At 44.7% G+C, this 82,035-nt stretch carries 83 protein-coding genes, 5 tRNA genes and 2 pseudogenes; 65 read left to right on the top strand and 25 right to left on the bottom strand.

Annotated features, from left to right (window positions below):
- Positions 1 to 76: 76 nt before the first annotated feature.
- The 3 genes from L876_RS0111820 (at position 77) to L876_RS0111830 (ending at position 462) form a co-directional block, all read left to right on the top strand.
- A tRNA-Glu gene (locus L876_RS0111820) sits at positions 77 to 152 on the top strand.
- Positions 153 to 259: 107 nt separating this feature from the next.
- Positions 260 to 335: transfer RNA gene (locus L876_RS0111825), tRNA-Glu, on the top strand.
- A gap of 51 nt (positions 336 to 386) precedes the next feature.
- Positions 387 to 462: transfer RNA gene (locus L876_RS0111830), tRNA-Ala, on the top strand.
- Positions 463 to 618: 156 nt separating this feature from the next.
- Here L876_RS0111830 and L876_RS0111835 read toward each other — a convergent pair.
- Positions 619 to 2,448, bottom strand: a complete 1,830-nt coding sequence (locus tag L876_RS0111835; protein WP_028764001.1) for an ABC transporter ATP-binding protein — start codon at positions 2,446 to 2,448, stop codon at positions 619 to 621.
- Between the two features lie 183 nt (positions 2,449 to 2,631).
- Between L876_RS0111835 and L876_RS0111840 the strand changes: the two genes are divergently transcribed.
- The 7 genes from L876_RS0111840 to sstT all read left to right on the top strand — a co-directional run bounded on the left by L876_RS0111840 (position 2,632) and on the right by sstT (position 10,739).
- The gene (locus L876_RS0111840) at positions 2,632 to 4,137 is read left to right on the top strand and encodes a DNA-3-methyladenine glycosylase 2 family protein (RefSeq protein ID WP_028764002.1); all 1,506 of its coding nucleotides are present in this window, start codon (positions 2,632 to 2,634) and stop codon (positions 4,135 to 4,137) included.
- Positions 4,134 to 4,700, top strand: a complete 567-nt coding sequence (locus L876_RS0111845; protein WP_081730692.1) for a methylated-DNA--[protein]-cysteine S-methyltransferase — start codon at positions 4,134 to 4,136, stop codon at positions 4,698 to 4,700. The genes L876_RS0111840 and L876_RS0111845 overlap by 4 nt, the downstream gene beginning before the upstream one ends.
- A gap of 149 nt (positions 4,701 to 4,849) precedes the next feature.
- A complete protein-coding gene (locus L876_RS0111850) occupies positions 4,850 to 6,157 on the top strand; it encodes a DEAD/DEAH box helicase (protein ID WP_028764004.1) in 1,308 nt (435 codons plus the stop codon).
- A 44-nt stretch (positions 6,158 to 6,201) separates the two neighbouring features.
- Entirely contained in the window at positions 6,202 to 6,672 is a 471-nt protein-coding gene (locus L876_RS0111855) for a dual specificity protein phosphatase family protein (RefSeq protein WP_028764005.1), read from the top strand.
- Positions 6,673 to 6,720: 48 nt separating this feature from the next.
- The gene (locus tag L876_RS0111860; RefSeq protein WP_028764006.1) at positions 6,721 to 8,232 is read left to right on the top strand and encodes a phospholipase D family protein; all 1,512 of its coding nucleotides are present in this window, start codon (positions 6,721 to 6,723) and stop codon (positions 8,230 to 8,232) included.
- A gap of 90 nt (positions 8,233 to 8,322) precedes the next feature.
- On the top strand, positions 8,323 to 9,222 hold the full coding sequence (locus L876_RS0111865; RefSeq protein WP_028764007.1) for a chemotaxis protein CheV: 900 nt from the start codon (positions 8,323 to 8,325) through the stop codon (positions 9,220 to 9,222).
- Between the two features lie 290 nt (positions 9,223 to 9,512).
- Entirely contained in the window at positions 9,513 to 10,739 is a 1,227-nt protein-coding gene (gene sstT, locus L876_RS0111870) for a serine/threonine transporter SstT (RefSeq protein WP_028764008.1), read from the top strand.
- 51 nt (positions 10,740 to 10,790) lie between these two features.
- Here the strand turns inward: sstT and L876_RS0111875 are convergent, their stop codons facing one another.
- Positions 10,791 to 12,185 carry a Gfo/Idh/MocA family protein gene (locus L876_RS0111875; protein ID WP_028764009.1) on the bottom strand — a complete coding sequence of 465 codons (1,395 nt, stop codon included), beginning with the start codon at positions 12,183 to 12,185 and terminating at the stop codon, positions 10,791 to 10,793.
- 333 nt (positions 12,186 to 12,518) lie between these two features.
- Here L876_RS0111875 and L876_RS0111880 point away from each other — a divergent pair, with 333 nt between their 5' ends.
- Positions 12,519 to 12,926, top strand: a complete 408-nt coding sequence (locus L876_RS0111880; protein WP_028764010.1) for a hypothetical protein — start codon at positions 12,519 to 12,521, stop codon at positions 12,924 to 12,926.
- A 50-nt stretch (positions 12,927 to 12,976) separates the two neighbouring features.
- On the opposite strand, the gene L876_RS0111885 is transcribed toward L876_RS0111880, so the two are convergent.
- Entirely contained in the window at positions 12,977 to 13,630 is a 654-nt protein-coding gene (locus L876_RS0111885) for an RluA family pseudouridine synthase (RefSeq protein ID WP_028764011.1), read from the bottom strand.
- Between the two features lie 170 nt (positions 13,631 to 13,800).
- Here L876_RS0111885 and L876_RS0111890 point away from each other — a divergent pair, with 170 nt between their 5' ends.
- Together L876_RS0111890 and L876_RS0111895 are read left to right on the top strand one after the other, a co-directional pair.
- Complete coding sequence (locus L876_RS0111890) at positions 13,801 to 14,562, top strand: substrate-binding periplasmic protein (protein WP_028764012.1); 762 nt, start codon at positions 13,801 to 13,803, stop codon at positions 14,560 to 14,562.
- Between the two features lie 158 nt (positions 14,563 to 14,720).
- Positions 14,721 to 15,650, top strand: coding sequence for a M14 family metallopeptidase (locus L876_RS0111895; RefSeq protein ID WP_028764013.1), 930 nt, complete (start codon positions 14,721 to 14,723; stop codon positions 15,648 to 15,650).
- A gap of 26 nt (positions 15,651 to 15,676) precedes the next feature.
- Here L876_RS0111895 and L876_RS0111900 read toward each other — a convergent pair whose 3' ends face one another.
- Both L876_RS0111900 and L876_RS0111905 read right to left on the bottom strand, forming a co-directional pair.
- The gene (locus tag L876_RS0111900; protein ID WP_028764014.1) at positions 15,677 to 16,315 is read right to left on the bottom strand and encodes a LysE family translocator; all 639 of its coding nucleotides are present in this window, start codon (positions 16,313 to 16,315) and stop codon (positions 15,677 to 15,679) included.
- Positions 16,316 to 16,616: 301 nt separating this feature from the next.
- Entirely contained in the window at positions 16,617 to 17,447 is an 831-nt protein-coding gene (locus tag L876_RS0111905; RefSeq protein ID WP_028764015.1) for an AraC family transcriptional regulator, read from the bottom strand.
- Positions 17,448 to 17,637: 190 nt separating this feature from the next.
- Between L876_RS0111905 and nadE the strand changes: the two genes are divergently transcribed.
- Complete coding sequence (nadE, locus tag L876_RS0111910; RefSeq protein ID WP_028764016.1) at positions 17,638 to 18,465, top strand: ammonia-dependent NAD(+) synthetase; 828 nt, start codon at positions 17,638 to 17,640, stop codon at positions 18,463 to 18,465.
- A gap of 32 nt (positions 18,466 to 18,497) precedes the next feature.
- Here nadE and L876_RS0111915 read toward each other — a convergent pair whose 3' ends face one another.
- Positions 18,498 to 18,956, bottom strand: a complete 459-nt coding sequence (locus L876_RS0111915) for a DUF6942 family protein (RefSeq protein WP_028764017.1) — start codon at positions 18,954 to 18,956, stop codon at positions 18,498 to 18,500.
- Positions 18,957 to 19,053: 97 nt separating this feature from the next.
- Between L876_RS0111915 and L876_RS21660 the strand changes: the two are divergent.
- Positions 19,054 to 20,537: pseudogene (locus L876_RS21660) on the top strand (alpha/beta hydrolase).
- On the opposite strand, the gene L876_RS0111930 reads toward L876_RS21660, so the two are convergent.
- Positions 20,524 to 22,683 carry a sensor domain-containing diguanylate cyclase gene (locus L876_RS0111930; RefSeq protein ID WP_051413099.1) on the bottom strand — a complete coding sequence of 720 codons (2,160 nt, stop codon included), beginning with the start codon at positions 22,681 to 22,683 and terminating at the stop codon, positions 20,524 to 20,526. The pseudogene L876_RS21660 and the gene L876_RS0111930 overlap by 14 nt on opposite strands.
- Before the next feature lie 674 nt (positions 22,684 to 23,357).
- On the opposite strand from L876_RS0111930, the gene csm6 reads away from it, so the two are divergent.
- The 6 genes from csm6 (at position 23,358) to L876_RS0111960 (ending at position 27,937) form a co-directional block, all read left to right on the top strand.
- Entirely contained in the window at positions 23,358 to 24,479 is a 1,122-nt protein-coding gene (gene csm6, locus L876_RS0111935; RefSeq protein ID WP_037428603.1) for a CRISPR-associated ring nuclease Csm6, read from the top strand.
- A gap of 128 nt (positions 24,480 to 24,607) precedes the next feature.
- On the top strand, positions 24,608 to 24,853 hold the full coding sequence (locus L876_RS0111940; RefSeq protein ID WP_028764020.1) for a hypothetical protein: 246 nt from the start codon (positions 24,608 to 24,610) through the stop codon (positions 24,851 to 24,853).
- Positions 24,854 to 24,942: 89 nt separating this feature from the next.
- A complete protein-coding gene (locus L876_RS21665) occupies positions 24,943 to 25,719 on the top strand; it encodes a hypothetical protein (RefSeq protein ID WP_051413100.1) in 777 nt (258 codons plus the stop codon).
- A 23-nt stretch (positions 25,720 to 25,742) separates the two neighbouring features.
- Entirely contained in the window at positions 25,743 to 26,225 is a 483-nt protein-coding gene (locus tag L876_RS0111950; protein ID WP_028764021.1) for a hypothetical protein, read from the top strand.
- 86 nt (positions 26,226 to 26,311) lie between these two features.
- Positions 26,312 to 27,064, top strand: a complete 753-nt coding sequence (locus L876_RS0111955) for a hypothetical protein (protein ID WP_028764022.1) — start codon at positions 26,312 to 26,314, stop codon at positions 27,062 to 27,064.
- A gap of 66 nt (positions 27,065 to 27,130) precedes the next feature.
- Entirely contained in the window at positions 27,131 to 27,937 is an 807-nt protein-coding gene (locus L876_RS0111960) for an FtsZ/tubulin family protein (protein ID WP_028764023.1), read from the top strand.
- Between the two features lie 354 nt (positions 27,938 to 28,291).
- On the opposite strand, the gene L876_RS0111965 is transcribed toward L876_RS0111960, so the two are convergent.
- The 3 genes from L876_RS0111965 to L876_RS0111975 all read right to left on the bottom strand — a co-directional run bounded on the left by L876_RS0111965 (position 28,292) and on the right by L876_RS0111975 (position 30,618).
- A tRNA-Pro gene (locus L876_RS0111965) sits at positions 28,292 to 28,368 on the bottom strand.
- Between the two features lie 136 nt (positions 28,369 to 28,504).
- On the bottom strand, positions 28,505 to 30,289 hold the full coding sequence (locus tag L876_RS0111970) for a DUF3413 domain-containing protein (protein ID WP_028764024.1): 1,785 nt from the start codon (positions 30,287 to 30,289) through the stop codon (positions 28,505 to 28,507).
- 113 nt (positions 30,290 to 30,402) lie between these two features.
- Positions 30,403 to 30,618, bottom strand: a complete 216-nt coding sequence (locus L876_RS0111975; protein WP_028764025.1) for a YejL family protein — start codon at positions 30,616 to 30,618, stop codon at positions 30,403 to 30,405.
- 75 nt (positions 30,619 to 30,693) lie between these two features.
- Between L876_RS0111975 and yejK the strand changes: the two genes are divergently transcribed.
- From yejK to L876_RS0111990, 3 genes are all read left to right on the top strand, one after another.
- On the top strand, positions 30,694 to 31,725 hold the full coding sequence (gene yejK / locus L876_RS0111980) for a nucleoid-associated protein YejK (protein WP_028764026.1): 1,032 nt from the start codon (positions 30,694 to 30,696) through the stop codon (positions 31,723 to 31,725).
- 237 nt (positions 31,726 to 31,962) lie between these two features.
- On the top strand, positions 31,963 to 32,853 hold the full coding sequence (locus L876_RS0111985; protein ID WP_028764027.1) for a 6-carboxytetrahydropterin synthase: 891 nt from the start codon (positions 31,963 to 31,965) through the stop codon (positions 32,851 to 32,853).
- 14 nt (positions 32,854 to 32,867) lie between these two features.
- Positions 32,868 to 33,698, top strand: a complete 831-nt coding sequence (locus L876_RS0111990) for a peptidoglycan DD-metalloendopeptidase family protein (RefSeq protein ID WP_028764028.1) — start codon at positions 32,868 to 32,870, stop codon at positions 33,696 to 33,698.
- A gap of 74 nt (positions 33,699 to 33,772) precedes the next feature.
- Here L876_RS0111990 and L876_RS0111995 read toward each other — a convergent pair whose 3' ends face one another.
- Complete coding sequence (locus L876_RS0111995; protein ID WP_248674583.1) at positions 33,773 to 34,474, bottom strand: DUF3313 family protein; 702 nt, start codon at positions 34,472 to 34,474, stop codon at positions 33,773 to 33,775.
- Between the two features lie 177 nt (positions 34,475 to 34,651).
- Here L876_RS0111995 and L876_RS0112000 point away from each other — a divergent pair, with 177 nt between their 5' ends.
- The 13 genes from L876_RS0112000 to L876_RS0112060 are packed head-to-tail and all read left to right on the top strand — an operon-like array spanning position 34,652 to position 45,067.
- Positions 34,652 to 35,278 (top strand): LON peptidase substrate-binding domain-containing protein, encoded by a 627-nt coding sequence (locus L876_RS0112000; protein ID WP_028764030.1) that lies wholly within the window; start codon positions 34,652 to 34,654, stop codon positions 35,276 to 35,278.
- 57 nt (positions 35,279 to 35,335) lie between these two features.
- Entirely contained in the window at positions 35,336 to 35,974 is a 639-nt protein-coding gene (locus tag L876_RS0112005) for a sigma-70 family RNA polymerase sigma factor (RefSeq protein WP_028764031.1), read from the top strand.
- Entirely contained in the window at positions 35,967 to 36,725 is a 759-nt protein-coding gene (locus tag L876_RS0112010; RefSeq protein WP_028764032.1) for a ChrR family anti-sigma-E factor, read from the top strand. The genes L876_RS0112005 and L876_RS0112010 overlap by 8 nt, the downstream gene beginning before the upstream one ends.
- A 33-nt stretch (positions 36,726 to 36,758) precedes the next feature.
- Positions 36,759 to 37,703 carry a YbgA family protein gene (locus L876_RS0112015; protein WP_028764033.1) on the top strand — a complete coding sequence of 315 codons (945 nt, stop codon included), beginning with the start codon at positions 36,759 to 36,761 and terminating at the stop codon, positions 37,701 to 37,703.
- Positions 37,700 to 39,094, top strand: a complete 1,395-nt coding sequence (phrB, locus tag L876_RS0112020) for a deoxyribodipyrimidine photo-lyase (RefSeq protein WP_028764034.1) — start codon at positions 37,700 to 37,702, stop codon at positions 39,092 to 39,094. The genes L876_RS0112015 and phrB overlap by 4 nt, the downstream gene beginning before the upstream one ends.
- A 12-nt stretch (positions 39,095 to 39,106) precedes the next feature.
- Positions 39,107 to 39,538 (top strand): nuclear transport factor 2 family protein, encoded by a 432-nt coding sequence (locus tag L876_RS0112025; RefSeq protein WP_028764035.1) that lies wholly within the window; start codon positions 39,107 to 39,109, stop codon positions 39,536 to 39,538.
- A complete protein-coding gene (locus L876_RS0112030) occupies positions 39,538 to 40,254 on the top strand; it encodes an SDR family NAD(P)-dependent oxidoreductase (protein ID WP_028764036.1) in 717 nt (238 codons plus the stop codon). The genes L876_RS0112025 and L876_RS0112030 overlap by 1 nt, the downstream gene beginning before the upstream one ends.
- A 2-nt stretch (positions 40,255 to 40,256) precedes the next feature.
- Complete coding sequence (locus L876_RS0112035; protein WP_028764037.1) at positions 40,257 to 41,510, top strand: NAD(P)/FAD-dependent oxidoreductase; 1,254 nt, start codon at positions 40,257 to 40,259, stop codon at positions 41,508 to 41,510.
- A complete protein-coding gene (locus L876_RS0112040; protein ID WP_211237663.1) occupies positions 41,507 to 42,256 on the top strand; it encodes a DUF1365 domain-containing protein in 750 nt (249 codons plus the stop codon). Before L876_RS0112035 ends, L876_RS0112040 begins: the two co-directional genes overlap by 4 nt.
- Before the next feature lie 31 nt (positions 42,257 to 42,287).
- Entirely contained in the window at positions 42,288 to 43,565 is a 1,278-nt protein-coding gene (locus tag L876_RS0112045) for an SAM-dependent methyltransferase (protein WP_028764039.1), read from the top strand.
- Positions 43,543 to 44,046: a DUF2878 domain-containing protein gene (locus L876_RS21670; RefSeq protein WP_051413102.1), complete on the top strand. Its 504-nt coding sequence runs from the start codon at positions 43,543 to 43,545 to the stop codon at positions 44,044 to 44,046. The genes L876_RS0112045 and L876_RS21670 overlap by 23 nt, the downstream gene beginning before the upstream one ends.
- An 8-nt stretch (positions 44,047 to 44,054) precedes the next feature.
- On the top strand, positions 44,055 to 44,549 hold the full coding sequence (locus tag L876_RS0112055; RefSeq protein WP_028764040.1) for a chalcone isomerase family protein: 495 nt from the start codon (positions 44,055 to 44,057) through the stop codon (positions 44,547 to 44,549).
- The gene (locus L876_RS0112060) at positions 44,546 to 45,067 is read left to right on the top strand and encodes a DUF3833 domain-containing protein (protein ID WP_037428593.1); all 522 of its coding nucleotides are present in this window, start codon (positions 44,546 to 44,548) and stop codon (positions 45,065 to 45,067) included. The genes L876_RS0112055 and L876_RS0112060 overlap by 4 nt, the downstream gene beginning before the upstream one ends.
- A gap of 48 nt (positions 45,068 to 45,115) precedes the next feature.
- On the opposite strand, the gene L876_RS0112065 is transcribed toward L876_RS0112060, so the two are convergent.
- The gene (locus L876_RS0112065; protein ID WP_028764042.1) at positions 45,116 to 45,691 is read right to left on the bottom strand and encodes a VOC family protein; all 576 of its coding nucleotides are present in this window, start codon (positions 45,689 to 45,691) and stop codon (positions 45,116 to 45,118) included.
- A 55-nt stretch (positions 45,692 to 45,746) separates the two neighbouring features.
- Positions 45,747 to 46,241: a L,D-transpeptidase family protein gene (locus L876_RS0112070; RefSeq protein WP_037428595.1), complete on the bottom strand. Its 495-nt coding sequence runs from the start codon at positions 46,239 to 46,241 to the stop codon at positions 45,747 to 45,749.
- Positions 46,242 to 46,423: 182 nt separating this feature from the next.
- Here L876_RS0112070 and L876_RS0112075 point away from each other — a divergent pair, with 182 nt between their 5' ends.
- Both L876_RS0112075 and L876_RS0112080 read left to right on the top strand, forming a co-directional pair.
- Entirely contained in the window at positions 46,424 to 47,254 is an 831-nt protein-coding gene (locus tag L876_RS0112075) for an ion transporter (RefSeq protein WP_028764044.1), read from the top strand.
- A gap of 45 nt (positions 47,255 to 47,299) precedes the next feature.
- The gene (locus L876_RS0112080; RefSeq protein ID WP_028764045.1) at positions 47,300 to 48,799 is read left to right on the top strand and encodes an MATE family efflux transporter; all 1,500 of its coding nucleotides are present in this window, start codon (positions 47,300 to 47,302) and stop codon (positions 48,797 to 48,799) included.
- A gap of 84 nt (positions 48,800 to 48,883) precedes the next feature.
- On the opposite strand, the gene L876_RS0112085 is transcribed toward L876_RS0112080, so the two are convergent.
- Complete coding sequence (locus tag L876_RS0112085) at positions 48,884 to 49,129, bottom strand: DUF2986 domain-containing protein (protein ID WP_028764046.1); 246 nt, start codon at positions 49,127 to 49,129, stop codon at positions 48,884 to 48,886.
- 126 nt (positions 49,130 to 49,255) lie between these two features.
- Here L876_RS0112085 and yqfB point away from each other — a divergent pair, with 126 nt between their 5' ends.
- The 3 genes from yqfB to L876_RS0112100 all read left to right on the top strand — a co-directional run bounded on the left by yqfB (position 49,256) and on the right by L876_RS0112100 (position 50,868).
- Entirely contained in the window at positions 49,256 to 49,576 is a 321-nt protein-coding gene (gene yqfB, locus L876_RS0112090; protein WP_028764047.1) for a N(4)-acetylcytidine aminohydrolase, read from the top strand.
- Between the two features lie 43 nt (positions 49,577 to 49,619).
- On the top strand, positions 49,620 to 50,039 hold the full coding sequence (locus L876_RS0112095) for a hypothetical protein (protein WP_156029420.1): 420 nt from the start codon (positions 49,620 to 49,622) through the stop codon (positions 50,037 to 50,039).
- A gap of 160 nt (positions 50,040 to 50,199) precedes the next feature.
- Positions 50,200 to 50,868: an esterase/lipase family protein gene (locus tag L876_RS0112100; RefSeq protein ID WP_051413104.1), complete on the top strand. Its 669-nt coding sequence runs from the start codon at positions 50,200 to 50,202 to the stop codon at positions 50,866 to 50,868.
- 11 nt (positions 50,869 to 50,879) lie between these two features.
- Here L876_RS0112100 and L876_RS0112105 read toward each other — a convergent pair whose 3' ends face one another.
- Complete coding sequence (locus L876_RS0112105; protein ID WP_028764050.1) at positions 50,880 to 51,332, bottom strand: hypothetical protein; 453 nt, start codon at positions 51,330 to 51,332, stop codon at positions 50,880 to 50,882.
- 266 nt (positions 51,333 to 51,598) lie between these two features.
- Here L876_RS0112105 and L876_RS0112110 point away from each other — a divergent pair, with 266 nt between their 5' ends.
- Genes L876_RS0112110 through L876_RS0112125 form a run of 4 tightly spaced genes read left to right on the top strand, consistent with a single transcriptional unit; the run spans position 51,599 to position 53,862 of the window.
- Positions 51,599 to 52,333 carry a DUF1538 domain-containing protein gene (locus L876_RS0112110; RefSeq protein ID WP_028764051.1) on the top strand — a complete coding sequence of 245 codons (735 nt, stop codon included), beginning with the start codon at positions 51,599 to 51,601 and terminating at the stop codon, positions 52,331 to 52,333.
- Positions 52,333 to 53,121 carry a DUF1538 domain-containing protein gene (locus L876_RS0112115; protein WP_028764052.1) on the top strand — a complete coding sequence of 263 codons (789 nt, stop codon included), beginning with the start codon at positions 52,333 to 52,335 and terminating at the stop codon, positions 53,119 to 53,121. The genes L876_RS0112110 and L876_RS0112115 overlap by 1 nt, the downstream gene beginning before the upstream one ends.
- The gene (locus tag L876_RS0112120) at positions 53,111 to 53,461 is read left to right on the top strand and encodes a P-II family nitrogen regulator (RefSeq protein ID WP_028764053.1); all 351 of its coding nucleotides are present in this window, start codon (positions 53,111 to 53,113) and stop codon (positions 53,459 to 53,461) included. Before L876_RS0112115 ends, L876_RS0112120 begins: the two co-directional genes overlap by 11 nt.
- Positions 53,458 to 53,862 carry a CBS domain-containing protein gene (locus L876_RS0112125; protein WP_028764054.1) on the top strand — a complete coding sequence of 135 codons (405 nt, stop codon included), beginning with the start codon at positions 53,458 to 53,460 and terminating at the stop codon, positions 53,860 to 53,862. The genes L876_RS0112120 and L876_RS0112125 overlap by 4 nt, the downstream gene beginning before the upstream one ends.
- 58 nt (positions 53,863 to 53,920) lie before the next feature.
- Here the strand turns inward: L876_RS0112125 and L876_RS0112130 are convergent, their stop codons facing one another.
- The 3 genes and pseudogenes from L876_RS0112130 to L876_RS23320 form a co-directional block, all read right to left on the bottom strand.
- Complete coding sequence (locus L876_RS0112130) at positions 53,921 to 54,277, bottom strand: glutathione S-transferase N-terminal domain-containing protein (protein ID WP_028764055.1); 357 nt, start codon at positions 54,275 to 54,277, stop codon at positions 53,921 to 53,923.
- Between the two features lie 148 nt (positions 54,278 to 54,425).
- Entirely contained in the window at positions 54,426 to 56,357 is a 1,932-nt protein-coding gene (locus L876_RS21675) for a DUF748 domain-containing protein (protein ID WP_487042787.1), read from the bottom strand.
- Positions 56,334 to 57,467 (bottom strand): annotated as a pseudogene (locus tag L876_RS23320) (DUF748 domain-containing protein); the annotation flags it as partial. The pseudogene L876_RS23320 and the gene L876_RS21675, both read right to left, overlap by 24 nt.
- Before the next feature lie 167 nt (positions 57,468 to 57,634).
- On the opposite strand from L876_RS23320, the gene L876_RS0112140 reads away from it, so the two are divergent.
- The 6 genes from L876_RS0112140 to L876_RS0112165 all read left to right on the top strand — a co-directional run bounded on the left by L876_RS0112140 (position 57,635) and on the right by L876_RS0112165 (position 61,574).
- Entirely contained in the window at positions 57,635 to 58,636 is a 1,002-nt protein-coding gene (locus L876_RS0112140; protein WP_028764056.1) for a 2Fe-2S iron-sulfur cluster-binding protein, read from the top strand.
- Positions 58,637 to 58,763: 127 nt separating this feature from the next.
- Positions 58,764 to 59,198, top strand: a complete 435-nt coding sequence (locus L876_RS0112145; RefSeq protein WP_028764057.1) for a GNAT family N-acetyltransferase — start codon at positions 58,764 to 58,766, stop codon at positions 59,196 to 59,198.
- 74 nt (positions 59,199 to 59,272) lie between these two features.
- Positions 59,273 to 59,977, top strand: coding sequence for a DUF445 domain-containing protein (locus L876_RS0112150; RefSeq protein WP_028764058.1), 705 nt, complete (start codon positions 59,273 to 59,275; stop codon positions 59,975 to 59,977).
- Positions 59,978 to 60,032: 55 nt separating this feature from the next.
- On the top strand, positions 60,033 to 60,395 hold the full coding sequence (locus tag L876_RS0112155; RefSeq protein ID WP_028764059.1) for a VOC family protein: 363 nt from the start codon (positions 60,033 to 60,035) through the stop codon (positions 60,393 to 60,395).
- Positions 60,364 to 60,744, top strand: a complete 381-nt coding sequence (locus L876_RS0112160; protein ID WP_245686983.1) for a 5-carboxymethyl-2-hydroxymuconate Delta-isomerase — start codon at positions 60,364 to 60,366, stop codon at positions 60,742 to 60,744. The genes L876_RS0112155 and L876_RS0112160 overlap by 32 nt, the downstream gene beginning before the upstream one ends.
- Positions 60,745 to 60,806: 62 nt before the next feature.
- On the top strand, positions 60,807 to 61,574 hold the full coding sequence (locus tag L876_RS0112165; protein WP_028764061.1) for a substrate-binding periplasmic protein: 768 nt from the start codon (positions 60,807 to 60,809) through the stop codon (positions 61,572 to 61,574).
- 37 nt (positions 61,575 to 61,611) lie between these two features.
- Here the strand turns inward: L876_RS0112165 and asnB are convergent, their stop codons facing one another.
- From asnB to purM, 5 genes are all read right to left on the bottom strand, one after another.
- Entirely contained in the window at positions 61,612 to 63,270 is a 1,659-nt protein-coding gene (gene asnB / locus L876_RS0112170) for an asparagine synthase B (RefSeq protein WP_028764062.1), read from the bottom strand.
- A gap of 332 nt (positions 63,271 to 63,602) precedes the next feature.
- Positions 63,603 to 65,252, bottom strand: a complete 1,650-nt coding sequence (locus L876_RS0112175; protein ID WP_028764063.1) for a M28 family metallopeptidase — start codon at positions 65,250 to 65,252, stop codon at positions 63,603 to 63,605.
- Positions 65,253 to 65,395: 143 nt separating this feature from the next.
- Positions 65,396 to 66,142 (bottom strand): HAD-IIA family hydrolase, encoded by a 747-nt coding sequence (locus tag L876_RS0112185; RefSeq protein ID WP_028764064.1) that lies wholly within the window; start codon positions 66,140 to 66,142, stop codon positions 65,396 to 65,398.
- Positions 66,143 to 66,358: 216 nt separating this feature from the next.
- Positions 66,359 to 67,003: a phosphoribosylglycinamide formyltransferase gene (gene purN, locus L876_RS0112190; RefSeq protein WP_028764065.1), complete on the bottom strand. Its 645-nt coding sequence runs from the start codon at positions 67,001 to 67,003 to the stop codon at positions 66,359 to 66,361.
- Positions 67,003 to 68,040, bottom strand: coding sequence for a phosphoribosylformylglycinamidine cyclo-ligase (gene purM, locus L876_RS0112195; protein WP_028764066.1), 1,038 nt, complete (start codon positions 68,038 to 68,040; stop codon positions 67,003 to 67,005). Before purM ends, purN begins: the two co-directional genes overlap by 1 nt.
- A 215-nt stretch (positions 68,041 to 68,255) precedes the next feature.
- On the opposite strand from purM, the gene upp reads away from it, so the two are divergent.
- Positions 68,256 to 68,882, top strand: coding sequence for a uracil phosphoribosyltransferase (gene upp, locus L876_RS0112200; RefSeq protein WP_028764067.1), 627 nt, complete (start codon positions 68,256 to 68,258; stop codon positions 68,880 to 68,882).
- A 104-nt stretch (positions 68,883 to 68,986) separates the two neighbouring features.
- On the opposite strand, the gene L876_RS0112205 is transcribed toward upp, so the two are convergent.
- Complete coding sequence (locus L876_RS0112205; protein WP_028764068.1) at positions 68,987 to 70,306, bottom strand: Na+/H+ antiporter family protein; 1,320 nt, start codon at positions 70,304 to 70,306, stop codon at positions 68,987 to 68,989.
- 313 nt (positions 70,307 to 70,619) lie between these two features.
- Between L876_RS0112205 and L876_RS0112210 the strand changes: the two genes are divergently transcribed.
- Both L876_RS0112210 and L876_RS21680 read left to right on the top strand, forming a co-directional pair.
- Complete coding sequence (locus L876_RS0112210) at positions 70,620 to 71,225, top strand: peroxiredoxin (RefSeq protein WP_028764069.1); 606 nt, start codon at positions 70,620 to 70,622, stop codon at positions 71,223 to 71,225.
- 150 nt (positions 71,226 to 71,375) lie between these two features.
- On the top strand, positions 71,376 to 72,140 hold the full coding sequence (locus L876_RS21680) for a substrate-binding periplasmic protein (RefSeq protein WP_245686982.1): 765 nt from the start codon (positions 71,376 to 71,378) through the stop codon (positions 72,138 to 72,140).
- On the opposite strand, the gene rnt is transcribed toward L876_RS21680, so the two are convergent.
- Complete coding sequence (rnt, locus tag L876_RS0112220) at positions 72,137 to 72,790, bottom strand: ribonuclease T (protein ID WP_028764070.1); 654 nt, start codon at positions 72,788 to 72,790, stop codon at positions 72,137 to 72,139. The genes L876_RS21680 and rnt overlap by 4 nt on opposite strands.
- Before the next feature lie 143 nt (positions 72,791 to 72,933).
- Between rnt and L876_RS0112225 the strand changes: the two genes are divergently transcribed.
- The 10 genes from L876_RS0112225 (at position 72,934) to L876_RS0112270 (ending at position 82,032) form a co-directional block, all read left to right on the top strand.
- Positions 72,934 to 73,815 carry a flagellar protein MotY gene (locus L876_RS0112225; protein ID WP_081730693.1) on the top strand — a complete coding sequence of 294 codons (882 nt, stop codon included), beginning with the start codon at positions 72,934 to 72,936 and terminating at the stop codon, positions 73,813 to 73,815.
- A 564-nt stretch (positions 73,816 to 74,379) separates the two neighbouring features.
- A complete protein-coding gene (locus L876_RS0112230; protein ID WP_028764072.1) occupies positions 74,380 to 76,533 on the top strand; it encodes a prolyl oligopeptidase family serine peptidase in 2,154 nt (717 codons plus the stop codon).
- A 158-nt stretch (positions 76,534 to 76,691) separates the two neighbouring features.
- Positions 76,692 to 77,090 carry a tol-pal system-associated acyl-CoA thioesterase gene (gene ybgC, locus L876_RS0112235; RefSeq protein WP_028764073.1) on the top strand — a complete coding sequence of 133 codons (399 nt, stop codon included), beginning with the start codon at positions 76,692 to 76,694 and terminating at the stop codon, positions 77,088 to 77,090.
- A complete protein-coding gene (gene tolQ / locus L876_RS0112240; RefSeq protein ID WP_028764074.1) occupies positions 77,080 to 77,769 on the top strand; it encodes a protein TolQ in 690 nt (229 codons plus the stop codon). Before ybgC ends, tolQ begins: the two co-directional genes overlap by 11 nt.
- Positions 77,769 to 78,203: a protein TolR gene (gene tolR / locus L876_RS0112245; protein WP_028764075.1), complete on the top strand. Its 435-nt coding sequence runs from the start codon at positions 77,769 to 77,771 to the stop codon at positions 78,201 to 78,203. The genes tolQ and tolR overlap by 1 nt, the downstream gene beginning before the upstream one ends.
- A gap of 4 nt (positions 78,204 to 78,207) precedes the next feature.
- On the top strand, positions 78,208 to 79,143 hold the full coding sequence (tolA, locus tag L876_RS0112250; protein WP_028764076.1) for a cell envelope integrity protein TolA: 936 nt from the start codon (positions 78,208 to 78,210) through the stop codon (positions 79,141 to 79,143).
- 9 nt (positions 79,144 to 79,152) lie between these two features.
- Complete coding sequence (gene tolB, locus L876_RS0112255) at positions 79,153 to 80,478, top strand: Tol-Pal system beta propeller repeat protein TolB (RefSeq protein ID WP_028764077.1); 1,326 nt, start codon at positions 79,153 to 79,155, stop codon at positions 80,476 to 80,478.
- A gap of 24 nt (positions 80,479 to 80,502) precedes the next feature.
- On the top strand, positions 80,503 to 81,045 hold the full coding sequence (pal, locus tag L876_RS0112260; protein ID WP_028764078.1) for a peptidoglycan-associated lipoprotein Pal: 543 nt from the start codon (positions 80,503 to 80,505) through the stop codon (positions 81,043 to 81,045).
- A 24-nt stretch (positions 81,046 to 81,069) separates the two neighbouring features.
- On the top strand, positions 81,070 to 81,795 hold the full coding sequence (gene ybgF / locus L876_RS0112265; protein ID WP_028764079.1) for a tol-pal system protein YbgF: 726 nt from the start codon (positions 81,070 to 81,072) through the stop codon (positions 81,793 to 81,795).
- A gap of 161 nt (positions 81,796 to 81,956) precedes the next feature.
- Positions 81,957 to 82,032, top strand: a tRNA-Lys gene (locus tag L876_RS0112270).
- Positions 82,033 to 82,035 lie beyond the last annotated feature (3 nt).

Genomic DNA, 82,035 nt, shown 5'->3' on the forward strand with positions numbered 1-82,035 from the left:
ATTCGATAGCGTTGAAGCGATAGCCTACTGGCTTCAATGAGTATTCACTCGGTACAGAGTATAAGGTACCAACAGTGTCCCATTCGTCTAGAGGCCTAGGACACCGCCCTTTCACGGCGGTAACAGGGGTTCGAATCCCCTATGGGATACCACTTTCTTGAGTGGTTGACTGTAAAGTTAACGATTCGATAGCGTTGAAGCGATAGCCTACTGGCTTCAATGAGTATTCACTCGGTACAGAGTATAAAGTGCCAACAGTGTCCCATTCGTCTAGAGGCCTAGGACACCGCCCTTTCACGGCGGTAACAGGGGTTCGAATCCCCTATGGGATACCACATTTTAATTTTGTGTTATCTACTTTGTGTTATGCATGGTTACATAAAATTGGGGCCTTAGCTCAGCTGGGAGAGCGCAACACTGGCAGTGTTGAGGTCAGCGGTTCGATCCCGCTAGGCTCCACCATATAAGCGTTTAATTACGCTAAAAAAACCACCTTAGGGTGGTTTTTTTTCGTCTATAATTTGATGAGTTGGCTCAATAGAGGTGAGTTAAACTGATTGGATAAAACGAATGCTTGCTAACAAGCGACAAGCACTCGATGGGGGAGATGGATTGGTATTAATCGATACCCAAGAAGCCGCCCGTTTGATGGGCCCATAGCTGCGCGTAGATCCCGCCCTGGGCAATAAGTTGCTGATGAGTGCCTTGTTCTACTATTTTCCCTTGGTCGAGCACGATGAGTCGATCCATGGCCGCTATGGTCGATAGACGATGGGCGATGGCAATAACGGTTTTACCAGCCATAAGCTGATACAAACTTTCTTGAATTGCAGCTTCAATTTCTGAGTCTAGCGCTGAGGTGGCTTCATCAAGTAACAAAATCGGTGCATTTTTAAGTAGCACGCGCGCGATGGCTATCCGTTGGCGTTGACCGCCAGAGAGTTTCACACCTCGTTCTCCCACTTGAGCATCTAAACCATGGTTGCCTTCAGGATCACTTAGCGCCTGAATAAATTCATAGGCTTGAGCTTGCTTAATTGCATCTTCTAACTCCTCGTCGCTTGCATCCGGTTTACCGTAACGAATATTGTCTCGAATAGAGCGGTGAAGCAGGGAGGTGTCTTGGGTAACCATGCCGATACAAGAGCGCAGTGAATCTTGGGTCACCAGACGAATGTCTTGATCATCAATGGCGATAGAGCCATTTTCAACATCGTGGAAGCGCATGAGTAGGTTCACTAAGGTTGACTTCCCCGCACCAGAGCGACCAACGAGGCCAACTTTTTCGCCGGCTTTAATGTTGAGGTTAAGTGTGTCTATCACACCTGAATCTTCGCCGTAGTGAAAGCTGACCTGTTCAAAGTCAATTTTCCCTTGTGAGACACACAGTGCGGCAGCATCTTCACTGTCGGTGATCGCCGTTGGCTTGGATAGTGTATTCATGCCGTCTGTTACGGTACCGATATTTTCAAATAGGGAACTTATCTCCCACATGATCCATTGAGACATGCCGTTAAGTCTTAATGACAGGCTTACTGCAACCGCTATAGCGCCCACTGTAATGGCACTGTCTCGCCATAGCCAAATAGAAACCGCTGCAATGGTAAAGGCCAATAGGTAGTTGATCACCTGCACGCTGACGTTGATTCCCGTTACTAGGCGCATCTGGCGATACACTGTGTCGAGAAAGCCTGACATGCTGTCTTTGGCATATTCAGCTTCTTTTTGTGTATGAGAGAAAAGCTTAACGGTGGCGATATTTGTGTAGCTGTCGACGATACGTCCGGTCATGGTTGAGCGGGCATCGGCTTGTTCGGTAGAGACTTTCTTTAGTTTCGGCAAAAAATATAACTGCAAGCCCACATACAATCCGAGCCAAACGAGCATTGGTAGCATTAGCCTGATATCAGCATCAGCGATAATCACCAACATAGAGACAAAATAAACCAAAATGTAGACCAATACATCGAGGAGTTTGGTGACTGTTTCTCTTACTGCAAGGGAGGTTTGCATCACTTTTGTGGCGATACGACCCGCAAAATCATTTTGATAAAATGAGACGCTCTGCCTTAGCAGGTAGCGATGGGCTAGCCAGCGGATCGACATTGGATAGTTGCCGAGCAGTCCTTGATAGACGATGAGTGCATGTAACAGCACCAATGCGGGGATCACCACCAATACCAAAATGGCCATGGTCAGCAGTTTATCGCCTTGCTCAGCAAACAGGGTTTCAGGCGTATGGCTACCAAGTAAGTCGACGAGGTCGCCCATGAAGACGAACAAGGACACTTCCAAAATCGCGAGCACGGCAGTCAGAAACGACATCAAGGCTAAGGGGATTTCAAATCCTCTGGTGTAGTGGCGACAAAAGGCATATATACCGCGTGGGGGCTGCGTCGGTTCATCATCGGGTAAAGCATTCACCCAGGATTCAAATAGTTTAAACATTCCTGTCCTTGTCGAGTTTAAATCGGTAAATCAGATAGACAGAGCATCATATCCTAGCTTTGATGTCATATCTAAGTTTTCAATTGTAAGATAATTCACCTTGGGTTCCGTTTTCCGCTAGTCAGTAATAGAAGCTTGCATTAGAGTGTCTTCAATCTTTCACGTGCCATTAAACGAGATACCATGAACACTACAAAGCGGTTTTCGGATGAGAGTTTTCGCCGTGCTCGACTGGCACGCGATGCGCGGTTTGATGGATTATTTTATGTTGGAGTGTTATCAACCGGTATCTATTGCCGTCCCATCTGCCCCGCGATGCCCGCAAAAGAAGAAAATGTTCGCTACTTCAACACAGCCTTAGCCGCTGCTAACCATGGGCTAAGGCCTTGCTTGCGCTGTCGCCCCGATAGCGCACCACATTCAAACCCGTGGATGGGTAATCAAACGAGTGTCAATCGCGCCTTAACCTTGATTAATGAAGGTATATTATCGGGCGTCGATAGCATTACGTTGGAGCAACTTGCTGAAAAGCTTGGTATTACTAGCCGTTATTTACGTGAACTGTTTAAAACTTATGTCGGGGCATCACCCAAGCAGTATGCGCTATATCAGCAGTTGATGTTTGCCAAACAATTATTACATCAAACAACTATGCCGATCACCGAGGTGGCATTTGCCGCGGGATTTAACAGTGTACGTCGTTTTAATGAAGCTATTGCACAGGAGTTAAAGTTAACCCCTAGCGCGATTCGAAAGCAGCGTGCGGTGGGCTCTGTGCAAGTACAAGCAAACAGTATCAACTTAAAATTATCCTACCGCCCGCCGTTTAATTGGGCGCATATGCGAGCGTTTTATCAATTGCGAGCCGTTGATGAGATGGAGTGGTTGGGGGATAACTCTTACGGCAGAACTATCACTTTAGGAAAGGTTCGGGGGTATTTCACGGCGGTGCATAATAGTGAGCAATCTTGTTTTGGCATTAACATCGTATTCACCGATACCGACGGCCTATTACAGCTTAAACGCATTGTTAGCCACATCAGACGTTTACTTGACCTTGATGCCGATCTTATTGAAGTGGAGGCCAGGCTTTCGCTGCTTGGCAATGCCCTGCCTAAGATTAATACTGGTGTTAGGATCCCCGGCGTTTGGTCTACCTTTGAAGCCGGTTGTCGTGCGATTCTTGGGCAGCAAGTTAGTGTTGAACAAGCGGTAAAACTGTTAAAGTTATTGACTGCTCACTATGGTGAACGTGTCACTGTTGGCGACCAAGAGGTGCTATTTTTTCCCTCAGCCGAGGCGATTGCCAAGGCGGAATTGACTGAGCTCAAAATGCCAGGCTTAAGAAAATCTGCGCTGCGGGCGTTAGCAGTTTTTGTCAGCGAGTGTCCAGATAGTGATGTTGAGCAATGGTTGAAGATTAAGGGGATTGGGCCTTGGACCGTCAATTATGTGCGCCTACGTGGATTGAGTGCCCCCGATTGTCTGCTCGCCGATGATCTTGTGGTCAAAAATCAGGTGTTAGCCAATATAAGCAGCGATCCGCAGGAGTCTGAGCTTATCGACATAATACATGCCAAAGATAAGGCCGCGATAAAAAGCTATTACCTTGAAAAGAGCCAACTGATTGGCCAAGCCATATCCCCATGGGGGAGCTATTTAACGTTTCAACTTTGGAGTCAACAATGAGCCGTGCCATTGCAGCAAAATACACCCCTTTCTATCGTCATCAACACCACAACGAGTACCTGCCGGTGGTCAAGAGGCAATGGACCAACGCGATGGGCACCATGGTGTTAGCGGCCAATGAATATGGCTTAACTGATTTGACCTTTTTGTCTCAAAACGAGGAGTGGCCAACCAGAAATATCACGTTGATGGACGGCCTTCCTGCAGCAAAAAACTTGGCTGAACAACATATAGACCAAGCCGTTAAACAAATAGAGCTGTATTTAAACGGTGAGCTTAACGAGTTTTCTGTGCCATTAGCCCCCGTGGGCACTGAGTTTCAGCATCAAGTTTGGCAGGCACTATTAGCCTTACCATTTGGCACTGCATGCAGTTATAGTGATATCGCTAAGCAGATCGAGCGGCCTAAAGCGGTGAGAGCCGTTGGTAGTGCTAATGGTGCTAACCATATTGCCTTGTTGATTCCCTGTCACCGGGTTATCGGTAAAAGCGGTGCTTTAACGGGCTATGCGTATGGGGTGGAGATTAAGCGTCGCCTATTAATGATAGAGGCTGCAATTTAAGGGATAGAGCCAGCCACTTATTATCACGTGCAGGCCAAACATGGCAATTAGCTATGTTTGGCGCGAGTCGTTCAATGAAATAGTAAGCTTTCCCGCAGCTTTTGCAGTACAATGGCTGGCTATATAATGATTTAGTAGCCAGTTAATCCATGACCCAAGCAACACCAGTAAACCCATCCGCTCAACAAGAGAATAGTGCTGTTTCTTTTGCCCAAATGAATTTGGCAGCGTCGCTGCAATCTCGTTTGGCTCACCTTGGTTATACCCAGGCGACACCTATCCAGGCGCAAGCTATTCCTGTCGTGCTTGCTGGACGCGATCTGTTAGCTGGAGCGAATACTGGGTCGGGTAAAACAGCAGCCTTTGCATTACCATTATTACAAAACCTGGTGGGTAAACGCGCATCTGGCGGTAATTTTGTTAGCGCATTAGTATTAGTGCCGACCCGCGAGTTGGCGCAACAGGTGGCAGACAGTTTCTTGAGTTATGGTGCTGAATTAGTCCCAAGAGCGAAAGTGGTCGCCGTTTACGGTGGTGTTTCAGTTAATACCCAGATGTTGTCGTTACGTGGTGGCGCTGATGTATTGGTGGCAACACCAGGACGTTTACTCGACCTGATCTCAAGTAATGCGATAAAGCTATCTCAGCTTAAAAGCTTGGTTCTCGATGAGGCCGATCGCATGCTTAACTTAGGCTTTACTGAAGAGCTAAGTCAGATTTTAGCGCTATTGCCTGCTAAAAAGCAGACACTGCTTTTCTCGGCAACATTTCCTGAAGAAGTACAAACTCTGACATCAAGTTTGCTGGATAATCCATTTGAGATCCAGCTACAAAGTGATGTTGAAAGTACCATTGCGCAAAAAGTGTATACCGTTAATCGGGAACGTAAAAATGCGTTATTGGCTGAACTTATTAAGGCCAATGATTGGCGCCAGGTGTTAATCTTTGCCAGTGCTAAGAATAGTTGTAATCGTATTGCACAAAAGCTCGCTAAACAGGATATCGCTGCGGAAGTTTTTCATAGCGATAAAGCTCAAGGTACGCGTAATCGCTTACTTGAGTCATTTAAGCAGGGGGATGTGACGGTATTGGTCGCAACAGATATCGCCTCGCGTGGTATCGATATCGATAAATTGCCTGTAGTGATTAACTATGAACTTCCACGCAGCCCTGCCGATTACATGCATCGTATAGGTCGTAGTGGCCGTGCTGGAGCCGCAGGTGAAGCAATAAGCCTTATTAGTCATGAAGACTATCATCACTTCAGTATTATCGAGAAGAAAAACAAAATTCGTCTAGTGCGCCTGCAATACCCTGGTTTTGAGGCTGATGAAGAAGCGCCAGAAGATTGCCCGTCAAGACTTGATAAGCCGATGGCAAAACCTGAAGGAACTGGCAAGAAAAAACGCAAAAAGTTACCTAAGATCAATGAAGAGCTTTGGAATAGTAAGTCATAGTAGTCGATGCTTGGTTTCATTAACTTATTGATATAGGAAGGGTTATGCAGCACCTTTTTTGGTTGGTCGAAGGTAAAATCGCTGGGCGTTGTGGCCCGAATAAAGTGATGTGGGATATTGCATTACTTAAGCAAGCGGGGATTGGCGCGGTTATCTCGGTTAACGGCGGAGACATGTGCGACACGCTAGAGTTTGATAAGCACGATATTTTATACGCCTGCGTGCCTTTTTCTAGCAACGTACCGCCGACAGAAGATGATTTAGCTCTGTGTGTCGAGCAACTCCCCAAGGCATTAGACTTTATTCGCCGCTGCGAAGAAGAACAGATCCCTGTGATGATCCATTGTCGTTCGGGTAAAGACCGAACAGGCTTGTTGATGGCCTATTATTTGATGCAAAATGGTGCTGCGCCGTTGCATGCTGTGAGTCAGGTCAGAGCGATTAGAGATATCGCTTTTACCGCTGAAGGTTGGGATCAATTTGCCTTTGATGTGTTGTACGCTTTACAGGACTAATGCACATAGCCTAAGTTAGTGCTTCTATTTATCATGAGGTAACAGCATTTGAATAGAGCGGCGATTCTGATTGTAGCATTATGTTTAACTTTGTTGGGCTGCGCATCACCGGTGGCGGATATTGATAAGCAAGCTAGCTATAAAATAGCGGCCCCCCAAGACAGCCCATTGTCTCGTTACCTCAATGCTGCGCTGTCTGCTCACCCTGAACAAACCGGTGTCTACCCTTTATCGAACGGCATCGATGCATTTGTTGCCCGCCTTGCTATTGTTGATAGTGCAACCAGCAGCATCGACATGCAGTATTATATCTATCGTGATGACGATACGGGCAAGCTGCTGATGTGGCATCTCATCGATGCGGCTAATCGCGGTGTCAGAGTACGTATTTTACTTGATGATTTGACGACAAAAACTATCGATCAAGCATTGATAGTGTTGGCCAGTCATCCCAATATTCATATTCGTCTTTTTAACCCCTCATACCAAAGAACATTTCGCAATATCGCTATGCTGACCGGTTTTTCTCGCTTAAATCACCGGATGCACAACAAGTCTCTGACTGCTGATAATAGGGCAACGATTGTTGGTGGACGTAACATAGGTAACGAGTACTTCTCCAATAACGAGGATGTCGATTTTGGAGATTTTGACTTGCTTACCATAGGTAAAGCGGTTGATGCGGTGTCAGAGCAATTTGATACCTATTGGAATGCGCCGATGTCTATCGACGTTGAAAACTTAATTGATGAAATTAACCCTCAGCAAGTGCTACAGGCTGAGCAGTATATGTTACAACAACGCGCATTATTTGCCGATAACGAGTATATGGGGCGCCTAGAGCTGAGCCAATTGCTTGGTGATCTTCAAGCACAGCACCTTGCGTGGTATTGGGGAGAGGGGAGAGTGGTTTACGATCCTCCAGAAAAGATCATTGGCGAAAATAGCCAGCAGTGGTTGTTGTCAGATCTGGGATTGTTTCTTGCTCAAGCTAAAGAGGAAGCATTGATTGTTTCACCCTATTTTGTGCCTACTAAAGAGGGAACGGATGATTTAGTTGCTGCGGCTAAGTCGGGTTTAACCATCACAGTTGTCACCAATAGTTTGGCCGCGACAGATGTGTTGGCAGTTCATGCGGGCTATCAGCAGTATCGGCAACGCTTGGTAGAGCATGGCATCGCCCTTTATGAGGTTAAAGCCGACCCCAATAATCGGCCCTCCGCATGGAAAGGGAGTTCTCGCAGTAGCTTGCATGCAAAGACGTTTATTTTAGATAGAAAGTCGGTATTTGTGGGATCATTTAATTTCGATCCGCGTTCGGCATGGATTAATACTGAGCTTGGCATCATATTCGACAATCAAGAGTTTGCGAGTGGATTGCAACAAAGTATTGAACTATCGCTTTTACACACCGCCTATCGTGTTGGGATACAAGGTGGGGAGCTAGTGTGGTTCGATGATAAGGATGACACTGTGCGCTATGCTGAGCCTGATGCGAGTTTCTGGCGTAAGTTTATGGCTGATTTGTTGGCGCTATTGCCAATAGAAGCACAACTTTAGTCAAGTTACCCTAGTTTGAGCATCGTCAATAATGGCGTGGTGTGCTAGGGTTAAACTAGTCACAATATTTAGTGAAATATCGGTAACAATATGAAAAGTAAGGCTAGTCAATCTCAAGGTTTATTGCTGTTTAGGTTGTCGCAAACCCAACTCTTTGCCTTAGGGACGCTTAAAATTCGAGAGCTTGTACCGTTCACTTCCTTAAGTGCTATTCCTAAGTCACACCCAAATGTACTTGGCGCTGCTACGGTACGCGGCCAAACCATCCCCATTATCGACATGGCAGCTGCTGTTGGTTATGCGCCCATTAGTGAAGCGGATCGTCTTAAAAGCTATATCATCATTACTGACTGCCAGCGTATGGTGATGGGCTTTTTGGTACGCTCAATCGATAAAATTATTGAGTGTAATTGGCGTGATATTGAATCGCCACCCAATAACTTAGGTAAGAATGCCTACTTAACGGGTGTCACGCGTGTAGAGGATAAACTGGTACAGTTGCTGGATGTCGAGTTATTACTTTCTAAAGTGTTTCCCCCTAGCCCTGAAACCACGCGAGCGATTTTGACAGATGTTCAGCGAGAGATTTTGAAGCCGCTGAATATTTTGTTGGTCGATGATTCTTTGGTGGCGCGTAAGCAGCTTTCCGATGCGCTTGATAGCATTAATATTCCCTATTTGGTGACCTCCGATGGCCGAGAGGCACTTGCGATTATGGAACATGCCTCTCAAGAGGGGCGGCCAGTGGATCTGCTGGTGAGTGATATTGAGATGCCGGGGCTCGATGGTTACGAATTAGCCTTTGAAGTGAAAAACACCCCATCATTGGCTAGCGCCTATATTATTTTGCATACCTCGTTGTCCAGTGAGATCAGTGTCAGTCAGGCCCATCAAGTTGGTGCCGATGAGGCATTAACTAAGTTTGATGCCCACGAACTGATTGATGCAATGTTACGCGGTGCTAAACGCTTTGATACTAATAAAGATTAGCAGCATGTTATTGTTATGCTGCTAATGCGTAATTTCCAAACTTAAAATGGCCATAGCGCTAGACAATTCCAGTGACTTTCTATACAACTTCAACATGAAGGAAGATTAATATTGGGCTTTCATCTGTTTGAGCATGCTTTTACTTTCGATATGCTTTCATGTGGCACTGCGATTAACGTTGGCTACATGGGCGACGACAATAATATAAAAATGAAAGTAGGACATTTTTAAGCATGTTGAATTTTTCGCCCACGTATTAAACCTAATAATTTATAAAGACAGGTCAATCAATGAATCAAAATAATTCACTATTTGCCAAGCTGGCAGATGGCAGTCTCGTGCTTCAAATCTTGATAGGTATTATTGCAGGGGTTTTGCTGGCGACGTTTTCGAGCTCCTCTGCGTTAAGCGTGGCTTTCCTTGGCGATCTTTTTGTGGGTGCATTGAAAGCGATTGCGCCCATATTAGTGTTTGTATTGGTGGCAGCTTCGATTGCTAATCAAAAGAAAAACGCTAAAACAAATATGCGACCTATTGTTTATCTTTACCTCTTCGGAACCTTTGCCGCTGCGATCACGGCGGTCACGATGAGTTTTCTATTTCCCACAACATTAGTCTTAGCGACAGGGGCTGAAGGTGCCAATCCGCCTGAAGGTATAGGCGAAGTGATTCACACCTTGCTGTTTAAATTGGTTGATAATCCAGTCAATGCGCTGATGACGGGTAACTATATTGGCATCTTAGCCTGGGGTGTGGGTTTAGGCCTAGCGCTGCATCATGCTAGCGATAGCACCAAAACAGTATTTGCGGATATCAGTCATGGCGTTTCACAAATGGTACGCTTTATTATTCGTTTAGCACCCATTGGTATTTTTGGCCTAGTGGCTAATACTTTTGCACAAACGGGCTTCGAAGCGATAGCTGGATATGCTCAGCTATTAGCCGTGCTGCTTGGGTCAATGTTGATCATCGCGCTGGTGGTTAATCCGCTAATCGTGTGGTTTAAGATCAAACGTAATCCTTATCCATTGGTGTTTATGTGTCTTCGTGAAAGTGGTGTAACGGCTTTCTTCACCCGTTCAAGTGCAGCAAACATTCCCGTCAATATGGCCTTGTGTGAAAAACTGGATCTGCATGAAGATACTTATTCTGTCTCGATTCCACTCGGTGCGACCATTAATATGGGCGGCGCGGCCATTACGATTACAGTGTTAACCTTGGCAGCGGTTCATACTTTAGGTATTCAGGTGGATATCTTAACGGCCATTTTACTCAGCGTGGTTGCTGCTGTGTCAGCTTGTGGGGCGTCGGGGGTCGCAGGTGGTTCACTGTTGCTGATTCCACTGGCTTGTAGCCTGTTTGGGATATCTAATGATGTTGCCATGCAAGTGGTTGCGGTAGGCTTTATTATTGGTGTAATTCAAGACTCGGCAGAAACTGCGCTTAATAGCTCTACCGATGTTATCTTTACCGCATCAGCATGTGAAGCCGCTGAACGGCTGCAAGACAATAGTTAACCTGACATAGACAGCAAAACGAAAAGGAGCCATTGGCTCCTTTTCGTTTTTTTAAGCGCCAACAATACCTAAAGGTTTACCCTGTTGCCACATTCCCCGGGTAAAGTCAGGGAAGGTGACCGATTGGCTACGATTTTTGAGAGATTGTTCACTCAGGATACTCACCACCGACCAAGCCGCACCATCATAAACATCTTGATCGAGTGCTTCACCATTGCGTAGACAGTAAACCATGCGCCACAGCATGAGAAAATCCATGCCACCATGACCACCATTTCGTTGGGCTTCTACGCCCATTTGTTGCCATAGTGGGTGATCGTATTTGGCATACCACTTATTCATGTCCGTATCCCATTGATGATAACTTTGTGGGCTGCCATCGCTGTTCTTACTAAGGCTAGCCGTTTCTAACGCAATTCGATTAGGAAACCCGGCAAAAACCCCATTAGTACCTTGGATTAGATTATGTCGACTGTAAGGGCGCGGCGTTGTGGTGTCATGCTGAACCATAATGGTTCGCCCATTAATTGTTTTGATGAGCGTGGTGTTAATATCGCCATTGATATAGTGGAGTTGATTACGCTCATGGTCGCTAGGGAACTCACGCTGGGCATAGCGTTGACGCCCAAGAGCTGGCGAACTCATTGACGTTAAATAGTCGAACCGATCACCACGGTTAATATTCATATATTGAGAAACCGGACCTAAACCATGGGTAGGATAGAGATTGCCATTACGTTTGGTATGCCAGTAGGTTCGCCATGAACCGGTTTTATGTTCAATCTCTTTCATTTGCCAACGTAGTTCATGGATGTAGGCGGCTTCTCCATGGAGCAGCTCGCCAAATAGACCTTGTCTCACCATGTTTAGCACCATCAACTCATCTCTACCGTAGTTGACGTTTTCCATCATCATGCAGTTTTTCTGCGTGCGTTCTGCGGTATCAACGAGTTGCCAGCACTCTTCAATCGTTAACGCAAGTGGCACTTCAACAAAAGCGTGTTTGCCGCTTTCCATAGTGTCGATTGCCATGGGGGCATGCCATTCCCACGGGGTCGCGATAATGACGATATCAATGTCATTACGGCTAAGCAGGTCTCGATAAGCATGTTCTGAGCCTGTATAAGATGTTGGCTTGTTAAGTCCTTGCTTGCTAACAAACTCAACGGCGCGCTCCAGCACCTCTTGATGGGTGTCACAAATGGCTTTTATTTCGACACCCTCGAGATGACAGAAGTGCTGAACATGGCCATAACCTCGTTCACCCACACCAATAAAGCCAACACGAACCGTATCGAGTTTAGGGGCGACAAGTCCCATTACTGATTTGCCTAGAGGAGGAGCGGCTTGTTGTGATTGAGCTGCGTAGCTCATTTTTGTGGTGACAAGCCCTGCTGCGGTCAACCCTGCAACTTTTAAAAAGTTACGCCGATTAAGATCCTTCATTGTATGTCCTGTTGTTATATCATTGTTTTTATTAAGAAGCGTCCTTGCCTGTCAAGGGCTTACAGACTTTACTCAAGTCTTAGATCACTATTGGTTTGTTATATCAAAGAAAAACCCTAAATACATCGCTTGCTTAACTGATCGGAGCCGTTACGATTTTGTATTCACCTTTACTGAATTAATGCATTAAAAGTGATTTAGATCGCGTTTTTATTTTATTTGTCGGTTACAATTTAGTACAAGGGTGAAGGGGAACAAGTTTTAATTGATTGGTTTTCTGATAGTTTTATTCACAACATTGCAACATGTTCAGCGGTTAGAGGTTAAATAAATATGGAATCAAAGCTTAGAGTAATGTTAGACAAAACCAACGTGAATGGTTCGCAGTCATTACTTCAAGTTATCGAGATGCCAGTCGTTGAAAAACGTAAGCGTCTAAATTGGCAGGAGCAAGATATGGATAAACGCGAAATTATTGGTAACTGGATTGATGAACGCCCTTCTTTGGGTGACAAGATCACCCTGTATCGCCAAAATGATAAGTTATTTCTAGAGACTTGGTATAACGATGGCTGCCATAGCTTAGATGAGATGCAAGCAACTGAGGTCGAAAACGGCATTAAGCTTGAAGACTTAGGGGGCAATCTTTTTGGGGAGTACTTTTTACTCTCAGCGGATAACAGCCTACAGTTTTGTAATAGTAGCGAATGTTTCTATACCGCTAAACGCGCTGCTGCCTAATTGATGTCGAAACCGTGTGATTCTCATGCCTCACACGGTTTTGGTCGCAATTAAAAAGGGTGTTTGCTGAAAAAGCTGATGGGTGCTTTAGTGTAAGGGTGCAAAATCTGAAGGTGCTGTGCGTGTAAACACAAGCGATCCGCGGCTTTGATGATCTGTTCATCGCCATAAAAATCATCCCCTAAAATCGTGTGTCCTAACGCTTTCATATGCAATCTTAGTTGGTGTGTTCTGCCAGTGATCGGCTTTAGCTTAATTAACGTGCTATTGGCTCTGCGCTCCATTACCTCGTAATAAGTTGTCGCGGCTTTACCATTCACATCAATTTTTTGCAGCGGCGGGTGTTCGCTGTTAGCCATCATCGCCAATGCAATTTTCCCCTTATCATCGGTCACTATCCCTTGTACTTCGGCGACATAGTATTTCTCTGTGACTCTATTCTGAAATTGCGTTTTTATGTTTGACTCAGCCTTTTTGTTTAAGGCGAAGACCATAATACCTGATGTGGCACAGTCGAGCCGATGCACCAAAATCGCTTCAGGGTAACGTTGTAATAAACGATTAATCGCACAATCAAAGGTATTTTCTGCTCGACCAGGATTAGACAGTAAGCCAGAAGGTTTATTGATAACAATAATGTCCCTGTCTTGGTAACGTATGTCTAGCCAAGGTATTGAGGGGGGCTGATAGCTAAAAATTTTCATTGGTTCTCCTTCGGCGTGATCCTACCAAATTCGAGTGGCTGTGCCTACAAGCACCAAGCACCAAGCACCAAGCACCAAGCATCAAGCATCAAGCATCAATAGTGTCGTGGCTAGTTAATTTGTGAACATTCTGTTAAGTTTGCAAAAGTGATGGCAAATGAGAAGACGTTGTGACCAGAGTATTAGTAAGTCAGTTATTAATCGCGGCAGCATTGCTTGTGAACACTTGCACTGCCAGCGCTAAACCTGCTGTGTTGGCGTCGGACATCTGGTGTCCTTACGTGTGCGATGCACAGGCTTCACAGCGTGGCTATGTGCTTGATTTGACACAGCGAGCGCTTGAAATTGCTGGGCAGAAAAGCCAATTTGAAATACAACCTTTCTTACGTACCCTAGAGAATGGTCGGCAAAGTAAAGTGGATATTGTGTTGGCCGTGACCGCCGAGCACCTTAAAGAGTACGAACTTACCTCATCTCACTCCATCATTGGTCGTTATAGTAATGATTTTTATGTCAATAAGAGTGATCAATGGCAATATCAAGCTCCCGATAGCTTACTGACAAAAAATATCGCTGCCATACAAGGTTACACTTATGGGCAGGTACTCGATGACTTCTTACCTACACTGCCTAGCCTTTATCTTGCATCGGGTAAATCACAGCTAGAGATGAATCTTCAGCGACTAATTAAGGGGCGAGTGAGTATTATCTTAGGTAATCGTCATGTCATTGAGTATGTTGCTGCTGAGCAAGGTTTAATACCTCAGATACGCTACGCGGGCAGTGAAGGTGAGTCGATGCCACTGTTTATTGGTTTTAGCCAAAATGCTGTTCAAGAGGGACTGCTGGAGCGATTTGAAACGGGGCTTAAGCTCCTTCAACAAAGTGGTGAATATCAGCAAATCTTGGCCCGTTACCGCATCTCTTTTTAGGCCATAATAATGTTGCCTTTGCCAAGAGGCCTTACTTATCACTTTCATCAGAGTTGCTAAACGTGTCTTGGCGCATCTTAGCTATTTTATAGAGAACCTAAGCTGCGTTATGATAAGCCCTTTCGAGTCACCCGCCTTCATATTATGGAACACTTATAATGACAACAGACAAGCACTATTTTATTGGCAAACCTGGATTTAAATGGGGGGAGGTTGAGAAGCTGGCATGGCGACAAGCACAGCTTATTAAGCGCTCTTACCACCAAGAGGTTGTGACGAAAATAGAGGCATTATCGCTAGACTATGATATTGAGCAATATGGCCAATTAACTTATGACGAAGGCCATTACCCCCTTTATGTGGTGAAGAGTAAAAACTTCTGTATCACTAAACCAACCGTGTTAGTCACGGGGGGGGTGCATGGTTATGAAACCAGTGGTGTACAGGGAGCGATTCGATTTTTAGAAACCGCAGCGAAAGCGTATACCCAAAGATTTAATATTGTGGTTGCACCATGTGTGAGCCCATGGGGGTATGAAACCATTAATCGCTGGAATCCTTTTGCTATCGACCCCAATCGTTCATTCTATCCCAATAGTCCGGCAGCAGAGTCTAATGCTTTGATGAAAATGGTCAGTGCACTTGGTGTAACGCTCATGGCACATATCGATCTCCATGAAACTACCGATACGGATAATAGTGAGTTTCGTCCTGCGCTGGCAGCAAGAGAGGGGATCACCAACACCAATTGGAATATCCCTGATGGATTCTATTTAGTTGGTGACAGTGAAAACCCGTGTGATGATTTTCAATCTCACATCATTGATGCGGTTCAAGGGGTGACTCATATCGCTCCTGCTGATGAAAATGGCAAACTCATTGGGGCGGCGGTCACGCAATTTGGCGTGATAAATTATGCCACTAAAGCCTTAAGCCTCTGCACCGGCTTTAGTGATGCTAAGTTCAATACCACCACCGAAGTGTATCCCGACAGCCCTTTGGTTGACGATGAGAATTGCATTGCGGCGCAAGTCATGGCTGTCACCTCAGGACTGGACTTTATTAGTCACGCAGCGGTATCGAAATAAGACAAGCCGGCATAAGACAAACAGGGTTACATGAGCCCGCTGATGATGGCTAATGCAACGCTGAGAAATAGCAACCCAGTTATCAAATTGATGATTGGGGTTGCACGTTTCATGGTGAGCTGTATTGAAGGCTTTGAAAGTACTAACGCGATAAGGCTAAACCAAACCATAGAGAGCAATAGCAACATGACAGCGGCTGTGAGTTTGGTTAGCAGGTTTATCTCTGGAGTGATCATGGCTGAGAATAGGGTGATGAAAAACACCAATGCTTTTGGGTTGAGAAGATTGGTGTAGAGCCCCTGCATAAAGCCTTGTTTAATTGTTAATACCGCAGTTGCTGACTGCTGAACAATAGTCGATTGTTTATCTTGCCAATGGCTTATTGCAGCGCGAATCGCACTCATTCCCATCCAGCCTAAGTAACAGGCACCTATCAATTGTACCGCCATAAACAGGTGTGGTGAGCTTTTTATCACTAAGCTAACACCTGTCAGACTGAAAATAGTATGTAGCAAAATTGCCACTGATATCCCAGCAGCTGACGCCACGGCGGTGCTGCGTCGCTCTTGGGTCGCCATTTTAACGACGAGCGCAAAGTCGGGGCCAGGGCTTGCCAATGCGACGGTATGAATGACCGCTAATGAGAGTAAGAGTTGCAGTTCTATTGCCATTAAATATTAATCCTTGCTGCGCAGTGTTTATCTGTCTGTTGATAGCATAGTGCCTCAGGCTCAATGGCATTGATTGTAAAATATTGCACGCTAACAGGGTTAACGCATACCAGTCAGTATAAAGAGGTGTTTTGACGCTGACTTCTGCGTTGAATTACCTCACTTGAGAATAAGCGTTTCCTCATCCTTATAATTTGAATTAGTTGATAAAAAACACATTGAGTTGAGTGTTTTTGTATTGGTCGGTATAAGTTCATTCACGCGCAGATGCAAATCTTAACCCGCTTGTTATGCTTTAAATAACCCGTTTTTTAAAGTCTGATGGGGTCACCAGATAGGCTCTTTTAAAGGCTTTATTGAAGTGACTTTGGTCAAAAAATCCCACCTCATATGCGGTATTAATCGCACTATTGCCGTTTCTGAGTGATTTTTTAGCATATTCTAATCTTAGCCGGGTGAGGTAAGCGTGGGGTGTCATTCCCATTGCTGTTTTAAACTGGCGTAAAAATTGGAATTTACTTAAATCAACACTAGAGGATAACTGTTCAAGATTAATATCACTTGCTAGGTGTTCATGCAAAAGCTGTTTTACGCGAGACAATTCCATGATGCCTAACTTAGCTGAAGGCTGGATCAGTTTAGGACTTTGACCGTAGTGGCCAAACAATTCGGTAACAAGCGCCAGCAAGGTGGTTTCGGCCTCTAATCGACTGAGTCGCTGACGCTCGGTGGTCAGCAATGTATGCAGCAGCAAGAACTGTCGTTGTAGCACTTGGCTGTTAATTATTGGTGTTTGGAAAAACAGTGCGCTGACTCCAACCTCTGTGGCTATCTCTTCAACAAGTGAGCACGGCAGTGACATAACATGGACATGGTAACCGTCGGCGTGGAGACTGTGTCCGTTATGGCACTCATCAGGGTTCAATATGGAGATATTACTAGGGGTGAGTTGATAATGGGTGCCCTTGTGAAGATATTCTTGCACGCCTTGAGATACAACACCAATGTGGTAGTCGAGGTGAATGTGCTTTTCAAAGCTGAACGAGTTTAAGTGCGCGCGGCTGAGCTCAACCTCTTTATGTATGGGATGAGTCCAATACTCAATATGTTCATCCTGGTGGGGCAATGTCGTCTCAGTGTCTTTAGCGGGTTTATTTTCAGTCTAGCTTAGTGGGTTTTAACCTGACTAGTAAATTATTGCACAGCGGCGCGGCAAAAAATGAACTATCTGCATTTTGCACCGTGAATTATGTAGAGTATTAGCCCATAATAGGCTCGCAATTTTTGCTTGTCGTTAACATTATTGGAGCGAAGCCGTGAAAGGACAGATCATACGTGAAATGAAAGTGCAGCCTCAAATTGAATCTGAATTTGAGGTGCAAAGACGTATTGCCTTTATAAAAACTAAGCTAAGAGAGGCAAATGCGCATACGTTAGTGCTGGGGATCAGTGGTGGTGTTGACTCTTCATTGGCGGGCCGTTTATGCCAACTTGCCGTTGATGAGCTGAACGCTGACAAGCAAAACGATGAATATCAGTTTATCGCGGTAAGGTTGCCGTTTAATGTGCAAAAAGATGAAGATGAAGCGCAGCTTGCATGTCAGTTTATCTCTCCTTCAAAGCAAGTCTCGGTGAACATAGGTGAGGGGGTTGAAGGGATCCATCTGCAAACATTGGCTGCGCTCGAGGTTGCTCAAGTTGGGTGTAGCGGTGCCAATGCAGATTTTATTAAAGGTAACGTCAAGGCAAGAATGCGTATGATTGCCCAATATGAAATTGCTGGCTTCACTGGCGGATTAGTTGTGGGCACTGATCATAGTGCCGAAAATATCACTGGTTTTTATACCAAATGGGGCGATGGTGCCTGCGATTTAGCGCCACTCTTTGGCTTAAGTAAACGTCAGGTTCGCCAGTTAGCAGCGTTTCTAGGGGCGCCTGATTTGTTGGTGCGCAAAGCGCCAACGGCTGATCTTGAAGAGGACAAACCGCAGCTCGAAGACGAAGTCGCATTAGGGTTAACCTATGATCAAATTGACGATTTTTTAGAGGGTAAGTCTGTTAGCAGCGCAGTGGAAGATAAGTTGATTGGGATCTATAAGCGGACACAGCATAAGCGTCAGCCTATTCCTACTCTCTACGATTAATCATTAATAAAAAGGCGCACACAGCGCCTTTTTCAATCGGCAATGGCGTTAAGATATTGGCGTAACTCGTTAATCGTCCGGTTGGGTAATTGGCGATAGTCTAGGTAGGGTAACAATATTCTGGTTTGATTTGCTCCGCTTACATCCATAAAAGATTGAGGCGTCAGCTTGATATCAATCCCCAGTTTTTGTGCACTCTGCTGGCCGCAAATTAGATGGATATTTGCCTGCTTTTTGTAATCATCTGCAGTAAATTGAATTTGCGTATCTTGGCGCAGTAGCGATGCTTGATAGCGGCGCCAGTCATCATCTGGTGCACTGATCTTTGCCATGATGACGCTTATTTTACGCCAATGATTACCGTTTAGAGCGACGATGCTCGCCATTGCATTAGGTTGTTGGTCGTGCCAATTGAGTGGCAGTTGTGGTGGGTTAGGTAGATAAAAACACCACTTTGCTGACTCTTTGCCAAAGCGTGTATCAGGTAGCATAAATTCTAATGACTGTTTTGCCTAAGTTAGGCTGGAGTTTACCTATTAAAGCCATGTATGTTAATGGCTATGTTTACTATGGACATGCAAACATCTGATGAAGACAATTGTGATCAGTTCGACCAAACATCTAATAATGGCTTTGACCTATGCCACGCTGGGCATTTTAGCTGCGCTGCTCATTGCAGCGGTTTGGTTTCTAAATAGCAGGACAGATTTAGACATTTGGCACACCATAGATTTATCGCATCAATTTAAACACCATGGTAAGGTGATTAACTTCAAGCAATACCTTGATGCTGAAAATCGTCAGTTTGAAGCCCTAGAAGCGCAAATTTATCAAGCCACTGCCAAACTGCCTCATCAAACATTAAACCGTTATTTCCATGGTAGTTATTCCGACCCCAACAAATGGTCTCAAGACTGGAATCGCAGTTTTGAATGGCCGTTAGACGATGCCCCTTTGGTGTCCTGCTGCTTCACGGCATGTCTGACTCTCCTTATGCGCTATCTCATTTTGCCAACCATTATAAAGGCCGCGCTCATGTGCTGGGGTTACGATTGCCAGGTCATGGCACCATTCCCTCGGGGTTGGTTAATCTGACATGGCAGGATATGGCCGCCGCAGTTGCATTGGCAACTGAGCATCTTTCGCAGCAATTGGGTGATAAGCCTATTTATGTTGTTGCTTTTTCAACTGGTGCTGCATTAGCACTGAACCATGAGCTCGAAGCCATTAATCGTGGCAAACAGCCTGCTTATCAAGGGCTAGTTTTTCTTTCACCAGCCATAGGTTTACCGCCAGTTGCGGCTGGGGCCAAATGGCAAGATAGATTAGGGCAGGTGCTGGGGCTCGATAAGCTGAGTTGGAATACGATTCAGACCGAATATGACCCGTTTAAATATAATTCCTTTGCTGTGAACGCTGGAGATGTGGTGTATCAGCTCGCCATTGAGAATCAACGGCTGCTAAGTTTGTTGACTGCTAACCAACTCGGCCTGCTTGGGGATATTTTGACTTTTCAGTCTATTGTTGATGATACCGTCTCAACCACAGCCGTGTTACAAGGCTTATATCAGCGATTACCTAAAAAATCGCATCAGTTAGTCTTGTTTGATATTAATCGACTTAAGGTGAATATGGCGTTGGTTGAGAGAGATCCTAGACAGCGTATTCAGCCCTATCTCGATTCACCGTTGAATCAATTTGAGCTCACGGTGGTCGAAAACGGGCTGAATCAATGGGATCAAAGTCAGGTGAGTGCCGCCGTTGTTGCCAATGATTACCTAGGCAATGCCTTATTGCGCACGACACCAATTAACATTGCCTGGCCACGAGGCGTCTATTCATTATCTCATGTCGCGCTGCCCTATCCTGAACATGACAGTCTTTATGGGTTACAACGTAATGATGTCGTTGAGCGAGTGCGCATCGGTGCTGCGGCCAGCCGCGGAGAGCGGGGGGTATTAGGTGTCAGCGCCGCAGAGATGTTGAGGCAGAAATGGAATCCATTTTACCCCTACATGATAGATCGACTAGACACCTTTATTGACGAGGCTAGCTCAGTTAGTCATCGCTAGCTAGCTGAGTGCTGATAACCTTGTTTCTGCCAGCTGCTTTCGCCTCATAAAGGTTTAAGTCAGCCATCTTGAACCAATGGTCAATGTCGTTGATGTAGCCGGCATTACTGATGACGAGGCCGGCACTAATACTGATATTAATACTGAGCGATTCATTGATCACTATGGCTGTTTGATGTACCTGCTCTCTAAACTGATCTAGGTGCTGCTCAACCTGCAGTGCATTACATTGCGGCAAAATAATCAGAAACTCTTCGCCACCATAACGCGAAACAATATCGGTATCCCGTTTAAAATAGGCTTTCATCAGTTGTGCTAACTTGATGAGTGCGGTGTCGCCAGCCTGATGGCCGTAGGTATCGTTAATCTGCTTAAAGTGGTCGATGTCAATAATACAAAATGCGAGTGCTGCGTAACTGCGCTTACACATGTCATGAATGGCTGGGAAATGGCTTTCAGCATAACGGCGGTTATAGAGTTGCGTAAGTTCATCTTTTTCTGCCAAAGATTGTAATTTCGCATTGGCATCTTCTAATTCAATCGTGCGAATGGCGACTTTCTCCTCCAGCTCTAATTGATAGCTAATGAGCGCTTGCTTACTCTGTTGAATGCTTTTAGACAGAGTGTAAATTTCCAGTGGCGTGCTGTCATTAAGCTGCTCTAATGCTTTGTTATCTTTTCCCCATTGATTAAATTTCTGTGCGATAGACTCTAACGGCTCAGTTAATCGGCCGCTGATCACCTGAATGAGCAACACTGTGGTGACAAACGCAAATAGTAAGATGGTAAAGGTGGTTAGATATTGTTGCTCTACTTGTTTGATGAGCGGTGAAAATGGCATCACCACATAGAGCGACCAACCATTTTTGAGCACATATTTAGAAAAAGCAAACTCGGGGCTAGAACTGCTTAAATTATTAAAGTTAATCATATCTAAGCTTGTTTTATATTTGAGCCCCATTGTTGACGATTTTAGCGGTGTTAACGGGGTCATCTCGAGTGATTTAGAGGCGTAAATGACCAAATTGTTTTCATCAACCAACACCATAGCTTGTTGCTGATATTCTCTATTTCTTTCATCAATTTGTGCAAATTTGGTCAGGTTAAGTGATCCCTCAATAATGCCGCGCGGTTTAATTTGGTCTCGTGAATCATAAAGTGGTGCACTGATAGCGACAATGGGATCGTTACCAAAGCCACGACCTAAAAAGGCGGGTGAGATAAAACTGAGTTGATTATAAAAGGCTTCTTGAAAATAGTGACGATCTTTAATACTCAAGCTTTTATTGTTCAGAGTGTCTTTACCTAGCCGAGATATGGGGCTTGCAGCCGTGATCAAGCCTTGCTCATCAGCAATAAGCATCGAGATAAAATAAGGGTAGCTTTGATGTAACTTAGTCAATAAACCTTGCCACTTAGAGATATCTTGATCGGTAAAGCTTAACCATCGGGCTGCATTATCGATAGCGCGAATATGATTATCGATAAAAGTTTGCGTGGCTAAACCCAGGTGGTTGGCAGAGTCATCAAGGTTACGTTTAACATCTATTTGCTGTTGATTGATTGAGTTGTTATTGAAAATAAAAGCGGAAACCAACAAGGCTAAAGTTAAAATTTGGGTGAAGGTATATGTTAGCTGCGCATTGAAACTTTTGCGTTTTTGAGTACTAATTCTGTCCTTTATATGCAGGCCGCTAGGTAATAGGGTAACAATAATTGAGCCCAATGCTGTGTACAGCATGCCATTAATCCCTTGTTTAAGGGTGATGAATGTCATGTAGCTATCAGGTAGTTCAAACACTAGCTCGGCGAAGAGATAAAAAATAGGCATGCCTAACAGTAGCCAGAAGCAAATGTCAGCAAATAGCGAATAGACATCACGTCGTCTCGCAAACCCTAACCATATTGCTTCTAATGGGAATAGCAGGAACATATGCCAACTATCCCAAGCGAGATATAACCCAGCAGAACAGAGTAATGCAGTGATCAGTGCATACCAAGGGCCCGCAAAAATCGCCACAATAACGAAAAATAGGTTACCGATGATCATCTGCTGATTGCCAAAGAGTGGAATTGGATAAAGGTTAACCAATAGGCCTAAGAGACCTAAAACGAATGCGAATGCTAAGTGCTGCTTATTTATCAATTTTATGAAATCCTATTCAAAACTGATCAGACTCTACTCGTGATGCCGATCACATAAATCCTAGTAACTGGCAGTGTAAGTTAATCGTATGTTAAATGCTAACTAAATGTTTCTAATCATTGTTTAGTTTCTACCAACTCACATTAGTGATTAATGAGTTAGGGATAATCTCTATGGCAATTTGCTATATATTAGGCTAACGAGCAGCGTCCAGTGCGGATGAGTGGTGCAAGGCTAGAGTGACAGGCAGTAACAAAAAAGACACACTAGTTGTCTTTTCCCGGCCGTACTAATTTAATAGATAAGCAGAATGTGAGGACAATGAGAACGCTTTGGGACTATTGTCAGATGTTCAATATGTAAAATTATAAACGCCACCCAGAAGGGTATCACTTATAGAGGTTTGGTAAGCCCCTAATTTAATTGCATGAAAACATGATTGTTTGATGTATATCGGTGACAACACAGACTAAGTCACATATAGTCATTTAAAAACTGCAACTCGTTCAGTAAAAGTTCAGGTTTTTAGATATATGGATTAAATGCAGAATGGAATCTGAAGATTATATTTTTCTTATTTGCATGATGATTCCCTGACTTTGCTAAGGTCAAAACTAACCCTGAGCCGGGGGCGTTTTATGACTGTGATGGCGTTATTTTTGGCGAAATATAATATGAAACAAATCTTAGTTGCTGTAACGGGGGCAAGCCCTCAAGTACTAACTGAAACCTTGTATGCATTGCACATACAAGGTAAACCGACGCCTGATGAAGTCTTTGTGATCACCACTAAAAGTTCCAAACAGATGTTGGTAGAGGGATTGTTTGAGCAAGGGCATTGGCTGCGGTTAATTGAAGACTACTCACTACCGCCCATCACATTTTCTGAATCAAATATCTGGGTCATTAGTGACGAGCAAGGCAATGAGCTAGAGGATGCCAAGAGGGAAGAAGATCAGTCTACAATGGCAGATTTTATCACCCGTAAGATAGCCATGCTAACAGCTGACACTAACTGTGCTATTCATGCATCTATTGCAGGAGGCCGTAAAACCATGGCCTTCTATATGGGGTATGCCATGTCGCTCTATGGTCGTGAACAAGATGCCTTGAGTCATGTGTTCGTCGACGATGAATATGAGTTTGTTAAAAATTTTTATTATCCAACGCTTCAAGATAACTGGATTGAGGGAAAAACGGCTGGCAGCCGAGTCAATACCAAAGATGCCCAAGTTACCCTTGCTGAGATCCCGTTTGTACGCATGCGCAAGCAGTTTGAATCGGACCTGTTAAATCAACTTGAAGACAGTTCTTTCTCTAAAACTGTTGCGCTAATGAATGCTGCTAGCCAGCCATTGGCAGTCTCTATCAATTTGAAAACAAAAAAGCTGAGTGTTTTAGGGGTTGATATAAAGCTCTCAGCCAAGCTGTTAGCCCTCTACCTGTTTATGCTCTCACAACCTCAGCGGCAAATTAAAGTTGGTTCTGGGTTCATCAAAAATACCGAATTTACTAAACAGTACCTAAATCACTTCAATCAAATGAATGGCGATATACGTGTTTACAACACCTTTGGTTTAGAAGACGAGGGCGATTGGGTTCGCGGTCAGTTTGATAACTTACAGCCTATGACGGCAAAGTTCATTCAAGAGGTACTTAGTCAGCTCCATAAGAAGCTGATGCACCACTTACCAAGTGACGTGGTAGATAAAATAAAAGTGCACTCAGATGGAGTAAAGGGCGGAGCTACTTACTCAGTATGCAATGAGCTTACTGTCGATGTGATTCTTCCGTAACGATTGTAAGCTTATGAACACCACTCTAGCTCCGGTTTGGCTATGATGGTTTCATCAATGAATAAGAGCTTGTGTAAACCATTAGGTTCGCTTTTTTTTAGCATTAAGCTCCGCAGCTTGGAATAGATATGGACAATTTTGTTTGGAATGATTTTGGCACACTCTCTGCGGTTGATAAGACCGACAAGCTCGTCACGGTGACTAACTCCGACGGGGAGGCGAGAAAAATGAGCGTTGCTAAGTACAAAGAGAGTGCGTTGGCCGTACACCAAAAGGCGCAGTCGTTAATCGGCAAGCAAGTGACAATTAGAACCAGTCAAAATACAGCCGACTGGAGCACACAGGTGTGGTTTAGCGAGATCGTAAGCTTATGATAACTAGTAATCTGTTCTTACGTTACTAGTTAAACTATTAAACTGACAGGTTGTAACACCCAAAATTGATAATCCTGGGAGAGGGAATAATGTCGAAAATTGAAGTTAGTAAGAGTGTTCTGTTTGAAATGATCATGGCGACCTATGAGGCCTATGCCGTTAAGCATGATGGCAAGCATATCGTCGCAATAGAAACTTACGGAACACTATGGGGGACTTTGAAAGGACGTAGAGGCTTTAACTGTAGTTTGGAACACTTCTCGGTTGAGTCTTCAGCCCGCCGACAAAGGGGCTGTGTGGAAGCTTTAACTATGTCCCGTCAAATTAAAGATGAAATAGCCGACGTTTTTGGTGAGGGATACCAATATTTAGGCTCGTTTCATTCCCACCCTTACATTAAGTCAGAGGTCGCTACTGCTAGCGAGTTACGTAAAGAACGATTATTCGACTTCAGTGATGGCGATCATAAGAGTGAATTCGGTGAGAGTTTTGAGGTTAATGGTAAACAGTATTCCTTAGCGTTGGTGATGACCATCTTTTCGATGGACAGAGCTGACACGAGTAAAGACTTTAAAGTAGAGCCTAATCTATATGAGTTTTCTTTGGGCAACGTTAAGCTGTGGTTAAAGGCGCAAGTCTTTGAACATAAAGCTGAATCAGAACTATCAGATAGTGATAAAGACGAGATGGAGATGTACAAGCTTAAGTTAGATGAGCTTGAGTATGATGACCCACAAGAGTTAATACCTGTGCCAATTGCAACAGAGCTCTGTTGTGATTTTCTTGATAATTTTGGTACCAGCTTCGAGAAGTTTGGCCGCTTGGACATTAGCTCAAGAAAAGCTCGATATATGAGCCGTAAGTAGTTATCCGTGAGAGGGGGATTACTGTGATTAAACAAAAAGTGAAACACCTTAAACTGAAAGGTGACTCCCTAGAAGAGGAGGTAAACAATTTTGTCGGTGCGCATACGGATCACCGGAGTTTATATATTGAAGGGATAAAGGCTGTTAGTTCAGGCTTGGATTCATTGTTCGAATACTTTGAAAAACGCGAAGTATATGTTTTTAGTCGATTCCCTGCGGTTAAGTTGCTTCAAGCTTTTGAAGAGTTTGAAGATCTGTTTTTCGATGGACTTGAAGAGATAGCTAAACCTCTAGAGAAAGGTTCAGTTGAGCAGACTCAGCTGCTTGATTCTGGTGGTTTCATCGATGCGATTCACTGTGGCGAATTTGAAGCTGTATTTACTGTTGACTATCAAAGTGGTGTTGATAGTGAGAGCGATAAGGCTGGTCTAAATACTTCGCTGCAATCGATAGATAGAGGATTCAAGCAGTTGCTTATGGCTCAAGGTTACTATGAGACTTATTAAGAGTAGAAGTTATTGCTCATAAGGTTCGTTTTAAAATAGTCACATTTTTGTTGTTTTACATCACTATTTCTGGAGAAGGGAAGCCCATGTTCGAAGAAGAGTTATCCGAAGTAATAAAATACCTATCAGGTCACGAGTTTGAAGTATGTTGCAGTTTGGATGTTGATGAGTTTCTTAAGCGATGTATTGAGGAAATAGATCATAGTATAACCCAGCAAACTCCGGTTCAATTAGCTCTTAGCTCTTTCGGGCAATTCCAGGTTAGTCCGATGAAAACCATTAATGGCGCTAAAGTTATCTATGACTCAGAGACTTATTGCTATGACCAGGCTGATACGCTAGCTCAACTACATAGTATAAAATCGCAGCAGCCCAGAGTGTCCTGTGCAGAAAAGTGGTTTGAGATTAACAAGTTATTTAATCAACCCATTGTCTTCGGGTTGGAAAAAGTGGTTGATAGTTATCCTGCTGCACAGCATTACCATTATCGAATGACCGGGCAACTCGCCGGAATTTTAGATCGTGGCTCCCTACGTAAAGACGGACTTGTTGAACAGCCAAGTTTTGGAAATGATTCTCACTGGCTCACCTACCGTTCAACAAACGATTATTTGTCATCTTATTTCGAAGAAGTTTCGCCAGAAATCGAACCTGCTCTCATTAAGATCATCGAGTCTTCTGAAGGGTTACCGCAGGCCTGGTCGAAACTTAACAATATGGTGAAAATGAATAGTAAGTTGGGTATTAAAACCAGAATTTTACTTGGGAAGGTCAATGCGTATCAAATCCGTCGCTTAATGGATCGCTTTGAAATTGATTTTCTCGAAGATGAAGACTAGTTAAAGTTTGCGATTCAGTATTTAACGTGTTGTTGGAGTAAACTTTTTAACTTGAGGTAAGCAGATTTGATTAACATTAGTAATGAAGTTATCTGTACAGAAGATGGCATCATCAAGGCTGTTTGTACCGGGCAATACTCAAAAGAAGTTTGTCTTGGTATAACAAATAGAGTGTTTGGTGTTGATTGGTGGAGTATGGAAGGCGAGACTTCATCTGTATCTGGTTTAACTGAAAATCTTAAAGACACGGACTTGCTGCTAATTATTTCTGACTTTTCGGATGAGTCTGAGTTAAACAGCTGCTTTATGCTAAACCAAATCGCTGGTGAGCTTGGTGTGTTGGTGATGGTTTTTGCCCTGAATTGCAATACACAACACCTAAATAGTAACTGTACCCGGGTATCGCAATTAGCCACAACGGCTAACATTTTTATTATTGAAGCTGAACTTTCCATCGAGCTATCAAATGAAGGTAACGAGCTTTCCTCTCAAGCTGACAACTTACAATGGTCCATGAAGGCTTTGATAGAGCTATTTACTAAAGCGTCGTTTGTTGGAGTCGACTTCGCTGATGTGAAGTGTGCTTTTAATAGAAAAGGGCTGTATCAATTTTATTGGGCCTCTGCTTATGGCCATAATGCTACTCAAGTCGCTCATGCTCATTTATCTAAATTACTTCAAGTGGAATCTAAGGAGCATAAGAGCGTGGTAGTGAGTGTTTTTTGTGATTTGGATTACTCTCTGCAAGACTTTCACTATATCAGTAGTGAGATAGGGTCGACTTTTTCAAATGACTCTTACTTTGTATGTGCCCCGATAGTTAACCCTCAGTTTTCTGAAAAAGTAGTGATTAGTGCATGCATCTCTGCTTAGTGCGATGGACAGGACGTTTTGTGCCACAAACTCTTCTCTCCACCTTTCTGATTGCGGCCGCTGTTGAATTACAGGCTTGTAAATGAAATTTATATACCTACTGTAGTGGTCAATATTTATTGACCACTACAAGCATAGACTCAAAACACTTTTTGATCATGAGTGGGTTTATGACCCTTATGACTCAAGTGTTAAAGAGCTAATAACTTTTACTAAAGTTTTTGACTGAATATCTATGATGAGCTTCTGTCATATATTGTCCCGTCCTGAAATAGGTTGACGGTTTTATCAGACCAGTAGCGATTCACTGGCAACAAAAAAGCCTAACTTTTCAGTTAGGCTTTTTTGTTGAATTGGTCGGTATGAGAGGATTCGAACCTCCGACCCCTGACACCCCATGACAGTGCGCTACCGGGCTGCGCTACATACCGATTTATCACTAACAGCATCAAGTTGGGGTCTGTTAGGACAGGCCGAACTTTATCAACTAGTTGCGGCTTGCGCAAGTCTTTAGCGTTCAACCTATTATCGATTGATTAGTTTCTAATCGCACATCACAATGCGTGCTTAATGATTATAAAAACGTCTTCCTTCTCGCATCACTTCGATAAGTTCTGGCGCACTGATTTTTTTACGAATTCTTTGACTGTAGGCTTTGTTGTAAATTCGGTATTTACCATGGCGATCGATCACAGTTATCTCATCTTGTTGGTAGATGCCAAAAATAAGATTATCACCGACGTAGCTCCATGCTGCCGAATTTGGTTGCAGTAAGCTACGGCCTGAACTGTAGTCTTTTGCTGGGTTATTACAGTTTATCAGCTGGGTCATTATGGTCGGGACTACGCCTGAATGACTGGTTGCATAATCTACCGACTTAGAATGCTGCTGATTGGGCCAGTGAATAATTAATGGCACTTGGACGTTGCTGGGGGATAAGTTAGAGCGTGACTCATCTCCATTACTGGTAAACACTTTTCCGCTTACCCCAGTGACCAGCACAAAGGTATTGCTAGGCAGCTCAGTGAGCAGCTGTTGAAGCTGGGTATCAACAAAATATAATGATTGACGATACTGATTAAACAAGACTTTTTGCGCGGCTTTTAGCGGCAATTGAGGCTTGACGGTTTCGATTCCAAGAAAACCCACCGGAGTATCATAGCTATCAGGACTTTGCAGATTAACCAATGAATACCATGGTTGGTTTTGCGCTTTATGCCATTGCCTAAACGCCTCAATAGCTTTGATATCAGCCATAGCGACGCCATCGTCGATCGATTGAACCTGATTATCTAGCCCTTGATAAAGGGCATGTGGGACGATGTTGTCTTTGTCTGGAGCAAAGCGACCCATGGCATAGCCTTGGCGAGCCAGCTCTTGATGCAGCGCTGGTGGACGGTAATTTAGGTCATTGGCGGCAATGTAGCTACCTTGTAAGCCATAGAGTAGCGAAAACATACCGCTGTTATGCATGTTGCCGCCACTTAAGTGATGTTTGAACTGGTGATTTTGCTGTGCAAACTGACTTAAAAACGGCATGGTGACAGGATCGAGTAGATCAGCTCTAAAGCCGTCAATTGCGACGATGAGGATATTAATTTGATCATCAGGTTTGCACTGTAGTGGTGCGATAGGGTAATTCAGCGCAGGTTGCAGACTCTCGGGCGCATGGGCAACCGTGCTCTTTTCTATGCCATGGCTTTCCATAAAGGATCTTGCTGTTGCCGGATAGGAGAGAGGATAGGCGTCATCGAGTCGGGTGATTTCGGTAATATCAGCAGCATCAGCCCAGATGTGAATTAAATGGCTACTGATAAAACAGATCCCTACAACTGCCACGACTTTGTTGCCACAGTTTACCTTGCGGATTTTCTCGATTCGTTTCCACAGATAATTGGCGGCGGTAAGCTCTAAAATTAGAATACCGATTGGAGTAACAATGTATGATGTACCTTGTAGTAATGCGTTGAGGTCGGCCCACGCAATATCAAAGACAAATGGGCTGAGGTGCAAGCCATAATCGTCATAAATCAAAGTGTCATACAGTAAGACGCACAAGCTTAACGTTGCAGCGACTGCAGCAAGCCCGCGTAATATCTTGGAGTAAGGCAAGATAAGAGTAATGGGAAACAGCAATACAAGGTATACAATGAATGCTAAGAAACTAAAGTGACCTATCGTGCTAATGACTAAATAAAACCAGCCTAACCAGCTCTCTGGTGCACCGACGGTTTCAATATAACGGACACCGACAATCATAGCTAAAAAGCCGTTAAAAAAGGCAAACCAATGCCCCCAGCTAACTAAGCGTGATACGCGATCACGTCCCATCTCTTTTTTACGCTCGATCATAGGGATCCGCTAATTATTGAAAATCGACACTATCTTAATTTTTTATCTAGTAATATTGCCAGTTTTTTACCAATAAAAACAAATTTATTGGTCACATCTGACATCAATCATTGCTAGCTTTTTACCGACTGAGTCAGGGCTTTGGCAAATTGCTCTGCGACTTGCTCACGCGCTTCTTGTGGTACTTTACGAGTGAGTAGGTCTGTCACACAGTTACCCAAAACCATCAAGCTTAGATCGGTTGGTGCTTGGTGTTTAGCTAATACCGCTAGCATTTCAGCGATGATAGATTCTACTTGAGTGTTTGAGTATTTAGATTGGATAGCCATATAAAAAATTTTTCACTTTTAATTGAAATAGCAGCATATAATAACGGATTTCTACCATTATCACTATCGAGGCTTATGAGTATTAACGTCGAACAAGCAATTATTCATGCTATTTCCCAAGATGGCGATGGCCAACTAAGTTGCAGATTGCGCCCACAACCGCTTTTAAACAGCCAAGCGGTAGAAACCATGCTGGATGAGTTGCATCAAACTTACACGACAAAAGCGGGTAAAGGCTTTGGTCATTTCGGTACTCATGGCGAAGATGGTGAAGCCAACCCTAAGTTTAAAGATGCGCTAACTGAATATCGCAATGGCGAATTGGGTTTTGTGGAGTTTTCCGGACTTGCGGGCAAACTGTTGCAAGAAGAACTGGCAAAATATGATTTCAGTCAGGGCGGATTCTTGTTGCTGTCCTGCTATACCCATATGACCAGTGACTACCTCTTTGTGTCGTTGCTGAATGCTAAATCGTCGATGACAGTGCTCGATGACATGGAGCTATCGCAAAACACCCATCTAGATTTGAACAATGTTCAACTGGCGGCGCGTATTGATCTGACCGAATGGCAGGCCGATCCCGATTCCGTCAAATATATCTCGTTTGTTCGTGGACGAGCGGGGCGTAAGGTTGCCGATTTCTTCTTAGACTTTATGGGCTGTGTCGAAGGGGTCAATACCAAAGCGCAAAACAAGTCGTTGATGAACGCTGTTGAAGACTTTGTTTCAGGCAGTGAATTGACTAAGGATGAGCGTCAGCAATGCCGAGAGAAAGTGTTTGAATACTGTAGCGAACGTTGTGATGTCGGTGCCGATATTCAACTTAAAGATCTAGCCGATGAACTGGCCGACTCGGGGATGGATTCATTCTATGATTTTGCGCAGGGCGGCGATTATGAACTGGAAGATGAGTTTCCTGGTGATAAGCCCACTTTACGCCAGTTAAAGAAGTTTTCAGGAACCGGTGGTGGTGTTACCTTGAGCTTTGATGGTCAGCATTTAGGTGAGCGGGTGATCTATGACCCTATCTCAGATTCCATATTAATCAAAGGTGTGCCGGCCAATCTTAAAGATCAGTTAGATAGGCGCTTAAAAGGCGGGCAATAGTTTCAAGCGAGTATTAATGAAAAGCGCCGTAATTAGGCGCTTTTCATTTTTTGGCTGTAGGCGATGGCTGACCGACACAAAGATAGACAAAATAGCCGATTGATGGCTATCAATATTGCTGTAGCTTGCTAAAATGACCTTCCATGGATGCGATCATCCAAGCTTGATTTTGAATCCGTTGGCCGATTGCCAGTGGGATTATAGAAGGGTGGACTGTTTTTCTGCCTAGGAGATTAAATGCAACTTTTCGTTAGAGATTTAACCGTTATCGATTTTTCATATCTATGCCCAATCCGCGGTATGGTAGGAGAAAGCTGGATTGTCGACGTGCTGCTCGATGGCGGCTTAGGCGATCAAAATATGGTGTTGGATTTTGCTAAAGTCAAACGCACGATAAAAAACACCATTGACGACGTCGCTGACCACCGTCTATTGATCCCCACAGCCTGCTCTGAAGTCAGATGGCAGCAGCAAGGCGATCGTGTTTGGATGGATTTTAAAAGCCTGTCAGGAAATATCCACCTTGCTTGTCCCGCGCAAGCCTTCGCCCTTATTCCTACAGAGATCATTGATTTCGATAGCGTCAATGCGTTCTTGCAAAAGGCGTTAAAAGAGGTATTGCCAGATAATGTTAATGGGATAGCACTTACTTTACGTAATGAACTGCACGAAACTCCTTTTTATCATTATTCTCACGGTCTTAGAAAGCATGACGGAAATTGCCAACGTATTGCACATGGCCATAGAAGTCCGATTAATGTGTTTGAAAATGGTGTGTCGGCGCCGCAATGGGATGAGTACTGGGCACGTCGTTGGAAGGATATCTATCTAGGCTCTGTTGAGGATTTGGTTGAAGTTGATGAGTTAGACTTGTCAGTGCAAACCCTTGTGAGTGACGACACCCACTATGGTTTTCATTACGTATCGCCTCAAGGGGATTTCCAGTTGGCGATGCCTAAGAAACGGTGTGAAATTATTCCCCACGATACGACCGTTGAACTCCTGGCCGAATTTATTGCCAATACATTAGTGACTGAAGTGCCTGATAGTGAGTTTAAAGTGATCGCCTTTGAAGGTGTCGGTAAAGGTGCGATTTCGGTTAAAGGCAAACAAACCGATAGTGAATAATGAAAGGAGTTGTTGTGAAAGCCATTTTGATACCCGTTATTTTGTCCTTACTTACTGTCAGTGGCTTAGCCACTGCAGAGGTCTCATTGTATGGCAAAATGGAACAAGGTGCTTTGATACGGGGTGAGACACTACCCGGCAGTGCCGTGTACCTTAATGGCCAGCCTATTCAAGTGACCCCAGACGGTAAGTTTGCCTTTGGTTTTGAACGTGAAGCGTCGCTATCTCAACAGCTAAAGCTGGTTTACCCTGATGGGCTGACCCAAGTAAAACCACTGACGATTACGGAAAAAAAATATAAGATTGATAGGGTTAATGGTATTACTAAAAAGATCATGAAACCTGATCCCCAAGCACAAGCTCGGGCGGCAAAAGATAGCAAACAAGTTAAGGCTGCACGCAGTACCTTTAGTGAACAAGAGGCCTTTAGTCATGAATTTATTTGGCCGTTAACTGGCAGAATTTCAGGGGTTTACGGTAGTCAGCGAGTGTATAATGGTAAGCCGGGTAATCCGCATTATGGTGTTGATGTTGCGGCGAAAACAGGCACTGTCGTTGTGGCGCCTGCAGACGGTGTGATTAGCCTGTCTGTGCCTGACATGTTCTATTCTGGCGGCACGATTGTGCTCGATCATGGTTATGGTGTGAGCTCAAGCTTTCTGCATTTGAGTAAGCTTTATGTTAAGCAAGGTGATGAGATCAAACAAGGCCAGCCGATTGCCGAAGTTGGGGCGACGGGCAGAGCAACTGGGCCGCATTTAGATTGGCGGCTTAATTGGTTTCAGATGCGTCTAGACCCTGTGACAGTGGTCCCCTCGATGCAGAGCGTACTGGCGAAACAGTAGCAAACAAATAGTTAAAAAGGCGTCTAGGGCGCCTTTTTCTATCTCAATCAACAGTTTCATTTATTTTGGTTTGGTCACTTAGCGCCGGCATCAATCAATGCGTTTTTAAAGTCGTTTAGCCAACGGCGGTAAACGGTACGCACATCTCCCCAATTAAACACTTGAGTGTTCTGTCGCCACTGCTCAAAGGCTTGACCACGATCAGCCACTTTGGCTAATACTTCACCGGTTTCTCCATCTTTAATCACGGCAAGCAGCAACATTGACCCTGACGTTTGCGTGTAGGTGCTTCCCAATGAGCGGTAACTTTTACGACTCTTCTCTATTGGTGCACTAAGACGAATATCTGTGACGGCTGCTTGGATGATCAAGGTATTGGCACCAGCTTTGTTAACTAGGGTAAATGGCTGTTCAGCATTAAATACCCTTTGACTCATCTCATGGAATGCCGTTGCCATTTTAGTCAGGCTCTCCTCTGGCAGTTGGTAGGTCGCATTAGGGCCATCTGTGCGGGGGTCTATCTTAGGTGGTTTGTAGTCTGGACTATGATCGTTGGTGACTTGTACTGGGCTAAAATAGAGTTTGCTGTAATGCGTCCAATCAATATTGGGCCGCACGTATGAAAGTGCTAACCTGCTATTTTCTACCTTCACTAAGCCTTCATTGGTGACTTGAGCATTGTCACCAGTCGGTATGCTGGGAGGCTGAGTACTACAGCCCACAATGCTTGAGAGCATAATGCTGCCAATGAGTGGCACGATTCTGTAACGATTCATCTTTTCGTCCTTAAAAATTTATTGAATAAAACAAAATATTTATACGCTAAACGCGGGATAGTGGATCAGCTTATAACACCTGTCTATTATTTGCTTGGCAGTGTTTGTCCCAATGCTGGGTGATCGTAAGTGGCCATGAGTGCGTATGATCACCATGTTGTTTTACTGGGTATAAATGTGATCAATACAAAGGCTTCAATTAATTCATCTCAATCGGAGAAAACTGAGTACCCACTTAGTTTAGCTGTCTTTCCGCTACCACTGTTTATCTTGCCTGGTGGGATTCAACGATTGAGGATATTTGAACCTCGCTATCTCGCTATGGTCTCCCAAGCGACTAATGGCGATGGCTTTGTGATGGCGCGTTATGATAAAAATGCGATGCATAACGTCGCAGGCTGGGGGACTCGAGTGCAGATCATTGATTTTGACATGGATGATGATGGTGTGTTGGTCATAGATGTGAGAGGACAGCATCTGGTACGGTTAGAAGGGCTATATAGCCGACATGATGGCTTATTGATGGCCAAGGCCGACTATCTGCCCCATTGGACCTGCTTGGAAGCGGGAGTTGCTGCGACCGATTTGGCAACGCTGCTTAAATCCATCTTCGACGATAACGACAAGCTAGCCCAACTGTACCAACAAGTCTATTTTGACTCAGGGGAGTGGGTGTGCGCTCGCTTTTTGGAACTATTGCCCTTATCCTTGAATGATAAGGAAAAATTTATTGAGCCCAGTAGTTACATTCAGCTCAAGCAATTTCTCCACACGTTTATTTTCGGTAATGAAAAATTAAATTGATCCCTTTTGCCTTACTGAGCGTATTGACCGTTAATTAATGACAATGGTTGAGACGATATGCAGCAGACAGTGAGCAGAAGCGACCCGAGCAGGGAGAGCAAGACTATCGCCAATATCGCCGAGCAGCAGGTACCAGAAGAGCTATCTGATTGGCTAGTGAGTGTTGCATCACAACGAGACAAGCAAGCGTTTACCCGTTTGTTTCAGTTCTTCGCTCCCAAAATTCTTCGGTTTGGTATTAAGCAGCTGGGTAATGAAGCCCAAGGCAACGAGCTGGTCCAAGACACAATGACCAACGTTTGGCGCAAAGCGCACCTCTATGACAGTAGCAAAGGGGCGGCCACGACGTGGGTTTACACCATTATGCGTAATGCCTCGTTCGATATGTTGCGCCGAATTAAAGCGAAAAATGAGCAAAACCTTGGTGACGATATCTGGCCAGTCGATATGGCACAAGATGAGGGAAGTAGCGTTACCGAGAGTTTTGGTGATCATCTGATGGAAAAGCAGATGTTGGATTATGTTGAGTCTTTGCCCCTTGCCCAGCAAGCCGTGGTCAAGGGCGTTTACTACCAAGAGCTGTCGCAAGAGCAGTTGGCGCAGCAGTTGGGTGTCCCAATAGGCACAGTAAAGTCGAGATTAAGATTAGCACTAGCTAAATTAAAGCAGCAGATGGGAGACGAGTATCATGATTAAACATCATCCAACTCAGGCATTATTAAAGGATTTTGTTTCAGGTGATCTTGAAGCATCTGTGGCTGTGCTAGTTGCAAGCCATGTTGAAATGTGTGCAGTGTGCCGTGGCGCGGTGCAAACACTGACAGAACAGGCAGCCGATGAAGCGTTTGAAGCGGTGAGTGCAATGGAAAGCTCACCTGGTAAAGTTGACCCGATGTGGTCATTCGACCCTACTGAAGATATGGTCGGTAATTTTGATGCCGAAGAGGCCTTTTCAGCTCAAGGCGCTGGGCTCGCTGACAGTTCAGCGCTGGCAATGATTGATGCCATCACGGAAACGCCGCAAGATGCGCAAATTGTTTTACCGCAAACGGTGACCGAGATTGAGGTGGCGGGTAAACGTATCTCTCTACCAAGGTCGCTTAAATCTATTGCACTGAAAGAGTGGCAAGGCATGGGCAAATTATCTAGAGCACGTTTGGCGCTTGATGACGATGAGCGTCGCATGAGCTTGTTGCATATCGACAAAGGCGGAAGCGTACCGACTCACACCCATAAAGGCTTCGAAATAACCCTGTTACTAGAAGGTAGTTTTGATGATGAGATGGGGCATTATGTGGCTGGAGATTTTATCTGGTTAGATGGCGATCATACCCATCAGCCCGTGACTCAGGATGGATGTGTCTGTTTAACGGTATCGAGTGATGCCATTCACTTCACTCAAGGTGTGAGCCAAATACTTAATCCAATTGGTCGCTTTATTTACTAGTGACATTTAGTGGTATGTGTGGGGGATAAGAGGATGGAAAAGAAACTAAAGATAGGCATTAGCGCGTGTGTGATGGGCGAGCCAGTCCGTTACGATCGAGGACATAAAAAATCGAATTTTTGTGTTGAGCAGCTTGGTGACTTTGCACAGTTTAAGCCCGTTTGCCCAGAGATGGCGATTGGCTTGCCTGTTCCACGCCCCACAATACGCCAGATCATCAAAGACAATATCATTACCGTGTCTCGTCCTGATGGCAGTGGTGATGTTACCGAGCAGCTGAAAGCCTTTGGCCAGCAAGCTGCGAGTCAATATGATCAATTAGCCGGCTTTGTGTTTTGTGCGAAAAGTCCGAGCTGTGGTATGGAGCGGGTAAAGGTCTATCATCACCATGGTAAAGGCTCTGAATCTACAGGTGTCGGTGTGTTTGCAGAGCAGGTGATGAAAGCTAACCCGCTATTGCCTTGTGAAGAAAATGGCCGTTTGAATGATCCAATTATTAAAGAAAACTTTATTACGCGGATTTTTACCTATCAGAAATGGCTGGATCTGAAAGCCGAAGGTTTGACCAAACATAAGTTGATCGCCTTCCATAGCGCGCATAAATATTTGGTGATGAGTCATCATGTGGAGAGTTATCGGGCGCTGGGGCGCTTACTGGCTCAAGCCGATGTTGATTTAGATGAACTGGCGGACAGTTATATTGCGGGGTTGATGGATGCGCTTAAACATAAAGCTTCTCGTCGTAGTCACACCAACACGCTGCAGCACCTACAAGGCTACTTTAAGCGACAGCTTGACGAGGTCAAGCGTAAAGAGCTTACTGACGAAATTGCAGCTTATCGCCAAGGCCTGTCGCCACTTTTGGTGCCACTCACCTTGATTAAACACTATTTGATAGAGTTCCCTAATGCGTACCTGCAAGATCAGGTTTACCTTAACCCTCATCCGAAGGAGCTTAGACTGAGGTACGGCTATTGAGTGGTGTTTACTGGGTTCGTCGAGATTTAAGGACGCATGACAATCCAGCCTTGAGCACCGCCATTGCTCAAGGTGTTAATACCGCCGTTTTTATCTCAACGCCTCAGCAATGGCAACAGCATAACCTAGCGCCAATAAAAGCCGATTTTATCGCTAGGCATCTGCAGCTACTTGCTCAGCAGTTAGCAGTAATGGGCATTGAGCTTGTTCATTTTAATGCCAAGACATTCGATGACCAAAATACAGTACTAACAAAGTTTTGCCAGCAACGCGGTTACAGCAAAATCTACGCTAATAGTGAGCCAGAATTAGATGAAATACACCGCGATGAGAGGCTAGGCCAATCAGGCCTATCACTCAACCTATTCCATTGTGACACTATCATTCCACCCGGTAATGTGCTGAATAAGCAAGGGGAGATGTTTAAGGTTTTCACCCCATTCAAAAATGCCTGGCTGCAACGCTTGCGACAGACTGGTGTGGCTTATCAGGCTTTGCCAGATGTTGAACCTATCCAAAAAATAGCAACCGCAAGTCAGTGTGTGACATTTGACTACCCTCAGGTTGATTCAGCGGCTTGGCCTTTGGCCGATGTTGTCATGACGCAGGTGTTTCCTAGGTTTATACAGACTAAGCTGGAGCGGTATGGCGCGCAGCGTGATATTCCCAGCATAAAAGGCACATCTGGCCTGTCTCCCTATTTAGCCATCGGCGCCATTAGCCCTCGTTGGTTGGCACTGCAGCTGATTCAGCAAGTTCCTGAAATACTAGAAGATCAGCAGCACCTTGCGTTTAGTTGGTTAAACGAATTGATATGGCGAGACTTTTATAAACACCTGCTGTTTCATTACCCAAATTTAGTTAAAGGCGACAGTTTTCAACCCAAATATCAGGGAGCAAAATGGAGCGGTAGCGAGCAAGATTTCAGTGCTTGGTGCCAAGCAAAAACAGGCTATCCGTTGGTCGATGCAGCGATGAGGCAGTTATTGCAAACAGGCTGGATGCACAATCGGCTGCGTATGGTGGTCGCAAGTTTCTTAACTAAGCACCTGTTGGTCGATTGGCGCCTGGGTGAGCAGTTTTTTATGTCGCACCTCATCGATGGCGATTTTAGTGCTAATAATGGTGGTTGGCAGTGGGCCGCTAGTACTGGGTGCGATGCCCAGCCGTATTTTAGGATCTTTAATCCGATAACCCAAAGTCAAAAGTTTGATCCTAATGGTAAATTCATCCGTAAATATGTACCAGAGCTGGCCAATATACCCGATAAACATATTCATTTTCCCCATGAGTATATTGCGCAGCAAGGGATCGACGTAGGCTACTGTTTGCCGATTGTCGAACATAAGCAAGCGCGTTTAAGGGCGTTGGCCTTTTATAAAGCATATTAGGATGTGGCAAATATGGCATACCCATTGTGGTTACAAAACTTTATATCCGTATACAGTGAGCTCGGTACAGAGAACCTCAGTTCGCTGGAACACATATATCATCCACAAGTTGAATTCTTAGACCCTATCCACAGAGTCGAGGGATTTGAGCATTTATTGGCTTATTTTCGCCAACTCTATACCCAGGTCAGCAGCTGTGATTTTAAGATTGAAGAAGTGATTGTTGCTGACAGTCAGGCGGCTATCTATTGGACCATGACCTACCGCCATAAGCAGTTAAATGGCGGTGAGGCAATCACAGTCGAGGGGCATTCAAGACTGAAGGCCAGAGACAATAAAGTAATTTATCACCGTGATTATATTGATATTGGTGCCATGCTTTATGAACACATTCCACTTATTGGTGGCGTGATTAAAATGATCAAACGTCGGGCGGCCAACTAATGCGTATTATGATAACAGGTGCTACTTCGGGAATTGGTAAAGCCTTGACAGTGGCATACGCTGGTGCAGGGCATCAAGTGATCGCTTGTGGTCGCAGTGCAGATAAACTTGATGAATTAAATCAAAATTCGTCCTATATCGATAGCTTATGCTTTGACTTAACAGACTTCGATAATTATCCAAATTTGACGTCGGAGCAAACAGGTTTAGATCTGCTCATTTTTAACGCCGGCGACTGCGAATATATTGATGATGCACTTAATTTCGATGCGAAACGTTTTGAACGAGTGATCAATATTAACTTAATCTCTGTGGCTTATGGCTTGCAAGCTTGGTTGAAGCACTTAAAACCGGGGGGGAGGTTAGTGTTGGTCAGTTCTAGCGCACGCTTTTTACCACTTCCTAGAGCGGAAGCCTACGGCGCTTCAAAAGCAGCCTTGAGTTATTTGGGGCGTACGCTTGCCATCGATCTTGAAAAACATCAACTGGCCGTGACCACTGTGCATCCCGGATTTGTCGATACACCACTTACCGAGCGCAACACCTTTGCTATGCCGATGATCGTGAGTAGTGAGCAAGCGGCGGCAAAAATAATTCAAGGCCTAGATAAAGGTCTAGATGAGATCAGTTTCCCCTCGGTGTTTATATTTTTTATGAAATGCTTACGTTGCTTGCCATTTTCGTGGTGGCGCAAAATCGCCAAAAGGATTGTCTAGAGATGAAAAAAATTGCTGTGATTGGATCTGGGATTTCTGGGCTGACCTGCGCTTATCTACTTGATAAGCAGTATGCCGTGACAGTATTTGAAAAGAACCACTATGTGGGTGGGCATACCGCAACCGTTGATGTGCATCATCAAGGCAAAGACTACGCGATAGACACAGGTTTTATCGTTTTTAATGACAGAACCTATCCAAATTTTAATCGTCTGCTGTCCCTGCTAGGTATTGACTGCCAGCCGACGGAGATGAGCTTTAGTGTGCACAATCGGCAAACGCGATTCGAATACAATGGACATGGTATTAATGCGTTATTTGCTCAGCGACGAAACATCTTTAGACCACAATTTTGGCGTTTGATCGCTGAAATTTTAAAATTCAATCGCCTGTGTAAGCGTCTCTATCATGAACAGCGTATTGATAGCGGCATGACACTTGGGGATCTGCTGCAACAACACCAATTTTCTGATTTCTTTTGCCAACACTATATTTTACCTATGGGCGCGGCGATCTGGTCGACGAGTTTGGCTGAGATGGCTAAGTTTGAACTGAAATTCTTTATCCAGTTTTTCTACAACCATGGGCTGCTCAATATCAGTGACCGTCCGCAATGGCATGTGGTACCAGGTGGGTCTCGTGAATATGTAAAAGCTATCCTGGCGCAGCTTAGTCAACCAGTTAAGACTGATAGCGATATTGCGCAAGTGACTCGCAGTGAAGAGGGGGTACACATTGAAATGGCCTGTGGGGAGTCAATGAGATTTGATGAGGTGATCTTTGCTTGTCATTCTGATCAAGCACTCGCTTTGCTTGGCGATGCCAATGACGTTGAGCAGCAGGTACTTGGCGGTATTCCATACAGTCGAAATGAAGTGGTGCTGCATACCGATACCTCACTCCTACCAGATCGAGAGCTCGCTTGGGCAAGTTGGAACTACATGTTGGACGACAACTTGTCTCGACCAGCATGCGTCACCTATAACATGAATATCTTGCAAGGGATTGAAAGTGACAGCACTTTCTGCGTCACCCTTAACCAAAGTGAGCAAATCGCGCCTGAAAAAGTGATCAGAAGTTTTGTCTATCACCATCCGGTACTTAACGATGCCAGTGTCGCAGCGCAGCAACAGCGCTCACTAATTTGCGGCAAACGTGGTTGTCATTTTGTTGGAGCTTATTGGTATAACGGCTTTCATGAGGATGGTGTACGCAGTGCACTGGATGTGACCAAACGCTTTGGTTTGTCTTTATGAATACGCCATTGGGTGAGCACAGCGGGATCTATTTAGGCGATGTACGTCATCGTCGCTATAAAGGCGTATTTCATCAATTTAGCTACCGGATGTATATGTTAGGTATCGATATTGATGAGCTTCCATCGCTGATAAAGCGCAGCAAAGTATTCGGTTTGAACTGGTATAACCCGATACGATTTTTTGAAAAAGATTATTTAAAAAATGAACCTGGAAGTCTTAAGCAACGTATTGGTAATAAAGTCAGATCGCTTGGAGGCGATTGGCATGACAATAACCGGGTCGTCATGTTGGCGCAGTGTCGTTGTATGGGGCTCTATTTTAGTCCGATAAATTTCTATTTTTGCTACGACACCGCCAACCAATGCCAATACATGCTGGCAGAAGTGAGCAACACACCTTGGAAGCAAAGGCACTATTACTTGCTTGAGCTTAGCGGCGAGATGAAGGTAAAAAAAGCTTTCCATGTGTCGCCCTTTATGGAGATGGACATGACCTACCATTGGCGTGTCAGCCCCCCCGGGAGTAAAGCGATGGTGCATATTGAAAATCACCAGCAGCAGAAGGTATTTGAGGCCACGTTAGCGATGTCTAAAAAGGCATTTACCGCTGCAGAGTTAGCATCGACATGGCGGTCGATACCGTCAATGACGCTGAAGATGGTAGCAGGCATTTATTGGCAAGCACTGAAACTGTTTGTTAAGCGGGTGCCCTTTATTGCCCATCCTGAAACGAAAAAAATATAATTAGTTTACGATACGTTAGAGCGAGGTTTTCATGGAGCAACTAGCCAAACAGCATCAAACGCTGGCAAAAAATTCAACGGACTGCCGCGTCGAGGTTAATAAGTACCGTAACGTAATTTTTGGCCTGCTCAATCATCTTAAAGAGGCTGGGGTCGAAATTATCGAAGCTGATAATCATACCGTCCTCGGTGACAGAAATGCTCCGCTGCAGGGGCAGATAGTGGTTCATGATGCCAGTTTTTATCAAGATGTGGCTAAAGGTGGCAGCATTGGTGCCGCCGAAGCTTTTCTTGATGCTAAGTGGACCAGCCCAGATTTGACTCGTCTTGTTCAAGTCTTTGCGAGAAATCAAGCTCAGCTCGATGCCTTAGAAAGCAAGATGGAGTGGCTGACGCGGATTTTGAATCTGTTTCTACGCCGTAAAAATGCCAATAGTGAACAAGGCTCGAAGCGCAATATTTTGGCCCATTATGATATTGGCAATAACCTTTACGAGCGATTCTTAGATGACAGCATGCTCTATTCTTGTGCTATCTACAGTGATGATGCGACCAGTTTAACCGACGCGCAGCAGCTCAAGATGCAGCAAATCTGCCAGCGATTAGAACTCAAATCCAGTGACAGTGTGATTGAGATAGGCACGGGCTGGGGTGGGTTAGCCATCTATATGGCACAGCACTATGGTTGTCACGTGACGACAACTACCATCTCAGATGCACAATATGCATTTGCCCAGAAACGCATTGAAGCCCTTGGTTTATCGAACAAAATTACATTACTTAAGCAAGATTACCGCAAACTAAGTGGTGAGTATGACAAGCTGGTCTCTATTGAGATGATTGAAGCGGTCGGCCATGAGTACTTACCGACCTTTTTTGACACCTGCGCTAACCTGCTTAAACCCCAAGGCAAGATGTTAATTCAAGCGATAACCATTGCTGATAGTCGTTATGAGAAATATCGCAAGGGCGTCGACTTTATTCAGAAGTATATCTTCCCCGGTGGCGCACTGCCTTCTGTTGCAGTAATGAGCAACATCATCGCTGAACGAACAGATATGGTGATCCATGAGGTGCAAGACATTGGTTTGCACTATGCACGTACATTAAATGATTGGCGCGTGGCCTTTGAAGCTCGCTGGGATGAGTTAGCGTCATTGGGGTATAGCGAAGAGTTTAAACGTTTGTGGCTGTTCTATTTTTGCTACTGTGAAGGCGCATTTCGTGAGCGCGTGATCAGTACTCATCATCTCGTGGCCAGAAAGCCACGTTTTGTAGGGCAAAGTGATGAAACGATTCTGGATTATTAATTTAGCCCTATTTCAGGCGGCTTGGTTTGCTGCGGCGTTCGCCACTTCGATGGCGGTGCCCATCATGGTATTGATACTCTGTATTCACTTTTACCTGACGCCGACACCTAAACTGGATGCAAAACTCTTACTCTTGATGCCCATTGGGGTCGCTGTAGACAAAGTGTTGATGGAACTCGGGTTATTTTATGCTGGCAGTGAGATATTTCCGCTGTGGCTGCTATTACTGTGGTGCATGTTTGTGATCAGCTTAAATCATAGTTTGAAGTGGTTTGCCAGCCAACCTTTACTGCTTATCATCGCTTTTGGTGCAGTAGGTGGCGCGGGCAGTTATTGGGCTGGCATTCGCTTAGGCGTGTTACAACAAGCATTACCTGCTATGACAACGATAGCCTTGCTAATGATCGCGTGGGGCGGCTTATTCCCACTATTAACCCGCTGTGCTCAATTGTTAGCACAGTCAAACGTTCGCAGAGTGTGAGGTGAACCATGGCTAAATGGCTATTGATTTTTCTGTTCAGTACCAGTGTGTCCGCATCAACCCTTACTCACCTGACCAAGTCTGGTGAAGGTGAGATGACCTACCTGTTTTGGACCTTGTATCGCGCCGAGCTGTTTGTCAGTAACAGTGACACAGCTTCTTTGAACGCGGGTGATAGGGCGTTGCGCATTGAGTATTTCAAAGATATTGATAAGCATGCCTTAATTGAGGCTACGGCGGAGCAGTGGCAACATTTAGGGTATCAAGCTACCGATATTCAACGGTGGATGGCACCGCTGACTCAGATCTGGCCTGATGTTGCTCCAGGTGACGTATTGACCTTGGTGGTGGCTGATAACGGCTTGAGTCATTTTTATTTTGGTGACAATTTGCTGGGGGTGATTGAGCAGCCTGATTTTGGTGAAGCATTTCTCTCAATCTGGTTATCGGAAAAGACGTCAGAACCTGAGTTGCGTAGACAGTTACTAGGATTAAGCCAATGAAAAAAATACTCTCTATTGCGTTAGTCATCCTGTTATCTGCATGCGGCAGTGCCAGCCTAGAGGAGCACACCAATACCACCCCTGAGTTGAAGCTTGAGCAATTTTTTGATGGTAAGCTGAAAGCCTACGGGATAGTGCTAGATCGCAGCGGCAACATGTTGCGTCGATTTGACGTCGACTTAATAGCGAGCTGGCAAGGTAACAAGGGGGAGATTAAAGAGTGGTTCGAATTTGATGATGGTGAAAGGTCGACTCGCGTATGGCGTTTAGAGCGTCTTGGTGACAATCGCTACAGTGGTGAAGCTGGCGATGTCATCGGCACTGCATACGGTGAAACTCGCGGTTCTGCGCTGTATTGGAAATACGATCTCTCTATCGAAGTGGATGGTGAAACCTACCAGGTAACGTTAGATGATTGGATGTTTCTCATCGATGACAAGCGCCTCTTTAACAAGACTGACATGACAAAGTTTGGTATTAAAGTGGGCGAAGTCATTCTTTATATAGAAAAAATTTGATACCCAACACCATCAAGGCATCAACCAAACTTCGCCTTCAGAGCTAGGTTATCTCTTTTCTGAAGCGATTATCGCTTTTATACCGTGAGCATGAACCTTAATACAGAGGCCTTGATGTTTGAATGCTATGGTGGGATTGGCCAAGCGTTCATGTTCACCTTGAGGCGAGCTAAGTTTGACATCTATTTCGCTGTCACCGGCGATAACGGGGGCAAGTGTTGGTACTGCTTCAATCAATTGCGCACTTAACTGCTGGCCGTTGCACGCGTTACCTGGCAGTACAAGTTCAATATGTTCCCAACCCTCATTTGGATACTGTTTCTCTCCAGGATAGGGCAGTTCCACACAATCGATGCACATTGAGCCCAACATCAGCGGCGTGTTCAGCTCGATGATCAAAATAGGGCGACCATTAATCATATTATTAGAAATGATTGCGCCTTGATGGCAAAAGTGGTCACGCAAAGAATCAGCGGCAGTGTCGCTATTGACTCGAAGTGCGACATGGTCGCAAACCATATTTAGCCTATCGAGTTGTAGATCGGCGAGAAAAGAAACTATTTTCGCTTCAAATGTTGGCCAGGTATCGATTAACGTTTGCGCCGTGATTGTGTTTTGATTCATGGTAGAACTTTCTCTAAGCAGGCAATAAGGTTGAAGTGTTAGCGGACAGCTGATGCTATGGCCAGATCTCAATCGGCGTGCCGGTGTCAATCGCCTGCCATAATTCATCAATTTCATGATTTTTAATGGCAATGCAACCGTCAGTCCAGTTGAGCTTTTGCGCTTCGTCAGGCGTTAATGTGGAGTTGGGGTTTTGCCCATGGATCATGATTTGGCCACCAGGGTCGATACCTAACGCATCAGCGCGCAGCTTATCTTCCTCATTGGGGTAAGAGATATGAATTGCACGGTAATAGGCGCTATCGGACTTTTTATAGTCAAGGATGTAACGACCTTCTGGCGTGCGTTGATCACCCTCTTGCAGCTTATGACCAACAGGTCGGTCACCCATGGCTATTTTGTAGCGGCGTAACACCTTGCCATTGCGCATTAAAAGCATGCTGGTGTCAGACTTATTAACCACGACAAGATCAACTTTACCAATACTAGACTGACTCGCACTGTGAGGCGAGTTTTGAATGCTACTGGCGGCAACACTTAGTTGTGACATGCAGAGCAGCACTAATAGTAAAATCTGTTTGAAAAGTATTCGCATTTTATTAACTGGAAAATTAATGATCTCGTTAAGGTGTTCATCATACCTTATTTTAGATTAAGCTGGATCGGTAAATTAGATGGATTATGATTAAGCGCCAAAGCGCGTTTATGGCGATAAAAGGAAAAATTTGATAGATGGATTCATCCTCAACAGAGCAGACCGTTAAACAAAAGCTGCGACGTGTAATATTTGGCACTGATACTAAGGCAGGGCGATATTTCGATATATCCTTGATTATCTGTATTATTCTCAGTGTTCTACTGGTTTTTATTGACACGGTTGATTCGGTTCACAAAGAGTATGGCGGCGTTATCCGTATTGTCGAATGGGTCTTTACTGGGATATTTACTCTTGAGTATCTGTTGCGACTCTATTGCTCTGCACAACCGGTACAATATGCGCGCAGCTTTTACGGTATTGTCGACCTGCTATCTATTTTACCGAGTTATTTAGCGCTTATCTTTCCGGGGGCGAATTTTACCTTAGTGATTCGAATTCTGAGGTTGTTTAGAATATTCCGTGTTCTCAAGTTGCTGCGTTATTTGAGTGAGGGCAATATTTTACTGCGTGCCATGATGCAATCTAGTCGTAAGGTGTTTCTGTTTTTCTTCTCGGTTAGCCTGATCGTGATGGTCCTTAGTGCGTTTATGTATGTGGTTGAAGGTCCTGAAAATGGTTTTACATCGATCCCTAAGTCTATCTATTGGACCATAGTGACCATTACCACCGTAGGATATGGAGATATTACGCCGCAGACGGCTTTAGGTCAGGGTATTGCTGCGCTAACCATGTTGATCGGTTACTCCATCATTGCTATTCCAACGGGTATTTTAACCGCAGAGATCTCGCAAGAGATAGTGCGTAAAAAAGATCTACGTCGCTGCAGTAACTGTTTAAAAACGGGCCATGAAATTAACGCGCTCTATTGCGACAAATGCGGTAGTGAGTTGGAATCCGATCTTTAGCACTCTCATACGATGGCAAAGGTGTCATCGTAATCAAGGAATGACATGACCACAGCAAAGTTTGTCCAAGGGCCTATTTTACGCCATATATTGGTGATGAGCTCCACTGCCGCGGTGGGGATATCAGCACTGTTTGTTGTTGATCTTATTGATATCTTTTTTCTTAGTTTACTCGGCGAGCAGGAACTTGCAGCAGCTGTTGGTTACGCTGGAACCATCTCTTTTTTCACCACCTCTATTGGTATCGGTCTGTCGATTGCACTTGGGGCATTAGTTTCTCGTGCCATTGGCGCCAAAGAGTTTGAGTTGGCTAAACGTTTATTGCTCAATAGTGCTGTGATGACACTACTGGTGGCAGTATTTGTGGCCATTGTGGTGACTTTGTTCATACCTGAATTATTAGCCCTTGTTGGCGCAACAGGCCGCACCGCGGAATTGGCTGCCGACTACCTCTATATACTTGTCCCATCTATGCCACTTATCTGTTTGGCAATGGCACTAGGTGCAGCACTGCGAGCGGTCGGTGATGCTAAATTATCCATGGTTTCAACCCTAACGGGTGGTGGTGTAAACCTTGTGTTTGACCCCATTTTTATTTTCTTATTTGCTATGGGAATCGAGGGGGCTGCGGTTGCCTCTGTGCTAGCGAGAGTTGCCGTATTAGTGGTTGCCGCACGAGGTGTAATCATCAAGCATAAGTTGTTTGGTCGCTTTCAGTTTTCCCATTTTAAAGCCGATATTGGCGCCATATTTGCCATTGCTGCGCCAGCGATGCTAACCAATATCGCAACCCCCATAGGTAATGCGGTGGTCACCCGTGCGATTGCTGATTTCGGTGACAGTTATGTTGCTGCATGGGCTGTGCTGGGGCGTTTAACGCCCGTAGCGTTTGGGATGATATTTGCGTTGTCTGGGGCTATTGGCCCTATTGTTGGGCAAAACTTTGGCGCCCGAGAGTTTGAGCGCGTCAAAGAGAGCCTGACCAAGGCGCTGCTATTTTGTGGGGGGTATGTGCTGTTGGTATCAATAATACTGTTTGCACTACAAGAGCAGATTATTATCGTGTTTGATATGCACGGCGATGGCGCTGAATTGATCCGTTTTTTCTGTAGTTATATTGCCGTTTTCTTTGTCTTCTCTGGCGCATTGTTTGTAGCCAATGCGTCGTTTAATAATTTAGGCAAAGCCAAATATTCGACACTGTTTAACGTGGGTAAAGCGACATTAGGCACGATTCCGTTTGTATACTATGGAGCCCAATGGGGCGGTGTAGAAGGGGTGTTGATTGGCCAAGTGATCGGTACTATTGTTTTTGCAGCGTTAGGGGTGTGGACCGCATACCGTCTGGTTGACAAAGTTCAGTCGACAAGCGTTTTTTATACGTCTACAGACGACGAATATGATGAGTTAAATGAAGAGCTTAGCCCAAGCAGTCCCAATCCACTCTCATCTTCTTGTGCACAAATGGCGCAGATCAGTGAAGAGCAAGATTGTGAAGCGAGTAACAGAGTGACCGAATTAGTGAGTGGATCACGACGAGATTAACGCTGTAGAGAGGGTTATTACTCGGCGTAAAGTGTCACTTTAGCGCCGAATCATGAGTCGAGTGCTCAAGTTATGACCAAACAACTATGATTTGTCTGTTGTCATGTCGCTCTGTGCGACATCAGTCTCTGTTGTGTCAGTGCTTTGCGCGGTATCATCTTGCGGCTGCTTACCGTTGGCAAGTGCTGCGGCTGCGGCTTGCTCTTGAGCGAGTTCTTTAGCGCGATCGCCTTTAGATACGTACTTTTTGACTGTTGGTGGCGTATGTTTGTTGTGACGCGCTTTGGCCCGCTTAGCCGTCTTTTTAATCATTTTCTGTTTTCTGTTCATACATTCCACCAAGGTGTGTCATTAACTCAAAATGTGGTTTTGCGTTGACCTAGCAATAACCGGAGGTGGATTTTAACTTAATCTCTGGCCTGGGGCTATAGGCAAATATTCTAATCGCGAGGATTTATGACATATACCATCGATGGTGAGATAACCTTTTTCGAACGTTTTGAGGCAGATATTCTCTCTGGCGCTAAAACCATCACTCTTAGAGATGATAGCGAGTCCCATTTTAAAGTGGGTCAATACCTGCGTGTGGCGACTTTTGAAGAGCAACGTTGGTTTTGCAATATTGTGGTAACTGGGGTTGAAAAGGTCGCGTTTAATGCGCTTAATCAAGGTCATGCTGAGCAAGAAAATATGACTTTATCTGATTTGAAACAGGTGATTACTGAAATATATGGCGATATTTCAACCTTATATATGATCACTTTTGAGTGTAGATAACAAAGTGTTGTTAAGGGAATTAAACTGAGTAAAGGGAATTTACATGAAACGATTAATCGCATGCGTACTACTCATGTTGTGCGGGTGCTCTACAATGATGACCACAACCATCGATGAGTCTATGCAAGCTAGGTTGGCAGGTAGTTGGGACGACAGACAAAGTAACGTGTGCAGCGCTAATTATCACACTATCTCTATTACAGGTGATCGTTTGTTGCTTGAATATGTTCAGCAGGGATACGTCGGAGAGGATGATGGCCGAACACTTGTTAGCTATACCATATTAAGTCAGCAAGATAGTTCGTTGCGCGTGCAACTCGATAATGAATTACGTTTAGATGCTGACGGCCAGCCTGTTATTTGGAAAATGAATTTGCTTAATGATAGTCAATATTGCTGGGGTCGTGATGACTGGCTTGCAGAGCAATGTACCCCCATACGACAAAAATGTGAAATACTCTAGATCATATTTTGGATTATACCAATCAGTATCGATAGTGTGATCAACTCAGCGTGTTTATTGGTAATTAATGCAAGGTGAGCGCAAATAGAACAGCGATCTACTTGAATGGGTATAGATTGGTCATGGATATCGTTAGTTAAGTTTGCTGTGGAGCATTATGATGAGTGTGCTGTTGCCCGTTAAGGCTAGTGCAAAGGAGTGCGTGGTGTTGCTTCACGGATTGGCGCGCAGCGCTAGTTCATTAAATAAGCTCGCCGCCGCGTTAGATAAGCATGGCTATCACTGTATTAATTATAACTATCCATCGACACAAGCTGATATTCCTACCTTGGCTGAACAGGCGATTACTGCTGCGTTGTCTCAATGCCCTAATGCGCTAACTGTGCATTTTGTCACTCATTCCATGGGAGGCATTTTAGTCAGGCAATATTTGAGTCAGCATACAGTCCGCAATTTAGGGCGCGTAGTGATGCTGGGCCCGCCTAATCAGGGCAGTGAAGTCGTGGATACATTAAGAGACATGCCTGGTTTTCAATTGATTAATGGACCCGCTGGCATGCAATTAGGCAGTGATAAAATGAGTGTGCCTAATCGTCTTGGGCCAGCGAACTTTGAGTTAGGGGTGATCGCGGGAACACGCAGTATTAACTGGATTTTGTCGACTATGTTACCTAAGCCTGATGATGGCAAGGTATCTGTGCAGAGCACTAAACTAGAAGGGATGAGCGACCATATTAGCTTGCCAGTGACCCACCCGTTTATGATGAACAACCGTCAAGCGATAGCGCAAACGTTACACTTTCTAACCTATGGCGAATTTAGTCGCTAATTAGTGATGATTTAACCTTTAGTAAAAGAAGCAAACTTTTTTAAGTCGTCTTCGGTGGCACCGTCGTTACATTCGCCTCGTATTTCACCACGTCCAACCTCTATGATGCGGCTGAGCTCAATGTAACCGTCACGGCAATAACCCGTCATAGAGATGGTTTTATCCAGCCCCAGTTCAATCTGTTCGGTCCACTCGCTTAGATCTACAGCATAGATGGAGCGTTTTTTACTCCCTGAACGTTTCAATTTTTCAATCTGCTTTACACGTGCCATATGTGGTTGCTCTAACGTCGGCAGTTCGGCAAATTTAACTTTATAGGTAAACAGCTTAATGCCATCACCTTTTATAGCTGTCTGAAATTTATCTTCAACTTTGATGGAGAAATCATCGACTTCAGGTTTGCTAGCAGCACAACCTGAAAGCAAAAAAATAGTGATCATGGCAACAGAAAAGAGTTTAGACATCGAGGTAGGTTCTTATTTTAGTTTTATTTAGCAGCTTAATGAGCAATCAGCATAACCCAAAGTCGTGCTTATATCATCCATTCAACAACTGTTTTACACAGGATTACAAATTGGGTGGCCAGATCCAACCGATTAATAGCGCTAGAGATTGATTAAAGTCACGGAAATGTAGATTAATGTAAATTAATTGTTGTTATTTTTTTTTGGCTTGGCACACTAAATTTATGGCGAATTGTGGTAGGAAGCGCCGGATCTTAGGAGTGAGAATGCAAGCGTTAATGAAGTTGTTAACCTCTATGTTAGGTAGTTTTCGGGACCTTGTTCCGATCATTTGCGTTGTCGGTTTTTTCGAGATATTTGTTTTGCAACAAGCACCTGCCAATCTTGTTTCTATTCTTATCGGTCTCCTGTTTATCGTCTTTGGTTTAACCTTTTTTGTGTTTGGCTTAGAGATGGGACTCTTTCCCATTGGGGAGTCATTGGCGCAAGCATTAGCCCGCAAAGGCAGTGTTTTTTGGTTGGTGATTTTCTCATTCTCGTTAGGGTTTGGTACCACTTTGGCCGAGCCCGCACTGACTGCTGTAGCCAATGAAGCCGCAGAAGTAGCGGCAAAGTCAGGGGCTATTGGTCAAAGTGAAGCGGCAATGGATAGTTATGCGATGGGCCTAAGGCTGACGGTCGCCGTTGCGGTGGGACTGGCCATTCTATTAGGTGTTATCCGTATTTTGAAAGGATGGCCCATTCATTATCTCATTATTGGGGGTTACATCTGCGTGATGATCTTAACCTCTTTTGCCCCAGAGAATATAATCGGTATCGCCTATGACTCCGGTGGTGTAACGACCTCCACAATTACAGTGCCCCTTGTTACCGCCCTTGGGGTTGGACTTGCAACGGTTATTAAGGGGCGCAATCCAATGTTAGACGGCTTCGGTCTTATCGCCTTTGCGAGTTTAACACCAATGATTTTTGTCCTACTTTACGGCATGGTGGTGCTCTGATGAGTTTAACACTGCAAGTATTAGATACTCTGCTATTAACCGCTCGTGATGTTGTGCTGATAGCTGTGATACTGTTTGGTTTTCAGTTGGGCGTACTCAAACGGCCTATTGCCAACTGGCGTAAAGTGTTGCTGGGCTTTGTGTATGTCATCATAGGGTTAAGCTTTTTCTTGGTTGGTTTAGAGCTGGCATTATTTCCTATCGGCGAAAGTATGGCCGAGCAGCTCACCTCTCCGAGTTTCTTACACCCCGAAGGAGATACCAGCCCTTACGTTTGGCAAGACTATTTTTGGGTTTATATTTTTGCGGCAGCCATAGGTTTTAGTACCACGATTGCAGAGCCGTCACTGATCGCAGTTGCGATTAAGGCTAATGAAGTGTCCGGTGGCACGATTGGCATTCAGGGGCTTAGGATCTCGGTGGCAATAGGCGTTTCCATGGGGATATCCCTAGGTTGTTTTAGGATTGTTGTGGGCGACCCTATTCATTATTACATCATGGCGGGTTATGTACTGGTGGTTATTCAAACCTTTTATGCCCCCAAAATGATTGTGCCGTTAGCATATGACTCTGGCGGTGTGACGACATCGACGGTTACCGTGCCTTTGGTTGCTGCGTTAGGCTTAGGGTTGGCGACAAATGTAGAGGGGCGGGATCCGCTTATCGACGGTTTTGGCTTGATCGCCTTTGCCAGTTTATTCCCAATGATAACTGTAATGGGCTATGCCCAATTAGTTGAATTTTTAAGTAAGCGAAAATCCGCTAAGGAGCGAGAGCATGCGCTTTAAACTCATAGTCGCGTTTGTCGATGATACCAGTACCGACACGGTACTGGATGCTGCGAGAGCCGCTGGCGCAACGGGTGCGACGGTTATTAATCATGCCCGAGGTGAAGGGTTAGAAAAAAAGAAAACCTTCATGGGCCTAGGTTTGGATATTCAGCGTGATGTCATATTGTGGCTGGTAGAAGAACATATGAGCCGCACTATTTTAGAAACCATTTGCCGAGTAGGGGAGTTTGATACCAACCCTGGCCAAGGGATCGCGATTCAAATTGATGTCGAGGATGCTGTTGGCGTGGCCCATCAAGTTGAAAAGCTTAGTAAAGAGATAGAGGATCAAATATGAAACCATCTTTGCCAATACAAAATAGTGACGTAATGACCAATGACTATGTAATGGTTGATGGTTTGCATACCGTCGCCGAGGCGATAAGGCTCGCTATCAGCCATAATGTCAGTATGTTGTTGGTTAATAAGCGCCATGAGCATGATGAGTTTGGTATGGTTTTGATGAGCGATATTGCGCGTAAGGTGCTCGCAAAAGACAAATCACCTGAGCGGGTCAATGTTTATGAAATCATGATAAAACCGGTGTTTTCGGTCCATGCAGACATGGATATTCGTTATACAGCGCGCTTGTTTGAACGCTTTGGTATTAATAAAGCTCCAGTGATTGAAGCGGGGGAAATTTTGGGTGTTGTGACTTATCACGACATAGTGCTGAAGGGGATGATGCCTCAAGCATAAGACCAAATAAAAGTGGGTGTCATCGTGACACCCACTTTTATTTTGCTAGTGTAAAACCTTAAGCGAAGCGTTGGTTGAGATAGTTGATAATGTCTGATGACTCATACATCCACTGCGTTTCACCATTTTCTTCGATACGTAAACAAGGCACCATCGCTTTGCCACCTTGGCTCACAAGCGTTTGTTGATGCAACTCTTGTTTGGCATCGACGGTCTCAATATTCAATCCTTGACGGCGAATTGTTCTGCGAACTTTTACGCAAAATGGGCAAGCAGGATATTGATAAAGCTGTATAGATTTGGTTACTTCATCCACTTTTGCTTGTTCTGCTAGCGGGCGCTGACGCTTCTTAGGTGCGAAGATAAAATTAAAAAATAGAATAATGCGGCCTAATACCCAACGAACAATAAACATCAACAACTCCTTATCATATTTGATGTGGCGGATTTTAACCTAAGCGTGATGGGGATCAAAGAAAATTTAGCGTGATGGGGAGATAAGCCAACAAAATGAATAAAGGGAGTGATTAAGCACTCCCTTTATTTTCTGGTAATACAGGTGGTTAGTTTGCACTCAATGTCAATAATGCTTGGTTTGCGCTAGCATCCACATCAACGCGACTGTCGAGCACAAATACCCGTTCAGCACCAATGTTGGCGCTATCGACTAGATAGGTCTTTACCGATAATGCGCGTTGTTGGGCTAACACACCTAACGCATCATCTGACAAGGTTTGGGCCGCATGGCAGTAGTTATATAAGGCGATATGCCAACGGGTCGCTAACTCATCTTCCGTCAGCGGCTTTTCTCCATATTCTGCAAGGATCTGCGATTTAACGTCGGTAGCGGAAAGTTGAAGTTCATCTTGATAGAGGCGTTTGAGCGCATCAGAAAGTATACCGCTAGTAGGGTAAGTGCTAGGCGTTAAATTGGCGGGTAGAGTGTTGACTTCAATACCTGCAATTTTTGCCAGTTTTTGCTGCAATGCCTGTGTCATTAGGGCTTGGCTGTCGGCAATCTCATCGACGGCCCCTTTGGCGCTTAAGGTCAGCATTGGGCGGCTTTCTAGGCCTTTGGCTAAGTTGTCCAACAACTTCTGGCTGGCGGCAGGGAGCTTGCTTTCCCCTGCATTAAAAGGCACTTTGTCGAGTTCATCATCAGAGCCAAGTAGGCCCGCCAACAGACTAAATGGCGCGGTAACAGCTTTAGTGATCACATTAGTAAACGCCGTCGCAATAATGCTACCGAAACTGAAGCTAGGTTCGTCAAGATCGCCTGATACCTGCAGCCCTAAATCAATCACGCCATGTCTATCTTGCAGCAAAGCAATAGCCAAGGTGATGGGCAGTGAGGTTGCTAGGCTACTGTCACTGGGCTTCCCTAATTGCAGTTGGTCGACCACTAAGTGGTTATCGCCGACGAGCTGGTTGTTCTCAAGCTGGTAGTTAAGATCGAGTGAGAGTAGACCTTTATCAATATAGTAACCTGCATAGGTACCTGAGTAAGGGTTAACCGATGTTAGCTCTACATGCTTAAAGCTGAGGGCGAGGTCAAGAAACGGTTGCGCAAGGAGTGGGTTGATTTGTCCTTTTAAGCTAACAGGCGCATAGCGATCAATTTTGCCTAAAATATCAACGCTAGCAGGTTGTTCACTGCTGGATGATAAATTGGCGATGTTGCCAGATAAGTGCTCGATGCTGGCTGCAAAATTTGGCGTTAACGAATTATCTGCAAAAAAGGTTGAGCCATCGTTAAAGGCAATATTATTAATCGATAGTGCCAATGGTGCTGAGTCGCTGTTGACCTCCGGTTTCGACGCTGGCTTAGTGTCGGGTCTTTGCACCATGAGTTCTTGGAAGTTGGTACTACGGTCTTCGGCAATCAAAATGCGGCTAAAAGGCTGGCTAAGTGTCACTTGATCTATGCTTAATTGGTTTGCCGCTTTGTCGAACGTCAATTGATTAATGTCTAAGGTTTGCCATTTTAGCAGGGGCTGCTGCTTAATGGTGTCTTTAATCAGTAGCTGTTTAACTTGCAATGCGCCTTGATAGGTTACATTGGTGCTGGCATCTGCCTGAAGTTGGCCTTGGGTACTAAATAATCCATCCTCTAAATTGATGTTGAGGTACAAAGACAAATAGGGCTGAAATTGTGTGAGGGCAAGGTTAGCCATAGTGATTTGGCTATCTATTTTTTGAGTGGCGGGATCAACGGCTCCTTGTGAAGTAAGTGTACCTTGCTGGTTAACATTGAGTGCTAATTGATACTCGATGGGCGAGGTTAACGCTGCGTCAACTGGCCCCGTGCTCAGACTGATATCGCCAATTTCCCATAGGTTTTCATCACCAAGTAATTGCTCTTTGAGGTTAACCTTGTAGTCACTTATTTTGATTTGGCTGAGTGTTGCATGCCATGGCTGAGTTTGAGCTGATGGCGTGGTCGCAAGTTGCGCTGCTGGCTCATCTTTTGGTGGTTGGGCATGCTTTTTCTGCATCTGTTTAGGCATAAATAATGGTACTAAGTCGACACCCGTTTTATCTAAGTGCGCATTGAGCGTTAGGTTGTTGGTCGTTAATGTATCCACAACAACACTTTTGTTGGCCAGATCGAAATTGATGCCTTTAAAGGCAAAGGAGTCAAGGGCGACAATAGACGCTTGTTGATGGCTAACATTGAGTTGCTTAAGGTCAAGCTCGCCATTATTCAGGGTCGCCTGTAGGTGTTGATTTTCGAATCCAAATTGATAGTCAGTGCTAAAGTCTAGCAACCCTTTGTCTAGTTTCACCTGAAACTCGTCAGCGATAAACGTCCAAAATTGTGGCAAGTGGATATTCTGCAGACTGATGTCGCCAACGACGTTAAAAGGCGTGAGTTGCACTTGGCCTTTCAGCTGCATTAATCCACCGTGTCTACCAACAAATTCAATATCATACCGATTAACCTTGCTAGAAGGTTCGTTGGAGATCTGAGTTGATAATGGCGTGTTTGAATCAAATGCCGCAATGTTAAGCTGGATACTTGGATAGGTCACTTCGCCTTGAGTGACCTCATCAATGAGGTTTAGGTTGGCGTCGACAATGGCCAAGTCTGTGAATAGAAAGTGAGGTATCGCTGCTGAGGCGGCATCATCTTCTGCTTGAGCTTCAGTGTCGTTATTATTTGCCAAATGCTCAATGATGTCAGAAAAATTAAACCTTAACGGTTCGTCACTGATCACACGTTTTATGTGGGCATAAGGCCCATTGAGTTCGATATTAGTGACACTGTAGCCCCAGTTTAAAATTGATCACCAAAACTGATACTCAAAAGAGAGCTGATGAAACCCCACAAAGGGAGTGCCATCGGCCTCTTTGATGGCAAAATTATCCAAGCTTACAGCTAACGTAAAAGGATTGATGGCAACGTCAGATAACACCACTTCTCTGTTAAGCATTTGAGAGAGCTGTTTGGGGGCTTGCTGTTGTACTATGTAGGGAGCAAGCATACCTAATAGAAGTGTCCATATTAAATATATTAGGGTGGAAATCCCTATATATCGTTGATATCTAGGCAGTTGTGTGTATTGTTGTCTTAGGCGAGAAAGTGGTGATGAGACGACAGACATAATGACCCTAATGTTAAATTGAACCGTTCCGGTGGTTGCTAATAGTGAGTGACTAGGCTTATCGCTGTGACATAGCCAGATCAACCACTATAATTTTAGTAGCATTATTGTCGATTATGCATTTATACACATCTAATTTCAGAGTTTTTTTGAGATAAATTGTAGATATGACGAGATTTTATCTAGATGGGCAGCTCTATGACGCTCAAGAAGGGGAGTCGGTACTCGATACCTTAATTCGCCATGGTCAGCAAGTGAACTACTCCTGCAAAAAAGGGGTCTGTAAGACCTGCCTAGTTCAGCACCTTGAGGGCGATATTAATATCGGCGCACAAAGGGGGCTCACGTCAGGGCTAAAAGCTCGGCACTATATTTGCGCGTGTCAGGCTGTGGTATCCGATGAGCTGAAATTAAAGTCAATTCTGCCTCATGATCTGTTTACACCTGCGGTGCTTGAGCAAAAACAGTATCTTAATCAGTCCATTGTTCGTATCGCATTGAAGGTCGAACAAGGCTTTATTCATCAAGCCGGTCAATATATCAATTTAAGACGGTTTGATGGTGTCACGCGTAGCTATTCGTTAACTAATTCACCAAGTGATGACTTACTCGAGCTACATGTTAGGCGAAAGTACAATGGCCAGTTCAGTGATTGGCTCTATCACCAAGCCAATATTGGTGAAAAACTGCTGGTGCAGGGGCCCATGGGAGCAAGTAGTTACGATAGTCAATGCCAAGACAATAAGCTTATCGTTATTGCGTTTGGCAGTGGCTTAGGTGTGGCGGTCAGTATTGTGCGTGAAGCTCTGTCTCATCGCCATCAAGGTGAGATTCATCTTTATGTGGGTGGACGTGAGATGGACGATCTATACCTACACGCAGAGTTGCTGCAGATGATGCTAGAGCATCGTCACTTTTTCTATCATGCCTGCATTACTGGTCACCATGATGTTATGCCCTCTGGGCGCAGAGTGATGCTGGGAGACCCGTTTAATGAAGCCGTTAAAGCACACAAGTTTGACCGTCAGCAACACCTGTTTTTATGCGGCGAGCCCAGCTTAGTTAATCAAAGCCGTAAAATGGCTTTTTTAAATGGTTTTCCGATTGAGCGGGTACACACACTTTCTTTTGAATATAAAGATCTACGCACGCGCCCTAGGGATTTATAGGCAACAATAATTAAGTGATAACGAGTGTATTGGGTTGCGGTTTTTTGTTTTCATGCTAACATCATGTTAAATATAGAAATAGCCCTAAAACTTGTTAGCGAGAGCATTGAAATTTCAAGGACGGAATATGCTAATTAGAATTGCCATAGAAGAAGACTTATCGGTTTTATCCGCACAGTTTGATTTATATCGTCAAAGCCTTGGTCAGCTGCCAGCCCCCGATGATTCTAAGGACTTTATTCAATCTCGATTACAAGAAAACGACTCGGTAATATTCATTGCTCAATTGGAGAGTGAAATTCTTGGGTTTATTCAGTTGTATCCCTCGTTCTCTTCTCGATTACTCAAACCCTTATGGTATTTTGACGATATTTTTGTTGTCGAGTCTCAGCGCAATAAAGGTATTGCTACCGCTCTCATCCACAAAGCCAAGGAGCTTGCTGATGAAACAAATGTGCTCGCGGTGCGTCGAGAGCATCTTGATGAGGATGGATTTTTGATGATTGACAACGATGACTCTAAATCAGTCTTTGAATCCTTCTCACGGGCTGCCGTCATTTAATATTCTGATTCTTTCATTAAAGCGCGTTGTGGTAACATAACGCGTTTTTTTATGCTTAATGGTTGGAGAGAAGATTGAATAAGAGCGTGATCACCAATGTCGTTGCAGCGGCATTAATGACAATTGGATATTTTTTTGCGGCCCCAATTTTATTAAGTGTGGGCTTATTTGCTTTATCAGGCGCGGCAACCAATTGGTTAGCTATCCATATGCTGTTTGAAAAGGTACCAGGGTTATATGGCTCCGGTGTCGTCCCCGCGCATTTTGAAGAGTTTAAGGCGGGCATTGCTTCATTGATGATGGAGCAGTTTTTTACTGACGAAAACATCGATAAGTTTTTATCAGAGCAGGGGAGTGGCGCGGCTAAAATAAATCTTCAGCCTGTGATTGAAAATGTTGACATGACTCCGGCTTTTAATGCATTAGTGACCACGGTAGAGCAATCTTCTCTTGGTGGCATGTTGGCGATGTTTGGTGGTAGCGAAGCTATAGCGCCTCTTAAAGAACCGTTTATTCATAAAATGAAAAGCTCCTTAATTGAAATTTCACAAAGTGAAGATTTCTATGAACTATTGAAAAATGAGATAGAACAGCCTGATGTTATGGCTGATCTTAGGGCAAAAATTAGCGCCATTGTGCATCAAAGGCTACAAGAGCTAACGCCGCAGTTAGTTAAAGAGATTATTCAACAGATGATTAAGAAACATCTTGGTTGGTTAGTCGTGTGGGGCGGGGTGTTTGGTGGGTTAATTGGCCTTGTGGCTGGACTCATTACATAATAAAAAGGGAGCTTAGCTCCCTTTTTTACTTTTTGGATATGCATAGAGGTGTTAAATGGAAGAAACAGTTAATCAAGACGGGCACATTAATTACCTTGAGATCCCCGTGCGTGCTATGGCACCAACCAAGGCATTTTTTAGTCAGGTTTTTGGCTGGGAATTTGTTGATTATGGTGAGACCTACAGCTGTTTTATTAATGCAGGGATTAACGGTGGTTTTACGCTTTCTGACCACAGCTTTAGTTTGGCTAACGGTGCGCCACTCATTGTTATCTATGCCACACAATTAACGCAAACAATGGCCAAAGTGACCGAGGCTGGCGGTGAAATTAGCCAAGCTATTTTTACCTTCCCAGGTGGGCGTCGTTTTCATTTTAAGGACCCAAATGGCAATGAATTTGCGGTTTGGTCAGAATAATATGCCACACTGTATCATAGAGTATTCAGCGTCGTTAGAGACTGATATCGATATCGCTCAGCTTGTTGAGGCGGTTCACAAGGGGGCGATAGACTCGGCGTTATTTGACGCCGCTGCTGTGAAGTCTCGCTGTATTCCTGTGTCACATTCTAAGGTGGGTATGTTGGCTGATGGGCGATTTATCCATATCACCTTCAAGATTATGCCTGGGCGTAGCACAGAACAGAAACAGTTGCTCAGTAACAGTGTCTATCGGCAGATAGTCATTCTTAATCAGTCGATCGACAGCCTGACAATGGAAGTGTTGGAGCTAGACAAGCGTCATTACTTTAAGTGGACTAACGAATAATTTGACTGGACCGAATTGATCCAGTATTCCCTGATTTAAGCAGCTCTAGGAGTATTTTGTCAGTGGTGCGTTTTGAACAGATAGGACAGTTACTAAGCATAGCTTGCCTGTTATGCAGTTTTTCAGTGGTTAGCGCGGGAACCATGAGGGTTTGTGTCGATCACTATCCGCCGTTTCAGGTGTTATCTGCTGATGCGGAGCCGATTGGTGAAAATATTGCTGCATTACGATTGATGGCTAAGCTGCTTGAACATGACTTAAGTTTTGAAACTAGTCCCAATTTTGCGCGTTGCTTACACATGCTAGAAGGGGGCCGTGTTGATGTGGTCGCGGGGTTAATCGATAAGCCAGAACGCCACACTTACAGCTATTTTTTGCCCTTTAGACCCGATAGTCGTTACGTATTTATTAGCCTCAAAGGTTTCAACAATGTCAAGGATTATGAGGGACTGATTGACGCCTCTATTGGGGTTTCGAGAGAAACGCAATATTTTGAGCGTTTCGACAATGATCAGCGCCTACGTAAAGTCATGACCAACGATATGATTTCTGCCACGAATATGTTGCTGCGAAGCCGTTTCGATATTTTAATATTACCCAAGGTTGTATTGCCCAGCCTCAAGAAATACTATCCAGAATTTGAACAGAAATTAAAGGTTCACCCCTATACGTATGAAGAGATTAGGCCGATTTATTTTGGTGTGAGTAAAAAGCATCAGATGAATATTTCACTGCTTGAGATGGAACGTATTATTGGTGAGGCCTATGAGCAAGAACGATTTATGAGCGAAGTTGAACAGTTTATCTTGGAGCATATTGAGCTGTATTAAAAAAGAGACCCTAGGGTCTCTTTTTTGTTATTCCAATCTAGTAGGCGCTCTCATGAACAGATTGCACCGCACGGCCTGAGGGGTCAATGATCCCTTGTAAGCTTTCATCCCAAGCGAGTGCTTCAGGGGTAGAGCAAGCGACAGACTTGCCACCAGGGACGGTTTCCGCAGCCGATGCAAGCGGGAAATGTTCTTCAAAGAAGCAACGATAGAAGTAAGCTTCTTTTGTTTCTGGCGTGTTATAGGGGAACCTAAATTTGGCATTGGCCAGTTGTAGGTCATCGACCTGCTCAGCAGCATGATCTTTCAGCCCGTCGATCCATGAATAGCCTACACCATCACTAAACTGCTCTTTTTGACGCCATGCAACCTCTTTAGGTAATTTGTGCTCAAACGCCTGACGTAAAATGTGTTTTTCGATCCGGCCGTCTTTAGACATTTTGGCTTCTGGATTGATTCGCATGGCGGTGTCGATAAACGCTTTGTCCAAGAAAGGCACGCGGGCTTCTAAGCCCCAAGCGGCCATGGCCTTGTTGGCGCGTAGGCAATCAAACAGGTGAAGCTTATCCAGTTTACGCACTAGCTCTTCATGGAATGCCTGTGCATTAGGGGCTTTATGGAAGTAAAGATAACCGCCAAATAGCTCATCAGCTCCTTCACCCGACAACACCATTTTAATCCCCATCGCTTTGATCTTACGTGCCATAAGGTACATAGGGGTTGCGGCACGAATAGTGGTGACATCATAGGTTTCTAAGTGATAGATCACATCTTTAAGGGCATCGATACCATCTTGAAATGTAAAGGTGATTTCGTGATGAATCGTGCCAATGGCATCGGCAACTTTTTTTGCTGCGATAAGATCAGGCGCACCCTCTAAGCCAACTGCAAATGAGTGCAACTGTGGCCACCAAGCATCAGACTCGCCATCATCTTCGATGCGACGTTTAGCAAAAGTCTGGGTTATGGCTGAGATGACTGAGGAATCGAGTCCACCCGATAGCAGTACGCCATAAGGCACATCTGACATCAGCTGACGCTTAACGGCCGCCTCTAAAGCTTCACGTAGTTCATCGACACTGGCTTCGTTATTTGCCACGGCACTAAATTCACGCCAATCGCGTTGATAATATTGCGCATAGCCAGCTGGTGTTAGATATTGACCTGGTTTGAACTCCTCAACGGTTTTACATACAGGCATTAATGCTTTCATCTCTGAGGCAACATAGAAGTTACCTTCTGTGTCGTGGCCGGTATAGAGCGGAATAATACCCATATGATCACGACCCACTAAATAGGTGTCTTTAGTTTTGTCATACAGTACAAAGGCAAAAATACCATTAAGCTTATCGAGAAAATCACAGCCATACTCTTGGTAAAGCGCAAGAATGACTTCGCAATCTGAGTTGGTTTGGTAGCTGTATTTATCGCCTAACTCAGCTTTAAGTTCTTTATGGTTATAGATCTCACCGTTAACAGCAAGGATCAGGCTTTCGTCTGTCGATAGCAGTGGCTGAGCACCATGCTCAATATCAACAATGGCTAAGCGCTCGTGAGCCAATATGGCTTTGTCGCTACTGTAGATCCCTGACCAATCCGGTCCGCGGTGACGTAATAGCTTGGACATTTCGAGAGCGACTTGACGCAGTGGCGCGGCGTCTGACTGAATATCTAAAATGGCGAATATTGAACACATAACAAAAGCTCCCAAAAACTAACTAAATCTCAATTGCTAATCACTTTGACAGCATTTTTCGCATTTGCCAAACCAAATTTTTGTGAAAACATCTGTTTTTGGTGGTTTTGGTTGAGGTTTTTGTAGGTGAATGCCGTTTAAAAATGAGATATCTACAACTAATTCGACATTTTACTGGGAAAAGTTAAGATTTATCCATTTTTGCAGCGTCAGATTTGCACTATCTTAAACTGTTATCTCATTTTTAATGATGGGCAAAAATAGCGTAATCATGATGATTATATGAACAAAAAAGGCTTCATTAAGAAGCCTTGTCATCGATTAAGGAAGCATTAGTCTGTAGTTGTTTTTGCTGGGCGCAGAGAGTGGAATTCAGTGCCCGGATAATAACCCGGCCAAGCGTCACTATTGCCAAGGGTCTGCGCAGCTTGATAGTAGACACCTAAATCCTGCAGGGCTCCCGACAGATCCCAATCAGCGCGATATTCATCACAGACATTGTGATAGCAGCCTTTCATCTTCTCTTTCATGGATGACCGGTAGGTTTTTGATGCCTCATCGGCAGGTTCGTTACCGCCGCCCGCGAAGACCGCTGGCACGCCATATTTGGCAAAGCTGAAGTGATCTGAGCGGAAAAATCCTCCCGATTCAGGACGGGACTCGCTAACAGCAATACGCTGCTGAGCACTAGCTGCGGTTGTTAAGTAGGTTTCGAGTTCTGACTTACCCTTACCGACAATGGTGTAATCACTAGTACGCCCATAGATGTTGGTGCTGTCTAAGTTAAATACTGCTACCGTTTTTTCTAATGGATAGAGTGGGTTGGCGGCGTAGTAGCGCGAGCCTAATAAGCCTTGCTCTTCGCCAGTTGTCGCGATAAAGGTTACCGAGCGCTTCAATGGGGCGCCATTTTTTGCGCTAAGCGAGAACTGTCTCGCGATTTCCAAGATACCAGCTGTGCCTGACGCATTGTCTAACGCGCCATTATAGATTTGATCACCCTCTTTATTTGGGTCTACGCCAATATGGTCCCAATGTGCGGTAAACAATAAGTGTTCATCACTGGCACTGCTGCCCGGCAGGGTCGCGACTACATTATAGCTGTTGGCATATTCCGCCTTATTGGTAAAAGCAATATTGGCCGTTTTCTCAAGCTCGACGTTAATTGGGCTGCTTGCCGCACGATCGCTCAAGGTTGCGAGCGATAAGCCTGCGGCGTTAAATAGCTCCTTGGCTTTATCCATTGTGAGCCAACCTTCAACGGTAACTCGACCATCTTGGGTCGTTTTGTCGAAAACAAGATCTTGTTGTGCGCCAGTCCAGCTATTTTCAACCACAGACCAAGGATAAGAAGCTGGCTTAGTATCATGGATGATGATTGCCCCAAGCGCACCCTGGCGACTGGCTTCTTCAAATTTGTAGCTCCAACGGCCGTAGTAGGTCATGGCCTTGCCATTGAATTTGCCTGATTCAGGTAACGCAAATCCGGGATCGTTGACTAACATCACCGCAATCTTGCCGCGCATATCTAAGCCATGATAGTCGTTCCAGTCATACTCAGGTGCATTAACACCGTACCCGACGAAGACCAATGGCGCGTCTTTAATATCAACCTGTTGATTGTCATGACGACTACCCAGCACGATATCGGTGCGGTGATGCATGACAATGCCACCTAATGATATCTGCTGTGTTTCACTCGCGGTATAGCTCACCATAGGTACTGCTTGCAGGTAACTGCCTTGATTGGCACCTTCAAGGCCTGCGGCGGCGAAGGCTTTTGTGAGGTAGTCGAGGGTGAGCACTTCCCCTTGGGTCGTGGGTGCTCGACCTTCAAATTTATCGGAAGAGAGTGACTGTATATCTTGCCTAAATCGAGTTTCGTTAAATTCAGGTGGAGTGAGGCTGGTTTGCATCGCTGTAGGGTGCTGGCTGCAGGCACTTAAGCTTATAAGCGCACAAGCCGACAAAAGTAGTCGCATGGTGTGTCCTATTATTTATTATCGTTATTTATTTTTGTTATAAATTGTATGTTTTAGGACAGCTATGATGGATAAGATGGCGCACTTTATCAAGTGTGCCATCTTATTAAAATGTTACGCTTTATTACCTTGTGGTGGTGACGTTAAATGACGTCAATATCTCCCGCACAATCGAAAATATGGTTGGGCCTGAAAGGCTCTTTTTCAACATCTTTTAGCTGACTGACCCCACTGGTCACCAAGATAGTTTCAAGACCTGCTTGGAAGCCCGCCAAAATATCAGTACGCATATTATCACCAATGATGACGGTGTTTTCAGAGTGGCCATTAATGTGATTTAAGGCAGAGCGAATGATCCAAGAGCTGGGTTTTCCAACATAGAAGGGCATACGGCCACTGATGCGTTCAATGGGGGCACATAATGCGCCACAGGCTGGGCTATGAGCTGGACCATGGGTGTCGGGGTTAGTCGCGATAAAACGCGCACCTTCGGCGACAAAACCTGCCGCCTTATGGATCATATCCCAGTTATAAGAACGTGTTTCGCCAACGATCACAAAATCGGGGTTGATATCGGTAATGGTGAAACCTGCCTTATAGAGCTCGTGGGTGAGGGCGCCCTCACCTATGACAAATGCTTTGTCGCCGGTTTGATGCTTTAAAAAATCAGCAGTGGCCATCGCTGAGGTGTAAAAGCACTCTTCTGGTACATTAATACCGGCGGCTCCCAGACGGTTTTGTAAGTCTTTACCGGTTTGAACAGGATAGTTGGTGAGGATAACGAGCGGGTTGCCCTGTTCAAGAATGCGGTGAATAAATTTATCACTGCCAGGAATGAGCTTATTGTTGTGCAGTAATACTCCGTCAATATCACAAATTACATTTTTCATCTAAGACTTCCATTGATCACTGTGAAATAGCATTGTGACCTTATATAAAGCCAAATTCTGTCGGAATACAAACACTTTTATTGGGAACTGCGTAACTAGAGTTGTTTTGATGCGTCTTGGAGCCACGTGATCTTGGCTCTCTCATCCACCGCAGAATTAGGCGCAAAAAAAAGCACTATCTGTGATAGTGCTTTGATTATTTAGCTGAGAGTATTATTACTCGGTAGCATACCCTGCTTCGCCTAACGGGTTGCCATCCAAGAGGGCGATGCCATTTTTCATCGCTAACCTGTTCTGGCTAAACCATTTAACGACCAACGGATAGATAGCATGCTCTTGTTCATGAACGCGCTCAGCTAAAATAGTGGCGTCATCTTCAGGGTAGACTGGTACTTTAGCCTGTAAGATCACTGGGCCAGCATCGAGCTCAGGTGTCACAAAATGCACCGAAGTACCATGCTCGCTGTCACTATTGTCAATCGCGCGCTGGTGAGTATTAAGCCCAGGGTATTTAGGGAGCAAAGAGGGATGAATATTGATCATTCTCCCCTCAAATTGCTGAACAAACTCGTCGCTCAATATGCGCATAAAGCCAGCTAGCACGATAAGATCGGCTTGGTACTTGTCGATAGCTTGCTTCAAGCGAACATCATAATTGGCACGGGTTTCACCTTGGTGCGCTATCACGCAACTGGTATCTATCTCGCTGTGATGAGCGCGTACCAGCCCATAAGCATCGGGCTTGTTACTCACCACACCGACAACTTCTGCCTGCAAATTATCATCACAACCGTCGATAATAGCCTGTAAATTACTGCCATTACCTGAGATTAAAACTAATACGCGACAGCACTGTGGCATTATAAAATCTCCACTTGCTCTTCGTCACCATTGCGCGCAGCAATGTCACCGATAAGCCAAGCGTTTTCACCTTCAGCTTTTAGCAAGGTCAATGCACTGTCGACTTCATCTTGCGGGAGGGCAATAATCATACCCACACCACAGTTAAAGGTTCGATACATTTCAAATTCAGCGATGTTGCCATTGGTCATTAACCAGTTAAACACGGTTGGCCACTGCCAAGAGTCACCTTTAACCACAGCTTTTGCATCGTCAGGGAGCACGCGTGGGATATTCTCCCAAAATCCGCCGCCAGTGATATGGGCCATAGCATGGATATCGTTTTGCTCAAGCAGCTTAAGTAGCGGCTTAACGTAGATTTTGGTTGGTTCAAGTAAATGGTCTATAAGTGGCTTGCCTTCTAGATCCTGCTGCGGATCGGCTTGACTCACTTCAAGTACTTTACGGATAAGTGAATAACCGTTTGAGTGCGGTCCACTTGAACCTAAAGCGATCAGTGCATCACCAGCGACAACTTTGGAGCCGTCTAGCACTTCCTCTTTTTCAACAGCGCCGACACAGAAGCCTGCAAGATCATAATCTTCGCCTTCGTACATGCCTGGCATTTCAGCGGTTTCACCACCGATTAATGCACAACCCGATTGGGCACAGCCTTCGGCGATACCGTTGACGACAGAAGTTGCGGTGTCAACGTCTAACTTGCCAGTGGCATAGTAGTCGAGGAAGAACAGTGGCTCAGCGCCAGCAACGATTAAATCGTTCACGCACATTGCAACTAAATCAACACCAACACTGTCGTGTTTTTTATAATCGATAGCCAGTCTAAGCTTGGTACCAACACCGTCGGTGCCAGAAACAAGAACTGGATGTTTGTACTTAGTTGGTAGCTCGCAAAGGGCACCAAATCCACCTAGGTTACCCATAACTTCTGGGCGGTGGGTACGTTTAACAGCAGACTTAATATTATCAACAAGGGCATTGCCAGCGTCGATATCAACACCTGCATCTTTGTAGCTTAGCTGGGTAGGAGTGCTCACGGAGGATCCTCTCGGGTACATCGTTATTGGATTTTTATGCGGCGCTATTCTATCAGCTTGTGACAGCGGTCGAAAGTGATGATTTTGCTTATTCAAGCGGACTTAGGTCACGATTTACCGTGTTTGTAAAACTTTATGTTTTCCATTATGAACAAATCTACTAGAATCGGTACAATTTGCTGGAAAAAACACTGGAAAAGTATCAGGAGAAAACGATGAAAGTGGTCGAAGTTAAGCATCCTTTAGTACGTCATAAAATTGGATTAATGCGTGAAGGGGACATCAGTACCAAACGTTTCCGTGAGTTAGCTGCCGAAGTGGGCAGTTTACTGACTTATGAAGCAACTGCTGATTTCGAAACTGAAAGAGTGACCATCGAAGGTTGGAATGGCCCAGTGGAAGTTGAACAGATCAAAGGTAAAAAGGTCACTGTCGTGCCAATTTTACGTGCAGGTCTGGGTATGATGGACGGTGTACTTGAGCATGTACCGAGTGCGCGTATCTCTGTTGTGGGTATCTACCGCGATGAAGAGACATTAGAGCCAGTTCCATATTTTGAGAAGCTTGCTAGCAATATGCATGAGCGTATCGCGCTGGTTGTCGACCCTATGCTTGCAACGGGTGGCTCGATGATTTCGACGATCGATCTACTTAAAGAGCGTGGCTGTACAGCGATTAAAGCTCTTGTGTTGGTGGCAGCCCCTGAAGGTGTTAAAGCGCTAGAAAAAGCCCATCCTGATATTGAGCTATATACTGCTTCAATCGATCAATGCCTAAATGAGCAAGGTTATATCTTGCCGGGTCTTGGTGATGCGGGTGATAAAATTTTTGGTACTAAGTAAGTCGTTATCAAATACTCTGTATTAAGTAATCCGTTTTTAAGCTTACGTATTACCTAAACAGAAAAAGGGAGCCAATGGCTCCCTTTTTTATGGCTCGAATTTTACTACAGCACCATAGCCGCTATCCAACCAAAGACCAACAAGGGAATGTTGTAGTGGATAAAGGTTGGGATCACACTGTCTCTAATGTGGTCATGCTGCCCGTCGGCATTTAAACCTGCGGTAGGGCCTAAAGTTGAGTCGGACGCTGGCGAGCCAGCATCTCCTAGCGCGGCAGCGGTGCCAACCAATGCAATCGTCGCGGGCACAGAAAAGCCAAAGGTAATCGCGAGTGGCACATAGATGGTCGCAATAATCGGGATAGTTGAGAAAGATGAACCTATGCCCATGGTGATTAATAGTCCCACCACTAACATCAAGAATGCAGCAAGTGCTTTGTTATCCCCGATAAGGTATGACAGGGATTCAACTAGAGTGCCGACATCTCCCGTTTCCTTTACAACGGCGGCAAAGCCCGCTGCGGAGATCATAATAAAGCCAATGTTGGCCATCATGCGCACACCTTGATTAAAGATATCTTGGTCTGCAACGTGTTTAAGTGCGCCAGAGAAACTGAAAATAATAAAGCCAATTAGCGCGCCAAAAATCATTGAGCCGGTATAGAGCTGTACCGCTAATGTCGCTGCAACGGCAACCAAGGCGATAACAATGTTACGCTTATTAACGCCTTCTTCGGGTTCAGCGGCTAATATCAACTGCTCTTCATACTCTCGCGGTTTTCGGTAGCTGATAAACACCGCCACTAAGAGTCCGCTAATCATGCCTAAAGCAGGGATCAGCATGGCAGATGGGATTTGCTCACGTACAGCATTAAGGTTGTTGTTGTTTAAATTTGCTAGCAAAATATCGTTAAGAAAGATACCACCAAAGCCAATAGGTAAAATCATATAGGTGGTGACTAAACCAAAAGTCAACACGCATGCCACTAGGCGGCGGTCTATACGCAGCTTGGACATTACATGAAGTAGCGGTGGGATCAAAATTGGAATAAATGCGATATGAATGGGCAAAATGTTTTGCGATGACACTGCCATCGCGAGTATCGCCAACAATAGTAACCAACGCACACGATTGAGGTTTGTGCTGTTTTGTTCTTTGCCTAACTGTGAGATCACTTTACGAGAAATTAGTGTCGTCAGCCCAGAGTGAGAAAGCGCTACCGCGAAGGCGCCGAGTAATGCATAACTTAATGCAATTTGAGCGCCGCCACCTAAGCCTGTGTTAAAGGCATCGACGGTATGTTGTAAGTCCATACCGCCCACTAAGCCAGCCACTAATGCACTGACTGTGAGTGCGATAACAACGTTTACTCGGGCGAGGCTGAGGCCCAACATTAGGCAAACAGCAATAACAACTGCATTCATATTTATTCTTTCTGATTTTTTATAAAGTATTTGGAGGCTATTTTTGCCAGTATTAGCAAGGCTTGTCCAGCCAATCGGCGTTTTATCTGTAAAAAATAGTGAGATGTAACTGAACTGTATTTAAGTTTACTGTGTAACTGTGAATAACGATACAAAGGGTAAGGTTATCGCGCACAGTTATTGGGCAACTAGATGAATATTTATTAAAAAAGGTGACAATGATCCCAAATAGCTTGTGTCCAGCGAATGACTGCCTATAATGCTTTTTAGTTCATAATTAAAAGCTTTTTCAATCCATAGATGGAGATATAAAATGAGCGTATTAGTAGGCCGTCCGGCCCCTGATTTTACTGCTGCAGCGGTTCTTGGTAACGGCGAAATCGTAGACAGCTTTAACCTAAGCGAAGCAATCAAAGGTAAAACTGCTGTTGTATTCTTCTACCCACTTGATTTCACTTTCGTTTGCCCATCTGAATTGATCGCTTTCGATCACCGCATGGATGAGTTCAAGAAGCGTGGCGTTGAAGTGATTGGTGTTTCAATTGACTCTCAGTTTACTCACAATGCATGGCGTAATACCCCAGTAGACAAGGGTGGTATTGGCCAAGTTCAATACACGCTTGTGGCTGACGTTAAGCATGAAATCTGTAAAGCCTATGACGTTGAACATCCAGAAGCTGGTGTTGCATTCCGTGGTTCTTTCCTTATCGACAAAGAAGGTCAAGTTCGTCACCAAGTGGTTAACGATCTTCCACTAGGTCGTAACGTTGATGAAATGATCCGTATGGTTGATGCACTTCAGTTCCACGAAGAGCACGGTGATGTTTGTCCTGCTGGTTGGGAGAAAGGTGACAAAGGTATGGATGCAAGCCCAGAAGGTGTAGCTTCTTACCTCACTGATAATGCAGACACACTATAATCATTTGATTTAGTGAGCTGTATTTAAAAGCCGCGATTATCGCGGCTTTTTTGTGCCATTTTTATCTTATTTTTGCATTACAAGGCTTGCTCTTAAGCAAGACGGTTGGTATATCTAAAGCATGTTGTTAACGGTTTGTGAGATGCCATATTGAAACTAAACACCGTATTGCTATTTAGTTTATTGTTGATCAGTCAACAAGTATGGGCTGAAACGACACTGTCTTACAATGTGTCAGGCTCAAGTAGCTGGTACCCTTATTACATCAGTGAAACCGCAGATCGCCCAGGGATTCTAGGTGAATTAGTCCCGCAAATATTTGCTAAAGCAGGGATTAAATTAAAGAAAAAGAAACTTCCACCTAAACGCACTAATAGCGCGTTAGAGACTGGTCAGCTAGATTTTGACGTGGTCAGCCCTAGCTGGTTTGAACATCAAGACTTAGGTGAGTTATTTGTCCAATCTGATCCCCTGTTTCCAATCAAAGAACATATTATTGTTTTAAATGAAAATGTGACCGAATGGCAGTCAATCACCAAGATAAAAAATCAACAGATTGGCACAGTACATGGTTACCTTTATCACGACGATGATCAATTTATGCGGATAGATTTTAAGTCTGAACGCGAGTTGGTGATGGCCCTGAAAAAGCAACGTGTGGCCGCTGCGATATCGGGCGACCTCACCGCGCTTTATTGGGCAAAAGAGCTAAATATAGGCATTGGCTTGGCCGCTTTACACTCAGATGGAGAGTTAGTGGTCAGGATCAGGAAAGAACATGAACAGCTATTGCCACAGATTAATCAAGCCATAGCGATGTTAAAGCACAATGGTGCGATTGATGCGATAGTCGACAAATATGTGTCAAGGTCACCCACTCATAAACCAGTGAGTGACGTCTCGGTCAATAACTAGGCTTCAATTTCGTCATCTTGCGCGATAGGCCAGCCTCCTAAGGCTTTCCATTTATTGACGATATGACAGAATAACTCGGCAGTACGCTCAGTGTCATACAGTGCCGAGTGAGCTTCTTTATTATCAAAATCGATACCCGCGATAGCGCAGGCTTTGGCCAACACAGTGTGACCAAGCGCCAGTCCTGACAGGGCTGCGGTATCAAAGGTGGCAAAAGGGTGAAACGGCGTGCGTTTTAATCCAACACGGTCGATAGCTTTAGTCACAAAGCCATGATCAAAAGCCGCGTTATGGGCGACAATAATACTACGGTGACAACCGCTGTTTTTCTGCGCTTTTTTAACTTCTTTAAATATCTCTAAAAATGCCTCTTTCTCAGACACCGCGCCGCGTAACGGGTTCGTGGGATCAATGCCATTAAAGGCTAGCGCTTCAGGCTCTAAATTAGCTCCCTCAAAAGGTTCGATATGAAAATGCAGGGTTTTATCTAAGACTAAATCCCCCTCATCATTCATCTTTAGCAGGGTGACAGCAATTTCAAGCAACGCATCGGTCTGGGCGTTAAAGCCTGCAGTTTCTACATCGATAACCACGGGGAAATAGCCCCTAAAGCGGTGGTTTAGTTTATTGGCGTCGCAAATATCGCTCATCAAAATATCCAAATAATTAGTCAGTGGCTATTATGAAGTATCTAGCGTTACCTTGTCATGTTTGATTGGCTAATATATAAGCTAAAGGAATGCTTAAAGAAGCCGATAGGGTTAAGTAACACATTTAATATGAGTGATTGTCTATGTTGGGTAGGGTGCTATTTGCTGTAACAGGATTACTGGTCGCGGGCTTGCCTATGCTCGCCAATGCCGAGTTGCGCCATTATGTTGCATCATTAGAGCAGTCTCAGTGGCGATTGAGTGATAATACCCCTATCGTATGTCGTCTTGAGCATGAGATCCCCTCATACGGTAAAGCGGTATTCACCAGTCGTGCAGGCAAAGATCATGACTTAAATTTTACTCTCGATATGTGGGTAAAACCTGATGAAGTGACTAATGCAAAATTGATGAGTATGGCTCCATCCTGGCGTCCAGGACTGTTATCAAAACCGATTACTGAACTCACTTATCAAAAGTATTTTAGTGGAGAAGTCCCTAAAAATGCCGCGTGGTCTATGCTCAATGAGCTAGAGCGTGGCATGCAGCCTACCTTTTATTATTCAGATTGGTATAACCGGTCGAGTAAAGTTGCCGTGGGGTTATCAGCAGTGAATTTTGGTCGTCAATATTCTGAGTTTCGCTCCTGCCTGGCGAATCTTTTACCTTATAGTTTTGAGGATATTGCGTTTACCGTTCTAACCTACCAAGCTGGTGGTACGGAATTGACTCGCTACGCTAAAGCGCAGATTGCGAAGGTACAAGAATACTTGGCTTACGATCCAGAAGTAGAATTGGTGCTTATTGATGCCTATACCGATAGCTACGGTGGTCGTTCTGTTAACCAGAAGGTGTCTGAGAAACGTGCAGACTCGGTTAAGCAGTTTTTCCTATCAGCTGGCATTCCTCAAGAGCGTATCCACACCGAAGGACATGGTGAGCGCCGTCACGTTGCCTCAAATGCCACGATTGATGAACGATCGCGTAACAGGCGAGTTGTCATTAGGTTAAGTAAGCCACTTTAACTCGCAAGCGACATACCAATCAGCCCCGCTATAAAGCTGGGCTTTTTTGTGGGTCATTTTCCTTCAGGTAAAAAAAAGCCCACTTAATACTAAGCGGGCCGCAAATAATATATTGCAATCAACAAATTGAAGGAAGGAAGTCAAGCATAAGAACCAGGGATAGATTCACGTGCCTCGCACACAAATCTGGAGTTCTTGTTTTCAAATCTGCTGGGAGCAGACACTTCCTGAAAACAGGGCGAATTATAGGGTCAGACCTTTATATCGTCCAACTAAAAAAATTCCTGAAATTGATTACTTTTACTAATGAATCGTCGGGGCTGTATTTTGGGCAGATTCACTAATAATGCTTGTTTGCGAGTGGTTAAGCAGATTCCATGCATAATTTGACGGTTTAATTAATTCATCCATGTTAGTTTTTTATTAACGTTTACACCTTGGACTCGATTTGATGAATTTTTTTAACCCGTTGCGCAGTTTTTTTTTACTTGTATAGTACTTCGTTAATGGGACGGCGTTCACATTACAAGATGAATAATAAATAGATAACCAGGACGGCAATAGATGGCTCTAAAAGCGATTATCTCTAAACAACACCTGCTTATTGCAGGGCTTGGGTTGACATTAATGGGATGTCAGCACAACAGCGCAACTGTTGAACAATCAACGCAGGCAGTTTCTGCAACAGGCGTAGTGGAAACAATCCATGGCGTAGAGGTGGCAGACCCATACCGTTTCCTTGAAGAGGAAACTGATGCGACCCATCACTGGGTGAAGCAGCAACAGCTTGCTGGTCAAGCGTATTTGGCCAAGATAGACAACAAGCAAGCGATTGTTGGCCGTATTACCGAGCTGTGGAATTTCGAGAAAGTGACGGCCCCCTCCGAGCATGGTGACAACACCTTCTTCTACCGCAATGATGGCTTGCAGGCTCAATCTGTGCTTTACGTTAAAAATAGTGCTGGCGAAGAGACCGTTGCGTTAGATCCTAATGGCTTTTCTACCGACGGTACAGTGGCCTTAAGTGGTGTGTCTGTCAGTGGCGACGGCAAAACAATCGCTTACGGTGTGTCTAAATCGGGTTCAGATTGGCAGCAATGGCAGTTTGTCGATGTTGCTACAGGCAATAAACTGAGCGACGAGCTCAAATGGATTAAGTTTTCCAGTGCTGAGTGGAGCAAGGACAACCAAGGCGTTTATTACTCTCGATATGATGCGCCAGAGGGCGGTAATCTGTTAGCTGATGTCAATTTCAACCAAAAAGTGTACTTTCACAAATTGGGGACCAGTCAGTCGCAAGATGTATTGGTGTATGAACGTCCTCAAAATAAAGATTGGGGCTTTGGGGCAGAAGTCTCTGAGAAGGGCGATTACCTGCTGATTTCTATATCTCAAGGTACCGATAGTCGCAACCGCTTCTTTTATAAGTCGCTCAAGGATGCTAATGCCAAAGTTGTAGAGTTGATTGTTGATCTGGAAGCTGAATACAGTTTCTTGGGCAATGACAAGTCAGTGTTCTATTTTAAGACTGACTTAAATGCACCCAACGGTAAAGTGATTGCCATTGATGTGAATCGTCCCGCAAAGGCAAACTGGAAAACCATTATTCCAGAGTCTCAAGATCCCATTAGCAATATAGCGATTATTAATGATCACTTAGTTGTTAGTTACTTGCATGATGTATTAGGTCAATTGTCGATATTTAGCATGGATGGCGTTAAACGTCAGGATGTCGATCTACCGGGGAAAGGTAAAATAGCGGGCCCTTACGGTAAACGTAGCAAAGATTACTTCTACTACACCTTTAATAGTTACGTTCAGCCTCAGACAACCTATAAGTTTGATTTTAAAACAGGGAAGTCAAGTTTATATGCCAAGCCAACAATCTCTTTTAACCCTGATGACTATGTTTCTGATCAAGTCTTCTACGCCAGTAAAGATGGTACTCGTGTGCCGATGATGGTGTCTTATAAGAAGGGGTTAAAGCTAGATGGTAATAACCCGACACTTTTATACGCCTATGGTGGTTTTGCCATTTCGCTAACTCCTCGTTTCAGCCCTGCCAATATTGCTTGGATGGATATGGGGGGGATTTATGCGGTGCCTAACCTTCGTGGTGGTGCCGAATATGGTGAAAGCTGGCATCAAGCGGGGATGTTCGATAAGAAACAGAACGTATTTGATGATTATTATGCGGCGGCCGAATACTTGATTGATAACAAGTATACTAATAGCAAAAAACTTGGTGCCTATGGACGTAGTAACGGTGGCCTCTTGATGGGTGCAGCCCTAACACAGCGCCCAGAGCTTTTTGCAGCTGTTCTTCCAGCGGTTGGTGTGCTGGACATGTTGCGCTTCCATAAGTTCACCATTGGTTGGGCATGGACCAGTGAATATGGCAGTGCCGATGTTGCTGAGCAGTTCCCAGCATTGCTGGCTTATTCGCCTTACCACAACATTAGTGAGCGGGCGTATCCAGCGACTATGGTCATGACTGCCGATCACGATGATCGTGTGGTGCCGCTGCATAGCTTTAAATTTGGAGCCTTGTTACAAGATAGGCAAAAAGGTGATGCGCCAGTGATTATGCGTATCGAATCTAAAGCGGGTCACGGTGCGGGTAAGCCAACCTCTATGAAAATCGATGAGTTTGCCGACATCTACAGCTTCTTGTGGCACAACTTTGGATTGAAGGTGCCAGCCAAAATAGGCCAATAATCGTCATTGATGTTAAAAAGGGAAGTATTAACTTCCCTTTTTTATTAACAAAATTTTATGAAGTTAGTGAGACGTGACGTTATAGGAGCCATTCACAATTGCTCGCGCTCTAGGTATAGTAGGCCTCTATTTTATCCAATGCTGGGCATGTAGATTTAATGTTCCGATGGCCGATATTTGTTTATTACGAAGATACCGATGCTGGTGGCGTTGTGTATCACTCCAACTATCTCAACTTTTTTGAGCGCGCTCGCAGTCAGTGGCTAAAGCACATGGGCGTAAAGCAAACCCAACTGCTTAATGACGATATTGCTTTTGTGGTGAAAAAGGCTGAATTGGATTTTAAAGTCGCAGCACGATTTGAGCAGGACCTTTTTGTCGAAACTGAGGTCATACAGTTGAAGAGAGCGTCATTACTGTTTCGCCAGCGTTTGGTTGATGATGATGGATTGCTATATTGCGAAGGGCAAGTTTTAGTGGCATGTGTTGCATTGTCGCAGATGAAGCCTAGAGCCATTCCCCAAAATATTGTTCAGGAGTTTGATGGTGGAAGCTGATATTTCTTTTGTTAGTCTTTTTTTACAGGCAAGTTTGTTAGTTAAATTTGTCATGCTGACGCTGTTAGCACTATCTGTTGTGTCATGGGCGGTTATTATTCAACGTCGTCGTCTTCTGACTACCGCTAGAGAGCGCTCACTTAAATTTGAAGACAAGTTTTGGTCGGGTGTCGATCTTAATAAGTTGTATAAAGAGTTAGCGGCACGCCAAGACAGTAATGCGGGTCTCGAAGCGCTGTTTTTTACCGGCTTTAAGGAGTACGCACGTTTAAACAAGCTCAACGGCAAAGTGCCTGCAGCGGTGATGGACGGTAGTTACCGAGCGATGCGGGTTTCTCTATCACGTGAAATGGAAAAGCTTGAAACTCATTTACCTTTATTGGCTACCATTGGCTCAACCAGTCCTTATATCGGTCTATTTGGTACCGTATGGGGGATCATGAACTCCTTTATTGCGCTTGGCGCCGTTGAAAATGCCACACTAGCCATGGTTGCCCCAGGTATTGCCGAGGCATTGATTGCAACGGCCATGGGCTTGTTTGCTGCGATTCCCGCGGTTATTGCCTATAACCGTTTTTCGACTCAAGTTGATAAAATTGAGATGTCATACGCGAACTTTATGGAAGAGTTTTCGAGTATCTTGCATCGTCAAGCATATAGCGAGAAGGAAGAGATATAATGCAGCAAGGTTATCAGCGTAAGCGGCGCCGCCCGGTAGCTGAGATCAACGTTGTACCCTATATCGACGTGATGTTAGTACTGTTGATCATTTTTATGGTCACGGCGCCCATAGTGACCCAAGGGGTTAAAGTTGACTTGCCGCAAGGGGCTGCTGAGGCATTACCTGCAGACAGCAAACCACCTGTGGTGGCTTCAATTGACGCCGATGGGGATTACTATCTCGATGTTGGCAGCAGTAGCACTAAAGAGACATTGGATTTAGAAGAGATTGCTACCCGTGTTGCAGCGATTATCCAGTTAGAGCCAGAGCGCCCCGTGGTGGTTAAAGCTGACAGAACGATTGCTTATGAAAAGGTGATTCAATTGATGGTGACGCTGCAAGGTGCAGGGGTGCCGTCGGTAGGCTTGATGACAGACTCACCTGAGGAGTAGATGGGTGGCAGCTAAATCAGATTTTACAATACCATTGGTTATTTCAGCGACTATTCATATTGGTGTGATAGTTGTTGTGGCCATGGGTGTCGATTTCGATGAAAAGCCTAAAGTGGTCCCTCAAGTTAGTGCTCCAGCGGTGCAAGCTGTGGTGGTCGACCAGAAGCAGGTTACTCAATATGCCGAGAAGCTTAAAGCTGAAAAACGCGAAGCTGAACGCAAAGAGAAAGCGCGTCAAGATGAGTTAGATCGAAAAGCCCGCGAGGCAAAACAAGCCCGTGAGCGTGAGCAAGCAAAGATTAAAAAGCTTGAGCAACAGCGTAAGCAAAAAGAGATTGAAACGCAAAATGCAGCTGCCGCAGCCAAGGCCGCGCAGTTGAAGCAAAAACAGGAAAAAGAGAAAGCGGCCCAAGCCGAAGCTCAGCGTAAAAAGAAAGAAGCGGAGCGTAAAGCCTCTGAAGAAGCAGCAGCTAAAGCTGAGGCCAAACGCAAGCAAGAGGAAGCCGCAGCGAAAAAAGCCGCTGATGAACGCAAACGTAAAGAGGAAGCTGAGCGTAAGCGAAAAGCGGAAGAGCAGGCGCGTTTAGAACAAGAGCGGATGATGCAAGAGGCATTAGCTGCCGAACAAGCCGCGTTGTCGCAAACCCGTAATAAGCAGGTTGTCAGCGAAGTACAGCGTTATACGTCGATGATCCGAGCGACTATTCAGCGTAATTTAGTGGTAGACGAATCTATGCGGGGGAAAAGTTGCCGTGTATTTGTTCGTTTAGCCAAAGATGGATTTGTCACCGGTAGTGAGATTTTATCTGGTGATCCGGTTGTTTGCCGAGCGACTAAAGCGGCGATTAACAAGGCGGGTCGATTGCCTGTCTCACAAGAAGCTGATGTTTATAATAAGCTAAAAGAGATAAATTTAACCGTTCAACCGGAATTTAATTAAAGGGGTTTCATGAAAGTTTTCGGGAAATGGCTCATCTTAGGGCTGATGTTTTGCACTTTACCAGCGAAAGCGGCATTAGATATTGTGATCACCGAAGGGGTTGATGCCGCTCGTCCAATCGCGGTGATTCCGTTTGTTTGGCAAGGCGCGACACCAATGCCACAGCAGATCTCTGACGTGGTGATGTCAGATTTAGCGCGCAGCGGTACCTTTAAACCTATTGATGAGCTTGGGTTACCCCAGCGCAATATCAGCACTGTCGCTAACTTTGACGTAAAAGCCTGGTCTGGCGTTGCGGCAGAGGCGGTTGTGATGGGCTCGGTCAAACCCTTTGGCCCAGATCAATATCTCGTTAATTTTGAATTGATTGATTTGGTTAAAGCACAACTGCAGTCAAATGGCCCCACTGCAAAAGCTGAATACCTTATCGACAGTCGCGAAACCGTGATCACGGCTGCCCAGTTTAGACAGTATGGCCATAGGATCAGCGATATCGTTTATGAAAAACTGACTGGTGTACGTGGCGCATTTTTAACACGTATTGCCTATGTGGTTGTTGACCATCAAGAAAAATCACCGTACAAATTGATGATTGCGGACTATGACGGTTATAACGAGCAGATGTTATTGCGCTCCCCAGAGCCGTTAATGTCGCCAACCTGGTCACCAGATGCTCGTAAATTAGCGTATGTAAGTTTCGAGAACAAAAAAGCCGAAGTATTTGTTCAAGATATTTACACTCAGCAGCGCGCTAAAGTCACCAGCTTTCCAGGCATAAACGGTGCGCCGTCGTTTTCACCTGATGGTCGAAAATTAGCGGTGACCTTATCTAAAGATGGTCAGCCAGAAATTTATGTAGTTGATATAGAAACTAAGGCGATTAAGCGCGTGACCAACCATTATGCTATCGATACCGAAGCCTCTTGGACACCAGATGGTCAATCTTTAATCTTTACCTCTGAACGTGGCGGCCGTCCGCAACTGTATCAAGTCATGCTGGCTTCGGGTAAAGTGACGCGACTTACTTTTGAAGGCGAGTGGAACCTAGGCGGTTCAATTTCACCTGACGGACGCAGTATGGTGTTTGTAAACCGCACCAACGGTAAATTTAATATTGCAAGAATGGATTTAGAAACCCGCTTTATGCAGGTACTGACTACCACGCGCCTTGATGAATCACCAAGCGTTGCGCCTAATGGCACTATGGTCATCTATGGCACCACCTATCAGGGCAAGCAAGTATTAGCGGCAGTCTCTATGGATGGACGTTTTAAGGCAAGACTGCCAGTCGGTCAAGGGGAAGTAAAATCACCCGCTTGGTCACCTTTTTTATAATTAGAATTTAGTAAGGATGTAAACATGGATCTTAACAAGCTGTTTAAAGCTATGGTCGTAGCACTGCCTATTATGGCGATCAGTGCATGTAGCTCTACCTCTGAATCTGAAACTGACGCAACCAGCTCTATGGGCGGTAGCGAAAGTGGTCAGGTCGTCTCTGGCGGTGGTGTCGAAACCGGTGGTGTCGCGCCAATCCTGACACCAGAAGAGCAGCAGCGTCTTAAGTATCAAGAGCTACGTAAAGAGCATATCATCTACTTCGATTTTGACCGCAGTTCAGTATCATCAGAGTTCTCAGAAGTGCTTAACGCCCACGGTGATTATCTATCTGAACATCCAAATGTTCGCGTGATGATTGAAGGACATGCTGATGAACGCGGCACGCCAGAATACAACATCGCGTTAGGTGAACGTCGTGCAAAAGCCGTTGCTAAGTATTTACAGAGCATGGGTGTGTCACCAAGCCAAATGAGCATTGTTAGCTATGGTGAAGAGAAACCATTAGACTTTACGCGCACAGACGATGGCTTTGCTAAGAACCGTCGCGCAGTACTCGTTTACTAAAAAAGGATTTCGATAGGGTTAACTATGAAAAAAGCCGTACTTACCGCGGCAATTCTGATGAGTGTTGGTGTAGCGGTAGCTGCACCAGCGCCTGTAGAAGATATTGCTGGTGGTTCAACTGACGATAGAGTTGCGCGTTTAGAGCGTATGCTTAAAGCAAAGCAGGCGAGTGAATATGAAACGCAACAACGTTTAGACACTTTGCAGCAGGAAGTATTAGATCTTCGTGGTTTAAGTGAGCAGCAAAACTATCAAATAAGTCAGATGTTGCAGCGTCAACGCCAGCTTTATGAAGATATTGCTAATCTTACTAGCAGTAAAGCCGCAGCAGCTGCCACGGTAACAACGGCTGACAGTTCAGGGCCTTCATCTTCATTAGGTGAAACAGCAAGCTATGAGCGTGCGGTTAATTTAGTGCTCAAAGAACGTAAGTATGATGAAGCAATCCCAGCATTTCGTGACTTCATCAAACAGTACCCTGAGTCAACTTATGCTGCCAATGCTAACTATTGGTTAGGACAGCTACTGTACAACAAAGGTGAATTGGCTGATGCTGCTAACGCTTTTGATACAGTCGTTAAACAGTTTAATGATTCAAATAAGCGCGGTGACAGTCTCGTTAAGTTAGGTATGATCGCAGAGAAGCGTTCGGACAGTGCGAAGGCGAAGGTTTATTATCAACAAGTTGTTAAAGAATATGCGAATAGTGCTGCTGCTCGAATCGCTAAACAACAGTTGGCGGGTCTTTAATCTGTAATTAACCAAAAAACATACTCTTAGTCTGTTTTTCATGCAAACAATAAAAAATGGGAAATTTGCACTTGCATGAGAAGATGAAAAAGGTATTATAGGCGCCCTCAGAGCGGCACAGTCGTTTGAGACACTAAATCAGCAAGATTTAGTCGTTAGATGGGTCGTTAGCTCAGTTGGTAGAGCAGTTGGCTTTTAACCAATTGGTCGAAGGTTCGAATCCTTCACGACCCACCACTT

Source organism: Shewanella colwelliana ATCC 39565 (assembly GCF_000518705.1).
Lineage (GTDB): Bacteria > Pseudomonadota > Gammaproteobacteria > Enterobacterales > Shewanellaceae > Shewanella > Shewanella colwelliana.

Coding starts and splice junctions, on each gene's coding strand:
- L876_RS0112035 (WP_028764037.1), top strand. CDS start 40,257: ATGAAAAAAATTGCTGTGATTGGATCTGGGATTTCTGGGCTGACCTGC.
- L876_RS0112045 (WP_028764039.1), top strand. CDS start 42,288: ATGGAGCAACTAGCCAAACAGCATCAAACGCTGGCAAAAAATTCAACG.
- L876_RS0112185 (WP_028764064.1), bottom strand. CDS start 66,142: ATGAAAAATGTAATTTGTGATATTGACGGAGTATTACTGCACAACAAT.
- L876_RS0111835 (WP_028764001.1), bottom strand. CDS start 2,448: ATGTTTAAACTATTTGAATCCTGGGTGAATGCTTTACCCGATGATGAA.
- upp (WP_028764067.1), top strand. CDS start 68,256: ATGAAAGTGGTCGAAGTTAAGCATCCTTTAGTACGTCATAAAATTGGA.
- L876_RS0111880 (WP_028764010.1), top strand. CDS start 12,519: ATGGAATCAAAGCTTAGAGTAATGTTAGACAAAACCAACGTGAATGGT.
- purN (WP_028764065.1), bottom strand. CDS start 67,003: ATGCCACAGTGCTGTCGCGTATTAGTTTTAATCTCAGGTAATGGCAGT.
- L876_RS0111940 (WP_028764020.1), top strand. CDS start 24,608: ATGGACAATTTTGTTTGGAATGATTTTGGCACACTCTCTGCGGTTGAT.
- L876_RS0111865 (WP_028764007.1), top strand. CDS start 8,323: ATGAAAAGTAAGGCTAGTCAATCTCAAGGTTTATTGCTGTTTAGGTTG.
- rnt (WP_028764070.1), bottom strand. CDS start 72,790: ATGAGCGATATTTGCGACGCCAATAAACTAAACCACCGCTTTAGGGGC.
- csm6 (WP_037428603.1), top strand. CDS start 23,358: ATGAAACAAATCTTAGTTGCTGTAACGGGGGCAAGCCCTCAAGTACTA.
- L876_RS0112010 (WP_028764032.1), top strand. CDS start 35,967: ATGATTAAACATCATCCAACTCAGGCATTATTAAAGGATTTTGTTTCA.
- L876_RS0111840 (WP_028764002.1), top strand. CDS start 2,632: ATGAACACTACAAAGCGGTTTTCGGATGAGAGTTTTCGCCGTGCTCGA.
- L876_RS0112175 (WP_028764063.1), bottom strand. CDS start 65,252: ATGCGACTACTTTTGTCGGCTTGTGCGCTTATAAGCTTAAGTGCCTGC.
- L876_RS0112140 (WP_028764056.1), top strand. CDS start 57,635: ATGACGAGATTTTATCTAGATGGGCAGCTCTATGACGCTCAAGAAGGG.
- L876_RS21675 (WP_487042787.1), bottom strand. CDS start 56,357: ATGCAGAAAAAGCATGCCCAACCACCAAAAGATGAGCCAGCAGCGCAA.
- tolR (WP_028764075.1), top strand. CDS start 77,769: ATGCAGCAAGGTTATCAGCGTAAGCGGCGCCGCCCGGTAGCTGAGATC.
- ybgF (WP_028764079.1), top strand. CDS start 81,070: ATGAAAAAAGCCGTACTTACCGCGGCAATTCTGATGAGTGTTGGTGTA.
- L876_RS0112115 (WP_028764052.1), top strand. CDS start 52,333: ATGAGTTTAACACTGCAAGTATTAGATACTCTGCTATTAACCGCTCGT.
- L876_RS0112025 (WP_028764035.1), top strand. CDS start 39,107: ATGGCATACCCATTGTGGTTACAAAACTTTATATCCGTATACAGTGAG.
- L876_RS0112120 (WP_028764053.1), top strand. CDS start 53,111: ATGCGCTTTAAACTCATAGTCGCGTTTGTCGATGATACCAGTACCGAC.
- L876_RS0111985 (WP_028764027.1), top strand. CDS start 31,963: ATGCAACTTTTCGTTAGAGATTTAACCGTTATCGATTTTTCATATCTA.
- L876_RS0112210 (WP_028764069.1), top strand. CDS start 70,620: ATGAGCGTATTAGTAGGCCGTCCGGCCCCTGATTTTACTGCTGCAGCG.
- L876_RS0112125 (WP_028764054.1), top strand. CDS start 53,458: ATGAAACCATCTTTGCCAATACAAAATAGTGACGTAATGACCAATGAC.
- L876_RS0112080 (WP_028764045.1), top strand. CDS start 47,300: ATGACCACAGCAAAGTTTGTCCAAGGGCCTATTTTACGCCATATATTG.
- L876_RS0112110 (WP_028764051.1), top strand. CDS start 51,599: ATGCAAGCGTTAATGAAGTTGTTAACCTCTATGTTAGGTAGTTTTCGG.
- yqfB (WP_028764047.1), top strand. CDS start 49,256: ATGACATATACCATCGATGGTGAGATAACCTTTTTCGAACGTTTTGAG.
- L876_RS21665 (WP_051413100.1), top strand. CDS start 24,943: ATGTCGAAAATTGAAGTTAGTAAGAGTGTTCTGTTTGAAATGATCATG.
- L876_RS0111995 (WP_248674583.1), bottom strand. CDS start 34,474: ATGAATCGTTACAGAATCGTGCCACTCATTGGCAGCATTATGCTCTCA.
- L876_RS0112130 (WP_028764055.1), bottom strand. CDS start 54,277: ATGTTTATTGTTCGTTGGGTATTAGGCCGCATTATTCTATTTTTTAAT.
- asnB (WP_028764062.1), bottom strand. CDS start 63,270: ATGTGTTCAATATTCGCCATTTTAGATATTCAGTCAGACGCCGCGCCA.
- L876_RS0111970 (WP_028764024.1), bottom strand. CDS start 30,289: ATGATCGAGCGTAAAAAAGAGATGGGACGTGATCGCGTATCACGCTTA.
- L876_RS0112085 (WP_028764046.1), bottom strand. CDS start 49,129: ATGAACAGAAAACAGAAAATGATTAAAAAGACGGCTAAGCGGGCCAAA.
- L876_RS0112205 (WP_028764068.1), bottom strand. CDS start 70,306: ATGAATGCAGTTGTTATTGCTGTTTGCCTAATGTTGGGCCTCAGCCTC.
- ybgC (WP_028764073.1), top strand. CDS start 76,692: ATGTTCCGATGGCCGATATTTGTTTATTACGAAGATACCGATGCTGGT.
- L876_RS21670 (WP_051413102.1), top strand. CDS start 43,543: ATGAAACGATTCTGGATTATTAATTTAGCCCTATTTCAGGCGGCTTGG.
- L876_RS0112005 (WP_028764031.1), top strand. CDS start 35,336: ATGCAGCAGACAGTGAGCAGAAGCGACCCGAGCAGGGAGAGCAAGACT.
- L876_RS0111855 (WP_028764005.1), top strand. CDS start 6,202: ATGCAGCACCTTTTTTGGTTGGTCGAAGGTAAAATCGCTGGGCGTTGT.
- L876_RS0111885 (WP_028764011.1), bottom strand. CDS start 13,630: ATGAAAATTTTTAGCTATCAGCCCCCCTCAATACCTTGGCTAGACATA.
- L876_RS0112100 (WP_051413104.1), top strand. CDS start 50,200: ATGAGTGTGCTGTTGCCCGTTAAGGCTAGTGCAAAGGAGTGCGTGGTG.
- tolB (WP_028764077.1), top strand. CDS start 79,153: ATGAAAGTTTTCGGGAAATGGCTCATCTTAGGGCTGATGTTTTGCACT.
- L876_RS0112055 (WP_028764040.1), top strand. CDS start 44,055: ATGGCTAAATGGCTATTGATTTTTCTGTTCAGTACCAGTGTGTCCGCA.
- sstT (WP_028764008.1), top strand. CDS start 9,513: ATGAATCAAAATAATTCACTATTTGCCAAGCTGGCAGATGGCAGTCTC.
- L876_RS0111875 (WP_028764009.1), bottom strand. CDS start 12,185: ATGAAGGATCTTAATCGGCGTAACTTTTTAAAAGTTGCAGGGTTGACC.
- L876_RS0111955 (WP_028764022.1), top strand. CDS start 26,312: ATGTTCGAAGAAGAGTTATCCGAAGTAATAAAATACCTATCAGGTCAC.
- L876_RS0111895 (WP_028764013.1), top strand. CDS start 14,721: ATGACAACAGACAAGCACTATTTTATTGGCAAACCTGGATTTAAATGG.
- L876_RS0112075 (WP_028764044.1), top strand. CDS start 46,424: ATGGATTCATCCTCAACAGAGCAGACCGTTAAACAAAAGCTGCGACGT.
- L876_RS0111850 (WP_028764004.1), top strand. CDS start 4,850: ATGACCCAAGCAACACCAGTAAACCCATCCGCTCAACAAGAGAATAGT.
- L876_RS0112145 (WP_028764057.1), top strand. CDS start 58,764: ATGCTAATTAGAATTGCCATAGAAGAAGACTTATCGGTTTTATCCGCA.
- L876_RS0112030 (WP_028764036.1), top strand. CDS start 39,538: ATGCGTATTATGATAACAGGTGCTACTTCGGGAATTGGTAAAGCCTTG.
- L876_RS0112225 (WP_081730693.1), top strand. CDS start 72,934: ATGTTGGGTAGGGTGCTATTTGCTGTAACAGGATTACTGGTCGCGGGC.
- L876_RS0111845 (WP_081730692.1), top strand. CDS start 4,134: ATGAGCCGTGCCATTGCAGCAAAATACACCCCTTTCTATCGTCATCAA.
- L876_RS0112015 (WP_028764033.1), top strand. CDS start 36,759: ATGGAAAAGAAACTAAAGATAGGCATTAGCGCGTGTGTGATGGGCGAG.
- L876_RS0112160 (WP_245686983.1), top strand. CDS start 60,364: ATGGCAATGAATTTGCGGTTTGGTCAGAATAATATGCCACACTGTATC.
- L876_RS0111975 (WP_028764025.1), bottom strand. CDS start 30,618: ATGGCTATCCAATCTAAATACTCAAACACTCAAGTAGAATCTATCATC.
- L876_RS0112230 (WP_028764072.1), top strand. CDS start 74,380: ATGGCTCTAAAAGCGATTATCTCTAAACAACACCTGCTTATTGCAGGG.
- L876_RS0112095 (WP_156029420.1), top strand. CDS start 49,620: ATGAAACGATTAATCGCATGCGTACTACTCATGTTGTGCGGGTGCTCT.
- L876_RS0112040 (WP_211237663.1), top strand. CDS start 41,507: ATGAATACGCCATTGGGTGAGCACAGCGGGATCTATTTAGGCGATGTA.
- yejK (WP_028764026.1), top strand. CDS start 30,694: ATGAGTATTAACGTCGAACAAGCAATTATTCATGCTATTTCCCAAGAT.
- L876_RS0111915 (WP_028764017.1), bottom strand. CDS start 18,956: ATGCTACCTGATACACGCTTTGGCAAAGAGTCAGCAAAGTGGTGTTTT.
- L876_RS0112060 (WP_037428593.1), top strand. CDS start 44,546: ATGAAAAAAATACTCTCTATTGCGTTAGTCATCCTGTTATCTGCATGC.
- pal (WP_028764078.1), top strand. CDS start 80,503: ATGGATCTTAACAAGCTGTTTAAAGCTATGGTCGTAGCACTGCCTATT.
- L876_RS0112065 (WP_028764042.1), bottom strand. CDS start 45,691: ATGAATCAAAACACAATCACGGCGCAAACGTTAATCGATACCTGGCCA.
- L876_RS0112155 (WP_028764059.1), top strand. CDS start 60,033: ATGGAAGAAACAGTTAATCAAGACGGGCACATTAATTACCTTGAGATC.
- L876_RS0112105 (WP_028764050.1), bottom strand. CDS start 51,332: ATGTCTAAACTCTTTTCTGTTGCCATGATCACTATTTTTTTGCTTTCA.
- L876_RS0112070 (WP_037428595.1), bottom strand. CDS start 46,241: ATGTCACAACTAAGTGTTGCCGCCAGTAGCATTCAAAACTCGCCTCAC.